Source organism: Vibrio sp. Isolate22 (assembly GCF_022398115.1).
Taxonomy (GTDB): domain Bacteria; phylum Pseudomonadota; class Gammaproteobacteria; order Enterobacterales; family Vibrionaceae; genus Vibrio.
This window is the reverse complement of the sequence record NZ_JAKEUW010000010.1, coordinates 1-115,343: the sequence shown is the minus strand read 5'-3', so window position 1 is coordinate 115,343 and position 115,343 is coordinate 1. Positions and strand designations below refer to the sequence as shown.

At 43.5% G+C, this 115,343-nt stretch carries 97 protein-coding genes and 1 pseudogene (1 of these 98 running past the window's edge); 43 read left to right on the top strand and 55 right to left on the bottom strand.

Annotated elements, in window-relative coordinates:
• The 6 genes from L1D55_RS08465 to cobB form a co-directional block, all read left to right on the top strand.
• Nucleotides 1-96, top strand: the final stretch of a protein-coding gene (locus L1D55_RS08465; RefSeq protein ID WP_239917128.1) for a formate dehydrogenase subunit alpha. It extends 2,760 nt beyond the left edge of the window; only the last 96 of its 2,856 coding nucleotides appear in the window; its start codon lies off the left edge, out of view; its stop codon occupies nucleotides 94-96.
• Between the two features lie 11 nt (nucleotides 97-107).
• On the top strand, nucleotides 108-716 hold the full coding sequence (fdh3B, locus tag L1D55_RS08460) for a formate dehydrogenase FDH3 subunit beta (RefSeq protein ID WP_004742271.1): 609 nt from the start codon (nucleotides 108-110) through the stop codon (nucleotides 714-716).
• Nucleotides 717-729: 13 nt separating this feature from the next.
• Nucleotides 730-1,803: a formate dehydrogenase subunit gamma gene (locus L1D55_RS08455; protein WP_239917127.1), complete on the top strand. Its 1,074-nt coding sequence runs from the start codon at nucleotides 730-732 to the stop codon at nucleotides 1,801-1,803.
• Nucleotides 1,787-2,203: a hypothetical protein gene (locus L1D55_RS08450; protein WP_004742273.1), complete on the top strand. Its 417-nt coding sequence runs from the start codon at nucleotides 1,787-1,789 to the stop codon at nucleotides 2,201-2,203. The genes L1D55_RS08455 and L1D55_RS08450 overlap by 17 nt, the downstream gene beginning before the upstream one ends.
• A gap of 384 nt (nucleotides 2,204-2,587) precedes the next feature.
• Nucleotides 2,588-3,808 carry an ammonium transporter gene (locus L1D55_RS08445; protein WP_239917126.1) on the top strand — a complete coding sequence of 407 codons (1,221 nt, stop codon included), beginning with the start codon at nucleotides 2,588-2,590 and terminating at the stop codon, nucleotides 3,806-3,808.
• 260 nt (nucleotides 3,809-4,068) lie between these two features.
• The gene (gene cobB / locus L1D55_RS08440; protein WP_239917125.1) at nucleotides 4,069-4,803 is read left to right on the top strand and encodes a Sir2 family NAD+-dependent deacetylase; all 735 of its coding nucleotides are present in this window, start codon (nucleotides 4,069-4,071) and stop codon (nucleotides 4,801-4,803) included.
• Between the two features lie 111 nt (nucleotides 4,804-4,914).
• On the opposite strand, the gene L1D55_RS08435 is transcribed toward cobB, so the two are convergent.
• The 6 genes from L1D55_RS08435 to potA form a co-directional block, all read right to left on the bottom strand.
• A complete protein-coding gene (locus L1D55_RS08435) occupies nucleotides 4,915-5,703 on the bottom strand; it encodes a GGDEF domain-containing protein (RefSeq protein WP_239917124.1) in 789 nt (262 codons plus the stop codon).
• Nucleotides 5,704-5,800: 97 nt separating this feature from the next.
• Nucleotides 5,801-6,838, bottom strand: a complete 1,038-nt coding sequence (locus tag L1D55_RS08430; RefSeq protein WP_239917123.1) for an extracellular solute-binding protein — start codon at nucleotides 6,836-6,838, stop codon at nucleotides 5,801-5,803.
• A gap of 180 nt (nucleotides 6,839-7,018) precedes the next feature.
• On the bottom strand, nucleotides 7,019-8,053 hold the full coding sequence (locus L1D55_RS08425; protein WP_128160546.1) for an extracellular solute-binding protein: 1,035 nt from the start codon (nucleotides 8,051-8,053) through the stop codon (nucleotides 7,019-7,021).
• A gap of 149 nt (nucleotides 8,054-8,202) precedes the next feature.
• Nucleotides 8,203-8,973, bottom strand: coding sequence for a spermidine/putrescine ABC transporter permease PotC (potC, locus tag L1D55_RS08420; RefSeq protein ID WP_004742279.1), 771 nt, complete (start codon nucleotides 8,971-8,973; stop codon nucleotides 8,203-8,205).
• Nucleotides 8,973-9,830 (bottom strand): spermidine/putrescine ABC transporter permease PotB, encoded by an 858-nt coding sequence (gene potB, locus L1D55_RS08415; protein ID WP_105024887.1) that lies wholly within the window; start codon nucleotides 9,828-9,830, stop codon nucleotides 8,973-8,975. Before potB ends, potC begins: the two co-directional genes overlap by 1 nt.
• Nucleotides 9,814-10,929 (bottom strand): spermidine/putrescine ABC transporter ATP-binding protein PotA, encoded by a 1,116-nt coding sequence (gene potA / locus L1D55_RS08410; protein WP_239917122.1) that lies wholly within the window; start codon nucleotides 10,927-10,929, stop codon nucleotides 9,814-9,816. Before potA ends, potB begins: the two co-directional genes overlap by 17 nt.
• Nucleotides 10,930-11,258: 329 nt before the next feature.
• On the opposite strand from potA, the gene L1D55_RS08405 reads away from it, so the two are divergent.
• The 4 genes from L1D55_RS08405 (at nucleotide 11,259) to ttcA (ending at nucleotide 14,880) form a co-directional block, all read left to right on the top strand.
• Entirely contained in the window at nucleotides 11,259-12,074 is an 816-nt protein-coding gene (locus L1D55_RS08405; protein WP_239917121.1) for a hypothetical protein, read from the top strand.
• The gene (locus L1D55_RS08400) at nucleotides 12,067-12,918 is read left to right on the top strand and encodes a glucosaminidase domain-containing protein (protein ID WP_239917120.1); all 852 of its coding nucleotides are present in this window, start codon (nucleotides 12,067-12,069) and stop codon (nucleotides 12,916-12,918) included. The genes L1D55_RS08405 and L1D55_RS08400 overlap by 8 nt, the downstream gene beginning before the upstream one ends.
• A gap of 121 nt (nucleotides 12,919-13,039) precedes the next feature.
• A complete protein-coding gene (locus L1D55_RS08395) occupies nucleotides 13,040-13,690 on the top strand; it encodes a DUF2987 domain-containing protein (protein ID WP_239917119.1) in 651 nt (216 codons plus the stop codon).
• 296 nt (nucleotides 13,691-13,986) lie between these two features.
• Nucleotides 13,987-14,880, top strand: a complete 894-nt coding sequence (gene ttcA / locus L1D55_RS08390) for a tRNA 2-thiocytidine(32) synthetase TtcA (protein WP_008221945.1) — start codon at nucleotides 13,987-13,989, stop codon at nucleotides 14,878-14,880.
• Between the two features lie 122 nt (nucleotides 14,881-15,002).
• Here the strand turns inward: ttcA and uspE are convergent, their stop codons facing one another.
• From uspE to ccoN, 10 genes are all read right to left on the bottom strand, one after another.
• Nucleotides 15,003-15,953 (bottom strand): universal stress protein UspE, encoded by a 951-nt coding sequence (uspE, locus tag L1D55_RS08385; RefSeq protein ID WP_008221946.1) that lies wholly within the window; start codon nucleotides 15,951-15,953, stop codon nucleotides 15,003-15,005.
• Between the two features lie 132 nt (nucleotides 15,954-16,085).
• The gene (locus L1D55_RS08380) at nucleotides 16,086-16,832 is read right to left on the bottom strand and encodes an FNR family transcription factor (protein WP_017632474.1); all 747 of its coding nucleotides are present in this window, start codon (nucleotides 16,830-16,832) and stop codon (nucleotides 16,086-16,088) included.
• Between the two features lie 86 nt (nucleotides 16,833-16,918).
• Nucleotides 16,919-17,593: a sulfite exporter TauE/SafE family protein gene (locus L1D55_RS08375; RefSeq protein WP_239917118.1), complete on the bottom strand. Its 675-nt coding sequence runs from the start codon at nucleotides 17,591-17,593 to the stop codon at nucleotides 16,919-16,921.
• A complete protein-coding gene (gene ccoS / locus L1D55_RS08370) occupies nucleotides 17,583-17,819 on the bottom strand; it encodes a cbb3-type cytochrome oxidase assembly protein CcoS (protein WP_102425549.1) in 237 nt (78 codons plus the stop codon). The genes L1D55_RS08375 and ccoS overlap by 11 nt, the downstream gene beginning before the upstream one ends.
• Nucleotides 17,819-20,191: a heavy metal translocating P-type ATPase metal-binding domain-containing protein gene (locus L1D55_RS08365; protein ID WP_239917117.1), complete on the bottom strand. Its 2,373-nt coding sequence runs from the start codon at nucleotides 20,189-20,191 to the stop codon at nucleotides 17,819-17,821. The genes ccoS and L1D55_RS08365 overlap by 1 nt, the downstream gene beginning before the upstream one ends.
• 5 nt (nucleotides 20,192-20,196) lie before the next feature.
• Nucleotides 20,197-20,676 (bottom strand): FixH family protein, encoded by a 480-nt coding sequence (locus tag L1D55_RS08360; protein WP_239917116.1) that lies wholly within the window; start codon nucleotides 20,674-20,676, stop codon nucleotides 20,197-20,199.
• 85 nt (nucleotides 20,677-20,761) lie between these two features.
• Nucleotides 20,762-21,736 (bottom strand): cytochrome-c oxidase, cbb3-type subunit III, encoded by a 975-nt coding sequence (gene ccoP, locus L1D55_RS08355; RefSeq protein WP_128160532.1) that lies wholly within the window; start codon nucleotides 21,734-21,736, stop codon nucleotides 20,762-20,764.
• Nucleotides 21,736-21,912, bottom strand: a complete 177-nt coding sequence (locus L1D55_RS08350) for a CcoQ/FixQ family Cbb3-type cytochrome c oxidase assembly chaperone (protein WP_004742291.1) — start codon at nucleotides 21,910-21,912, stop codon at nucleotides 21,736-21,738. Before L1D55_RS08350 ends, ccoP begins: the two co-directional genes overlap by 1 nt.
• A 9-nt stretch (nucleotides 21,913-21,921) precedes the next feature.
• Nucleotides 21,922-22,542 (bottom strand): cytochrome-c oxidase, cbb3-type subunit II, encoded by a 621-nt coding sequence (ccoO, locus tag L1D55_RS08345; protein ID WP_004742292.1) that lies wholly within the window; start codon nucleotides 22,540-22,542, stop codon nucleotides 21,922-21,924.
• A gap of 11 nt (nucleotides 22,543-22,553) precedes the next feature.
• Nucleotides 22,554-23,987 (bottom strand): cytochrome-c oxidase, cbb3-type subunit I, encoded by a 1,434-nt coding sequence (gene ccoN / locus L1D55_RS08340; RefSeq protein ID WP_102424429.1) that lies wholly within the window; start codon nucleotides 23,985-23,987, stop codon nucleotides 22,554-22,556.
• A gap of 252 nt (nucleotides 23,988-24,239) precedes the next feature.
• Between ccoN and L1D55_RS08335 the strand changes: the two genes are divergently transcribed.
• From L1D55_RS08335 to L1D55_RS08315, 5 genes are all read left to right on the top strand, one after another.
• Nucleotides 24,240-24,605 carry a hypothetical protein gene (locus L1D55_RS08335; RefSeq protein ID WP_004742294.1) on the top strand — a complete coding sequence of 122 codons (366 nt, stop codon included), beginning with the start codon at nucleotides 24,240-24,242 and terminating at the stop codon, nucleotides 24,603-24,605.
• Nucleotides 24,606-24,716: 111 nt separating this feature from the next.
• Nucleotides 24,717-25,901, top strand: a complete 1,185-nt coding sequence (locus L1D55_RS08330) for an FIST N-terminal domain-containing protein (protein ID WP_239917115.1) — start codon at nucleotides 24,717-24,719, stop codon at nucleotides 25,899-25,901.
• Nucleotides 25,901-27,625, top strand: coding sequence for an ATP-binding protein (locus tag L1D55_RS08325; RefSeq protein WP_239917114.1), 1,725 nt, complete (start codon nucleotides 25,901-25,903; stop codon nucleotides 27,623-27,625). Before L1D55_RS08330 ends, L1D55_RS08325 begins: the two co-directional genes overlap by 1 nt.
• A 987-nt stretch (nucleotides 27,626-28,612) precedes the next feature.
• Nucleotides 28,613-29,209, top strand: a complete 597-nt coding sequence (locus tag L1D55_RS08320; RefSeq protein WP_239917113.1) for an outer membrane beta-barrel protein — start codon at nucleotides 28,613-28,615, stop codon at nucleotides 29,207-29,209.
• Between the two features lie 314 nt (nucleotides 29,210-29,523).
• Nucleotides 29,524-30,126 (top strand): DUF2971 domain-containing protein, encoded by a 603-nt coding sequence (locus tag L1D55_RS08315; protein WP_239917112.1) that lies wholly within the window; start codon nucleotides 29,524-29,526, stop codon nucleotides 30,124-30,126.
• 84 nt (nucleotides 30,127-30,210) lie between these two features.
• Here the strand turns inward: L1D55_RS08315 and L1D55_RS08310 are convergent, their stop codons facing one another.
• The 4 genes from L1D55_RS08310 to matP form a co-directional block, all read right to left on the bottom strand.
• Nucleotides 30,211-31,431: a hypothetical protein gene (locus L1D55_RS08310; protein WP_239917111.1), complete on the bottom strand. Its 1,221-nt coding sequence runs from the start codon at nucleotides 31,429-31,431 to the stop codon at nucleotides 30,211-30,213.
• Between the two features lie 145 nt (nucleotides 31,432-31,576).
• Nucleotides 31,577-31,888: a hypothetical protein gene (locus L1D55_RS08305; protein ID WP_239917110.1), complete on the bottom strand. Its 312-nt coding sequence runs from the start codon at nucleotides 31,886-31,888 to the stop codon at nucleotides 31,577-31,579.
• Between the two features lie 105 nt (nucleotides 31,889-31,993).
• Nucleotides 31,994-32,302, bottom strand: coding sequence for a DUF3634 family protein (locus L1D55_RS08300; protein WP_239917109.1), 309 nt, complete (start codon nucleotides 32,300-32,302; stop codon nucleotides 31,994-31,996).
• A 23-nt stretch (nucleotides 32,303-32,325) separates the two neighbouring features.
• Nucleotides 32,326-32,781, bottom strand: a complete 456-nt coding sequence (gene matP, locus L1D55_RS08295; RefSeq protein WP_008221970.1) for a macrodomain Ter protein MatP — start codon at nucleotides 32,779-32,781, stop codon at nucleotides 32,326-32,328.
• Nucleotides 32,782-32,970: 189 nt separating this feature from the next.
• On the opposite strand from matP, the gene L1D55_RS08290 reads away from it, so the two are divergent.
• Nucleotides 32,971-34,623 carry a Lon protease family protein gene (locus tag L1D55_RS08290; RefSeq protein WP_239917108.1) on the top strand — a complete coding sequence of 551 codons (1,653 nt, stop codon included), beginning with the start codon at nucleotides 32,971-32,973 and terminating at the stop codon, nucleotides 34,621-34,623.
• 70 nt (nucleotides 34,624-34,693) lie between these two features.
• On the top strand, nucleotides 34,694-35,209 hold the full coding sequence (fabA, locus tag L1D55_RS08285) for a bifunctional 3-hydroxydecanoyl-ACP dehydratase/trans-2-decenoyl-ACP isomerase (RefSeq protein WP_004742305.1): 516 nt from the start codon (nucleotides 34,694-34,696) through the stop codon (nucleotides 35,207-35,209).
• Between the two features lie 251 nt (nucleotides 35,210-35,460).
• Here the strand turns inward: fabA and rmf are convergent, their stop codons facing one another.
• The 14 genes from rmf to L1D55_RS08215 all read right to left on the bottom strand — a co-directional run bounded on the left by rmf (nucleotide 35,461) and on the right by L1D55_RS08215 (nucleotide 56,886).
• Nucleotides 35,461-35,634 (bottom strand): ribosome modulation factor, encoded by a 174-nt coding sequence (gene rmf / locus L1D55_RS08280; RefSeq protein WP_004742306.1) that lies wholly within the window; start codon nucleotides 35,632-35,634, stop codon nucleotides 35,461-35,463.
• Nucleotides 35,635-35,796: 162 nt separating this feature from the next.
• On the bottom strand, nucleotides 35,797-37,503 hold the full coding sequence (locus tag L1D55_RS08275; RefSeq protein ID WP_239917107.1) for a DUF3466 family protein: 1,707 nt from the start codon (nucleotides 37,501-37,503) through the stop codon (nucleotides 35,797-35,799).
• A 9-nt stretch (nucleotides 37,504-37,512) separates the two neighbouring features.
• A complete protein-coding gene (locus tag L1D55_RS08270) occupies nucleotides 37,513-39,429 on the bottom strand; it encodes an ABC transporter ATP-binding protein (protein ID WP_102423073.1) in 1,917 nt (638 codons plus the stop codon).
• The gene (locus tag L1D55_RS08265) at nucleotides 39,407-39,667 is read right to left on the bottom strand and encodes a glutaredoxin family protein (RefSeq protein WP_032554465.1); all 261 of its coding nucleotides are present in this window, start codon (nucleotides 39,665-39,667) and stop codon (nucleotides 39,407-39,409) included. Before L1D55_RS08265 ends, L1D55_RS08270 begins: the two co-directional genes overlap by 23 nt.
• A gap of 25 nt (nucleotides 39,668-39,692) precedes the next feature.
• Nucleotides 39,693-41,813, bottom strand: a complete 2,121-nt coding sequence (rlmKL, locus tag L1D55_RS08260; protein WP_239917106.1) for a bifunctional 23S rRNA (guanine(2069)-N(7))-methyltransferase RlmK/23S rRNA (guanine(2445)-N(2))-methyltransferase RlmL — start codon at nucleotides 41,811-41,813, stop codon at nucleotides 39,693-39,695.
• 507 nt (nucleotides 41,814-42,320) lie between these two features.
• Entirely contained in the window at nucleotides 42,321-42,872 is a 552-nt protein-coding gene (locus L1D55_RS08255) for a cell division protein ZapC (RefSeq protein ID WP_008221983.1), read from the bottom strand.
• 221 nt (nucleotides 42,873-43,093) lie between these two features.
• Nucleotides 43,094-44,104 carry a quinone-dependent dihydroorotate dehydrogenase gene (gene pyrD / locus L1D55_RS08250; RefSeq protein WP_239917105.1) on the bottom strand — a complete coding sequence of 337 codons (1,011 nt, stop codon included), beginning with the start codon at nucleotides 44,102-44,104 and terminating at the stop codon, nucleotides 43,094-43,096.
• A 299-nt stretch (nucleotides 44,105-44,403) separates the two neighbouring features.
• Nucleotides 44,404-49,245: an NAD-glutamate dehydrogenase gene (locus L1D55_RS08245; RefSeq protein WP_239917104.1), complete on the bottom strand. Its 4,842-nt coding sequence runs from the start codon at nucleotides 49,243-49,245 to the stop codon at nucleotides 44,404-44,406.
• 228 nt (nucleotides 49,246-49,473) lie between these two features.
• A complete protein-coding gene (locus tag L1D55_RS08240; protein ID WP_102425630.1) occupies nucleotides 49,474-49,692 on the bottom strand; it encodes a DUF2835 domain-containing protein in 219 nt (72 codons plus the stop codon).
• A gap of 219 nt (nucleotides 49,693-49,911) precedes the next feature.
• Nucleotides 49,912-52,518 (bottom strand): aminopeptidase N, encoded by a 2,607-nt coding sequence (pepN, locus tag L1D55_RS08235; protein ID WP_239917103.1) that lies wholly within the window; start codon nucleotides 52,516-52,518, stop codon nucleotides 49,912-49,914.
• A gap of 218 nt (nucleotides 52,519-52,736) precedes the next feature.
• Nucleotides 52,737-53,420, bottom strand: coding sequence for a hypothetical protein (locus tag L1D55_RS08230; RefSeq protein WP_128160502.1), 684 nt, complete (start codon nucleotides 53,418-53,420; stop codon nucleotides 52,737-52,739).
• A gap of 259 nt (nucleotides 53,421-53,679) precedes the next feature.
• The gene (gene prc, locus L1D55_RS08225) at nucleotides 53,680-55,674 is read right to left on the bottom strand and encodes a carboxy terminal-processing peptidase (protein ID WP_239917102.1); all 1,995 of its coding nucleotides are present in this window, start codon (nucleotides 55,672-55,674) and stop codon (nucleotides 53,680-53,682) included.
• A 17-nt stretch (nucleotides 55,675-55,691) separates the two neighbouring features.
• Nucleotides 55,692-56,315, bottom strand: coding sequence for an RNA chaperone ProQ (gene proQ / locus L1D55_RS08220; protein WP_004742319.1), 624 nt, complete (start codon nucleotides 56,313-56,315; stop codon nucleotides 55,692-55,694).
• Nucleotides 56,316-56,412: 97 nt separating this feature from the next.
• The gene (locus tag L1D55_RS08215) at nucleotides 56,413-56,886 is read right to left on the bottom strand and encodes a GAF domain-containing protein (protein WP_239917101.1); all 474 of its coding nucleotides are present in this window, start codon (nucleotides 56,884-56,886) and stop codon (nucleotides 56,413-56,415) included.
• Between the two features lie 90 nt (nucleotides 56,887-56,976).
• On the opposite strand from L1D55_RS08215, the gene L1D55_RS08210 reads away from it, so the two are divergent.
• The 4 genes from L1D55_RS08210 (at nucleotide 56,977) to rsmF (ending at nucleotide 64,339) form a co-directional block, all read left to right on the top strand.
• Entirely contained in the window at nucleotides 56,977-58,773 is a 1,797-nt protein-coding gene (locus tag L1D55_RS08210; RefSeq protein WP_239917100.1) for an ABC transporter ATP-binding protein, read from the top strand.
• Nucleotides 58,774-58,827: 54 nt separating this feature from the next.
• Nucleotides 58,828-60,114 (top strand): paraquat-inducible protein A, encoded by a 1,287-nt coding sequence (locus tag L1D55_RS08205; protein WP_239917099.1) that lies wholly within the window; start codon nucleotides 58,828-58,830, stop codon nucleotides 60,112-60,114.
• Nucleotides 60,101-62,758 carry an MlaD family protein gene (locus L1D55_RS08200; RefSeq protein WP_239917098.1) on the top strand — a complete coding sequence of 886 codons (2,658 nt, stop codon included), beginning with the start codon at nucleotides 60,101-60,103 and terminating at the stop codon, nucleotides 62,756-62,758. The genes L1D55_RS08205 and L1D55_RS08200 overlap by 14 nt, the downstream gene beginning before the upstream one ends.
• Nucleotides 62,759-62,917: 159 nt before the next feature.
• Nucleotides 62,918-64,339, top strand: coding sequence for a 16S rRNA (cytosine(1407)-C(5))-methyltransferase RsmF (gene rsmF / locus L1D55_RS08195; RefSeq protein WP_239917097.1), 1,422 nt, complete (start codon nucleotides 62,918-62,920; stop codon nucleotides 64,337-64,339).
• Nucleotides 64,340-64,652: 313 nt separating this feature from the next.
• Here rsmF and L1D55_RS08190 read toward each other — a convergent pair whose 3' ends face one another.
• Complete coding sequence (locus L1D55_RS08190) at nucleotides 64,653-65,561, bottom strand: S1-like domain-containing RNA-binding protein (RefSeq protein ID WP_239917096.1); 909 nt, start codon at nucleotides 65,559-65,561, stop codon at nucleotides 64,653-64,655.
• A 28-nt stretch (nucleotides 65,562-65,589) separates the two neighbouring features.
• Here L1D55_RS08190 and L1D55_RS08185 point away from each other — a divergent pair, with 28 nt between their 5' ends.
• Nucleotides 65,590-66,945, top strand: coding sequence for a hypothetical protein (locus tag L1D55_RS08185; protein WP_239917095.1), 1,356 nt, complete (start codon nucleotides 65,590-65,592; stop codon nucleotides 66,943-66,945).
• 100 nt (nucleotides 66,946-67,045) lie between these two features.
• Here L1D55_RS08185 and L1D55_RS08180 read toward each other — a convergent pair whose 3' ends face one another.
• The gene (locus L1D55_RS08180) at nucleotides 67,046-67,531 is read right to left on the bottom strand and encodes a DUF4442 domain-containing protein (protein WP_105057189.1); all 486 of its coding nucleotides are present in this window, start codon (nucleotides 67,529-67,531) and stop codon (nucleotides 67,046-67,048) included.
• Between the two features lie 176 nt (nucleotides 67,532-67,707).
• Nucleotides 67,708-68,595 (bottom strand): putative PEP-binding protein, encoded by an 888-nt coding sequence (locus L1D55_RS08175; protein ID WP_239917094.1) that lies wholly within the window; start codon nucleotides 68,593-68,595, stop codon nucleotides 67,708-67,710.
• A 207-nt stretch (nucleotides 68,596-68,802) separates the two neighbouring features.
• Between L1D55_RS08175 and L1D55_RS08170 the strand changes: the two genes are divergently transcribed.
• The gene (locus L1D55_RS08170; RefSeq protein ID WP_105024852.1) at nucleotides 68,803-69,861 is read left to right on the top strand and encodes a 3-deoxy-7-phosphoheptulonate synthase; all 1,059 of its coding nucleotides are present in this window, start codon (nucleotides 68,803-68,805) and stop codon (nucleotides 69,859-69,861) included.
• Nucleotides 69,862-69,873: 12 nt separating this feature from the next.
• Nucleotides 69,874-70,356: a YajQ family cyclic di-GMP-binding protein gene (locus L1D55_RS08165; protein WP_004742331.1), complete on the top strand. Its 483-nt coding sequence runs from the start codon at nucleotides 69,874-69,876 to the stop codon at nucleotides 70,354-70,356.
• A gap of 186 nt (nucleotides 70,357-70,542) precedes the next feature.
• On the opposite strand, the gene L1D55_RS08160 is transcribed toward L1D55_RS08165, so the two are convergent.
• Nucleotides 70,543-71,484, bottom strand: coding sequence for a bifunctional precorrin-2 dehydrogenase/sirohydrochlorin ferrochelatase (locus L1D55_RS08160; RefSeq protein ID WP_105057191.1), 942 nt, complete (start codon nucleotides 71,482-71,484; stop codon nucleotides 70,543-70,545).
• A gap of 481 nt (nucleotides 71,485-71,965) precedes the next feature.
• On the opposite strand from L1D55_RS08160, the gene L1D55_RS08155 reads away from it, so the two are divergent.
• The 6 genes from L1D55_RS08155 (at nucleotide 71,966) to L1D55_RS08130 (ending at nucleotide 77,683) form a co-directional block, all read left to right on the top strand.
• Nucleotides 71,966-72,994, top strand: a complete 1,029-nt coding sequence (locus L1D55_RS08155; protein WP_004742333.1) for an amino acid ABC transporter substrate-binding protein — start codon at nucleotides 71,966-71,968, stop codon at nucleotides 72,992-72,994.
• Between the two features lie 147 nt (nucleotides 72,995-73,141).
• Complete coding sequence (locus L1D55_RS08150; protein ID WP_239917093.1) at nucleotides 73,142-74,347, top strand: amino acid ABC transporter permease; 1,206 nt, start codon at nucleotides 73,142-73,144, stop codon at nucleotides 74,345-74,347.
• Between the two features lies 1 nt (nucleotide 74,348).
• The gene (locus L1D55_RS08145) at nucleotides 74,349-75,446 is read left to right on the top strand and encodes an amino acid ABC transporter permease (RefSeq protein ID WP_239917092.1); all 1,098 of its coding nucleotides are present in this window, start codon (nucleotides 74,349-74,351) and stop codon (nucleotides 75,444-75,446) included.
• A 22-nt stretch (nucleotides 75,447-75,468) separates the two neighbouring features.
• A complete protein-coding gene (locus L1D55_RS08140) occupies nucleotides 75,469-76,233 on the top strand; it encodes an amino acid ABC transporter ATP-binding protein (protein WP_004742336.1) in 765 nt (254 codons plus the stop codon).
• A 294-nt stretch (nucleotides 76,234-76,527) separates the two neighbouring features.
• Nucleotides 76,528-77,193: a Bax inhibitor-1/YccA family protein gene (locus L1D55_RS08135; protein WP_128160481.1), complete on the top strand. Its 666-nt coding sequence runs from the start codon at nucleotides 76,528-76,530 to the stop codon at nucleotides 77,191-77,193.
• Nucleotides 77,194-77,353: 160 nt separating this feature from the next.
• Nucleotides 77,354-77,683 (top strand): TusE/DsrC/DsvC family sulfur relay protein, encoded by a 330-nt coding sequence (locus L1D55_RS08130; protein ID WP_008223499.1) that lies wholly within the window; start codon nucleotides 77,354-77,356, stop codon nucleotides 77,681-77,683.
• Between the two features lie 44 nt (nucleotides 77,684-77,727).
• Here the strand turns inward: L1D55_RS08130 and yccX are convergent, their stop codons facing one another.
• Nucleotides 77,728-78,015 carry an acylphosphatase gene (gene yccX, locus L1D55_RS08125; protein ID WP_008223500.1) on the bottom strand — a complete coding sequence of 96 codons (288 nt, stop codon included), beginning with the start codon at nucleotides 78,013-78,015 and terminating at the stop codon, nucleotides 77,728-77,730.
• Nucleotides 78,016-78,103: 88 nt separating this feature from the next.
• On the opposite strand from yccX, the gene L1D55_RS08120 reads away from it, so the two are divergent.
• Together L1D55_RS08120 and L1D55_RS08115 are read left to right on the top strand one after the other, a co-directional pair.
• Nucleotides 78,104-79,507 (top strand): methyl-accepting chemotaxis protein, encoded by a 1,404-nt coding sequence (locus L1D55_RS08120; protein ID WP_239917091.1) that lies wholly within the window; start codon nucleotides 78,104-78,106, stop codon nucleotides 79,505-79,507.
• A gap of 150 nt (nucleotides 79,508-79,657) precedes the next feature.
• Nucleotides 79,658-80,851, top strand: a complete 1,194-nt coding sequence (locus tag L1D55_RS08115) for a class I SAM-dependent methyltransferase (RefSeq protein ID WP_239917090.1) — start codon at nucleotides 79,658-79,660, stop codon at nucleotides 80,849-80,851.
• A gap of 141 nt (nucleotides 80,852-80,992) precedes the next feature.
• Here the strand turns inward: L1D55_RS08115 and L1D55_RS08110 are convergent, their stop codons facing one another.
• The 3 genes from L1D55_RS08110 to L1D55_RS08100 are packed head-to-tail and all read right to left on the bottom strand — an operon-like array spanning nucleotide 80,993 to nucleotide 87,281.
• Nucleotides 80,993-81,523, bottom strand: coding sequence for a type I secretion C-terminal target domain-containing protein (locus L1D55_RS08110; RefSeq protein WP_239917089.1), 531 nt, complete (start codon nucleotides 81,521-81,523; stop codon nucleotides 80,993-80,995).
• Between the two features lie 48 nt (nucleotides 81,524-81,571).
• The gene (locus L1D55_RS08105) at nucleotides 81,572-86,542 is read right to left on the bottom strand and encodes a tandem-95 repeat protein (protein ID WP_239917088.1); all 4,971 of its coding nucleotides are present in this window, start codon (nucleotides 86,540-86,542) and stop codon (nucleotides 81,572-81,574) included.
• Entirely contained in the window at nucleotides 86,472-87,281 is an 810-nt protein-coding gene (locus tag L1D55_RS08100) for an Ig-like domain-containing protein (protein ID WP_239917087.1), read from the bottom strand. The genes L1D55_RS08105 and L1D55_RS08100 overlap by 71 nt, the downstream gene beginning before the upstream one ends.
• Nucleotides 87,282-87,567: 286 nt before the next feature.
• On the opposite strand from L1D55_RS08100, the gene L1D55_RS08095 reads away from it, so the two are divergent.
• From L1D55_RS08095 to L1D55_RS08080, 4 genes are all read left to right on the top strand, one after another.
• Nucleotides 87,568-88,875, top strand: coding sequence for a TolC family outer membrane protein (locus tag L1D55_RS08095; RefSeq protein ID WP_239917086.1), 1,308 nt, complete (start codon nucleotides 87,568-87,570; stop codon nucleotides 88,873-88,875).
• Nucleotides 88,875-89,492, top strand: coding sequence for an OmpA family protein (locus L1D55_RS08090; RefSeq protein ID WP_239917085.1), 618 nt, complete (start codon nucleotides 88,875-88,877; stop codon nucleotides 89,490-89,492). Before L1D55_RS08095 ends, L1D55_RS08090 begins: the two co-directional genes overlap by 1 nt.
• Before the next feature lie 135 nt (nucleotides 89,493-89,627).
• Entirely contained in the window at nucleotides 89,628-89,978 is a 351-nt protein-coding gene (locus tag L1D55_RS08085) for a DUF2750 domain-containing protein (protein WP_239917084.1), read from the top strand.
• 163 nt (nucleotides 89,979-90,141) lie between these two features.
• Nucleotides 90,142-92,175, top strand: a complete 2,034-nt coding sequence (locus tag L1D55_RS08080) for a diguanylate cyclase (protein ID WP_239917083.1) — start codon at nucleotides 90,142-90,144, stop codon at nucleotides 92,173-92,175.
• Here the strand turns inward: L1D55_RS08080 and queC are convergent.
• Entirely contained in the window at nucleotides 92,135-92,830 is a 696-nt protein-coding gene (gene queC, locus L1D55_RS08075; protein WP_239917082.1) for a 7-cyano-7-deazaguanine synthase QueC, read from the bottom strand. The genes L1D55_RS08080 and queC overlap by 41 nt on opposite strands.
• A 63-nt stretch (nucleotides 92,831-92,893) precedes the next feature.
• Entirely contained in the window at nucleotides 92,894-93,562 is a 669-nt protein-coding gene (gene queE / locus L1D55_RS08070) for a 7-carboxy-7-deazaguanine synthase QueE (protein ID WP_345772779.1), read from the bottom strand.
• Between the two features lie 184 nt (nucleotides 93,563-93,746).
• On the opposite strand from queE, the gene L1D55_RS08065 reads away from it, so the two are divergent.
• The gene (locus tag L1D55_RS08065) at nucleotides 93,747-94,556 is read left to right on the top strand and encodes a Cof-type HAD-IIB family hydrolase (RefSeq protein WP_239917080.1); all 810 of its coding nucleotides are present in this window, start codon (nucleotides 93,747-93,749) and stop codon (nucleotides 94,554-94,556) included.
• A gap of 74 nt (nucleotides 94,557-94,630) precedes the next feature.
• On the opposite strand, the gene L1D55_RS08060 is transcribed toward L1D55_RS08065, so the two are convergent.
• The 11 genes and pseudogenes from L1D55_RS08060 to L1D55_RS08010 form a co-directional block, all read right to left on the bottom strand.
• Nucleotides 94,631-96,043, bottom strand: coding sequence for a phosphatase PAP2 family protein (locus L1D55_RS08060; protein WP_239917079.1), 1,413 nt, complete (start codon nucleotides 96,041-96,043; stop codon nucleotides 94,631-94,633).
• Between the two features lie 83 nt (nucleotides 96,044-96,126).
• Complete coding sequence (locus L1D55_RS08055; RefSeq protein WP_128160401.1) at nucleotides 96,127-96,606, bottom strand: GNAT family N-acetyltransferase; 480 nt, start codon at nucleotides 96,604-96,606, stop codon at nucleotides 96,127-96,129.
• A 190-nt stretch (nucleotides 96,607-96,796) separates the two neighbouring features.
• Nucleotides 96,797-97,198, bottom strand: coding sequence for a glycine zipper domain-containing protein (locus L1D55_RS08050; RefSeq protein ID WP_239917078.1), 402 nt, complete (start codon nucleotides 97,196-97,198; stop codon nucleotides 96,797-96,799).
• A gap of 237 nt (nucleotides 97,199-97,435) precedes the next feature.
• Entirely contained in the window at nucleotides 97,436-97,882 is a 447-nt protein-coding gene (locus L1D55_RS08045; RefSeq protein ID WP_239917077.1) for a hypothetical protein, read from the bottom strand.
• 131 nt (nucleotides 97,883-98,013) lie between these two features.
• Nucleotides 98,014-99,918, bottom strand: a complete 1,905-nt coding sequence (locus tag L1D55_RS08040) for a propionyl-CoA synthetase (RefSeq protein WP_239917076.1) — start codon at nucleotides 99,916-99,918, stop codon at nucleotides 98,014-98,016.
• A 112-nt stretch (nucleotides 99,919-100,030) separates the two neighbouring features.
• Nucleotides 100,031-101,203: a 2-methylaconitate cis-trans isomerase PrpF gene (gene prpF, locus L1D55_RS08035; RefSeq protein ID WP_239917075.1), complete on the bottom strand. Its 1,173-nt coding sequence runs from the start codon at nucleotides 101,201-101,203 to the stop codon at nucleotides 100,031-100,033.
• A gap of 9 nt (nucleotides 101,204-101,212) precedes the next feature.
• Nucleotides 101,213-103,867 carry a Fe/S-dependent 2-methylisocitrate dehydratase AcnD gene (gene acnD, locus L1D55_RS08030; RefSeq protein ID WP_239917074.1) on the bottom strand — a complete coding sequence of 885 codons (2,655 nt, stop codon included), beginning with the start codon at nucleotides 103,865-103,867 and terminating at the stop codon, nucleotides 101,213-101,215.
• Nucleotides 103,868-103,945: 78 nt separating this feature from the next.
• Entirely contained in the window at nucleotides 103,946-105,136 is a 1,191-nt protein-coding gene (gene prpC / locus L1D55_RS08025; RefSeq protein WP_239917073.1) for a 2-methylcitrate synthase, read from the bottom strand.
• A gap of 159 nt (nucleotides 105,137-105,295) precedes the next feature.
• Entirely contained in the window at nucleotides 105,296-106,192 is an 897-nt protein-coding gene (gene prpB / locus L1D55_RS08020) for a methylisocitrate lyase (RefSeq protein ID WP_239917072.1), read from the bottom strand.
• A 37-nt stretch (nucleotides 106,193-106,229) separates the two neighbouring features.
• Nucleotides 106,230-106,949: a GntR family transcriptional regulator gene (locus tag L1D55_RS08015; protein ID WP_239917071.1), complete on the bottom strand. Its 720-nt coding sequence runs from the start codon at nucleotides 106,947-106,949 to the stop codon at nucleotides 106,230-106,232.
• Between the two features lie 379 nt (nucleotides 106,950-107,328).
• Nucleotides 107,329-109,551: pseudogene (locus L1D55_RS08010) on the bottom strand (HD domain-containing phosphohydrolase); the annotation flags it as partial.
• A gap of 76 nt (nucleotides 109,552-109,627) precedes the next feature.
• On the opposite strand from L1D55_RS08010, the gene L1D55_RS08005 reads away from it, so the two are divergent.
• The 6 genes from L1D55_RS08005 to L1D55_RS07980 form a co-directional block, all read left to right on the top strand.
• Nucleotides 109,628-110,701 carry an IS5 family transposase gene (locus L1D55_RS08005; RefSeq protein ID WP_239917070.1) on the top strand — a complete coding sequence of 358 codons (1,074 nt, stop codon included), beginning with the start codon at nucleotides 109,628-109,630 and terminating at the stop codon, nucleotides 110,699-110,701.
• A 410-nt stretch (nucleotides 110,702-111,111) separates the two neighbouring features.
• Entirely contained in the window at nucleotides 111,112-111,645 is a 534-nt protein-coding gene (ectA, locus tag L1D55_RS08000) for a diaminobutyrate acetyltransferase (protein WP_239917069.1), read from the top strand.
• Nucleotides 111,646-111,680: 35 nt separating this feature from the next.
• Complete coding sequence (ectB, locus tag L1D55_RS07995; protein WP_239917068.1) at nucleotides 111,681-112,946, top strand: diaminobutyrate--2-oxoglutarate transaminase; 1,266 nt, start codon at nucleotides 111,681-111,683, stop codon at nucleotides 112,944-112,946.
• A 13-nt stretch (nucleotides 112,947-112,959) separates the two neighbouring features.
• Nucleotides 112,960-113,346 carry an ectoine synthase gene (locus L1D55_RS07990; protein WP_239917067.1) on the top strand — a complete coding sequence of 129 codons (387 nt, stop codon included), beginning with the start codon at nucleotides 112,960-112,962 and terminating at the stop codon, nucleotides 113,344-113,346.
• A 77-nt stretch (nucleotides 113,347-113,423) separates the two neighbouring features.
• The gene (locus L1D55_RS07985) at nucleotides 113,424-114,848 is read left to right on the top strand and encodes an aspartate kinase (protein ID WP_239917066.1); all 1,425 of its coding nucleotides are present in this window, start codon (nucleotides 113,424-113,426) and stop codon (nucleotides 114,846-114,848) included.
• 230 nt (nucleotides 114,849-115,078) lie between these two features.
• Nucleotides 115,079-115,343: transposase (locus tag L1D55_RS07980; protein ID WP_239917065.1), on the top strand; the 265-nt coding region annotated here is incomplete at its 3' end.

Genomic DNA, 115,343 nt, shown 5'->3' with positions numbered 1-115,343 from the left:
GGTGAAGCTGCTAACACAGCAACCACCTATGGTTACGACCCTGTCACCTTGATGCAGGAAACGAAAGTAACCCTTTGTAATATTCGTAAAGCGTAAGGAGTCTTAAAATGGCTAGAATGAAATTTCTTTGTGACACCAAGCGTTGTATCGAATGTAACGGTTGTGTCACTGCATGTAAGAATGAAAATGATGATGCTCTAGAATGGGGTATTCAACGTCGTCGCGTTGTGACATTGAACGATGGCGAACCGGGTGAAAACTCAATCTCAGTAGCGTGTATGCACTGTACTGATGCACCGTGTATGGCAGTTTGTCCTGCAGACTGTTTTGAACACACAGAAGACGGCATCGTGCTTCACAACAAAGATCTTTGTATCGGTTGTGGTTACTGCTTGTTTGCTTGTCCGTTTGGCGCACCTCAATTCCCTAAACAGGAAGCATTTGGTGAGCGCGGTAAGATGGACAAATGTACCTTCTGTGCTGGCGGCCCTGAAACAGAACCAGGTTCTGTAGAAGAGCGTCAGAAGTACGGTGCGAACCGTATTGCTGAAGGTAAGCTTCCAATGTGTGCTTCACTATGTTCTACCAAAGCACTGCTTGCGGGCGACGCAGAGAAAGTTTCTGATGTTTTCCGTCAACGTGTTGTTGAACGTGGTGCCAAAGGCGCGGGTTGGACAGACGGTAATGACCTGTCTTACGACGCAACTAAGAGCTAAGTAGGAGAGACATATGCTTACAATGTTTAAGCGTCTCTTCCTTGTTGTGCTGCCAATGTTGGCAGCACTAACAATGCTTTCTCCTATGAGTCATGCATCTGAGACGAACTCATCACAAACTCAAGCAAGCTCAGCTGAAAGAGAAGAGGTTCAACTTGCTGGTGCGGATTACTGGCGACAAGTTAGAGATGGACAATCAGGTTACACCACATCTCAGTCTCCTGAGCATGGCGTACTCATCAGTACTCCAGGTCAAACTTGGTACATTTTAAAAGAGAAGTGGATGTCACCAGCGGGTGCCGTTGCTATCTTTGGCAGTATTGCTTTTGTCACTCTGATGTACGTAGTGATTGGTCCATTGATGCTCAGTGCGCCAAGAACAGGTCGTAAGATCAAACGTTGGTCTCGATTGGATCGTGCATTGCACTGGAGCATGGCGTTTACCTTCCTGACACTGGCGTTCAGTGGTTTGATGCTGGTTTATGGTAAACACTTCTTGAAGCCATACATCCCAACGGATCTATGGGGCTTTATCATTCTATTGGCAAAGCAGTACCACAACTACATTGGTCCGATTTTCTACGTGCTATTGATAGCAGTGCTTATCAAATGGTGGCGTAAATCGATCTTTAAGAAAGTGGATATTCAGTGGTTCTTGAAACTTGGCGGTATGGTAGGGAAGCATAAAGGTTCTCACCCGTCTGCAGAGTTCTCAAATGCCGGTGAAAAAGCGCTGTTCTGGCTACTTATCGTAATGGGTAGTGTCGCTGCAATCAGTGGTTTGGTATTGGACTTTCCAATCTTTGGTCAAACTCGCCGTGATATGGAGCTTTCAAACTTAGTTCATATGTTGGCTGCTCTGATCCTTATCTGTGGTTTCGTGTTCCACATCTATATCGGCCTGTTCGGTATGGAAGGCGCACTAGAAGGCATGGTAACGGGTGAAGTAGATGAAACCTGGGCGAAAGAGCACCATGACCTTTGGTACAACGAAGTAATGGAACAAGAGAAAAACGGTGTTGAACAAAACACTAATGTCGCAACAGAGAAGAGTGAAGGGGTGAATAAGAATGAACAAACCTCATAAAGGTATTTGGGTTGCTTATATCCTAAGCTGTTTCACACCATTTACTTGTCTTATCTCTGGTGTGATCGCAATTATCTATGCGGGCTATCGTTTGGATAAAGGCGAAGACGGTGAAGTCGTTGATACACATTACTATGGCTTGATCCGCTCGTTCTTCTTGAACCTAACCTTCTTTGTGGTTCTTATCGTAACGGTAGCGACCTCAAACGGCGTGTTAATCGGTGTGAACGATTACTGGTATCAAAACCATATCATCGATGATATCGCTTACTACATTCCATATGTAGGTATGTTATTCGGTGGGGTTGCGATTGTGGTTTGGTTTATCCGCATGTATCAAGGTATGCAGCGTTTAAGTCAAAATCTACCGCAAAACCCGTCTACAGGACCAAACCTGTAACGCCAGTGCGTTAGCTAAAGCTCAAAAGTAAAGCCCAGTGATTATTTCACTGGGCTTTTTGTTTTTAGGTCTCCAGCTAGAAACATAGCCGTCAGTTGCGTTCGATCTCTATATTCAGACCCATTCATCGATCGCCTTAATATGGTGCAACTCCCTTATTTGGTGCAGTTGGTGTTGTTATTTTTCCGATATTTAAGATCCATAAAAGTGCATCTAAATATCTAGTCATTCAAAATCAACGACTTAAAAACAAAATCTGTTGCACGAAAATTACACCATGCACTTGGAACACATCTTGCGTTCACTGTTGAGTCTTTAATTAATTACGATATTGAATCGCACGATATCAGTGCAAATCAGATAAAGCGAAAGGAGAATGCTTTAATGAGTGAAACGGTGACTCAAGTTCATAGTGCAGTACAAACCCTTACCCAAAGTTCAGATACTTTATTCCTCTTACTCGGCGCGATCATGGTCTTCTTGATGCACGCTGGCTTTGCTTTTCTCGAAGTCGGTACTGTGCGAAAGAAGAACCAAGTTAATGCGCTGGTTAAGATCCTTTCAGACTTTGGTGTCTCCGCCATCGCTTACTTCTTTATCGGCTATTGGGTGGCTTACGGCGCTCACTTCTTTGCTGATGCAGAAACATTGTCCCAAGGTAATGGGTATGAATTGGTTAAGTTCTTTTTCCTAATGACCTTCGCCGCAGCAATTCCTGCGATTGTTTCTGGTGGTATCGCGGAACGTGCGCGTTTCTATCCAATCCTAATTGCAACGTTATTTACCGTTGGTTTCGTCTACCCATTTTTCGAAGGCATCATTTGGAACGGTAACTTTGGCTTCCAAGATTGGCTAGAAGGTCAATTTGGTTATGGATTCCATGACTTTGCAGGTTCTGTCGTGGTTCACGGCGTTGGCGGTTGGATCGCTTTGGTTGCAGTTTACTTCTTAGGAATGCGTAAAGGCCGCGTTCGCGCAGGTAAACACACCAACTTCGCACCATCAAACATTCCTTTCCTTGCATTGGGGGCGTGGATCTTATGTGTCGGTTGGTTTGGGTTTAACGTTATGTCAGCACAAGCTATCAACGGTATTAGTGGATTGGTGGCGATGAACTCACTGATGGCAATGGTCGGTGGTATCCTTGCCGCTCTTGTTGCAGGTAAAAATGACCCGGGCTTCATTCACAATGGTCCTTTGGCTGGCTTAGTAGCCATTTGTGCAGGTTCAGACTTGATGCATCCTCTTGGCGCTTTGGTTACTGGTGGTGTAGCAGGCGCACTGTTTGTTTACCTGTTCACTTACATGCAGAATAAAACCCAGATCGATGACGTACTTGGTGTATGGCCTCTACACGGCGTATGTGGCGCCTGGGGTGGTATTGCAGCAGGTATCTTCGGCCAACAAGCTTTTTGGGGCCTAGGCGGCGTAAGCTTTGCCTCTCAGGTGGTTGGCACAGTGGCAGGTGTTGCTGTCGCTCTCATAGGCGCGTTAATCGTATATGGCGTATTGAGCAAAATGACAGGGTTGCGCTTAAACGAAGAAGACGAGTTCAATGGTGCGGATCTTTCAATCCATAAGATCTCTTCTATCAATGAAGACTAGCCTTTATGAGTCGTGTGATTTTTAAATCACTATAAGTAAATTACCTTTGAATCAATACTAAGCGGCTCCGGCCGCTTTTTTGCATTTATCGACATCAGTGTGAGTGTATTTTTGAGAAGAAAAGGCAAACGACAAGCGAGTTATGTCACAAATAGCTAATGAATTCAGTTGGGTAAGACTATGGTCTAATCCCCAAAACTATTGTTGGAATTTGAACAGTGCTAAGCTGTTACAAAGTGACATATTGAAAAGGACGTTATATGCATTTCCCATATCGAAATATCGTAATTCTTACTGGTGCCGGCATTTCTGCGGAGTCGGGGATACAAACATTCCGAGCACAAGACGGGCTATGGGAAAACCATAAAATCGAAGATGTCGCGACGCCTGAAGGATTCGCAAAAGATCCAGACCTTGTACAAGCCTTCTATAACAAACGTCGTCACGGCTTACAAAGCGAGAGCATCCTGCCGAATGCCGCTCACAAAGCACTAGGAGAGCTTGAAGCCAAACTTGATGGCAGCGTTACTATCATCACGCAAAACATCGACAACTTGCACGAGAGAGGCGGTAGCAACAACATTATTCACATGCATGGTGAATTGTTGAAAGCGCGTTGCAGTGAGTCTAATCAAGTTGTAGAGCACAAAGACGATATCGAAACAGGTGAGCTTTGTCATTGTTGCCAAATCCCGGCACAAATGCGTCCACACATCGTTTGGTTTGGTGAAATGCCGCTAAGAATGGGTGACATCTATTCAGCTCTTGAAGAAGCAGATCTGTTTATTTCGATTGGTACATCTGGTGTTGTGTATCCAGCTGCGGGTTTTGTACATGACGCTAAAATGCATGGCGCACACACGATAGAGATAAACCTTGAACCAAGTGCGGTTGAGAGTGAATTTGAAGAAAAGCGCTACGGCAAAGCCAGTATCGAAGTACCAAAACTGGTGAGTGAGCTATTGTCGGTTGAGAGAGGCTCATTAACCGCTTAATCAACACTGTCACTGTTGAATGAAGCAAACACATGTCTGAATGCAAATAAGCGCTCAGAAAGGTGTTTGCTTTTTGTTTTTCTGACGGTTTGAAATCTTGCCTTGTGCCGATTAAACGTCTGCAGTGACGGAGCGTCGAGCTTCCTTCATCGCATACATGGCTTTATCTGATTCTTCCAACGCTTGTTGAAAGTTCTCTTGATTCGTCACTTCAATACCGTAAGAAAAAGAGATATTTTCACCATGAAGCAGGTTACTGACTTGGCTCACGAACTCACCACCACGCCCCAATTGCGCAGTCGCGACAAACTCATCACCACCGACACGAAATACCATTTCATCTTCCACAACGGTTTGGCTTAGTGCTTGAGAGAAACGCACAATCATTAAGTCACCAACTTTGTGGCCTTTGCGGTCATTCACCTTTTTCAATCCATCTAAATCGAAGTAGATCAGCTCGAACTCTTTCAGTTTGATTGCATCGAACTTTTTACGATTGTATAAACCCGTTAGCTCATCTTGATTACTTTGATCTTTCAATTGAGTGGTAAGTTCAGTAATGCCACAGGCAAGAAGTAGGAAGGCTATCTGCAACAAGCCATCTTCTAGAAAGGTGTCGATTAACTCGTTTCTGTCAGCCCATTCGTCGAGGTATTTAAGCTCAGTGGTGACATCATAAAATAGGTTAAAGATGAGTAGCAGAGCACCATAGCGAAGGATTTTGTGCGGGCGAATGGCGTGACGAGCAACGTAATAGATATACATCGTAATCACGAGGGTGTTGGTTTCGAAAAATAGGTCGTAATTAGAATCTATGTGGATGAACGAGCTCAAGGCTAACATCAAAAATGACGCCACAAGCATCAGAGTCACAATCAGTAAAATAGGGTTCGCAGGCATATTAAATCGAACTTTATACGGTTTAATATAATCCTATATAAAGTGTAGATAAAAATAAAGCGGCTTACGCCGCTTTAGTCACCAATCAGTAACAAACTTAGTTATTTACTTTTAGTTTTTGGAAGTACTCGTCATAAATGACGCTAGCTTCACCAACTTCATCTTGCCATACGCCGTTATCCATCACTGATTGTGGTGGGAAAACGTTCTTGTCTTCAGCAAACTCTTTTGGAAGAAGAGGGTAAGCAGTCTTCACTGGAGTCGGGTAACCGATCTCTAGAGCAATCTTAGCTGCGTTCTCTGGACGAAGAAGGAAGTCGATCATTTTATGAGCTGCTTCGATATTCTTTGCACCTGAAGGAATCGCTAGGCTGTCCATCCAGAAGATAGCGCCTTTCTCTGGCCAGATGATATCAATGGTTGCGCCTTCTTGGCGTGCCATGTAAGCAGAGCCATTCCAAAGCATACCAAGAGACACTTCACCAGCAAGGTAAGGGTTCGCTGGGAAATCTGAGTTAAATACCAATACGTTTGGCATTAGCTTACGAAGTTCTTCGTAGGCTTCTTTGATCTCTTCTGGGTTAGTTGTGTTTGGAGAGTAACCCAGTTTAGATAGTGCGATGTGGAAAACCTCACGAGAGTCGTCCATCATCATCAGCTGACCTTCCCACTGTGTATCCCACAGGTCGCCCCAGTTTTTCACTGAAGATTTGTCTAGCATGTCTGAGTTGATACCAATGCCCGTTGCACCCCAAATGTATGGGATAGAGTAGTTGTTGCTTGGGTCAAATGGCTTATCTAAGTAGTTTGGATCCAAATCAGCAAAGTGGCTTAGCTTGGTTTTATCAAGCTCTTGAAGCATACCTTCTTTACGCATCTTAGAAACGAAGTAAGTAGAAGGAACAACTAGGTCATAACCCGTACCTTGAGTTTTTAACTTAGCGTACATGCTTTCGTTAGACTCGTAAGTAGAGTAATAAACTTTAATGCCCGTCTCTTTTGTGAAGTCTTCTAGCACTTCATTTGGAATATATTCAGACCAGTTGTAAAAATACAGTTCTTGGTCAGCTGCGAAAGAGGATGTAGAAAGTAAAGTAGCAGCACACAATGCGCCGGTATACAGTGTTTTTTTCATTACTGTTCCGTTCATTTGTTTGATTTGAAGCTGGGTAGTGAACCCAAAGTAAATGGATTTCGAAAAATCGCGCTATATTATAGCAGTGATGAAATAAAATAGGCAGCCTAAGCTGCCTATTCATTGATATTCTTATTTTTAACTTGTTGATTATCGAATGAGACTAATCAAACAAAACAGTTATTGACCCGCTTTAAGCTTCATGAAGTAATCTTCGTACTTCACTGTCTTATCGCCAACCGCAGCTTGCCATTCAACACGATCAAGGTCTTCTTGAGACGGGAACAGAGCCGGGCTGTCTTTGAACTTCTCGTTAGACGCTTTCACTGCTGTTAGGTAGCCAGTATCACGAGAAATTTGCTCAGCGATTTCTGGGCGCAGTAGGAAGTCGATCATCTTGTGAGCCGCTTCTACGTTTGTTGCGCCAGAGCTGATTGCAAAGTTATCAACCCAACCGATGCCGCCTTCTTTAGGGAATACCAGTTTAATTGGTAAACCTTCGTTTTGAGCCGCTGCTGCAGAACCGTTCCAAAGCATACCAAGGCCAACTTCACCAGACATGTATGGTGCGCCAGGGTTGTCTGAGTTAAATACTAGAACATTTGGCATTAGCTTTTGTAGCTCAGCGTACGCTTCGTCGATCTCTTTCTCGTTAGTTGTGTTGCCTGAGTAACCTAACTTGCGTAGAGCAATGTGGAACACTTCACGAGTGTCATCCATCATCATCAGTTGACCTTCAAGCTCAGGCTTCCATAAATCAGCCCAGCTCTGAAAATCTTCTGGATCGTACATGTCTGTGTTCACAGCAAGACCAGTGATCGCAACAACGTGTGGGATAGAGTAGTCGTTGTTTGGATCGTATGGCTTATCCAAGTAGTTTGTGTCCAGATTTTTGAAGTTGTTCAACTTCGATTTGTCGATCTTTTGTAGCATACCTTCGTCGCGCATCTTAGATACGAAGTAAGTCGACGGCACAACCAGGTCATAGCCTTTGTTGTGTGTTTTTAGCTTTGCGTACAAGGTTTCGTTCGACTCGTAAGTCGAGTAAATCACCTTGATGCCAGTTTCATCGGTGAACTTTTCTAGGATCTCACTGTTGATGTAAGGTCCCCAGTTCATGAATACCAATTCTTTGTTATCTTTCGCAAAAGACGGTGCAGATAACATTGAAAGCGCACATGCACTACCAGCTAATAGAGTAGCCCATTTTTTCATTGACGTTAGCTCCAAACTAAACGTTGCCCTAAGGCAGTAGATAGAAAAACAGAATGGCAATTTACCATTCTGTTTATGATTAACACTTTTTGTAGAACATGAAGTTTCTCAACTTCTTATCAAGTCAACCTCGTTAAAGAGTAGGAGGCTTACTTAATTTTCTCTCTCGCTAACAACTGAGAAATAATCACCAGTATTAGCGACACCACTAACATCACTGTTGCTAGGGCATTGACCTCTGGAGAGATACCTACTTTAACCATAGAGTAAATCTTCAGTGGCAAGATTTCATACGTTGGACCGGTTACGAAAGAGCTGATGATCACATCGTCCAAAGACAGTGTGAAGCTCAACAACCAACCCGCAGCAACCGCAGGCTTAGCAAGAGGCAGGATGATCTGTTTTAGAATCGTCCATTCACTCGCACCTAAATCTTTTGCTGCTTCAAGCATTTTCACATCGAAGCCATTCAAGCGGCTGTACACCGTTACAACAACAAACGGCAAACAGAACGTAATGTGCGCAGCAAGTAGGGTAAAGAAGCCTAGTTGCACACCCATTACCAAGAACAGAGCCAGTAACGAGATTGCCATTACGATATCTGGTGACATCATTACGATAAACAACATGCCATTGACTACGCCTTTACCTTTAAATTGGTAACGGAATAGGGCTACGGCTGTCAGGCTGCCGACAATCGTAGCGGCTGTTGCTGAGAATACCGCTACGTTAATCGAGTGCCACGCAGCCTGCATTAGGCTGTCGTTGTTAATTAGTGCGTCATACCATTTGGTGGTGAAGCCACCCCATTTCATACCAAACTTGTTGGCATTAAATGAGTTCGCAATCAACACGATAATAGGTAGGTATAGAAAAGCGTATACCAGCGCCATAAAGCTGAACTTAACTGTGCGACCCATTAGTCTAGCTCCACCTTCTTATTCAATAGCTTGCCTGCTCGGTAGTAGGCATAAAGCATAATTGCCATTGCAACCGTCAGCGCAATACTCGTTGCCGCGCCAAACGGCCAGTCTCGGGCGTTGAGTACTTGGCTCTTAATCACGTTACCAATCAGCAAGTTCTTAGCGCCGCCTAGCAAGTCAGAGATGTAGAACATGCCTAACGCAGGAAGAAGTACTAATAAACAACCACCGATGATGCCAGGCATCGTTAACGGTAGAACAACTTTCAACAAGGTTTGAAGCTTGTTTGCGCCTAAGTCTTTTGCTGCTTCTAGGTACGTGTCATCAAGTTTTTCAATCGCTGAATACAACGGAAGAATCATGAATGGCAGTAGGATATACACCAATCCGATCATCACTGCCGTCTCTGTGTACATAATACGCAGCGGCTTATCGATGATATCTAGCGCTAGTAAGCTTTTGTTTAAGACACCTTGAGTACCCAGTACAATCTTCAAGCCGTAGGTACGAATTAAAGAGTTCGTCCAGAATGGCACAATCACCAAAAACAGCATGAAAGGGCGCCATTTCTCCGGCATTTTTGCCACGATGTAGGCAAACGGGTAGCCAATAATCAAACACAATAGCGTCGCGATAATAGCCATATAGAAAGAGTGCATCAGCACTTTAAAATACAGCGGGTCGGCCAAACGGATGTAGTTGTCGAGAGTGAAGGTCATCTCGATCAAGTTTGCCTCGTCACGAGTTAAGAAGCTGGTACCGATGATCATGATGTTTGGAATCATCACGAACAGCACCAACCAACCTGTGATTAAAGCAACAATCGCGTTTTGTAAATTAAACTTCTTGCTCATCTTCTAATACCACTTCCCAGCTCTCAACCCAAGTTACTGCAACTTTTTGGCCCAGTGAGTGATCAACATCAGGGTCATCTTCGTTGAAGAATTCGCTTACCATTACGCGCATGCCAGATTCTAGTTCCACAACTGAATCTAAAGTCATGCCTTTGTAGGTACGCTCGACAATGTGGCCAACAATACCGCGTTGCTCAGACTCTTTAATCTCTTCAATACGAAGATCTTCAGGGCGAAACAATACCTGCAGTTTTTGACCAGAGGTGATGTCTTTATCGTGGTAGATAATCGACTCTTCACCTTCAATTGTCGCAACAATGCGTTTTTCATCTAAACGAGATGTCGCTGTCGCATCGAATACGTTAATTTCACCAATGAAGCGAGCTACAAAAAGGTTCTTAGGCTCTTCGTAAATCTCTCTTGGTGTTCCGTCTTGCTCAATCACGCCGTCACGCATAACGATAATACGGTCAGACATCGACAGTGCTTCTTCTTGGTCGTGCGTTACAAAAATGAACGTGATACCAAGCTGGCGCTGAAGTTGTTTAAGCTCGATTTGCATCTGTTTACGAAGTTTGTAATCCAGAGCAGATAGAGATTCATCCAATAAAAGAACTTTAGGCTTATTAACGACAGCACGAGCGATTGCGATACGTTGCTGTTGACCACCAGAAAGCTGGTGTGGTTTTCTTTGTGCCATCTGTTCTAGGCGCACCATTTTTAAAGCTTCCATTACACGAGGTTCAATCTCGCTGTTTGGAACTTTCTGCATGCGTAAGCCAAATGCCACATTTTCGAAAACGGTCATATGTGGGAATAGGGCATAGCTTTGGAATACAGTGTTAACATGCCTTTGTTCAGCAGGGACGTGGGTTACGTTCTGTTCAGCTAGTAGTATTTGACCACTATCTGCCGTTTCAAAACCCGCAATCATTCTTAGTACCGTTGTTTTACCACAACCTGATGGGCCTAAAATCGTGAGAAACTCACCATGATTTACGTTTAGATCAAGATTGCCGATGACTTCCTTACCATCGAAGCTTTTACTAATACCAGTTAGCTGTACTACTGGTTTTCCTACTGATTTTTTAGCGTTCAACGTCTGTTTTTCTCCACCTTGGTTCTGTTTGAGAACCTGTTGTTATACACCTTTGAGGCGCGCATCATAATCACCAAAAACGTGAAATCAAAGCATTTTTTACCATTCGAAGATAAAAAATTTCGCAGGTAAAAGTAAACATCCTTTACCATACTGTTATTTACTGGGTTTACGCCCAACAAGTGTCTAATTATTAACCATTAAGACGCAAAAGCAAGCCTTGTTACAGATTCATATTTTAGTTTGTATCCGACATATGAGTATAATGAAGGTAATTTTTTATCAATAAGTTAGGTGGCTCAGTTTAATTGGCGCACCTAGGTATCACTATGAACAACAACATCGAAAAAGATTTTAATTTGGGCGGTAGTATCGACCGTGCACTTTCTGGCGATTATGAGCTCAAAGCAACGGCTGTATTCCAAGAGGCATGGAAACATACGGTAAGTCACTTTCTTTCGTTTTCGCCGGCAATAGTTGCTCTGATGTTCGTGCAACTGGCTATCTTCTATATTGCGTTAAAACTCCAGCTAGGTGACCCAGCTGTTATTCTAGACGCCGTTATCGATCCTGAGGCTTTTACTCCGCAGATCGTTGAGTCGATCTTCATTGCCAATTTCAGCTATGAAGTTATCAGCGCACCTATCTATGCAGGTATCTGTTTGATGGCGATGAGCCATGCTGCTGGTCTACAGACTAAAGTTCGCCACATTGGCAAAGGTCTACAGTTTACGATTCCAGTCATCCTTGTAACTCTGTTCAGCCTGATGCTTCAAGGTATTGCAGGTATGATTCTGCCGTTTCTGTCGATTTACTTCTCGCTTGCATTCAGCCACTCAATCCTGTTGATTTGCGATAAGAAAGTACCACCAATGCAATCGCTGCTGCTTTCTCTGCGTGCTGTAAACAAGAAAATCTTCACAGTTGCTTCTATCTACCTATTAGTAATGCTGATGTTCATCGTCGCGGCAATGATGTACGGCATTGGTCTTATCTTCGTTTTACCTTTCTTCTTCCACGTGAAAGGCATTCTTTACCGCGAGATGTTTGGCATTAAACTCAAACTGATTGCGTCAGACAGACCGAAGAGTGACGACGACCATAACGGTAGCAATAACAAAGACCCACAGGTATTCGATGCATAACAACTCTAAATCAAGCGCAAGTAAATCACTTGCGCTAAAAGTGACAGCATTAGCCTTAGTTGGCTCAATCTCGTTAGTTGGCCCAATGCTATACCAACAAGAGGAAGAGCGCAGGCGAGCAGGTCAAGCGGCCCCAGACTCAGAGCAAAGCTTTGGTGACTTGACCGTCTCTTCTGATAAGCCAGACTTCGCAGGTATTGAAGATGTAAATGAAAAGAAAGACACCTTCTTTTCTTATCTTCGCCCAAGTATCAATATCGAAAACAAGCGAATCACTAAAGAACGTGCGTTTCTAACCAAGCTTTCAGAAACAGGATTGAGCAATGTTGATTCTGAAGACGCGTCATACGCAAAGAGACTAGGGAAGCTGTATAGCCTTCCTGTGCCTTCATCGGGCTTAGATGATTCTTGGCTAACAGAAATGTTGAATCGTGTAAACGTGTTACCTGAAGCGCTTGTATTAACTCAAGCGGCAAATGAATCAGCTTGGGGCACATCGCGTTTCGCCACTAAGGCGAATAACTATTTTGGTCATTGGTGTTACACCAAAGGTTGTGGGCTAGTTCCGCTACAACGTAACGAAGGTAGCTCTCACGAGGTTGCGACTTTCTCTTCTAGCCAAGAATCTGTGCATCGTTACTTCATGAACCTGAACCGAAACCGCGCTTACGCAGACCTAAGAGCGATTCGTGCAAAACTGGCGGCAAAGGGCGACGATCTGCTAACGACTAAAACCGCAACAGAGCTTACCAACGGCTTGCTAAAATATTCTGAGCGAGGTTCAGACTATGTGACTGATTTACAAGCTATGATCCGTCACAACGAGGTATACTGGAAAAAGTAACTCGATTTGATAGTCATTTGGTGAGCTTAAACGGTAAGTTTGACCAAATAACATCGCATAAAGAGCAGCTCATTGGCTGCTCTTCTATTTATAAACGCTCAACTTCGACAAGACTATAACAATGAAAAAGACAGCACTCGCTTTATTAGCTTCTCTAAGCCTAGGGATCTCTTTACCTGCTGCAGCGCAAGAATACATGTTTACCTATTCTAAGCTTTACACACAGCTTAAAAACAACACCAAAGAAGGGCATGATGACGTAAAAGTTGCAGTCTTCTTTGTCGATCAGCAAGCCCAAACAACCTGTCATATAAGCAAAGCATGGATGGAAAAAGAAGAGCACTATGAAGAGCTGAAAGTCTCTCCAGCTAATGAGCTATTGCTTCCTGTTGACCAAAATCTTCGTTCAGCAAACCCGCTTATTTTTGTACAAACAAAAGAGCAAGAGTGTGCATACTCTTTAGTTGTTATGACTAAAGCACCTTTAGCAGCAACGGTTGAGGTTGCACAGCTAGAAAACCTATTACCGCAGATGCAAGCAATGTTAGAAGACGTCAGTGGCATGTTCTCAAGCTGGTTCACACCGGACATCCAAGGGTTAACGCTTGAATTCGCGAACAAGCTTGAAGGTAACATCACGCTTTCTAATGGTAAGCAGATCCCAATTACTCAAGGGCGCGCTAAGTTCACACTAGAAGAGCTCAACGGAAGTGACAGCATCACGTTACCAGAAGCCACAACTCGTGTGTTGCCTTACATTCCAGCTCAATAACCTTGAGTTAGGCGATAGACCACACGGCATTATCTAAGCAACACATCGAAAAGCAGCCAACTCAAACCAAGTTTGGCTGCTTTTCTTTTCCTGCAACTTTCGTAGTTTGCACGTTTTAAGCTCATTTTTTGTTAAAGATGAGTACTTCTCACTAGATAAAGTGGAATCTTTCAACCAGTCGACTTGTTTATCCTGCCGTTACTATTTCAACATCAAATAAAAATCCGTATAATCCACGCCCTAAAACAGTCCCACTAGCAATCTACAGTCGGTAATACGACGGTGTGAGAGTCGCAATGAACCAAAACGATAATAGAAAAGAAGTACTAGAATTCAACAAACTTCAGAAACGTCTGAGAAGAAATGTTGGAAATGCCATCATCGACTACAACATGATCGAAGAGAATGATGTGGTAATGGCATGTATCAGTGGCGGTAAAGATTCATTTGCGATGCTAGATATTTTGCTACGTTTACGTGAAGCAGCACCAATCAAGTTTGATGTTGTTGCGGTAAACCTAGATCAAAAACAACCTGGGTTCCCTGAACACATTCTTCCTGAATACTTTGAAACGCTGAATATTCCTTACTACATCGTAGATAAAGATACGTACTCAGTAGTTAAAGAGAAGATTCCTGAAGGTAAAACAACATGTGGCCTATGTTCTCGTCTGCGTCGTGGTACTTTGTACTCATTCGCTGAGAAGATTGGCGCGACTAAGATCGCTCTTGGTCACCACATGGACGACATCGTTGAAACTATGTTCCTTAACATGTTCCACGGCGCTCGTTTAAAGGCGATGCCACCTAAGCTGCGTTCTGATGATGGTCGTAACGTTGTTATTCGTCCACTGACTTACTGTCGTGAAACAGACCTAATCAAATACGCTGAACACAAAGAGTTCCCAATCATTCCTTGTAACCTATGTGGTTCACAAGAAAACCTACAACGTCAAAGCATTAAAGCAATGCTGATTGATTGGGACAAGAAGACACCAGGCCGTGTTGAGAAAATCTTTAAATCAATTCAAAACGTTAGCCCAAGCCAGCTGGCTGACCGCGAACTGTTTGACTTCGTAAACCTTCCACTAGACCGTAGCGGTGAGCGTGAAGAGTACGAATTCCAAGAAGCTGAAATTTCATCTTCTAACATCGATGAGTCAATGTTCATCGACGTAACGAACGTATAAAACGAACAATCGTTGTAGAGCAATAAATGCATCTACAACAGACAAACAAAAACGCCTCAAGCAATGCTTGAGGCGTTTTTTTATGAGTTGAACTTGCAGTTAAGTTCGTCTGCTTAAACGCATTAACCTTTCGAAAGGTTAGGGTCTAGCGGGCTAACGTAACCAGATGGCTTAAGAGCCAGCACATCACAGTTAATCTTATCGATAACATGCTCCGCCGTATTACCAATAAACACCGCAGATAGCCCCGTACGACCGGTTGTACCCAAGATCACCATCGCAGCGTTGTTCTCAGACGCAACACGTGGAATGACATCTTCAGGCAAGCCTTGCTCAACAACGGTCTGCTCTTCACACATACCATGCTTCTGACGCAGCGCCTTCATCGCCGTTAAGTGATGACCGCGAACCGCATCAGTGTAAGAGGTTGGGTCAAACTCAGGCAGCTCAATCGTTATATTTGCCGGAGTGACTGGGTAAGCGTTAACTAAGAAAGGTTCCGCATCCAGACGACCTGTTATCTCAAGGAGTCGATCAACCATAGTATCGTTGAGCTCTAGGTGTGCTTCCGTCTCTGAGCCCACATGAACGGACGCATAAATTTTTGCGTGCTCTGGCCAAAAATCGTTTTTAACAAGCAGTACAGGGCTAGGACATTTTCTCAATAGGTGCCAATCAGTTGGTGTGAAGATAACTGATTCCAAAGTATCGTGCTTGCGCGTACCCTTAATCAAAATATCGTGACCACCGCTATAAACTTCGGCAATGATGGCTTCATAAGGGCGGTTATGCCAAACCACTTGAACATTAAATTCAATAGAATCGTCTAGGTAAGGCTGTGCAACTTTATTCATCCAGATTTCACGCTGATGGATAACGCCTTTACGCATCGCGTCTCTTTCATCGACAGAGAGCATAGATGTCATTTCATACGAGAAATCGTAGATAGACAAAAAGAAAGTGATGTGGCTTGTTGAGGTGCTTTTCTTAGCAAGTTGGATAGCACGAACTAGAGCAGGTTGCTCATCGTGATTAATGTCTGCGACAACTAAAATTTTGTTATAGATACTCATAACTAAGCCTACTTTTCAGACCGAACATATAAATAATGTAGCGTAGTTATGGAGAGATTAAGAGAAATAAAAGAGGTTTTAAGGGAGAAACATGATGTAGCTCATTATTGAACTACATCATTGATATCTAGACTATTCTTTTGAAACGCCAGCAAGTTCCATCAGCGCATCGTGATCTTCGATAGTGATATATTTGCCTTTAACGCTAAGGATATCTGCTTTCTGGAAACGACCTAAAAGACGGCTAATAGTTTCAACCGTTAAACCTAGGTAGTTACCAATATCGCCACGAGTCATCGTTAAGCGGAACTCACGCGGGCTGAAACCGCGTTGAGAGAATCGAGTTGAAAGGTTGTAAAGGAATGCAGCAAGACGCTCTTCCGCATTCTTCTTAGAAAGAAGCAGAATCATTTCTTGGTCGCCTTTAATCTCGTTACTCATCAGACGCATAATTTGCTGACGCAACTTAGGCATTTTTCCTGATAGGTCATCAAGAATCTCGTATGGGATTTCACATACCATAGAAGTTTCTAGTGCTTGTGCGAAACTAGGGTGTAGGTCACCAGTAATCGCATCAAAGCCAACAAGATCGCCCGCTAGGTGGAATGCAGTAATCTGCTCGTCACCTTGCTCGGTAATCGTGTAACTCTTGATCGTTCCAGAGCGAATAGCATAGAGAGATTTAAGCTCGTCACCGGCTTTAAATAACTCTTGGCCTTTTTGAATAGGCTTTTTTCTCTCAATGATCTGATCAAGCTGATCAAGTTCAGATTCATTCAAAGTGAACGGAATACAAAGTTGGCTAATACTACAATCCTGGCAATGGATCGCACAGCCACCAGATTGGACACGTTTCGTTACAGGCTTTTCAGAAATCATAACAATCTTTCACTATTTGATATACGTCAATATTTTAGCATTCCTTTATCCAGTTGGGTAGTAAAAAAACCGGATTTAAAGAATGGCTATACGGTATAAATCATGAGCTGCAGTGCCATATATCCGGTGTAGAAACCGTAAATCAGGATTAAAATCGCACCGAGTTGACGAAATAAGTCAGCTTGTTGCAATTTCTTGAGGAAGCTAGCACCCATACCAACCGTCAGCATCGCAGGAAGCGTTCCTAAGCCAAATGCGAGCATAATTCCTGCTCCATTATACCAACTGCCTGACACAGCCGCCCAGGTCAGCATAGAGTAGACCAGACCACACGGTAACCAACCCCAAATGAAACCAAACGGCAGAGCGTGGCTTGGATGCTTGAGTGGAAGGAAAGACTTACCGACTGGTGAAATATAACGCCACAGCTTCTGGCCGACCTTCTCAAAGAACAGCAAGCCAAACCACCACTTACCGATATACAGGCCCAAAATGATCATAAAGATGGCAGCGAACAAACGAAGCCAATTCAGTAGCGCGTTGAAATCGCTAAGTTGACCGATTGAAGATATAGCACCACCGATCACACCACCAATAACGGCATAGCTGAGTAGGCGACCAAGGTTGTAAAGTAGGGGAATAACCGGGGAAGGTTTGGTGTTGCCGATTGAAAGGAGCGACGCAATGCCACCACACATTCCCATGCAGTGGCCAGCGCCGATCAAACCGACAACAAAGGCTCCGATCCAATCAGGCGTCATCGTTCTTTTTATCTAGGTTAGTTGGGCTTTCTGTATTGGCTTTATCATTCTTAACAGGCTTGCTGTCAGAGTGAGCATGGGCCTTTTCGTCTTCATCAAACAAAATGTTGTGACCTTGACGCTCAAGGTCTTCAAACTGTTCGCTCTTAACGGCCCATAGAAAAATACCAACAGCGATACACACCAGTACAATCGCAATGGGAATCAGGATGTATAAACTTTCCATTATTTACCTTGCTCTTTTAAAAGCCTTAACGAATTAGACACAACAATAATAGAGCTTGCAGACATGCCAACAACGGCAATGTATGGAGCAACCAAACCCGCTACAGCCAATGGAAGGATGAGTAGGTTATATCCCAATGACCATGCTAGGTTTTCGCGGATTATCTTACGCGTTTTTAGCGCCAATGTACGGGACTTGAGTAATCTATCAAGCTTGTCGCCCAATAAAACCATGTCTGCAGAGGCTTTTGCTACATCTGTTCCGCCGCCCATAGCGACAGACAGGTGAGCACCCGCAAGAATAGGCGCATCGTTAATACCGTCGCCGACCATCATGGTAATATCTTTTTCATCACGAGAGTTAAGGTAAGCAAGCTTATCCTCAGGCTTAGCATTCGCAACGATGTCGGTAATACCGATTTCTTCAGCAACAGGCTTCGCGTTAATCAAGGAGTCCCCCGTCAGCAGAGTAGTTTTAATGCCCGCTTCTTTGAACTTTTGGATGAACTCAATGCTTTCTTTACGAATCGGATCTTCATAAGTGAAGGTGGCGATATGACGTCCAGCCATCGATAAATAGATGCCGTTGCTTTGCGTCGGTTGAGCTTCACCAAGAATAAACTCACTACTACCGATCGCCACCTCTTGACCGTTCCACTCACCGGTGATACCCGAACCAATAACGTTGTTTACGGAATTGACTTCAACATCATCAGACACGTGAGTTTTGAATGCTTTCGCAATAGGGTGGTTAGCATGCTGTTCTAGACTCGCAGCCACTTTTAAACACGTCTCTTTATCAAGCTCTGAGAAAGTTTCCACACGGCTGATACGAATATCACCCTCAGTCAATGTACCGGTCTTATCGATGATCAAGTGGTTCACTTTACACAAAGTTTCGAATACGTGACCTTTACGCAGTAAAATGCCAAAGTTGCCCATACGGGACGTTGAACAAGTAATTGCAGTTGGTGTCGCCAGTGAAAGAGCACATGGACAAGTCGCAACCAGCACAGACAACATGATCCAGAATGCGTCTTCTGGTCGTGTTTGATGCCAGTAGAACCAAGTACCGAAGGAGATGACCAAGATAACTGCAACAAAGTAACGAGCCACAATATCGGCAATTTCTGCAATACGAGGCTTAGATAACTGCGCCTCATCTTGCAGACGAACAATATTAGAGATTACAGAGTCCGCTTTTGATGTCATCACTTCCAATTCAAACGATTCATCACCATTTAACGTACCAGCATAAACAGTATCACCTTCGTTTTTCACGACATGGATAGATTCACCAGTCAGCATAGATTCATCAATATGAACTCGGCCAGAAAGTACTTTGCCATCTGCAGGGATATGTTCGCCTGGCAGTACGCGAATCTTATCGCCTACTTTTAGGGTTTTAACTGGCACTTGCTCGCCGTCTAGCGTTGTCGCCATTGCAGGAACGAGCTTAAGCAGGTTTCCACTCGCAGCCGCTGCTTTACGACGTGCTCTCATCTCTAAGAAACGACCAAGCAGTAGGAAGAAGGTGAACATCGAGATAGATTCGAAGAAGACTTCTCCTTTCTCTGTCACGGTTGCCACTAAGCTTGCTACGTAAGCAAACAGCAGAGCGATCGACACCGGTACATCCATACCCAGTGTTCGTCCCTTAATACTGCGCCATGCATTGATGTAGAACGGCAGAGCTGAATAGAGCAATACAGGTGTCGCAAAGATCAAGCTTACCCAGCGGAAGTAGTTTTTAAACTCTGGTTCGAGGTTACCAAACACTTCAAGATACAGTGCAACCGCAAGCATCATTACCTGCATAGTTGCCAAGCCAGCAACACCGAGACGGTATAGGTAGTTTTTCATCGAGCGGTGGTAAGCGGCTTCTTGTTGATCAGCTTCAAAAGGCGCGGCTTTGTAACCTAGGGTATGGATCGCTGACAACAACTCGCTCAATTTCACTTGCGTGTTGTCCCAGCTAAGTAGGGCGCGGTTGGTGGTAGTATTCACACAAATACTACCCACACCTTGTTTTGAAGAGACTTGTTTCTCGATGAGCCATGCACAAGCCGCGCATGAGACACCCTCAAGTGACAATGTAACTTCAGAGACGTTCTCAGAGTTTCTTACAAACTCCAATTGAACATCTTCATTATCATAATGACTGAGTGCCAGAAGTTGCTCTGGCACCAGATCCGCTTTCTCAGCAGGGGCGGTGCGGTATTGGTAGTAAGAAACCAAACCGCTATCAACGATTGTCTGAGCTACGGTCTCGCAGCCCGGACAACACATCTTACGAGGCGATCCTAAGATCTCGACTTCAAAATCCGTTTCCGCTGGTACATCTTCACCGCAGTGATAACAGGATTCACACATAAGCTTTAGTTCGTTAGTTGAGTAGGAGTTTCAATCGGGAAGTTCATGCGACCTTGCACTAGCCATTCTTCGTCATGTGGCGTCAGTTCAATGAACCACGGGCCTTCTAAGTGATGGTTCAGAGTCAGTGTGTAGTTGCCTCTCGCATCAGCGGTTAGTAGCTGAGTGAAATCGCGGTCTGGTAGCGTTCTGTGAACGAACATTGCGCTGATAGCAGGGAAGTGATTAAGTTTGCCTTTATCTAATGTGATGATAACAGAGTTACCTTTCTCATTAAGTGAAGCTGATAGACCCAGCTCTTTAGCGATATTTACTTTTGAAATGTCGACATTAATGCCTTTTCCTTTTTTATAGTAATCCTCAGTCACTAGGTCTACAGAGTTCTGTGTAAACACAATAACCGTCATAATGGTCCAAATAACTACTGTCGCTGGCAACGCGATTAAGAACCACGGCCAAAACTGTTTATACCAAGGCTTTACCATAAAAAAGATCTCAAAAAAGAATAAAAAGAAGAGGTTATAAAATAAAGGAAAGACAGCCTCTTAGAAAGAGGCTGTTATTGAAATGTTACTTATTATCTGAGTTGCTTAGGCTCCACACGTAAGATGAAACCAGTTGTACTTTGTCTTCGCCTAGAATGTCTTTCCAAGCAGGCATTACGCCAGAACGTCCGTACATAACTGTTTCAGTTACGTCTGCACGAGAATCGCCAAACAACCAATCGCGGTCAGTTAGGTCAGGAGCTCCAACAGCAGGGTTACCCTTACCATCAGTACCGTGACACGCTGCACACACTACGAAACGAGCTTTACCAGCTTCTGCTTCACGTGCGTTTACGCTACGACCAGAAAGGCTAAGTGTGTAGCTAACTACTTCTTTTACGCCTTCTTCGCCAAGCGCGTCTTTCCAACCTGGCATTTGGCCAACACGACCGTGCATAACTGTTGTAACGATAGCCTCAGGTTCACCGCCGTATAGCCATGCGTCATCAGTTAGGTTAGGGAAACCTTTCTGACCACGTGCGTCAGAGCCGTGACACTGAGAACAGTTTTGCAAGAATAAACGTTGACCCACTTTGATTGCGTCAGCATCTGATGCAATGTCAGGGATTGAACGTAAACCGTTTTCGTCGTGAGCTAGCTTTCTGAATGCTTCACCGAAGTAGGTGTCTGCATCATCAAGCTCTTTCGCATACGCATCTAACTGTTTGTTTGCTTGCGCAGCAGCAATTGCAGAGCGAGACTCTTCAACGCTACGTACCGTTTGGTCTGAACTTGTCCAACCTAAAAGGCCTTTAAAGTTACCTAGACCAGGGTATAGAGCAAGGTAAACCGCTGCAAAAACAATCGTACTGATGAAAAGGTATGTCCACCATTTTGGTAGTGGGTTGTTAAGCTCACGAATACCATCGTATTCATGGCCCATATCTTGACCTTCTTCTACGCCTGTTTTGTCTTTAAAACACCAACGAAGTAAGACAGCACAACCAATTAGGGTACCAATCGTAATCGCACTAACCCAGATACTCCAGAATGTACTCATTACTTTGTCACTCCTTCATTTTTAGAACTTGTTGCTGGCTCGTCGTCAGCAAACACTAGGTTCGCGTCTTCGTCGAAACGTGATTTACGGTTCTTGCCATATGCCCACCAAACGATGCCGATGAAGCAAGCAAAAACAGTCACAGTCCAAACACTTTGAAATGTAATAATGTCCATAATTATTCCTTATTTCATTGCGTGGCCAAGTGATTGAAGGTAAGCGATGATTGCATCCATCTCTGTTTTCCCTTCAACATCTTGTTTAGCGTTAGCAATTTGTTCGTCTGTGTAAGGAACACCAAATTGATTACGGAAGAGTTCAAGCTTCTGTTGAGTCAATTTGCCATCAAGTACATTCTCAGCAAGCCATGGGAAACCAGGCATGTTTGATTCAGGAACAAGTTCACGAGGGTCGATAAGGTGAACACGGTGCCACTCATCAGAGTAACGATCACCAACACGTGCTAGATCAGGACCAGTACGCTTTGAGCCCCATAGGAATGGGTGTTCCCAAACGCTTTCGCCAGCTACAGAGTAGTGGCCGTAACGTTCAGTCTCAGAGCGGAAAGGACGAATCATTTGGCTGTGACATACGTTACAACCTTCACGAATGTAGATATCACGACCTTCCATTTCTAGAGCAGAGTAAACACGTAGGTTTTCTACAGGTTCAGTTGTCTGCTTTTGGAAAATAAGAGGGGTGATTTCTACTAACGCACCAAAACTGATAGCAATAACGATTAAGATCGCTAATAGGCCAACGTTCTTCTCTACCAACTCATGGCGATTATTTGAATTTGAGCTCATTCTAAATCTCCTTAAGCCGGTTGAGGGATAGCTTTAAGGCTATCTTTAGGTGCAGAAACAGTTTTGTACGTGTTGTATGCCATTAAGAACATACCAGATAGGAAGATGAAACCACCTAGGAAACGTACAAAGTAGAACGGGTAAGACGCTTCTACAGATTCAACGAAGCTGTAAGTTAATGTACCGTCAGAGTTAACTGCACGCCACATCAGACCTTGCATCACACCAGAGATCCACATTGCAACAATGTAGAAAACCGTACCAATCGTTGCTAACCAGAAGTGAACATTGATTAGAGATACAGAGTACATACGCTCTTGACCAAATAGCTTAGGAACTAAGTGGTAAACCGAACCGATAGAAACCATTGCAACCCAACCTAACGCACCAGAGTGAACGTGACCGATAGTCCAGTCCGTGTAGTGAGATAGCGCGTTAACCGTTTTGATTGCCATCATTGGGCCTTCGAAAGTCGACATGCCGTAGAATGATAGAGAAACGATTAGGAAACGTAGGATAGGGTCGTAGCGAAGCTTATGCCACGCACCAGATAGAGTCATGATGCCGTTGATCATGCCACCCCAAGAAGGAGCAAACAGAACCAAAGACATAACCATACCTAGAGACTGAGTCCAGTCTGGAAGTGCAGTGTAGTGTAGGTGGTGAGGACCAGCCCAGATATACAGAGACACAAGTGCCCAGAAGTGAACGATCGACAAACGGTAAGAATAAACAGGGCGACCAGCTTGTTTAGGAACGAAGTAGTACATCATACCTAGGAAACCAGCTGTCAATAGGAAGCCTACCGCATTGTGTCCGTACCACCATTGCACCATTGCATCAATTGCACCTGAGTAAATCGAGTACGACTTAAACGCAGATACAGGAACAGCTAGGCTGTTAACGATGTGCAACACGGCAACCGTGATGATGAAGGCTCCGAAGAACCAGTTCGCTACGTAAATGTGTGATGTCTTACGTTTAATCATGGTTCCGAAGAACACGATTGCATAAGCTACCCACACAAGAGTAATAGCAATATCGATTGGCCATTCTAGTTCTGCATATTCTTTACCAGAGGTTAAACCTAACGGTAGAGTAATTGCAGCCGACAGGATAATCGCTTGCCAACCCCAAAAGGTGAAGGCTACGAGAGGGCCACCAAAGAGACGCGTCTGACAGGTACGTTGCACAACATAATATGATGTTGCAAACAGCGCACTTGTACCGAACGCAAAAATAACCGCATTAGTATGCAGGGGACGTAAACGACTGTACGTCAACCACGGCGTATCAAAGTTTAGCTGTGGCCAAACTAATTGAGCGGCAATCAAAACACCAACGCCCATACCGACAATACCCCACAAAATTGTAACTAGGGTAAACTGACGGACGACCGTATAGTTGTAGTTTTGTTCAAGCTGCTTTTCTTGGCTCATTTGCATGCTTCCAATTTCTTATTTACTACACTTTACTTCCAACACGACTCACGTCGTAATGCCACCCAAATTAGAAAAGGAAATTCAGCCTATTCAGGACCTTATTTCCACTTGCTGATTTTAAAAAAAAGTGGCATTTTCAACGCGACACTATACTTGAATTAACAAATCAATGACAGAGTAGTAACCTTACGCTTGGTCTGGAATTGGATTTTTATTTAAAAACTTTGAACTTTGTAACAAGGAGTAAAGATTATAATGGCGGCACAAAAGCTAACAAAAGGCAGGCTTGTTCAAATTATCGTCATGTTGGTTGTTTTATTAGCTGCATTTACTTGGAGAACAGTGACATACGATAATAACGAGACAATAACCTGTATAGTTTCAAAACCTTGTGAATTTGGTATTGATAATAATAATGTTTCGATTTCAGGCGATAGCCAGGGGTATTCAATTGAAACATCTAAAACTGGCAAATTTATCATTAGCTATGATGGAAGCGGAGTTTTGGAATCGAAAGGGGCGTCATCTTGGCTTTTACAAACCAATGATAAGACTTCCTCAATAACGGTTACATTTCCACAACAGGTCATGACGTATACAGTAAATCTCTCTAAAGAATAAAACTCAAAACTGAGCAACACCTCGCTCTTTGATAGAAATATTGACTAAACCAGTGAAACCCTGCGCATTAAAGTGTTATAAAGGCAACATTAATAAAGTTTCCAGAACTCTATGAAATTTCTATCAAAAGTCTCTTATTCTCTAGATGATAAAATCGCCGTAGATGAACTGCTTCTTGGGGTAGAAAATCCCGAGGACATCGCATGTCTCATCTGCTACTGCACAGAGGAGTACTCCACGCTCGCTGTGCAGAGATATTTCGTAGATGCTCTCCCTAATATTCCAATTCATGGATGCACGACATGCCATGGAATCATGACTGAAACTGGATTCCATTCAGGGCCTGTGATCGGTATCCTCATTATCTATGATTCAGGGATCAATGCATATGGCACCGGTATTAAGCACTTCAGCCAATCCATCGAGCAAAGTACCTTCGACGCAATAGATTTAGCGCTAAAAAATGCCAACCGAGAAGGTGAAATTCCAGACTTGATCTTGCTTCATTCGACTCCTGGCAACGAGGAGAAGGTGATGGCTGCCATCGACAGTAAATTCGGCACTGAAGTACCTATAATCGGCGGTAGCGCTGCCGACAATCAGGTGTCTGGAAACTGGAGCATATTCACTGAAGAGTCACTCTCAATTAATGGCGTTTCATTGACCGTCTTTTTCTCCTCTCAGTCTATCTATTCGTCATTCAGTGCAGGACACACGCCTACGCGTTACTCAGGGACCGTGACTAAAGTAAGAAATAGAATCTTGCTCGAGATAGACCACAGGCCAGCTGCTACGGTTTACAATGAATGGACTAACTTCCATTTAGGTGGCAGCGACGACGGCTATATCTTTGAAAAATCTTCTGTCTATCCACTAGGCCGGAAAGTCGGTACATCATACAACTATCCATATTTCAAACTGTCTCATTCTATCCGTGAAACAGAGTGTAACGGTATCGAACTCTTTACGGATATCAATGAAGGCGACACCATTTATTTGATGCAAGGCTCGAAGCAACAGTTAATAAGCCGTGCCGCTAATATCATTCATTCGTCTTACTACAATGATATGGATCTGGAAGAGAAATTAGGCGCGATTAACATCTTTTGCGCAGGACCAATGCTCAATCTAAAACAAGACATGGATGAGGTTTGTGACCAAATAAATCAAGCACTTAATGGGCTTCCTTACATATGTCCATTCACATTTGGTGAGCAAGGGAGGCTTTCAGGTGGAGAGAATGCACACGGTAACTTAATGGTGTCATCAGCAACATTTTATAGGTTAAAAAAGTAATGGGTTCTGAAGGTCAAGAAGCGCTGCAAGAAGCACGTATTGAACTACAAAAACTAAAAGCCCGTGAGAGAAAGCTGGCTGAAGAGAATAGGGTAATTCTATCGACTATCTCTGCGATCAGTAAGGCGAGTAACATCTCTGAGATCTTCTCTAGCCTCGAGTTCGTGTTGAAAAAGTACATTAAATTCGACGACTTTATCGTGGTCTCTAGAGTAGGGAATGAAGGTAATTTCAAAACTCTACTGACCAACAATAAAGTCTTTGAAGAGATGATCTGGAACGATCATGGCAAGCTATCTCGAGTCATCAACGGTGAGTGCGCCATTCTTTTTGAACCCAAATCTCTGGGTGAATTTAACACTTTGCATCCCATTGTTCTCGACCAAATCAACTCAGTGTTGATTACTGGGATCGACAGCGGACTAACACAGTCGGTCATCATTTTTATTCACTCAAATACCAAACATTTCAGTATTGAAACTAAGGCGACTTTGAACCGTTTTCGTCCACTGATTGAGCGAGCTGTTTTCGATATAGAGAACAAAGAAAAACTTGAAGCGACGGTTAGAGAACGAACCGCCGAGCTAGTCACAGCAAGGAAAGACGCGGAAAGAGCGAACAAAGCCAAGTCAGAATTTCTCGCGATGATGAGCCACGAATTAAGAACGCCACTAAATGCCATCATTGGACTGATCGACACATTAAAGTCGACCCAGCTAACAGAAGAACAACAGTCTATACTGCTAAATATGAGCACATCGTCTGAGCTTCTGTTGGCGATCATCAGCGATGTACTGGACTTTTCCAAAATTGAATCTGGTTGTTTCTCATTGGCGCCACAATGGAGCAACGTAAGAGACACTGTAACTTTTGTTTTATCAGAACAAACAAAGGCTGCAGACGACAAAGGTCTAAAGCTCACGGTGTCTAGCGATATCCCAGATGCTGAGCTTCACTATATAGACCCAAGCCGCTTAGCGCAGATATTGTTTAACCTAATCGGAAATGCCATTAAGTTTACGGAGCGCGGACACGTCCATGTTTCCATCAAATACCAGCAGAGTTCGTTCTATATAACCGTTGAAGACACCGGAATTGGAATTAGCTCACAGCAGCTATCGTCATTATTCAGTCCATTTGTGCAAGCAGATAGCACAATAACGCGAAGGTTTGGCGGCACGGGACTAGGTTTAGCCATCACTAAGCGCTTAGTTGAGTTGATGCGTGGGCGAATATCAGTAGAAAGTGAACCAGGGAAAGGTTCTAAGTTCGAGGTTCAATTACCAGTACTCACAAGAGTAACGAACAGCTGCAACCAACTAGAAGATAATGATTGTTCAAGAGAGCTCAGAAGTCGATATTCGGTGCTGGTCGTCGAAGACAATCCAACAAACCAGATGGTGATTAAGTTAATTCTAACGAGGCAAGGTCACGAAGTTTTCATCGCAAGTAATGGTGAAGAAGCAATAGGCTTTATACAAGACAACAAAGATTTCATAGACATAATCCTGATGGACGTTTCAATGCCGGTCATGGATGGTTTAACCACAACCAAACATATGAGAAAGGCAAATATCCAAACACCAATCGTAGCTCTGACAGCGCACACATCCGTTGAAGATAAATGTTCATGTTTAGATGTTGGTATGAATGATTTCGTTACCAAACCAGTAAGAACAAAAGAAATAACAGAAGCTATAGATAGACTAATGCTTGAGATCTAATAAACGTATTCTTAATCGAAGATTAGGAAATATGTTTATTAGGTATTTTATGGTAAATAGTCATTATGGTTAAATACACAGTATTAATTTGTTTAAAACGAAGACAGGGCATCAGATATCGAGCTCTGCCTTATGCTCATCAAATAAAATTTAACATAATATACATAATACGCAGTCATTGTATGTAAAATCTGAGAGCTTTACGAGCCTTATCCTTGGCAGATTTCACGTCCGCGCTGGTTAAATTCATTCGTGTAATCACTTTGGTTGTTTGGCTACACGTTAAATCGAAATAACTCGCGCTATCTTAATTACTAAACCTCTTACTGAATCTTTACGCAGCGCCTGTTCAAATTAACTCTTTAACTCTTTAACTCTTTAACTCTTTAACTCTTTAACTCTTAGATGCTATTCATTCAATATTTAACTTTCTACAACCGATGGCTACACATTGCTGTGTGTGAGTTATGAAAGTAATCCTATTGTTGTACTTTCAGATTTCACGCACGCTACATACACAAAGTCTAGGTACTTAGTTTCAATTGAGAATCCCGATCCATCTTGCTACTGATAAGGCATTCCAAAAATTCCGACACATTAAAGACACCTAATTTGGCTTGCTGGTCGCTTATGTCGCGCTTTCAAGTTGAGTTCGTTTTCAGCTTATAACGTCGCTCTCATTACTTAAGGTTCCATAAGCTTGCCTATGATACTCAATGACATTATTTAAAAGCTTCATTGCATTCAAAGTATGTGCGTAGTTAATTTCACAGCTTGCAAGTTGACAATAAGTGACAACGCAACGCACTTCATGTTCACCACGTTATGGAATGGTCATTGTGCCTTGTCTTACAACTGAGATGTTGATACTTCTATTATCTAAAAACATTTAGAATCAGATATTTAGACAGGTTTCGTATTAACTAATACGTCTTTTGTTTGATAGCATGTTCGGGAAATCAATAACTTACTATATAAAGGTTTTATATGAAAAGCAGTATGGTCGCCCTATCACTATTCTCTATTTTCGCGATGAACTCGTATGCGCTTGCTAGTGACAAAGATAACTCAAAAGAGCTTGGCCAATTCTATATTGGCGCGGATATCGGCTTGTATAATGAAACCGAATCAGAATATCTTGGTCGTTCAATTGAGGATTCATCAGACCTGTCGGACCTAAGCTATAACCTAGTTGGAGGCTTCGAATTCAATACTCATGATGTTGTTAAGTTAGGGCTAGAAGCCGAATACCGCAAACTTGGCAAAGTAACTTATAACGAAATAATGGATATCGAAGGTCAGGCTTTCTTCATCAACATCAAGCCGAAATTCATTGTTGAAGGCGACGTATTAGACTTGTACGTGTCCCTATTGGCTGGTATCGGATCTATGGATATGGAGTTCAAAGCTTTGGGAGCATCTGCGTCTAAATCTGAAGCAGCATACCAAGTTGGTGCTGAGCTTGGTGCAATAGTTTCAGATAATATCGACATTCACCTTGGCTACCGAAATGCACGCGTTGAGATCGATAGTGTCGATATTTCATCGCAAACCGCCTACGTTGGAGCTCGCTATAAGTTTTAATCCCTTCAAATAACCGATATTAACCCATTTGAGTAAAGCCTGCTCTTCAAAGCAGGCTTTACTACCGGTTAAAGCCGACTTAATAAACTAAAACGTTACGTTGTATCTTATTTAACATGGACCTAGAAATCTTAAGGGCCGATGTATGGCAAAATAAACCACCTAAGCAAGCCACTATTTCGTGTTTAAATTTTGATCTATCAAACAGTTATAATTAAAAATAAGGTGATTAAGCAATCAAATGCTGTGCATTCGGAGTTGCATTACCAATTAAAGTGTTAACATCAGAAAATGTTGTAAACTAGGTGTTTGATATGTTGCCTAAACTTTATAAGTTCAGATCGCTCCACGATAGAAACATACAATCTATATCCGAGTGTTCGTTGTGGTTTGATTACGCTAAATCCTTTAATAACCCTTTTGATTCTAACCACATCTTCAGCCAATGCCTTCAAAATGATTTTAAGGTGATGTGTTTCTCACAGTCCAGCGACCACCCAATACTGTGGTCTCAATACGGTGATAACTTTAAAGGCATGTGTATTGAGTATGACCTTAACTGTTATGAGGGTGACGCAAACCTAAACTGCTTCGAGGTCCAATATGAAGACCATCCAAGCAATATCTGTTTACCCTTATTAGAGAATTTACCGCCATTACGCTTAGGTACCGAGCTCTTTAAGGTGAAGCATTCTAATTGGCGCTATGAACGAGAATATCGCTGGGTACTACCTAATGAAGAGCTCGTCGGCAATAAACTGTTTCTCAACAAGCAATGCCTAACTTCAGTCATTCTCTCAGAGCACGCTCCAGCCGATAGAAAGCTAAAACTGTTAATGACATGCCAACGCTTGGGTATTCCAGTTAAACAAGCAATAGCCAAACAAGACTCATTCACCTTTGAAGTCGTTTGCTAAGACGTACCTATGATAATTGTCATTATAAACAAAAGTGACAGTGCAACTTAAACAAAAAGAGCCACATCAGTTGTGGCTCTTTTATTACATCTTATCGGTGATTTTACCTGGTACCCTATTCTGCATTTGCTCAATTGTCGTTGCTGACATTTGAACATTCGAGAACCAATAAGGTCTGTGCTTAATATTAAAGAAATCACTATTGCTCAGTGCTTCAAAAATCGAGAACTTTCTTCCTTGAGCCAATGCTGCTCCGTAGAGGGTTCTTTCTAACACTGGAACATCGTTCACTTCCTCTAACAGCGCTCTCTTTATAAACTGGTTGCCAGGGCTCCAATCAATGAATTCAACGAGCTTCTGAAGCAGTTTCAACTCAAGATGCTCTACCATAGACTCAAGAAACTGAGTATTTGGAATGACTTCAGCACAAGCGTAATATTCTTCATGCCTGTCACTGGCATCTCGATAACCGAGCATAGTTTTCACCAAGGCATCTTCGAACGTCGAAGAAAAGTGATTACAAATCAAGAATAAAGGTAACACTCTCAAAACCCCAAGAAGGATGCCAACGTTCGGATCTTTAACGGACGTTTCTAGTAGTCTTATACGCGTAGCATTCGAAGTCACCACCAAGTGTTGCCAAACCTTAGGTACAATATGTTTGATATTGCCGTCGTTCCACTTGATCAACTGTTGACTCATTAGTAACGGGAACAACAACCGGCAGTTTTCTATACCAATTTGCCTTGCTGCAACTTTAGGATCGAGTATGATTTTCGATTTCTTGCCGTACTTCTCTGTAAACTCACGATTGGAAACAAACTCAACAAGGCTAGAGCTAAGTCCCCGACTCTCTGATGAAATTTTGTGTAACTTGGAAAAGTTTAAAGATGGAGAATAAGCCACACTCGCAAACTGATTGTAATCTGGCAGCTGTGTGAACAGAGAGCTTATCAGTGTACCTTGAAGCTTCTCTAACATGAGCGCTGAAGCCGCGTCACTCACATCGTCAATAACGTAACGCAGTGTTTGTTGTTTGGCCGCTACCTTCTCGCGTTTGGCATTGACTCTATCTTGTTCACAACGCAAAAGAATACGTTGATTATGTGAGATTCGGTCTGACTCATTAAAGATGACGCTCTCGCAGTATCTATTTTCTAAGCTAAGTAGCGTGTCGACCGTGGATTGGTCAAGTTTATACTTTTCAGATATTAACCACTTAGTAAAACGAGTCTCAACGTTAATTGAAACTTTTCTAGAGATCTCTATGACTTCTGGGGTGTAATTTTTATTTGCTAGCAACAACCGAGACTTTCCTTTGCCCTAATCTTCTTTTTGGCAGCATATGCCGACTTTATAAGTGAGCTAAATATTAATAGAAATTAGAGATTGGTTCACGAAATTGTTTCATTAAAATGATGGATTTTAGTTATAGTGCACCAGGTGGAGATTATTCTGATATGTGGAGACGAATATATTTCTCAGGAAAGCTGTACTCAAACTTTTTACGCTTGGGCAAGTGCTTTTTAGCCTCTTTACAGATTTTGCTATCTCCAGATGTTCTAACCTTTTTGATTCGTGCATAGCCTTTGGCATGCTTCATCTCAATCATAAGGTCACAATACCCTTCTAGCTCTATCTGACTCTTGTTGAGACCTTTAAGAACGGTGGTTTTGATCTTTTTTGCGACTGGATTAATCAAAGAGTCGTCTGAAATTACTAATAGTGGCAAAAAACACAATAAAAGTACTAGATATCTCATACTGTTCTCTATTCGTGAAAATTGAAAACAGTATGAAGACAATGGAGAGGCGTTTAGGACTAACTTAGTATGGTGTTGTATTAGATAACACGTAATTATCAGAGATTACGCTTTCTTTGATCCGTTCGATTTAAAACCGTTATGCGGGAACACATTACGAATCCTCTGTTGAACACTCTTAGGTACATCCTTAGTGAACTTCAGATTGTAACCAGAGCGTTTCGCATACACTTTCAGTTCACCTTTAAACGTATTATTGTGGCCAATCTCTTGAAGGTTGTGTTTGAAACTTGGTGGTAAATGACCTTTGAATTGCTCAATAGCCCCATCATTGAATTTTATTTTTAGTACAGGCCTATCAACCGCAACCAGCCAAAATATCAGCACTGCACCAATTAAGATTACATACATCATAACGTCACCACTAATATTGATGGTTACTTATCGTCAGAAAGAAGCTTGCTTAAATCTTCTTTAAGGCTCGTTACCGTTTTACTCGCCTGTTCGCTGCGAGATGCTTCACTTACCAGGTATTCGATGGCGTCAGACAAGGTGCATCCCAACTCATTCGCTCTTTGAGATAGTTTTTCCCACACGCGGTAATCGAGGTCGATTGATTTCTTTTTGGTGTGAACTTGCTCAGCGTTAAAGTGGCGTTTGCGCTTCGCTCTGATCGCTTGCTTAAGCTTGTTATCTAGCTCTGGAGACATGTTGTCTGAGATCCATTCAAGTACGCCAGTTGGTTGATGCTCAAGCTTTAACAGCGCTTGTATTGCGACGTCAGCTTCACTTGAATCAATATGGCAGGTGATCGATTCGCCTTCTTTCCATTTTTTGACCAGATAGTTCCATTTCCAACCACATTCCAAGTTTTCAAGTTGCTGATATTTCATGTCTAATCTCGCGAGTTAATCCTAGTGACAGCGTAACCCAAAATAGGCTATTTAACAATTATTGTCTTGAAAGAATAGACCAAGATCATACTTATATTCGCCCTGTGATTGATCGCGTCGATATAGAGCTACAAGCGAGATCAGTTTTTCTATATACTCCCTACCTTATTATCCTAATCAGAAACCTAAATGACTCAAGTAGATTGGCGACATGTTACGCCTCAGTACGACGAATATAACGCTCAATTAGAGCAATTCCACGACATCTCGCCTCTCCCATTCTCAGTTATTCAACACCGATTCAGAGATGCGTTAACTCGCTTTGTCCGTTTATCTAACCTTTCACGTGTATTATTGGTGAATTCCCCGGACAACTCGATCTATCGCCAAATGATCGTTGAATCTTTAGTTGCTGAATTAGATGACGATGCAAAGCCGGTTATCAAAACCGAATCTTTGAACGCGACCTCTCTGTTTGATCAAGTTCAATCACGTGATGGCAAAGTTGTTGCTACGAAACCCGGTTTACTCGCTAGAGCGAACAATGGTTATCTGGTCGTGTCAGCTAATTTAATTCTAGCTAATCCAGGAAGCTGGTTGCTATTAAAGTCAGCACTGCTTGGCGAAGCTGTGGAGCCAATCAGCAGTAACCCTGAGCACTTGAATCAATCACCAACGCTTCCTCTTACATACAATATTAAATTGATTGTCGTTGGAGACAGATCGCAACTCGGTGACCTTGATTACTTAGATAGCGATATTCAAACTGGTTTTTGTCTTTTCAGTGAAATTGAACAAGACATCAAGCTATCTGAAGAAACTTTGACTCAATACCTTGGCTACCTTAAGTGGCTTGTGCAACGTTATGATCTACCAAACATTACACAAAACGCGTTAACGGCGATTTTGACCGCTGGCGCACGAGAAACGGAAGATCAAAGTTATATTCCACTGTGTCCAATTTGGCACAACGCGTTGCTAAGCGAAGCACTGGTTGAAGCCAACAACGGTGAAATTGACATCCACCATGTCCAACAAGCTCAACAACACAAATACAATCGAGAATCATATCTTCCAGAGCGCGCTCTAGATGACATTCGCGATGGCCAAGTCATCATTGAAACCGAAGGTGAACAAGTTGGCCAAGTAAATGGCCTCACCGTCATCGACGTTCCAGGTCACCCAATCTCTTATGGTGAACCAGCACGTATTTCATGCGTAATTCACTTTGGTGATGGCGACATTTCCGATGTTGAACGTAAAGCAGAGCTTGGTGGTAACCTACATGCGAAAGGCATGATGATCATGCAGGCGTTTGTTAGCAGTGCATTAAACCTTGAAGATCCATTGCCATACGCTGCATCTGTCGTGTTTGAACAGTCGTATTGTGAAGTTGATGGCGACAGCGCTTCTCTCGCAGAGCTTTGCTCTCTAGTAAGCGCACTGTCTGAGTACCCTATCGACCAACAGATTGCTGTAACAGGTGCTGTCGACCAGTTTGGCCGTGTACAAGCCGTTGGTGGCCTTAATGAGAAAATCGAAGGCTTCTACCATGTTTGTAAGCACCAAGGACTCACTGGCAAACAAGGTGTCATTCTACCGAGATCGAATCTAAGGCATCTTGCTCTTAAACCAGACCTTATCGAAAGCATCAAAAACGAAGAATTTCACATCTGGTCTGTGTCGAATGTAGACGAAGCTATTCCTCTAATTATGAACAAACCATTTAGAGATGATGAAGAAGAAAGCGTTCTTAGCAAAATCGCGGAACGTATTGAAAACTTTGAAAGACATGAGCACCCAATGGGAATTGTGGGACGCATCAAAAACTGGTTTGTCTAGTACTGATCGGACTTGTTTAGCGTACACCTGTTCACTAATATGCACCTATCAAAAATCGGAGTAATTGATAATGCAAAACAAACGTGATTCTTACACTCGCGAAGAGCTTCTAGCTTCAAGCCAAGGCGAACTATGGCCACAAGGTCCTCAACTACCAGCACCAAATATGTTGATGATGGACCGCATCACTAAAATGTCTGAGACTGAAGGTGATTTCGGTAAAGGTTTGGTTCTTGCTGAGCTCGATATTACTCCTGACCTATGGTTCTTTGATTGTCACTTCCCTGGTGACCCAGTAATGCCTGGTTGTCTAGGTCTAGACGCTATGTGGCAACTGGTTGGTTTCTACCTTGGTTGGGTTGGCGGCGAAGGTAAAGGCCGTGCTCTAGGTGTCGGTGAAGTTAAATTCACAGGTCAAATCTTGCCTACAGCGAAAAAAGTAACATACGAGATCCACATGAAGCGCGTTGTTAACCGTCGCCTAGTTATGGGCCTTGCAGATGGTCGCGTACTTGTTGATGGCAAAGAGATCTATGTTGCTAAAGATTTGAAAGTTGGCCTTTTCCAAGATACGTCAGCATTCTAATTAGATAGTTAGATTTAAATAAAGCAGCCATTGGCTGCTTTATTTTTGTTTTCGAGACATTTAGTTATAGTGCATCAAGACCTCGTTTAAGGTATGAGCCTGCCAAATCCACCAGCAATGAATGAAACATGAATATCATAGAAACATTGCTCTTGGCCGTTTCGCCGTTTGCAAACTTTACCTCCCCTTAAACTAACAAGGCTCCATTGTTTCATACAATGGAGCCTTGACCTGAATTCGTTGCGCTCTATCTACTTGTAGAGACCTGCTTGTTTATCATCTCTGGCATCTCGCCAGCCACCTAACCAATAAGACCGAGAATCCATTTGGCTATATGGGCAAGCTTCTTGTGACCTACCGTTTAAACCAGCTTTATAGCCTTGAGATTGTGCTCGTTCTAGTCGATCACGCTTTTGTCTCTTCATAGTGCAGTCCTCATACGGGTATTTCGATTTACTAACATACAATGATTACAACTTTGCGGAGTTTTTGTGACTCCAAGTTTAAGAATTGACCAATTTTTCAATTTTCTCAAGGCGAAAAAAAGCCCGAGTTCAGAATTGTGAACTCGGGCTCAAGAGAAGAAATTATTTAAATTTTCTACGGAACCCTAACAGACCAAGCACAGTCAAAGTTAACCAACCTAGGCTACCACCTTGACGATCGACTTTCTCTGAGTCGGCACTACGAGCTTGAATATCAGCTTGAGTTTTACCTGCAATAGGAACAAGTTTAACCGCTACCACCTCTTCTACCGCATTAGATGACGCGCCACCACAGTATGAGTTGTGAGACGTTGTATCATAAGGCTGAGCTGTTCCACCAACAGTACACTTAATCGCAGTCGCTGAAATTACACCAGCATCGTTGATGTCAGTTGCATCGATGATTCTAAACTTGTTGTTTTCACCAGAAGCATCACCATCATTAGTTAGGTCATCTAGCCACCAAGCTTTACTATCAAACAGAGCAATTCTTGATGCGTCAGTGCCAGTCGCTTGATACGGGTAAATAAAACCACGGTGTCTACGTTCACTACCATCAACCTCACGAGTCGTTTCCGCATCAATCTGGCCAACAAATTCATTGTAGTTATTTACCGCTTTAGCTTCGCCACTTGAGCCACTAAAGAAAATGCCGCCAGACAAGAAAGTTGCTGTTGGGTTTGCCGCATCTGTTACAACAAAGATCTTATTACCTGCGCTACCGTTCTCTGGCACATAACCATTACGTTTGGCATAACCAACTGCGAACAAGTTGTCGTTAATATCAGTCGCAACAGAGTTACTGTATCTGGCGTCGTCATTCGATGAACCAGATTTAACCTCTGCGCCGCTAACCTGCTTAGTCGTCCATGTCGCATTCGTTAGATCTAATGAATTACTCACAAAGACACTGGCATTCATGTCTTGTAGGTCGCCGTTACCATTTTCGGTATTATAGCCAACACCATAGAAAACAGAGTTTGATTCAACGATTGAGCGCATGCTGCCTTGAGCAAAATAATCACCTTCTTGAGCATTACCGCTGCGAATCCAATCAATTTCTTTGGTCGTAGTGTCATCCCAGATAGCCGCTTTAGAAGCAAAGGCCTTGTCTGGCTCAGATGTATCAGTAGGTGCAAACTCCTCGGACACACTACCTACATTGTAAACAGTACCATTACTTGCTGTAATCGCTTTCCATGCACGAGTTTCAGAAGTACCAGTAGGTCCACTTGTCGTCGTAAATAGTGCGTTGTTGCGGATACCACCTTCAGATTTAACACCTAATGGTTGAGCTGTATCATCTAGAGAGTTAATCACCGTATTACGGCTCTCAAATGTAGCACCACCTTCAACGAAGGCTTTGGCATTTACATGAGTAAGGTCATTTCTTTCCTTACTCCAAGTATCGTTCCAACGATTTTGAGCCCAGCTCTCACACGTAGAATATCTTAGCTCTCGATAACAATAGTTTTCGAAATCATCGAACTCTTGGATGTATTGGAATGGAGCATCCATTGCGAAAGGCACTTCTTCGCGATAGCTTACCGCTTCAACCGTATTGCGAGTTTCGCCAGCAAGTTTGAATGTAGTGTCAGCACAGTTTGTTGCCGCTGAGTCAAAACATCCTAGTGCAAGGTCATTCGTTCCGTCGGTAGCACTACCAGGCTGGATCGCTACACCAAAGATTTCAGATGCACCGGTAATCGAAGGCGTTATTTCAACTACTTTATAAAGCGCAGCGTTGGCATTAGTTGCAGCTAAAACAAGGGCTGCAACTGTTGTTAATTTAAATTTAGTACAAGTCATTATTACTTCTTAACTTTCCTGTTGTAGTGCCTCGAGCTCTTCCCAGCGCTCAAATGCAACTTCAAGCTCCTGCTCTGTCGCAGTTAGCTTATCTAAAACTGGCTGTGTCTGCTCTACAGATTTCGAAAAGAAGCTTGGATCATTAACTTCTTCCTGAAGAGCTTCAATTTGTGTTTCCAATTCTTCTAAACGTTGTGGTAACGCTTCTAGCTCTCGCTGTAGCTTATACGATAACTTCTTAGGTTTAGCTTTAACTGGTGCAGTTTTGGGAGTTTCCTCAACTACTTTCGCTGGCTTTGATGGCTTTTCAACCTGTCGGTATTCAAGCGCCTGCTTTCTTTGCTGTTGAGCATCGTGGTAGCCACCAACAAATTCTTCAATCACGCCGTTGCCTTCGAAGATCCAACTTGTCATCACTGTATTATCTACAAACTGACGATCGTGGCTTACTAAAAGAAGCGTACCCTGATAGTTGGCAAGCAAATCTTCTAAAAGTTCCAAAGTTTCGATATCTAGATCGTTGGTTGGCTCATCGAGAATCAGCAAGTTGTTCGATTTAAGGAAAATACGAGCTAATAACAGGCGGTTTTTCTCACCACCAGACAGCGCTTTAACAGGAGTACGAGCACGTTTAGGTGAGAATAAGAAATCTTGTAAGTAACTAAGCGCATGACGCTCACGGCCACCTACTGTTACTTCTTGCTTACCATCCGCTAGGTTATCGATAACCGACTTCTCTGGGTCAAGGATTTCGCGGTATTGGTCAAAGTAAGCCACTTCAAGTTTCGTACCGCAATGTAGACGACCTGAATCAGGTTTTAGTTGGTCAAGAAGCAACTTAAGAACCGTACTCTTACCACAACCATTCGGACCAATCAAAGCAATACGATCGCCACGCATGATATTGAAGCTAAAGTCTTTAACGATCTGTTTGCCTTCGAAGCCAAAGTTAATGTTCTCAGCTTCAAATACAATCTTACCTGAGCGCTGTGCATCATCGATTTGAATAACCGCTTTGCCCTGCACTTCACGACGATTCAAACGCTCTTCACGTAGCTTTTTAAGCGCACGTACACGACCTTCGTTACGAGTACGACGAGCTTTGATGCCCTGACGAATCCAAACTTCTTCCTGAGCAAGCTTTTTATCGAATTCAGCATTCTGCATTTCTTCAACGCGAAGCGCTTCTTCTTTCTCAACTAGGTAATTTTCGTAGTCACCAGGGAAAGAGCTCAACTTACCGCGATCAAGGTCTACGATTCGGGTTGCCATCGATTTAATGAATGCACGGTCGTGCGAAATAAAGATGATTGAGCCGCGGAAGTCTTTTAGGAAGCCTTCTAACCATTCAATAGTAGCAACATCCAAGTGGTTAGTCGGTTCATCTAGTAGAAGCACGTCAGGGTCACACACAAGCGCACGAGCAAGAGCTGCTTTACGTTGCCAACCACCAGAAAGGTCTGTCAGTTTAGTTTCGGCAGTCAGCTTTAGAGCACCCAGAACATTAGTTACACGGTCTTCAAAACGCCATGCATTAGCGTGATCCAGCTGTTCTTGTACACGAGTAAGGCGGTTTAGATTCTTTTCACTAGGGTCGGTCGCGATCAGATCAAGAAGATCATGATAGATCTTTAGCTGCTCGCCAATCTCAGCAAGGCCACCAGCCACATAATCATATACTGTGCCTTCTTCGTTACGCGGTGGATCTTGTTCCAAGCGAGACACAACCACATCTTGCGTGATTTGCATCTTGCCGTCGTCCATGATGATGCTGCCAGATAGCACTTTCATCAACGTAGACTTACCGGCACCATTGCGCCCTACTAAACAAACACGCTCATTTTCTTGCAGTGCGAAGTCTGCACGGTCTAATAATGGGTGATCGCCAAACGCTAACTGCCCATTATGAATTGTAAGTAATGCCATTTTTCTTTAACCAATCATTAAGTTCTAACAAGCCAAATGGCCAGTTAAGCTCTGAGTGTTGAGAACCGTCAGAGCTTTCAAATTTGAGCACCGGAATAGTGACCCCGTAACGGGAAAAGAGCTCATCATCGAATGCAATATCAACAACATTGACATGATGGCTAATATTTAACTGTTCCGTGAGTTGGAATGCCATCTCACATAGATGGCACCCTTCTGTACTGTATAGAGTCAGCACTATATATCCTTATACGATCTCTTGATTACTTGTGTGTAATCAACCAGCAGTTATGAATATGCTTATTACGAGAGAAATCTAGAGGCAGTGTTTTAGCAGAGATGTTCTGAGCTTTAAGGCCCAGATCTTCCAATGCTTCTAAATCCATTTTGAAGTGACGTTTATTGTTAGAGAAAACAATCGTACCTTCTTCACGAAGCAAACGCTTTAGGTTCTCCATCAATTGGATATGATCACGTTGAACATCGAAAGATTGATCCATACGCTTCGAGTTCGAGAAAGTTGGTGGATCAATGAAGATCAGATCATACGACCCTTGTTCTTTAGCTAACCACTGTAAACAATCAGCTTGAACAAATTGATGCTGACGACCTACACGACCGTTAAGCTCCATGTTCTCTTTCGCCCACTCTAGGTAGGTATTAGACATATCAACAGTAGTTGTAGAGCGTGCGCCACCCACAGCAGCATGCACCGATGCACTACCTGTATAAGCAAACAGGTTTAGGAAATCCTTGCCTGCAGCCATTTCACCGATACGACGACGAGTAATCTTATGATCAAGGAATAAACCTGTATCTAGGTAGTCGTGAAGGTTAACAATCAGCTTAACACCGTATTCGTTTACTTCTAGGTTCGATGAATCTTGAGAAAGCTTCTGGTATTGAGAGCGGCCTTTTTGCTTCTGACGAACTTTCAACACAACGTTATTGGCTTCAACGCCAGTCACTTGAATAGAAGCACGGATGATATCGGTTAGACGACGTTTTGCTTTCTCCTCCGGTACATCTTTAGGTGCAGCGTATTCTTGAATCACAAGGTGACCAGGATATACGTCAATCGCTACATTGTATTCTGGTAAGTCTGCATCGTAGATGCGGTAACAATCTAGTTGCTCTTTCTTAGCCCACTTTCCAATTTTGCCGATGTTCTTCTTAAGACGGTTCGCGAAATCAGGTGCAATCTGCTGCTCTTGTTGCTCTGTTGGGCGATCTGACATCGGACGATCGGAAATTGAGTAGTTCTTCTGGTGACACGGTAACGCACCATTGTTCAATTTGAACTGTTTGTCTGCACGCATACGCAAGCAGCTTAGAAGCTCGTCTGAGCTAGAGAAGATAGATGCGTTACAACCACCAAACTCAGCTTTTAGCTGTGCGCCAAATGCCGTGTATAGTGCAATCAAGCCTGGCTCTGTGCCTAGACGCTCACCATAAGGTGGGTTTGATACAACCACGCCATTGTCGAATTCCGCAGGACGCTTAACAAGTGCAGCATCGCCTACTTCAAATTGAATTAAGTCTTCAACACCAGCACGACGCGCATTGTCACGTGCAGTTTTGATCATTCGCTCGTCGTTATCATAACCGTAGAACTTGCACTCGACTTTCTTCACACCACGGCGACCTTGAACATTCGCTTCTGACTTAACTTCAGCCCATAGCTCTGGTTCAAAATCTTCTAGAGCTTCGAAACACCATTTCTGACGCTTAACACCCGGAGCCATGTTCGCAGCCATCATTGCCGCTTCAATCACAAGCGTACCTGAACCACACATCGGATCTAAGAAAGGTTTTGTTGCGTCCCAGCCACTACGAAGAAGAATCGCTGCAGCAAGAGTTTCACGCAATGGTGCGCGACCTGATTCAGGACGGTAACCACGCTGGTGAAGACCGCTGCCGACCATATCAAGGCCAAGAATCGCTTTGTCACGGTGTAAACGAACGTGAATACGAACGTCTGGGTTTTCTTTACTAATAGAAGGACGAGGTAGTGACTTCTTCTCGAAGCAATCGACGATAGCGTCTTTAACTTTCATCGCGCCATATTGGCTATTGCGGATTTCGCGGTTAGTACCATTAAAGTCAACCACAAAACGCTTAGAGCTATGGAATTGATTCACCCAGTTAACCGCTGTGGTCGATAGGTACAAATCCATGTCGTCCTGACAAGTGAATTCAGAAAGGACACGTACAAATCGAGAAGCCAAACGACTCCACAAACAACAACGATAAATTTGCTCATTGGTCGCTTTGAATTTAACACCTGCCTGAACAGGTTTTGCGTTTGTAATCCCTAGTTGGGTTAGTTCTTCAACTAATAAATTCTCAAGGCCGTTTGAGGTAACCGCTAGATATTGATTCATAGTGTTCTTTTATTGATAAAAATGAGCTCGATTATACCTGATTTTGTTACCAGAGCATCACTCTAAACTCGTCTTTTCATTGAATCTTTCGACTAACTGGCTAGCAAATACTCATTACTGAAGCGATCGCTTACCCACATCCCCTTAAAACATAAGACCTAACGAACTCACTCGTTTAACACCCAATTTCCGAGCAATTCGCCCTTGTGAATTTATATTCACACCAAAATTGGTATATACCAAACTAAAAATAAGGGTGGAATTTAGCTACAAAAGAACAAAAACAGGGAATAAATATGGGTAAATTACATTTTCGGGGAAGTAAACAAGGTGAAATTAACGTAAAAAAATCGTCTTAACTTCACTATTTTGATGGTTAATGAGTGATGCATTTATCAGGGTGAGGTTTTTTAGGCACAAAAAAATCGGCTATTAAGCCGATTATTTGGAAGGTTTGATGAGGTTGTTCGCTGCGACGTATGGCCGAAATGATGTATTAAATTTGAGTTAGCCAACCATCGCAATATGATGAGATTGATGCAGAATCGCGTTAGCATCAAGCATTCTATCGTGCATCACCTTGATCGAGTCACCAAAGCGTAATCCCTTTGAAGGAGTCAGTAGGAACTCTTCTAGGTCTACAAATGCACATAAGCTCGCACACTCGCCCACTTCTAAGACGATGAAGTAACCAAGGCTATGCTCGTTATTCATTTGTACAATATCCCCTTCCTGAGGATACTCATGTCCTGCACCTTGAGGTGCGAAGAACCAGCTCTTTGGTTGTACAGGCTTGTGGAAACGCTTCGCAGCCACGCAGTAAAGCGCTAGTTCTGCTTGGCGAGGCTCAGATAGCTCTAAGCCAGAAATTTGTTCTTTGAAGGTTTGGTATGAGGATGCGTCATCAACGGTGAATTCATTATCTCGAAACGCGCAGTCCACCAGCTTATTGCGGACCAGATTCGTTTTGAAAATCATATCCTCTCCGAGGTTTAGCATTAATGAACATTGCTGTTCATCGTAATACCAACTCCATGTATCGCTAGGTTTAAGCATCATTTCGTCTCACACTGTTGAACCATTCCATTAGGTAAAACGCAAAATTACCTTCAATTGCAGTAATTTTACTGAGCAATAGGCAAAAAAAAAGAGGAAATGAATTCCTCTTTCTTATCGCTTTTCTCTACAACTCAGGGAGTTACAGTGTCTCTTTTAGTAAGACGATGTCAGTTTATAGATACTTCTGATATTGATGTTCTATAACGACCATAGTTTTCAAACTACAGGTTTTTGACAATGTCAGCTACAAGGCGTGGCCCCTTGTAAATAAAACCAGAGTAAACTTGTACAAGCTTAGCACCTGCCATCATTTTCTCTTTTGCAGCAACATAAGAGTCAACGCCACCTACCCCGATGATCGGCAGTTTGTCACCTAGCTCTTGGTGAAGTTTACGAACTACTTCAGTGCTACGAGATTGAACTGGACGTCCACTTAGGCCACCCGCTTCGTCGCAATGTTTCATGCCTTCGACAATTGAACGATCCAATGTCGTGTTCGTTGCGATCACACCATCGATCTTATTTTTGATCAATGATTCGCAAATTTGGCTGATTTCATCATCACTTAGATCCGGAGCAATCTTAAGAGCCAGAGGAACATACTTACCATGCTTCTCTTCTAGTTCCGCTTGTTTTGCCTTAAGTTCAGACAGCAAGTCATCAAGTGCTTCGCCGTATTGTAGAGAACGTAGCCCTGGTGTGTTTGGTGAAGAGATATTTACCGCAATGTAACCTGCGTATTGATATACCTTCTCCATACAGATCAAGTAGTCTTCTGCGCCCTTTTCAATCGGTGTGTCTTTGTTTTTACCGATGTTGATACCTAAGATGCCGTCGTAGTTTGACTTCTTAACATTCTCAACAAGGTTATCTACACCTAGGTTATTGAAACCCATTCGGTTGATGATACCTTCAGCTTCAACAAGACGGAATAAACGAGGTTTATCGTTACCTGCTTGTGGACGCGGAGTAACAGTCCCTACTTCTACAAAACCAAAACCCATTGCGCCAAATGCATCAATACATTCGCCGTTCTTATCTAGGCCAGCCGCTAGGCCAACTGGGTTTTTGAAAGTAAGACCCATGCACTCTACAGGTCGGTGAGGTAATTGTTGGCGATACAAAAGATCAATAGGTGTGCCAGTAAAGCGCTTGAAGTTTTGAATTGCGAGATCATGTGCCTTTTCGGCATCAAGTTGGAAAAAGCCAGTTCTGGCTAGACGGTAAAGCATTGTGCCTCCGATAGAAAAAAGCCCCGTGTAAACGGGGCGATATTATTTACTTATTTCCCCAACTATTCAATCTATTACTGTCTGTAAGGGTAAGATAATCGAGTTTGCTAACGAATGAGCTTCTTTATTAAGCAAACGTTATCGTATATTTAGCATATCGAGCACCTTTACTTCACTTTCCAATGAATCACTTTAGTGCCCCGTGAATTGATTGACACTCTGTAAGCGCAAACCAGTCGCACCCCAAAACGAAAAAGGCAGACCAAATGGCCTGCCCTTTATTACTGTCTATCTAATCGTTAGTCTTTCGACATGCAGTTTAGATTAAGTAGCATTAATTCACGCAACGCAACTGAGAACTTAGCAAACTCATGAACAGAACCCACTTTGAATTCGTTCAGGATGCTTTCCCAGCGGTGTAGAGAAACAGAGTTGCTTTCCATCCACTCATCGAGCGCTTTAATCACATCAAGATCTGAACCACAACCACAGTTAAGAACTTGGCCTGTTAGCTGGCGTTGTTGCCAATCCAGATCTTCTCTGAATGCAGCACGTGCCAATGCTTGCCAGTTGTTATCGACTGCTTGACCATTGATTTGCTTCAAGAACCAGTGCAGAGACAAACGGTCGCCTAGATTGAAGTAAAGCTTAGACGCTTGTTGTACTGTTTTACCCGTTTCACGAGCCACTGTGGATATATCCAGTGCTGAGTACAAGCTAGACAGACGCGCGACTGAGTTCGCCAATTCTGCGGTTACGCCTTGGTCAATCCATACTTGCGCCATTGCTTGATGTTCTTCTACTTCTGAAGCAACCAGGTTTTCATCCAGTTTCTCAGTAATAGCTACTACATCGCCTTGGTAAAGTTCAACGAGTGCTTTCACAGATTGCTTGCCAGTACGGTTTCTTAGCAACCAACGGGTCAAACGGCGCAGTGTACGACGTACATGGTACAGCAACTCATATTGAGCCTCTGAACTAGAGATGTTATCCAGTTCACGAATGCTCTTAAGCACTTGGCCCAAACCATAGATTTCACGTGATGCCGCGTAAGCATTAGCAATATCGACAATGTTTGCGCCCGTCTCTTCTTGCAGACGAGTGATGAAGTTACAACCCATCTCGTTAACCATTTGGTTAGCAAGTGCCGTCGCAATGATCTCTGCACGCAGTGGATGGTTATCCATGTGCTGAGAGTAGTTACGGCGTAACTCAGTTGGGAAGTATTGCATCAGTTGTTGAGCATGGAACTCATCATTCGCAATATCATCGCTCACAAGATCTTCTTTCAGAACCATCTTACCGTAAGCGATCAATACAGATAGCTCTGGTCGGGTCAGACCTTGACCTTGCTTCTCACGCTCTAGCAGAGTTTCGTCATCTGGAATGTATTCTAGGCCACGATCCAGATACCCTGCTTTCTCCATTGTGTGAATGAAGCGGATTTGTTCTTTAACTAAGCTCACGCCTTGATGTTCAGTTACCGAAATAGACTCAGCTTGGCAGTACGCGTCATCAAGTACAATCTCACCAACTTCATCTTCCATTGACTCTAGAACTTGGTTACGTTGCTTAACCGTTAGATCACCATTAGACACCAAGCCATTCAAGAAGATCTTAATGTTTACTTCGTTATCTGAACAGTCAACACCACCCACGTTATCAACGAAGTCTGTGTTAACTCGGCCGCCGGTAAGCGCATATTCAATACGACCCAATTGAGTCATACCCAAGTTACCGCCTTCACCAACAACTTTTGCTTTCAAATCGCCGCCATTGATACGCAACACGTCGTTAGCACGGTCGCCAACATCAGTGTGAGTTTCACTTGAAGACTTAACGTAAGTACCAATACCACCATTCCACAGTAGATCAACTTCCATAGACAAGATCGCTTTGATCAAATCATTTGGTGCCATTGATGCTTTCTTGGTACCCAACATTTTCTGAATTTCAGGCGTTAGAGAGATAGACTTCGCTCGACGAGAGAAGATGCCACCACCTTGAGAAATCAGTTCTTTGTTGTAATCTTCCCAACTTGAGCGCGGTAGATTAAACAAACGATCGCGTTCCACCCAGCTTGATGCTGAATCTGGATTCGGATCAATGAAGATGTGCATGTGGTTAAATGCCGCTTGTAGACGGATGTGCTTAGATAGCAGCATACCGTTACCAAATACGTCACCCGCCATATCACCAACACCGATAGCAGTGAAGTCTGTAGTCTGGCAGTTAATGCCCATTTCACGGAAGTGACGCTTAACCGATTCCCAACCACCTTTTGCTGTGATACCCATCGCTTTGTGGTCGTAGCCGTTAGAGCCACCCGAAGCAAACGCATCACCTAACCAGAAGTTGTACTCTTCAGATACAGAGTTCGCTAAGTCAGAGAACGTTGCTGTACCTTTATCGGCCGCAACAACCAAGTACGGGTCATCTTCATCATGACGAACCACATTCTGAGGTGGGATAACCTCGCCTTCAATGATGTTATCTGAAACATCTAGTAGTGCACGGATGAAGCGCTTGTAACAACGTTGCCCTTCAGCAAAGATCTCGTCACGGCCAGACATAGTGTGCTGACGTTTACAAACGAAACCACCTTTTGCACCTACAGGTACAATTACCGTGTTCTTAACTTGTTGTGCTTTAACTAGGCCCAGAATCTCGGTACGGAAATCTTCTTGACGGTCAGACCAACGAAGACCACCACGAGCCACTTTACCGCCACGTAGGTGAACACCTTCAATATCTGGTGCGTATACGAAGATCTCAAATGCAGGTACTGGAGCCGGGATATCTGGAATCTCGCTTGGTCTCATTTTCAGAGCCAACCAAGGCTTCGCTTGTTTGTTGTCGTCTACTTGGTAGTAGTTAGTACGAAGCGTTGCAGTGATCATCTCCATGTAGCGACGAATGATACGATCATCATCCAAGCTTTCTACATGATCGAGCTGCTCAGTGATCTTCTTAATAAGATCTTGTTGACCTTTCGCGCTGCCCTTCAGTTTCGGATCAAAACGCTTACCGAATAAGCTGACTAGACCTTTAGCTAAATCTGGGTAGTGTGACAAGGTGTCTTCAATGTATTGTTGACTGAATGGGAAACCAACTTGACGCATGTAGCGAGCATAAGCACGTAAAATTGAGATTTCACGACCAGATAGACCAGCACCTAGTACCAAACGGTTAAAGCCATCGCTATCTAATTCACCAGCCCAGATTGCTGCAAATGCTTGTTGGAAAAGATCACGAGCTTCACGAAGATCAATCGTTTGGTCACTCTTATGAAGCATAGAGAAATCTAAGATCCAATAAGTAGTACCGTTAGTCTTACGAACTTCGTATGGTGATTCACCAATAACGCGCAAGCCAAAGTTTTCAAGCATTGGCATCACATCAGAAAGGTGAATTGGCTCTGCACTGTGGTAGAACAGTTTTAAGCGCACTGCTTTCGAGTCTGCCGCTTCTTCCTGAGGACGGTAGAAAAGCATACCAAGTTTATTATCTTCACTTAGTGCTTCTAAGCGCTCAATATCTGCAACAGCAGAACCTGGCATCATGTCTTCTTTGTACGAACGTGGGAATGCACGCATGTACTCTTTCGACAATGGAAGACCTTTGCTCTCACCGAAGTTTGCAATGATTGATTCAGATAGGCGGTCATCCCACGTAGACGATACTTCCATTAAATTTTGCTCGATTGTTTTCACGTCCACGTCCATGTTGTTGTTATCAACACGAACAATATAGTGTGTTCTTGCCAGAGGGCTTTCTGAGAAATATGTTGTAAATTCAACTTCTTCTTCACAGCCAAAGTATTGCTTCAAGATGCGCTGAGTTTGGCGACGAAGCTCGGTGTTGTAACGATCTTTTGTTACATAAACCATACAGCTAAAGAAACGGCCAAACGGGTCTTTGCGTACAAACAAACGTAGAAGATCACGATCTTGCATTTGTACGACACCAGTACCTACTTCAAGTAACTCTTCTTCTCGAGCTTGAAGTAGTTCATCACGTGGGTAGTTTTCAAGAATATTGTGCAGCGCTTTGTATGAGTATGAACCCTCACGGTAACCACTTGCATCCAAGATTCGTTCTACTTTCTCACGAACCAGAGGAATCGTTTCAACGGTTTGGTTATAAACCGCAGAGGTGTAAAGACCAGTAAAGCGATGCTCACCAATAACCTTACCGTTCTTATCGAACTTCTTAATACCGATGTAATCATTGTAAGCTGGGCGGTGAATGCGTGAAGCCGTGTTGCCCTTGGTAACGATAAGTACGTATGGTTTTTTCGCTTCTAGACGTGCAGAGTCAGAAAACTCAGACAACTTAACGTTACGTACACGATCTGAATTCGCAAACAAACCAAGACCTTGCTCCTTGGTCGGTTGCAGCTCAGTATCGCCATTAACTGAAACTAGGTCATATTCCTTATAACCCATGAATGTAAAGTTGTGTTCGCCTAACCAACGAAGAAACGCCAACGTCTCATCGAAACGTTGGCCGTCTACTGGAATGCTGTCTTTCTGCTGCTCAACCTGATCTGTTACTTCTTTCAGTCTTTCAACCATTTTAAGCCAGTCGTTCACCACTAAGCTTGTATCGGTGAAAATGTCTAGCAGCTCTGTTTTCAATGCCGTCATTTCAGCTTTGCTGCTCAAACGGTCAACCTCAATATGGAATAGAGATTGAAAAACACCTTCGCCACTGCTCACACCCACTACGCTTCCTGAATCAGAACGAGAGATTTGTGTTGGGTTGTGCAACATAAGGTGAGAAGAAAGGTCTAGGCGAGTAAGTGCCATTTTTACAGAATCGACAAGGAATGGGCTGTCTGGTACCACTATCTCAACGATAGTGTGAGTAGACTGCCAACCTTGACGACTTACCGTCGGGTTGAAAACGCGTACCGAGATTTCGTCGGCTTTCTTTTCGTTGATGTGGTGCCATAAGCTAACTACAGCACCATATAAATCGGATTCGTTTCTCTGAGTCAGATCGTCGTGAGAAACGTTACTAAACAAGTGTTGAGCAAGTTGAGTTACGAGAGGTCGATGAGCAAGGTCAAGTTTGTCTTGAATCAGCTTGTAAACTTTTTCAAGTAAAACTGGAACCACAGTTTCACGTGCGGTCATAGTCACACTCCACAATTAGAATTATATTTTATTATTAGGGGGATCACTTAATCCGGTGTTTGAATTACGCCGTTGAGCGCTTGTCTACTAACGAGTTAAGCAAAGGTAATGCATTCATTTATTGTAAAAGCATTATTGAAAAATGGTTAATTGTTTTAACTGTGGTAGGAGGTGAAATGTTTGATTATGTGATTAAGATTCCTTTTAACTCACTAGGCACGCCAAGCTTTACAGAGCTTCCAACTTGATAAACTTATTTTTTTGGTCAGTTGTCAGCCTAAATTGCCCTCTAACCCCTATTTGTGTAAGAAAAGGTCTGAATCGAGTTGCAGGTAACTGTATGCGCAATCCTGTTGTTGTTATTACTTGAACTTGACTTGCCGCACCCGAATAACTGGCCAGAAACTGCTGATATGAGATGTTAAGTTGGAAAATATAGTGATTCATACGATGCCTGTATATATACAGTGCCGGTATTTTTTGGCACTTAACGATGTCTAACTGTAAAAACATTCTGTCTAAAAAGCTTTGGATTTAACTTTAGCTTACTTAAATATCGATCCCCCATAAACAAAAAATCAGTGGTAGATGCTCTCTACCACTGATGAATTTTTTATATGAGTAAACCGCTTCTTAGCAAGCTGCTCACACTATTGAGTTCTTCACTTAAGCTTCTAGTGCTTTTGTTACTTTCTCAAACAAGTCTTTTGCAAGATTATCCATGTTCTTCAACGTCTCAAGCTCTGTTTTGATAAGTGCTTGACGCTCGTCATCATACTTACGGAACTTAAGCAGTGGATCAATCAGACGCGAAGCAACTTGCGGGTTGCTGCTGTTTAGTTCACGTAAGATCTCACCAGCAAATGCATAACCCTGTCCCGATTTATCATGGAATTGAACCGGGTTCATGTTGAAGAATGAACCGACTAAGTTACGCGTACGGTTCGGGTTCTTCAAACTGAATGCCTGATGTGACATAGACTCTTTGATCACTTCAAGCGCATTTGAACTAGGGTTGGTACCTTGCAGCGCAAACCATTTATCCATAACAAGACCATCATGCTTCCACTTGTCGCTGTAATCTGACATCAAGCTTTCACGACAAGGCAATTTTGCACTGTTAGCGGCGCCCATTGCAGCCATAGTGTCAGTCATGTTGTTTGCTGTTTTATACATCTCAACAACCAAGTCGTTACCCTGCTCTGTATGAGCTAAGTAGCTTAGACAAACTTTACGCAGAGTACGCTTACCAATTGAGTCGTGATCAATTGTATAGTCCGTTAGCGCATGGCTGTGATAAACCGCAGCCAACTCGTCTTCAAGCTCTACTGCTAGCGTCACCTTCATCGAGTTAAGCACTGACGCGACAGCATCAATATCAACACGCTCATACCATCCAGACACTTCATTGTGGCTTGGTAGTGAAAGCATTTCTGCGATGAATGCCGGTTCTAGCGAATCACTCAGTAGTACACCGCGGAATGCATCAACAACAGATGCTGATAATTCAAACTTCTGACCTTGTTGAACGTTCTCAACGTTACTGCGAATGTACTTAGCCAATAGCATTTGACCCGCATCCCAACGAGAAAACTCATTGCGCGCATTCACCATTAAGAAGATCAGCTCTTCATCTGAATAGTCGTATTCAAGTTTTACTGGTGCAGAGAATTCACGCAGCAATGATGGCACTGGTTTCTCGATTACGTTTTCGAACACAAAAGTCTGTTCAGCTTCTTTCACATCTAACACATTGTGAACAGGCTTACCGTTACATTGTAACTCAATCACATCACCTGTCGCAGTGTACAGTTCGATGTCTAGAGGAATATGCAAGGCTTGCTTTTCAGCTTGCTCATGCGTGGGTGCGGTTACCTGGCGAGTTTTTAGTGTGTACTGTTTTTTCTCTGCGTCATAATGGCTTTCAACAGACAGAGTCGGTGTGCCAGATTGGCTGTACCATAAACGGAACTGAGACAGATCAACACCCGATGCATCTTCCATTGCGGCAACGAAATCTTCACACGTTGCTGCTGTACCATCGTGGCGTTCGAAGTAAAGCTTCATACCTTTTTGGAAGCCTTCTTCGCCAAGTAATGTATGAATCATACGAATCACTTCGCTGCCCTTTTCGTACACAGTCAGAGTGTAGAAGTTATTCATTTCTATCACTTTTTCTGGTCGAATTGGGTGAGACATTGGGCTCGCATCTTCTGCGAATTGTGGACCGCGGATAATACGTACGTTGTTGATACGGTTTACTGCACGAGAGCCAAGATCTGAAGAGAACTCTTGGTCGCGGAATACGGTTAAGCCTTCTTTCAGGCTCAATTGGAACCAATCACGACAAGTCACTCGGTTACCAGTCCAGTTGTGGAAATATTCGTGACCAATTACCGCTTCAATACCTAAGTAATCGGTATCCGTTGCTGTTTGGTCGTTCGCTAGAACAAACTTAGAGTTAAATACGTTTAGTCCCTTGTTCTCCATCGCACCCATGTTGAAGAAATCAACCGCTACGATCATGTAAATATCTAAGTCGTACTCTAAGTTAAAGCGCTCTTCATCCCACTTCATTGAGTTAATCAAAGAAACCATTGCGTGATTTGCACGGTCTAGGTTGCCTTTATCAACGAAGATTTCTAGGTCGACTTTACGGCCAGATTGCGTGGTGTAGGCATCGCGAAGTACATCGAAGTCACCAGCTACTAGTGCAAACAGGTATGCTGGTTTCGGGTGCGGGTCTTGCCATTTAACCCAGTGACGACCATTTTCTGCCTCACCTTCATCAACACGGTTACCATTACTTAATAAGAATGGGTTTTCTGCTTTGTCCGCGATAACGGTAGTCGTGAACTTTGCCAGTACATCAGGGCGATCCATGTAGTAAGTGATACGACGGAAACCTTCCGCTTCACACTGAGTACAGAACGCGCCGCCTGATTTATAAAGGCCTTCTAGTGCCGTGTTCCCTTCAGGGTTAACTTCAGTAACGACAGTTAGCGTAAATTCTTTTGGAAGTTCGTTTAACGTAAGTTGAGTTTCAGACTGTTCGTATTGCGACCACTCTTGACCATCGACCAAAACAGAAACCAACTTCAAGCCTTCTCCATCCAATACTAATGTCGAGCTGTCTTTCTCTTGCTTAACACTAGAAACCGCTGTGATGATGGATGCTGAATCGTACAAATCGAAGGTGAGATCGATTTCAGCAATAGTGTGAGATGGTGATTGATAGTCTTTACGATACTTGGCTTGAGGTGTATGTGCCATGACGAGTTCCTTTTGATCGTTATACGTAATTATTTTTAACTGTATATATCTAAAGGTTGAGCGCCGAGAACACAAGGGGAATATTGAAAAAAGGAGGCATTGTTAAAAAATGCCTCCATGTTTTGCTATTTTATCAGTCAAATCAGATAGGAACGCCTAATAAATGACCTGAGAACCATATTATCAACAAGCTTGGATTTCAGAGACCACATCGACATTTAGCGGATACGGTTCAGCACCGCAAACATGTCTCCCTCCTCACCTTGGAGCGTTAATACATCACTGTTTAGCGTGTAACGAGTACCATGTTCACCATCTTCGTAAAGCAGGACCAGTTGATCCCCTTCCGTGTAGTAGACACCGCGACGAACTACTTCACTGCCCGCATCATCAGATACACGGAACATGAATATAAAGTCAGGCTGAAGGACCAAATCCATCTTTTGAATATTGCTCGCTCTCAAGTCACTGCCGGACAACTCCGCGCTCGACCAGATCCCCGCCAGTGCATTAGGTAATGCTTTTGTGAACATCACACCATTGAGATTCAACATATTGTGATTACTGCTGTATGAGTAGACTTGTGGCTCAGATGTATTCAACCCCAGGATGATCGTATCTTCATTAGCATTATATAAACCTTCCCAATGATCGACACTGTAGTCTTTTTTCTGGATATCGATAGTAAATGAGTAATTTGAATCGAGAGTCAGCTTGATTGCTCTAAAGTTTTCAGTGCCTTGCTCTGGATCTGGATTCATCAGATACCAATCACCAAGCAACAGAGGAAGGTCAAAGTGGGATAGATTACTATCGCTTTTTGATTGTTGACCATTAGAAGCAACTTCGCTCCCAAAAGCAGCGAAACTTAAACAAGATAAAAATAATAGAATCCATTTCATAAGCGTCCCCTCGTTTTCTTTAAGCTTAGGCACGTAATGAATAGAAAGCGAAAAAATATGATCCAAGTCACTAAATTTTAAATGCGAAGTAACTTAAATGTCATTATTAATCAAACGAAAATCTAGAAAACTCTCGGGGAACTCCCTCGCTAATTTTCAATAAAAGCCTAAGTAAACAATTAGATAGCGTCACATCAGACCGAATAGATACAAAAAAAGCGAGCCTAAGCTCGCTTTTTAATTTCAACAGGTCGTAAACCTATTTGTTGATCATATCTAGCATGATTGCAACCGACTCATCAAGATAAGCGTCTGGCGCTTCGTAATCGTTAGGAACATCATCCAACGTTTTAAAAAGCTCTAAATCAGCAGCTTTTTGACGTTGATTGATACGTTCTAAACGAAGAGCTTCCGCATCATCACTCTCTTGTTGGCGAACTTTTTCATTCAAAGAAAGTTCGTTGTCGTCTTTATCTGCCTTATATTTTTCAATATCTTGCGCGATAAAGCCAAATTCCATGTCTGTCGCGATACGAGCTTGGTGTTTAGCCGTTAACGCAGCTATCTGCTCATCGTTACGTTGTAACACTGAGTATTTCGCTTTGTCGATACTATCCCAAGGTAGTGCATTATCTTCAACACTTTCACCAGTATCTGCTGGATCGATCGGCGTTGGGTAAGCAATATCAGGGACTACCCCTTTGTTTTGCGTACTGCCACCGTTGATACGGTAGAATTTCTGGATTGTGTATTGAACATAGCCCAACTCTTTATCGAATAAATCATAAATATGATTCAAAGAGCGGTGCTGTTGTACCGTTCCTTTACCAAAAGAGTTTTCACCTAGAATAATCGCTCGACCGTAATCTTGCATTGCTGCAGCAAAGATCTCAGATGCCGATGCACTGTAGCGATTCACTAAAACCGTTAGCGGTCCTTGGTAGCTAATCTTACCATCGGTATCACTGTTTACTTTGACACGACCGTAACTGTCACGAACTTGGACAACAGGTCCCTCTTTGATAAATAGACCAGAGAGTTCCGTTGCTTCGGTTAATGCACCGCCGCCATTGTTTCGAAGATCGACAATAATACCTTCAACACCTTGCTCTTTAAGCTCAGTAATCAACTTGTCGGTATCTTTCGAAAGACCAACGTAAAAGCTTGGTACTTCTAGTACACCAATCTTCTTACCGTCTTTCTCGATAACTTCTGATTTAACAGCGCGGTCTTCTAGACGAATCTTGTCACGGACAATTGTGACAACGTGACTTTTTGCATCTTTACCATCTGGCAAGATCTGTAGCTTAACTTTGGTCCCTTTCGGGCCTTTGATAAGTTGTACTACATCATCTAAGCGCCAGCCGATAACATCAACAATCTCTTCGCCATCTTGACCAACACCAACAATGCGGTCGCCATCACTCAACTGTTTACTGTTAGAAGCCGGTCCACCAGCTACTAAAGAACGAATAACGGTGTAGTCGTCTGTCATTTGAAGCACAGCACCAATCCCTTCCAGAGATAGGTTCATCTCAGATTGGAATTGCTCTGCATTTCTAGGAGAAAGATAACTAGTATGAGGGTCGACCTCTCGCGCAAATGCGTTCATGTAGATCTGGAAAGCATCTTCGTTGTGCGATTGCGTGATACGCTTCATCGCATTGTTGTAACGCTTTTCCAAAACTTCTTGAATTTCTGGCCACTCTTTACCAGTCAGCTTTAGATTCAACGCATCATATTTAACGCGTTTTCTCCAAAGCTCATTCACTTCAGCGATATCTTTCGGCCACGCAGCCTTACTGCGATTCAGTTCGATAGTTTCATCGGTATCAAACTTGATCTCGTTATCGAGCAAAGACAGTGCATACTGAAAACGTTCAAAACGCTTCTGCATAGACAAATTGTAAACATCGAAAGCAATCTGGTTGTCGCCTGCTTTTAACTGGTCATCAATTTGTTTAGATGCCGCAGAGAAAGAGTCAATATCAGCTTGAGTGAAGATATTACGATTGTAATCCAGCATCTCTAAGTAACGATTAAAGATAGCTTGAGAAAAATCGTCGTTGAGATTGAAGTGTTTATAGTGGGAACGAGTAAATCGAGAAGTAACACGTTTACTAGCAGTTTCGTGTTGGACCTCAGGAGCGAGTAGAGGTAAATCGTCCTGATCTAATTTGGCTTCAAGAGCCTGAGCTGAAGCTGCTAGCAAAAAGCTAGCAGCAATCAGTGTCAATTTTGAACGGCATTTCATGCGTAGGAGTATCTCCTTTAAGCGCGCAAGTGCTCCGCTTTAACAACCATTTGTAGGCCGTTTGCTAACTGAACACGTACATCTTCCTTATTGATTTCAACAATGGTCGCAGCCATGTTTCCTTTACCCATGTTCACATTTACTTCTTTGCCAGCGATGAATTCGTCAGCGTTCAAAGCGCGTGTTTCTACAGGCTTTTCTACTTTTGGTGCTTTAGGCGCTTGGCGACGAGGCTGTGGAGCTTTCTTCGCCTTAGGTTTCGCTTTGCCTTCTTCACGAGCTTTTTGTGCTTGCTCTTTACGACGAGCTTGAACTTTAGCTTTGCTTTCTGCAAGTGTAGCTTTAGCGTGCTCAACGTGCTCTTCTTCTAGTGTGCCACACGCGTTGCCGTCTAGGTCAACACGCTCTGCACCAGCTTTTACGCCGTGCAGGTAACGCCATGATGATGTGTACTGTCTTAACGCTGCACGAAGCTGAGTCTTACTTACTTTTTCGTCTTCATTTAGACGTTCAGCAAGATCTTGAAAAATACCAATTTTAAGTGGCTTCGCTTCACCTTCTAAAGTAAAGCATTTAGGGAAACATTCAGCAATATATGCGATAACTTCTTTGCTGTTTTTTAACTTTTCAGTGTTTTCCATGTGGGTTCCTGGTTTTTGCGGTTTTCCGCGAGCATTAAGAAAATATTTTTACGTATTATAGAGAGATGCTTGGGAAAAACCACAGTAAGAGAATAATTTATGCCTTGTTCGCGTGCGAATTAAGCAGCTTTTCCACTTCAGCCATGAAAAACGTCAGTCCTTCCTCGTCAATTTCGCTAAATCGACCAACATTTGGGCTATCGATATCAAGTACACCCGCTATTTTTCCATCAATCGAAAACGGAATTACGATTTCTGAGTTACTTGCCGCGTCACAAGCAATGTGACCCTCAAACTCATGCACATCGTATATACGTTGAACAGTGTTCGTTGACACTGCTGTACCACATACACCACGGCCAACAGGAATACGCACACATGCAGGTTTACCTTGAAATGGACCAAGAACCAATTCATCGCCCTTCATTAAGTAAAAGCCTGCCCAGTTAAGATCGTCAAGTTCCATCGACAGTAATGCACTGATATTTGACAAATTTGCGATCATATCGGTTTCTGATTCGATTAATGCAACGGCTTGTTTGGTTAAGCGATGGTAATGTTCTATTTTCATTATTAACTTCCAATTAAATTGAGACTTCCATTATTAAGAGAACACAGTAGAATGCGACCACCCACCTAAATAGGACTTATTCTCATTAAAATGACCAATTCAGATGACACTATTAGCCGTTCTTGGCTGATAACTCAAGTAAAAAAACACAAGTCCAAACTGGTGTTTGCCAACATCATTGCGGTGCTCGCGACACTAATCAGTGTCCCTATCCCACTGCTCATGCCACTCATGGTGGATGAGGTACTTCTCGACAAGCCAGCATCTGGGCTTGAGATGATGAACCATATGCTGCCTACGTCAATGCAAACCCCTACCGGCTATATTGCATTAACTCTTTTACTTGTCATCTTGATGCGCACTGTCAGCCAAGGGCTTAACATCCTTCAAGGACGTCAGTTCACGCTAGTCTCTAAAACCATCACGTATAAGATGCGCAGCAAGATGATCGACAAACTCGGTCGTATCAGCATCAGACAGTACGAGACAAAAGGCAGTGGCGGCATCAATGCTCACTTGATCACAGACATAGAGACCATTGATAAGTTTATTGGTTCAACACTGTCTAAATTCCTAATCAGCTTTTTAACTGTGTTCGGCACAGCGATCGTTCTATTGTGGTTAGAGTGGCGTTTAGGCCTGTTCATTCTACTGGTCAATCCTGTTGTCATTTACTTCTCACGTAAACTAGGCAGTAAAGTTAAGCACTTAAAGAAACACGAGAACCAATCGTTTGAACGTTTTCAAAACCGATTAGTTGAAACACTAGACGGCATCTATCAACTGCGTGCAGCTAACAAAGAACGTATTTTCCTTGATGAACTCAAGGTTCAAGCGAACCAAGTAAGAATCGATGCTGACAAATATGCATGGCAATCAGAAGCTGCTGGTCGAGTTTCTTTTCTGCTCTTCTTACTAGGTTTTGAACTGTTTCGCGCGGTAGCGATGCTAATGGTGTTGTTCAGTGACTTAACCATTGGTCAAATCTTTGCTGTATTCGGCTACTTGTGGTTTATGCTAGGCCCGGTACAAGAGCTGCTCGGTATTCAATTCTCTTGGTATAGCGCTAAAGCAGCGCTGCAACGTATAAATGATCTGCTACAACTAGAAGAAGAGAAACGCCCTGTTAGCAAGGTGAACCCATTCAATGATGATGAAGAAGTGACGGTCGACATTGATAACGTTACATTCTCTTACACATTAGAAAACACTGTTTTAAATAACCTCTCGCTGCACATCCCTGCTGGTAAAAAAGTGGCATTGGTTGGGGCTAGTGGTGGCGGTAAATCCACGCTAATCCAGTTGCTGATTGGGGTTTATCAAGCAGACTCTGGATGTATTCGCTATAACGGTGAAACTACCGATGACATCAGTTTTGATATTATACGCAACCAAATTGCTGTTGTTTTACAACAACCTATACTCTTCAACGATACATTAAGGCATAATCTGACCCTTGGCGCTGACTATGACGAAATGTCGTTGTGGCGCGCGCTTGAAGTCTCTCAAATGCAAGACGTGATCAAGCAGTTAAGTAACGGCTTGGATACTCAAATTGGTAGGAACGGTGTTCGCCTTTCAGGAGGCCAACGACAACGTCTAGCCATTGCTCGTATGGTGCTGAGCAATCCTAAGTTTGTTATTCTTGATGAAGCAACATCAGCATTAGATACGGCAACAGAGTCTGCACTGCATAAAGCGTTGAGTGAGTTTTTGAAAGACCGCACAACTTTAATCGTGGCTCATCGCTTATCAGCGGTGAAGCAAGCAGATCTAATCTATGTTTTAGAAGATGGACAAGTCACACAGACGGGAACACATGGTGAACTGGTTGAACAACAAGGACTTTATCAAACACTCTATGGCAGTGTGCAATCGCACGCCTGATAGTTATTGTCCTAACCACATACACCACACTTCTAAACTGACACACAATTCAATATGGGAGGTCGCGTGACCTCCCCATCTGTAACTCAAGGTTTATCAACGACCAAGCATCAAAGCGACAGCAGCTCTGTTCGTTTGTGTCAAGGCTGTGAGCTTCCTATCGACAAGGTGGACATCCCACTAGGAAAGTCCGCCTATTGCCCGAGGTGTGGTACCCAGCTTTACCGAGGTGGCACCCCTAGCCTTTCTGGAAACCTAGCAATCGCGATCACATGCTTGTTACTGTTTATCCCGTCCCACTTTTTTGATTTCATTAGCATTCGTCTTATCGGGGTGATGATTCCCGCTACGCTGCCATCCGGCGTATTTACCTTGATGAATGAAGGTTTCCCACTGCTCGGCTTACTTATCCTATTCTGTAGTTCAATAGCGCCGTTGCTCGTTTGTAGTTCTGTATTAATCAGCCACTTCTCGCTTCGTTTTGGCTTCTTTACACCGTTTCGCTACTCGCTGGTCACCATTCAGACCTTAAAACATTGGATGATGCTGGATGTGTTCTTAGTGAGCGTGGCGATCTCCTGTTTTAAGCTACAAGACTACTCTGACATTTTTGTTGGTCCCGGTTTGATTGGCCTGATCTTACTCCAGCTATTTAGCGTGTTACTGGTGAGCCGCATTAGTGTTCGCCGCTATTGGGAAGCGTGGGCAAAAGAATCGGAATATAGTTTTACCAAAAACAAAAACGTGCACTGCCACAACTGCCACCTTTCTCAGCCTGACGGTCACGCTTGTGTTCGTTGTCATCATGCTTTGTATCACCGCAAGCCTTACTCGATACAAAAGACATGGGCACTGCTTTTTGCTGCCGCCGTTGCGATTGTGCCAGCGAACGTGATTCCTATATCTATTCTTATTACAAACGGCCAACGACTCGAAGATACGATCATTTCCGGTGTCGCCTCTTTGATTAATAGCGACATGTACGGCATCGCTGCCATCATTTTTATTGCGAGTATTGTCGTTCCCGTGGCCAAAATTCTTGGGCTTGCTTACATATTGATTTGTATTCAAATGAAACGAGCGCTTTACCACAGACAACGCATGACCATCTATTTTATCGTGAAATGGGTGGGGAAATGGTCCGTTATGGATCTGTTCGTTATTTCGATCATGATGACATTGGTCGACCGTGGACAAATTTTAAACTTCACACCAGGTTATGGTGCAGTCGCTTTCGGCGTGGTTGTTGTTCTAACAATGCTGGCAGCGGAAAGCTTAGATCCTAGGCTAATTTGGGATAACTATACCTCTAAAGATGAGTCAGTGAATGAACGACAATAACCAATCACAAACATCATATTCACCGGAAGTCAGAAAAAACAAAGGGATTTCTCCTTTGTGGATTCTGCCGATCCTCACCGTTGCACTTGCTGGCTGGCTAGTCATGAAGTCAGTCCATGATGCAGGCCAACGTGTGCAGATCTACTTCTCAGATGCGGCAGGCTTAGTCGCAGGACGCACCACGATTCGCTACCAAGGCTTAGAAGTGGGTATGGTCCGCGATATTACCCTATCGAAAGACTTATCTAATATCTATGTTGATGCTGATATCTATCCGGAAGCAAAAAAGCTGTTATCTAAAGGCACTCGTTTTTGGTTAGTGAAGCCGACCGCAAGCTTGTCTGGAATATCTGGGTTAGATGCGTTGGTATCCGGTAACTACATTGCGATTCACCCAAGTGAAACCAAACAAGAACCAGAAACTGTTTTCCAAGCTTTGGAGTCTGCGCCTTCTGACTTATTAGCTGCCGATGGCTTGAACATATCACTGACCACAAAAGATTTGGGTGGCGTCTCTGTTGGCTCTCAGATTGTTTATCGTAAGATTCCGATCGGCGAGGTCTACAACTACCAACTTAACGAAAGCGGAAAGTCAGTCACGATTCAAGCGGCTATTAAAGATGAATACAGCCATATCATTACCGACCAAAGCCGTTTCTGGAACGTCAGCGGCTTAGGGGCAAGTATCGGATTTTCTGGGGTTGATGTTCGCTTGGAAAGCCTAAGCGCTCTGTTAGGTGGTTCTATCGCCGTAGACTCACCAGGAGATGGTCAGCCAGTGGAAATGAACACCAAATTCAAACTCTACCCAGATCTAAAAACCGCTGGTCGTGGGATCTCTATTAAGATTGCGGTCCCTGATGATAATAAGATCAGTGCAACTGGTGCTCCAATCATGTACCGCGGCATAGAAATCGGTCAAATTACCGACTTATCACTCAGTGAAGGCCGTGAGAATGTCATCGCATCTGCAGCTATCCAACCTGCGTTCAGTGATTTCCTCAACAGTGGCAGTAAGTTCATTCTCGAAGAAGCTGAACTATCGCTGACGGGAATGAAGAACATCGCTAACTTAGTGACGGGCAACTTCTTAACGCTAGTCCCAGGTGAAGGTGAAAAAGCACGCCGTTTCACTGCAATTCGCAAAACAGAATATAGCCAAGAGCAAGAAAAGTCCGTTGCTATTCGCCTTACCTCGAACAATTCTTTTGGTCTCGATGTAGGCACACAACTACTCTATAAAGGCATACCTGTTGGCTCAATCATCAAAGTAGGTTTAGTTGATGGCGTTGGCACAGGGAGCGATAAGCACGAAGTGTTCATGGATGCGTTGATCGACAATCAATACGCTCACCTTATCAAAAGTAATAACCGCTTCTTCGTAACCGGCAGCGCGAGTGCTGAGCTTACGGAATCAGGGTTAAGTGTGACCGTCCCACCAGCAAAACAGCTACTGACAGGCTCTATTAGCTTCGTGAGCGAGGGTAAAGATCAAACAAGAGAAAGCTACCAACTTTTCCAAAGCAAATCACTCGCTGAGATTGCAAAGCTCAACCAATCTGGCTCTAAAACACTATCGTTGTTCGCAAGTGAATTGCCATCAATTTCTAAAGGTAGTCCACTGCTCTACCGCAACCTACAAGTCGGTAGTGTAAGTGATTTTCAGCTTGCTGACGGCGGCGTGAGAATCCAGGTCACCATTGAAAACCGCTACACGCACCTAATAAACAACAATACCGTGTTTTGGAATCGTTCTGGTGTTGAAGTCGACGCGTCTTTGTCTGGTATTAGCATCAAAGCAGCTCCGGTAAAAACTCTGATTCAAGGCGGCATTGCATTTGATTCACTACCGGGTATCGACAACAAACTCGGTGATGTTTGGAAGCTCTATAACGACTCTAAATCTGCTCGTAAATTTGGCCGTGCCATAACGATTACGTCTTCAGGTGATCAAGAAGTGAGTAAAGGGACGCCAATTAAATATCAAGGCGTCAATGTCGGTGAAGTGACTTTAGTCGTTCCGAATTTCACTAAAGGTGGTATTGAGATTACGGCTCGTATCCTTCCTGAGTATGTCGATAGGATAGCTGTTGCTGGTAGCCATTTTTGGCTAGCTGAGCCAGAGATTGGTTTGAATGGGATTAAGAATGTCTCTTCTCTGATTTCTAAGCACATTAAAGTTGAACCGGGTAAAGGAAACAAAACCACAGCATTCAAGCTAAGCAATGGTCCAGTTCAGCCTGAAGGCAAGATTTTCACACTACAAAGCGAGAGCCGCGGTTCGGTATCAGAAGGTACACCAATTCTGTTCCGCGAGCTAGAAATCGGTACAGTCATTGACGTTCAACTTGGTGAGTTTGCAGATCGCATTATCTCTACCATTCAAATCAAACCAGAGTTCGCTTACTTAATTCGTGCCAACAGTGTGTTCTGGAATGTATCAGGTGTGGATGTGTCTATCGGCTTGTCTGGTGCAAACATCAAGGCAGGTACTGTCGATAGCTTAATCAGAGGTGGTATTACTTTCTCAACACCACCGACTAATGAACTGCAGCCTTTGGCAGAAGAAGACCAGTCATTCTATTTGTACCCTAAAGCGGAAGACGAGTGGAAATCGTGGAGAACGGCCATCCCTCGCCCATAGGCTTGACTCATAGCTCCAGTCATCTGAGCGAATAACCGACAATTCACATCTAAATGCAGCCTTAGGGCTGCATTTTTATTGTTTAAAGCAAATTTGGTTTAGGACAGTCTCATTTTGCTTTAAACTGCCCGCATTCACGCTAAAAATCGAGATACCCTTTTGCACGCTAACGTATATATCCCAGAAGAATTCCTTACTCATATTGAAAGCATCATGCCTAGCCATTTAGATATGGCTTCCTTTGTCGCTTCTTGTCAAAAGCCACTTCGTAAAAGTATTCGAGTGAACACTCTTAAGATCAGTGTTGAAGACTTTCTGGTGCGCGCAAAAGATAAAGGTTGGGAACTGGAACCAGTACCTTGGTGTGAAACGGGTTTTTGGATCACGGCCGATGAAACTGAAGCGCCATTAGGTAATACTGCCGAGCACATGTCTGGCTTGTTCTACATCCAAGAAGCTAGCTCAATGATGCCACCGTCAGCGCTTTTCCAAGGTGAAGAGGACTATCAAGCAGTACTCGACACCGCTGCGGCTCCAGGTTCTAAAACCACTCAACTTGCAGCGCTGATGAACAACCGTGGTGTGTTGGTTGCCAATGAATACGCAGCAAGCCGAGTTAAAGTGCTTCACGCTAACATTGAACGCTGCGGCGTAAGAAATGCAGCGCTAAGTAATTTTGATGGTCGCGTGTTTGGTGGTTGGTTACCTGAACAATTCGACGCTGTATTACTGGATGCCCCCTGCTCCGGTGAAGGCACAATTCGTAAAGATGCCGACGCCATGAAGAACTGGACGTATCAATCGGTTGTTGAGATTGCAGACACGCAAAAAGACCTTATTGAAAGTGCATTCCACGCCCTTAAACCTAATGGTGTATTGGTCTACTCGACGTGTACGTTAAGCACAGAAGAAAACCAACAGGTGTGTCATCACTTAAAAGAGACCTTTGGTGATGAGGTGGAGTTTGAATCTCTAGAGTCCCTATTCGATAACGCGAAAGCAACCACAACAGAAGAAGGCTTTCTACACATCTTCCCTCAGGTTTATGATTCTGAAGGTTTCTTCGTTGCTCGTATCCGAAAATTAGCGTCTGTGACACCACCAGAAGTGAAAAAGCGTTTAGGTAAGTTCCCATTCGAGAAGGCTTCGAAGAAAGCACAACAAGAAGTTGCTGAGCAGCTTTTAAGCGCACTAGATATCGAGCTACCATCAGATACTCAAGTCTGGACTCGTGACAAAGACGTTTGGCTATTCCCCGAAGCATTAGAGCCAATGATCGGTGAATTCCGTTTCTCTCGCATGGGCATCAAGATCGCAGAAACCCATAAAAAAGGCTACCGTTGGCAACACCAAGTGGCAACGACATTAGCCACAGGCAACGAAGCTAACATCGTTGGGCTCACTATCGAAGATGCTCGTGAGTGGTTCATGGGTAGAGATGTTCGCCCGGAAGGCTTATCTGGCAAAGGTGAAGTGCTGGTCAAATACAATGGCGCAATCATTGGCCTTGGTAAGTGGGTAGGTAATCGAGTTAAAAACGGCCTGCCACGAGAGTTAGTGCGTGATAAGAACCTGTTCTAGCCACAATTCCAGCCCTACCGCTGAATAGGCAGATAGGCGAACAAACAAAAAGCCCAAACAACGTACGTTGCTTGGGCTTTTTCTATTGAACTTAAGTCATGCGATCTATGCAAAAAGGTCTTCGAAGTACACTTAATTACAAAACAATCAATTCAAGTCGCTATTTTCACAGTCAAAAATCGCATATTGGGAAAATTAAACTAAACTTCATCTAGTAAATAAAGAATTGAAACGATTAGCGTAGGCTCTTCGGAGCCCTTTCCCCTAAGCCCAAACAGGAAAGTTTGGGCTTTTTTTTGACCGAGGGTTTGCCTTATTTAGCTAGGCTGATCCCTTCTTTATCGATAGAGATCTTGCCAGCTTTGTACAAGCCACCGATGGTCTTTTTGAATGTACCTTTGCTGGTTCTGAAAGCAGAGAAGATCGCTTCAGGTGAAGATTTATCATTCAAAGGTAAAAAGCCGCCTTTCTTCTCAAGCAAGTCTAAGATCTTGACGCTTAGGTCATCCATCTTAGCTACGCCCACTTTCTGAAGAGAAAGGTCAATCTTACCATCTTCTTCGCGAATGTTTTTAATGTAGCCTTTCAGCGTCTTACCAATAAATAGTTTACCGATGATGTCTGATGGGAAAATCATGCCCCAGTGTTCGCCGTTAACGATCGCTTTGTAACCTAGCTGGCTGCGTTCAGCGATGATTAACTCAACTTGCTGGTTACGTTTGTAATTCGCCGGAGTGTTGTCTAACCATTTGTTAAACTTAGTTGTACCTACAATGCGGCTAGATGCTTTATCAATGTACACATATACTAAGATTGACTGGCCTTCGTTTAATCGACCACGTTGCTCGCTGAAAGGAACCAGTAGGTCTTTACCTTTCACGCCCCAGTTCATGAATGCACCGGTGCTGTTTACACCTTCAACAGTCATCAAGCCAAACTGGCCAACTTGTGCGATAGGTTTTTCAGTCGTTGCAGCGATCTGGTTGTCAGAATCAATGTATAAGAACACATCTAACTTTTGACCAATTTCAACACCTTCAGGAGTAAATCGTTTCGGTAGCAACACGGTTCCATAGTCGCTAGCGTCAAGGAATACACCGAAATCTGCTTGTTTTACTACTTCTAAGTTGTTTATTTGACCAATATTAATCATCAAGATTGTCTCTACTTTAAATTTGGCGGAGATTATACGTGATCTCTGATATGCTTTCGCTAGTTTCATTCATATTTTTACATTCTAGGAGCCATCGTTGATCACCGTTGATAAACAAGATGCGATAACACTCAAAATTAACCATGCAATGGCTAAGACAAAAAAGCTCGACATGGACGTTTATCTATTCATTCCCGGTGAACTTGGACTCACTCCAGAAGTACTTTCTGAGAGCGCATTTTTCTATAGCTCAATCACTCAAAAACGCGCGTACTACAGTGATAAAACACTACTGCCTCTGGTACACAGCCGTTTGGCTAAACGTGGACGACTCTCTACCACTCAATACCGTGTAAGTTTGAGCTTGTTCGCCTATCAATATGTTATCGCATTAGATAAAGCCGTTAGCAGCTTAAACAAGAATGATAGTGACGACGTAACGGCAGATGAAGTGGATGAAGTTATCGAACTGGCTTTAGACATATTAAAGAAGCTGCGTCGAAGTATCCCTTATGAAGAAAACTTAAAACGCTACTACGCCAATATCGACAACTACCTATCTTGGTACACCGAGCAAAAATTCCTATCGCTAGTGTCACACATGCCTCGTGGTAGCGAGTATTCAACCATTAAAGAGCGCCTTTTAACCCTTTGCGATAAAGAGACCGCTCATAGAAAACTGAACCGATACAACTCAGCCAAGGTACGAGAAGACGTAACCCGCTTGAGTAACAAAATGCGCTTACTGCGTCGTTTAATTGAGCACCCTATCGTACTCAAAGAGAAAACCACCTCGATGGGTAAAAACGTTAAACGAGCCGTGAAAGGTGTTGCGACAGGCTTAGTGATGGTGGTTGTAACCACAACGGTTATCTTAGCCCGAGATTTCCTTGGAGAGATTACCGCTTCTTTCATCGTCGCGATGTCTTTTATCTATGCGCTACGCGAGATCTTCAAAGACGATTTAAGAGATATTCTTTGGCGCTGGCTTCGTAAAGGCAAGCCAAAGTGGAAACGCCGTTATTTCGACCCAACGACCAATAAGTCAGTTGGTCATAAACTCGAGTGGTTGGACTACGCAAGCTTTTCTAAACTCGCTGACCGCATTCAGTCGATACGTAAGAAACGTGTGGTGCAGCGTGAAGAGCAAATCTTGCATTATCGCTCACATACGGAGATGTCGACATCAACGTTTATGAGTGGCTACGAGGAAACGCGTGAGACCTTATCGATCAGCCTAAGAGCACTGACACGCTTAATGGATAAAGGCTCAAATAAGATTTATCGATTGAATGAAGGCCAAGTGAGTCGAGAGTCCGTTGAGAAGCGTCACCTACTCAACCTAATCATCAAAGAGAACAACCACGATAACGAACCAACTTACTATCGTTGGAAGATCGTCATGAACCGTTCAAAGATTGTCGATATTGAGCAAATCACACAAGAGTCATAGAGCTACGACGAGTGTTACTATTGCGGTATGTGGATATACATTCACATACCGTTTTTTTGGTTTGAATCCCACCCAATATCATTTGAACGGCTACTTGAGACTACTTTCTAGATGGGATCTTTTTGATAGAAAGCGTGAGCGTAAATTCTGCCATCGGCTCATCGCCATGCAGAGATGGGCACGTTGCAATAATGGTTACTGGCTGATTCACTCGCTCCCCAGTCGACATGGTTTCTGCCAGCATAGTGTTGATCAACTCACCATCAGTGCAAGTGAAATGCACATCACCTTCAGGGCGCTTCAAAAAGTTACCTGTCACCTCTTTAAACGCCAAAGAGATCTTCTCACCTTGCTGCTGAGATTTACTCATCGCAAGAAAGCCCCCTGCTACATCCGCACCGACAGCTAAAACACCGAAGTACATGCTATTTAAGTGGTTTTTGGTTCGTCTTCTGAGTGGAATTTTCACCTCTACACGCTCGTTATCGAGTACCAGAAGCTTTGGTCGACACAGCCAGATGAGTGGGACTTTGAAAAAGCCAAACATGCTTAAATAGAAATTTGCTTTTTGTAGAGGGGTTAACATTCGAATCACCTAGCCTAATTAGTCATCAGACCAGTTAATCGACTAACGATTTAAATGTCAAAAAAATGTTACAAAAAAGAGATATCATCACACAATGATATCTCTTTCATTCTCAATACGTTAGCGCTTAGTATCAACTCATACAGCAAGTTGATTAGTAAAAGCAATAAGCTAAATTATGCCGTCACGACGGTTTCAACACCTTCAAGATCAGCGATGTAACCTTGTAAACGCGGATAATCAATCAGACCTTGAGTCACAAGCAAAACAGGTTTCTTAGCGTTCTGTGTCGCTTTCACAATAATGTCTAGCAGCGTAATTACCGCTTCGTTCTGTGGGTCAAAAGCATGTTGCTGCGCTTCATTCAGCTTATCAACACCAAGCGTGAAAGACGCTAGGCTGTCGACATTCACTACCACACCATCAAAGTAATGCAGCAGACGTTCACTCAGTAGAACGGCAGATGGCACATCACATGAGAACAATACCTTCAAGCCATTCAAACCACGAGGCAAACCTTGCTCTGCAAGTAAATCGATGATCTTAGCCGCATCGCTTAATGCACGCACATAAGGAACTACCACTTCTACATTAATGCCTTGTTCACGCAGAGCCTTAACGACCTGACACTCTAATGCAAAGGCTTTGCTGTATTCTTGTGTCGCATAACGCGCAACACCACGAACACCAAGTGCTGGGTTTACTTCTTCCACTTCACAATTGCCGCCTAACAGCGAACGAAAGCCGTAGCTGTCAGCGTTGCTTAACGCGATGCGTACAGAAGCATGATTTGGTTGAACTGCCGCTTGAATCGCCGTGACTAAGGTAGAAACGAAATGCTCATCAACACTTTTGCCACCAAGAATGGCGTCTAGAGAGGTTTTCTCTATATCAGAAAGTGTATCTAAATGGCTTTCAATACTTGGATGGTAGAAGACACGATCCATGACCAATTCAGAGAGAGAGACGTATAAGTGGTTGGAATTATTATTATCGTTATAAGAAGGCAGCACATCGCCTAAGACTAGTTCTGGGTGCAAAGTGCTTTGATTTTCTTGAGTCATTGCTGCTCCAGCATTTTTATGTTGTGTTCAAACGAAAATACCGATAGCTGCCTGTTAATACAAGTGAAAATCCCGTATTTAGCGTCGGGCTGCTGATAAAAATAAGAATATTAGTAATAACAGAGATAACTTTGACTTAAGAGAGTTTATTCCTCGGTTCAATTCCGTTATCTTAACCACTTCGCAATAGAATAAAAAAGCTATCACATGCCATTAAAAACTGATGAGTTGAGAACCCAAGCTCTGGGTCCTATGCCAACTCCTGCCGAATTAGGCAACGCACACCCAATTACTGACGACGTTGCTGAGCGTATTGCAAATTCTCGCCGCCAAATCGAAGATATCCTAACTGGTCGTGATAACCGCCTATTAGTTATCGTAGGCCCTTGCTCTGTTCACGATACAGAAGCGGCACTTGATTACGCTGAGCGCCTGAGCCAAATTCAAGAACAATACAAAGACGAATTGTTTGTTGTAATGAGAACCTACTTCGAGAAACCGCGCACGGTTGTAGGTTGGAAAGGTCTGATTACCGATCCAAACCTTGATGGTTCATACGCACTGGAAACAGGTTTAAACAAAGCACGTCAGCTTTTACTTGATATCAACAAGCTTGGCCTAGCAACCGCGACTGAATTCCTTGATATGATCACGGGCCAATACATTGCAGACCTGATCACTTGGGGCGCAATTGGTGCTCGTACTACAGAATCTCAGATTCACCGTGAAATGGCTTCAGCACTGTCTTGCCCTGTTGGCTTCAAAAACGCGACAAACGGCAACATCAAGATCGCTATTGATGCAATTCGCGCATCACAAGCTTCTCACTACTTCTACTCACCAGATAAAAATGGTCGTATGACGGTTTACCGCACTTCAGGCAACCCATACGGTCACGTCATTCTGCGTGGTGGTGATAAAGGTCCAAACTTTGATGCAGAATCTGTTGATAGCGCATGTAAGCAGCTTGCTGAGTTCGACTTGCCTCAACGTTTAGTCGTAGACTTCAGCCACGCTAACTGTGAAAAGCAACACCGCAAGCAGTTAGACGTTGCAAAAGACATCTGTGAACAGATCAAATCTAACAAAAATCAAATTGCAGGCATCATGGCGGAAAGCTTCATTAAAGAAGGTAACCAGCCAATGACGGATATCAACAACCTTGAGTACGGCAAGTCGATTACCGATCCGTGTCTAAGCTGGGAAGATACCGCGACAATGTTAGACATGCTTGCAACAGCAATTAAAGATAGAAACTTAGCTTAAGGAAATAACACAATGCCATCATTTGACATTATCTCTGAAGTAGAAGCAGTAGAACTACGTAACGCTGTAGACAATGCTAACCGTGAACTATCGACTCGTTTCGATTTCCGCGGTGTTGACGCAAGCTTTGACTACAAAGATGAGTCGGTAAAACTGACTGCTCAAGACGATTTCCAGCTTAAGCAAATGCGCGATATTCTTCGTAGCAACCTAACGAAGCGTAATGTTGATCCTAACGCGATGGAAGCAAAAGCAGCAGATCAAACAGGTCGCACTTGGCACCAAACGGTTATCTTTAAGCAAGGTATCGAAACTGATGTTGCAAAGAAAATCGTTAAGCTAATTAAAGACAACAAGATTAAGGTTCAAGCGTCTATTCAAGGTGAAAAAGTACGTGTAACAGGTAAGAAACGTGACGATCTACAAGCTGTTATGGCATTGGTTCGTAACGGTGAACTTGGTCAACCTTTCCAATTCGATAACTTCCGCGACTAATTGGGATTTGAGCAACCACGTTTATCCGTTGCTCTATCCTAGTCACAATTTGTGTTTGAAATAGCAAAAAGCCACTTCCTGCGAAGTGGCTTTTTATTTATCTGGCTGTTTCGTTAAGCATATCCCTAAGCAGCAATGACAATCCCTAGACGGATATGACTTCTATAAGTGCCATGCTTATTAGCTTCAGCTTAGAACCTTGGCAGAAGAGAGCTTCAAGTCTTTTCCTACCAAGAGGTTAAATTCAACACTCGCTGGTGGGATGAACACACATACTCTTAAGTTTTCAGCTTTTGCTTGCTCAAGCTTAGTCGAGAGCTCTCCGCTATTAGCATAGCTTTCTCTTTCTGCATCACGACGACACAGGTCCACGTATTCAAATGGGCACTCTGTGGGAGCCAGTACCAATTCAGCTTCCTGCATTAAGCGTAACGCCTTCATGGACAACAACTCGACATCTTGTTCAAATTCGATCCAAGTTACCTGCCCTTCGCTATCAACGCCTTCTGTCAGCGCTTGTTGGTAATGCGCTTCTAATTGCTCTCTATCCGTTACCTGCTCGATAAAACTGGATGATAAAAAGCGCTCCCAAAACTTGCGACGTTCATCGACGGTAGGAAACGACTCTTTGATCGAGTTGCGTTTTGATGCACCAAAGTCAGCGAGAAGACCGATATTCTGAGGTAATACTGTTTCGAGTTTTTCTCTAATATTTCTCACCAAAACAGGTGATGCACCACCACTGGAGATCGCAATTTGGATTCTTCCACGATTTATCATTGAAGGTGTAATGAAGTCGCAGTATGGCAAATCATCAACCACGTTGACTAAAATACCCAGTTTCTTTGCATCATTATACACTTGATGATTCAAGCTAGGGTTGTCTGTAGTAGCCCATACTTGAAGGTATTCTTTAGAGATGATTTGTGACGAGTAAAAATTTTGCACCCAGTGAAGTTTGTTCTCATCAACAAGCTGTTGTAAGTAAGGTGCTACCTTGGGAGACACTAAAGTGACATCGGCGCCGGCTCTCAGCAAGCTGTCCACTTTACGGCAAGCAACCTCACCCCCACCGACCACGAGAATAGGCTTATTCTCTACATCCAAAAACATTGGGAAATAACGCATGTTCTTCCTTGAGATGACTTCAATAACTATTCAACCATGCTACCAAATTTGGAGCATATTAATAACTATCGAAGTGCAATAAAAATATTTATTGACCAAATTTCAATCTTTTTTAAGTTTAATCTTTCACCAGTGTGAGATTCATTCAGGATTTTTATCTAGTCGATTATCAATATAAAAATCTAAATCTTGTTGCACCAACAGTGTGAACCTTTGCACTATTTACATTCAGTTAACATTTGGTCATTCTAAATGTGTTCGGATTTGTAATTTCATTCAAAAATCTTTTTAAATTATACATTTGTGAAACTACAGATCCTTTCCTAACCTTATAAACAGTTGATTAAATCGCACACAGTTTCATTTGCAAAATGCAACTCGTTTGATTTGAACAACAAGGTCATAGAAAACGCAACACATATAGAAAAACTCAAATGAGCACGAGTATCAGGTGTCACCTGGTTAACAAGGAAGGATACAAATGACAAATAAACTAACACTTCTTGCTTCAGTAGTAGCTGCATCAACTGCGATGATGGCAACATCAGCATCAGCGGCAGAAAGCACTCTGGACAAAGTCACATCTCAAGGCTTCTTAACTTGTGGTGTAAGTACAGGTCTTCCAGGGTTCTCTAACCCAAACTCAAAAGGTGAATGGGAAGGAATCGATGTTGAGTATTGTCAAGCTCTTGCAGCGGCTGTACTCGGTGACAAGACTAAAGTTAAGTATGTACCTCTAACAGCAAAAGAGCGTTTCACTGCGCTTCAATCTGGCGAAATCGACGTACTGTCTCGTAACACAACATGGACACTGCATCGTGACACGGCTCTAGGTCTGAACTTCGTAGGCGTTAACTACTACGATGGTCAAGGCTTCATGGTTAAGAAAGATCTTGGCCTAACCAGCGCTCTAGAGCTTGATGGCGCTTCTGTATGTGTTCAATCAGGTACAACGACTGAGCTAAACCTAGCCGATTACTTCCGTAACAACGGCATGTCTTACAAGCCAGTGGTATTTGATACAGCAGCACAAACATCTAAAGGTTTCGACGCGGGTCGTTGTGATGTGCTAACGACTGACCAATCTGGTCTATACGCACTTCGCTTAAACCTAGCTGATCCAAAATCTGCACAAGTACTTCCTGAAATTATCTCTAAAGAGCCTCTAGGTCCAGTTGTTCGTCAAGACGATGACAAATGGTTCAACGTTGCTAAGTGGACACTTTCAGCAATGGTTAATGCTGAAGAGTACGGTATCTCTTCTAAAAATGCTGACGAAATGCTTAAGTCAAAAGATCCAAACATCAAGCGTATTCTTGGTGTAGACGGTCCTAAAGGTAAAGGTCTTGGCATTCGTGACGACTGGGGTTACCAAATCATCAAGCAAGTTGGTAACTACGGTGAGAGTTTCGAGCGTACTGTTGGTACAGGTTCTCCACTTCAAATCGATCGTGGTGTAAATGCGTTATGGAATGCGGGCGGCTTTATGTACGCTCCACCAATCCGTTAATAGCACACGACGTGATTACTTGTTCGTAAACGTTGCTATCAAGCCTTTTAACTCGATAGCAACAACCCGAAAAATGAATAATTGAGTAACACGATTTAGGGCGGTTTTTCCGCCCTAAATATTAAATGGATTTGAGGTTATTGCAGTATGAAACCTAACAACACTCTTACTCCTTCCCAGGAAAAGCCCGAAGCTAAAAGTGCTAACCTGTTATACAACCCGACTTTTCGATCTGTTGTTTTCCAGATCATCGCCATCGGAGCACTTGGCGCCTTCTTCTATACTATCGTAAACAACGCCCTTACCAATCTGGAAGCCCGAGGCATCGCCACTGGTTTTGACTTTTTGAGTCAAGAGGCGGGTTTTGGTATCGGCCTTACCCTCGTCGAGTATGACGAAACCTTCTCATATGGTAGAACTTTCGTTGTCGGCTTATTAAACACCGCTTTGGTATCGGTACTAGGTATTATTCTAGCCACGGTACTTGGTTTCACTATGGGCGTCGCTCGACTGTCATCTAACTGGTTAGTGAGCCGTTTTGCAGCGGTATACATTGAAATCTTCCGAAATATCCCACTACTACTTCAAATCTTCTTTTGGTATTTCGCGGTTCTTCAAGCTCTCCCATCGGCAAGACAAAGTCTCAGTTTGGGTGAAGCTATCTTCCTAAATGTGCGTGGCCTTTACCTACCTGCTCCTATTCTTGAACAAGGAAGCAGCTTCGTTATCGGCGCGTTAATTGTTGGCATCATTGCCACCATCATCATTAATATTTGGGCTAACAACAAACAGAAACTGACGGGGCAACAAACCCCAATGCTTCGAATCGCATTGAGCTTAATCGTTGGTCTACCTCTGGTTGTCTACTTTGTTCTTGGCATGCCAATCTCGGCGGAATATCCAGAGTTGAAAGGCTTTAACTTTAGAGGTGGTATCAGCATCATCCCTGAATTGGCCGCTCTTGTATTGGCCTTGAGCATCTATACGGCATCGTTTATCGCAGAGATCGTACGTTCTGGTATTAATGCGGTTAGCCACGGTCAAACAGAAGCTGCGATGTCTCTAGGTCTTCCTCGAGCTCGCACATTAAAACTGGTTATTATTCCTCAAGCGCTGCGAATCATCATTCCACCGCTAACCAGCCAATACTTAAACCTCACTAAGAACTCTTCGTTAGCAATGGCTATTGGCTACCCTGACTTAGTTTCTGTGTTTGCAGGTACGACTCTCAACCAAACAGGTCAAGCAATCGAGATTATTGCCATGACCATGGGTGTATACCTAACGCTAAGCTTATTGACCTCTGCGTTAATGAATATCTATAACCGTAAAGTAGCATTGGTGGAGAGATAATATGAGCACACATCAATTTCAACCGGATCTTCCACCTCCCGCTAATACCGTTGGTGTCGTCGGTTGGTTAAGAAAGAATCTCTTTAATGGGCCAATCAACAGTATCGTTACCGTTGTTCTAGGTTACATCGCTTTCTCACTACTCTGGACAACATTCGATTGGGCTTTCCTAAATGCAGACTGGGTCGGAACAACTCGTGATGCCTGTACTAGCGAAGGGGCTTGCTGGGTGTTCATCAGCGTTCGTTGGGATCAGTTCATGTATGGCTTCTACCCTGAAACTGAACTGTGGCGCCCTCGCCTTTTCTACGCAACATTGGCTATCTTTGTCGCGCTATTAGCCTACGAGAAAACACCGAAACGCACTTGGATTTGGTTATTCTTCGTAAACATCTACCCATTCATCATTGCTGGCTTGCTATATGGCGGTGTATTGGGATTGGAAGTTGTTGATACGCACAAATGGGGTGGTCTACTTGTTACGCTTATCATTGCGTTAGTGGGTATCGTTGTGTCACTACCGATTGGTGTCGCATTGGCGCTTGGCCGTCGATCTGAAATGCCAATCATCCGTAGTATTTGTACTGTGTACATCGAAATTTGGCGCGGTGTTCCCCTGATTACGGTGCTGTTCATGGCATCTGTAATGCTGCCACTATTCCTTACTGCGGGCTCTGAGACCGATAAGTTATTCCGTGCGCTGGTAGGTGTGGTTCTATTCAGCGCCGCTTATATGGCCGAGGTAATTCGTGGTGGCCTGCAAGCTATTCCTAAAGGTCAATACGAAGCTGCAGATGCACTTGGCTTAACCTATTGGAAAAAGATGGGGCTGATTATTCTTCCTCAAGCGCTGAAAATCACAATCCCTTCAATCGTGAACACATTCATTGGCTTGTTCAAAGATACCAGTCTGGTACTTATCATCGGTATGTTCGATGTACTGGGTATTGGTCAAGCGGCGAACACGGACCCTGAGTGGTTAGGCTTCGCAACAGAAAGTTATGTATTTGTCGCGTTAGTGTTCTGGGTGTTCTGTTTTGGCATGTCGAGATACTCGATATGGCTAGAAAACAGACTTCACACCGGTCACAAACGATAGTTAATAAGATCAAGGACGTATTATGACGCAACAACTAAACCCAGAATCGCAAGAGTTGATGATTGAACTTAAAGACATGAACAAGTGGTACGGTGAGTTCCACGTTCTTAAGAACATCAACTTAGAAGTTAAAAAAGGCGAGAAAATCGTTATCTGTGGCCCTTCTGGCTCAGGTAAATCAACGATGATTCGCTGTATCAATAGACTGGAAGAGCATCAGAAAGGACACATCTTTGTGTCTGGCAATGAGCTGACTGAAGATCTAAAAAACATCGAAGCCGTTCGTCGTGACGTTGGCATGTGTTTCCAGCACTTCAATCTATTTCCCCACCTTACGGTACTAGAGAACTGCACCCTAGCCCCTATCTGGGTGAAAAAGATGCCGAAAGAAGAAGCTGAAGCGATTGCGATGAAATACCTAGAACGTGTAAAGATACCAGAGCAAGCAGACAAGTTCCCAGGTCAGCTTTCTGGTGGTCAGCAACAGCGTGTAGCGATTGCACGTTCTCTATGTATGAACCCACAAGTCATGCTGTTTGATGAACCAACCTCAGCGCTCGATCCAGAAATGGTTCGTGAAGTTCTAGATGTTATGGTTGAGCTGGCAGAAGAAGGCATGACCATGCTTTGTGTAACGCACGAGATGGGCTTTGCTAAGGAGGTGGCCGATAGAGTTATCTTCATGGATGCCGGGGAAATCATTGAAGAGAACAACCCTGTCGACTTCTTTGAAAATCCGCAATCGGACAGAACGCAAAACTTCTTGAGTCAAATCTTACACCATTAATGTGTTATGATGCATAATTAAGAGAGGCGGCTTAGGTCGCCTTTTTATTTTTCAAATTGATAGTTGGTTTATAGAAGGATATAAATAGGTAACGCAAGTATAAAGGTTAAACATCGGGTATCCGTGGTACTTTGATATCTGTATAAGACATACTTTGTTACACCTTCAGAAATACTTAACCAGTTATTTTGATTATTATTTTAAGTATACAAGTGGACTGTAAGACTTGATTTTTCGAACTTTCAGCCCCATAAATGTACTAATAACTATTGAAGTCACCTTACGAGGAAGATTATGAACAGCCCTATGTTTTCGCGCACAGCATCTCAAGAAAGTGCTCTGCAAACCAATAAAGTGTTGCGTAATACCTACGCACTACTGTCTATGACACTACTTTGGTCTGCTGTTGTAGCAGGCGTATCTATGGCGATGAACCTTCCTCGCCCTGGTCTTATCATGATGCTAGTTGGTTTCTACGGCCTACTTTTCCTAACAGAAAAGAACCGTGACAACAGCATGGGTCTAGTCTTTACGTTCCTGTTCACAGGTTTCCTAGGCTACACCATCGGTCCAATCTTAAACATGTACGTTGGCGCAGGCATGGGTGATGTTATCCTAACTGCTCTAGGTGGCACGGCATTAGCATTTATGGGTGCATCGGCTTACGCTCTTACTACTAAGCGTGACCTATCTTTCCTTAACGGTATGCTACTAGCAGGTTTCGTCGTGTTACTTGTAGGTATGGTTGCAAATATCTTCCTACAAATGCCACTTCTGTCATTAGCAATGAGCGGTATGTTCATCCTGTTCTCGACTGGTGTTATTTTGCTAACAACGCAAAACATCATCCGTGGCGGTGAAACCAACTACATCTCTGCGACAGTTAGCCTATACGTATCAATCTACAACATCTTCATCAGCCTACTAAGCATCCTAGGCATCATGGGCAGCGACGACTAATCAATCGCCTAATTGAAGAATATCTAGCCCAAGAGCCTATCTCTTGGGCTTTTTTGTATCTATAGGATCAATATTTATCAAGATCACTACGATATCTATTGAGAAAGGTAAACTTGGTCATGTACCCTATCCAAATAGTTAATTGGATTCTGGACTAAACATGTTTGAATATAACGGCAAGCAAATCGAAACCGACGCTCAAGGCTACCTATTGGATTACACACAATGGGAAGAAGGTATGATTGAAATTCTTGCACAAGACGAAGCCATTGAGCTTACGGAAGCACACCTAGAAGTCGTGCATTTTGTAAGGAGCTTTTACGAAGAGTTCAACACTTCTCCAGCTGTTCGCATGCTTGTTAAAGCGATGGAAAAAGCCCACGGTCCTGAAAAAGGCAACAGTAAATACCTGTTCAAATTATTCAAAAAAGGCCCGGCGAAACAAGCGACTAAACTCGCAGGCTTACCTAAACCAGCAAAGTGTCTGTAACAACAGGTTACTGACTATCTCAATCAAATACTGTGGCCTGTTAGCTACAGTATTTGGAACTCCCCAACACGCACATTGCGCTTTTCACCTTCTCCCAACCTTTGCTTAACCACATTATCTACCGTTGCGCTCGCAGGACCTACTTGCAACCATTGGTAAAGCTTGTCTACCTGGCCACTTTCGCCAACAGCCAACACTTCAACTCGACCATCATTTAAGTTCTTGGCATACCCTGAAATGGCAAGCTTCTGCGCTTCTCTGCTGGTGTGATAACGGAAGCCAACACACTGAACTACGCCTGACACGACAAATATAGATTGTGAATTTTTCATAACGTTGCCTCATAAATTATATGAATGATATAGTTGAGACTCTATTCATTCACCGCTTATTGGTGGACTTACTTCGAGTATAACGATTATGAAAGAAATCCCATTTCGTTGGATTGATAAATACCTCATTCACCTAAAAATCCAAGAAAAGTTTTATCTCCTCTTTTTATTACCCCTTCTCGCTCTTGTTATATTAACTCTCGTTTTAGATAGTGCAGCAGATTCATTACTAGCACACCTTTATCAAGAAGAATTGCTCTTAATGAAGGGGCTTATCGAAGCTGGTCAACTCACCAAAGAACAAGTTGCGCAACTGGTTAATAGCTCAGAAACTATCTCCCTTGGTTATGGCGCAGGCTCTGTTTCAGTTATGAATGGTGCATTTAGTTTGGTTGCTAACCACGACCAAAACCTATGGTCTGCGCTCTCAGCAACACAGATATCCATCATTGCGGTAACCCTAACTTTGATCGCACTTGGTGTTTACTACATCATGACTTTCATTGGCGGAGCAATGTTCTCTATGAACAAAGCTCTGAGCACACTCGCGAATGGTGACCTAACTTGTCGTATGAACTATTTCCCTGTTCGTGATGAGTTTAGCGAAATCGCAATTACTATCGACAAGGTGGCGGAACGTGAGCAAAACATGGTGCTTTCGATTCAAGAATCTGTGGCACTCATGCAGCAAATCAGTTCTGACCTAAATCAGTCGACGCAACAAAGCTCAGATATCTCAGGCAATCAGCAAGAGCACTTGAACAGCTTAGCAAGCGCAACAGAGCAAATGGCTGCGACAATTCGTGAGGTAGCAACCCTAGCTCACGCATCGAGCTCACAAACTATGGATGCTCGTGGTGTTGCACAAAGTGGCCAAGTTAAGGTTTCAAACACGCTGGAATCTATCTCTAACCTATCTCAAGAGATTCAATCTGCATCACAAGCCGTTGAAGAGCTGGACGCAAACGCGGCGCAAATTGATGAAGTAGTGACAACCATCAATGGTATTTCAGAGCAGACCAACCTACTTGCATTAAACGCTGCTATCGAGGCTGCTCGTGCGGGTGAACAAGGCCGCGGTTTTGCGGTTGTTGCCGATGAAGTTCGTGCACTTGCTGGTCGAACTCAACAAGCAACGGTTGAGATCCAAAGTATGATTGAATCATTACAACGTAACAGTCAGTCGCTGACAAAGCTAATGGAAGTAACGGTGAACAACGCTAATGAAGGGCAAACATTGATGTCTGAAGTGAATATTGAGATCGGCTCACTCGCTGAAAAGAACCAATCAATTTCTGATAGTAGTACTCAAATCGCGACGGCAGCTGAAGAGCAAGGTGTTGTTGCTGACAACATTGCACAAAGCGTCGAAGAGATTCGTCACCAATCAGATAGCATCTGTGAAATGATTAGCAAGAGTAATTCTAATGTTGACCAACTTCGTAAGCAAAGCGATACCATGGAAGGCTTGTTGACAGGTCTTAAGGCATAATCTTGGTCCTTCAAAGGCAGTATTTCGAATATTGCTATCTATCTGATTAAAATAATGACAAGGGCTGCTCACGCAGCCCTTTCTTATTTGCTTTTCACTTGCACTTCCCCGACAATACCCCTCCTTCAAATTCAACAAACAGAGTAAATTATGACTCCTTCTATTCATCTAGCGAAAGGCCGTGACAAATCATTACGCCGTAAACACCCATGGGTATTTTCACGCGGCATCGATAAAGTCGAGGGCGAGCCAAAACAGGGTGAAACGGTAGACGTATATGCTCACAATGGTCAGTGGTTAGCGAAGGCTGCTTACTCACCATCTTCTCAAATTCGAGCACGTGTTTGGACATTTGAAAAAGAAGAAATCAACAAAGCGTTCTTCATAAAACGAATTCAAGACGCACAATCATTACGTGAAGACATCATTGAACGTGATGGCCTAACGGGCTACCGCCTGACCGCTGCGGAATCAGACGGCTTACCAGGTATTACCATCGATAAGTATCAAGACTACTTGGTTTGCCAACTTCTCAGCGCAGGTGCTGAATTCAACAAAAGCGTATTGGTAGAAGCTCTAATCGAATGCTTCCCAGACTGCAACATTTACGAGCGTTCAGATGTGGCGGTTCGTAAAAAAGAAGGACTAGAACAAACTGTCGGTGTTCTGCATGGTGAAGAACCACCTAAATCAGTTGTAATCGAAGAGAACGGCGTAAAAATCAGCGTAAATATCGTTGAAGGCCACAAAACAGGTTTCTATCTAGACCAACGTGACAGCCGTAAAGAATCAATGAAGTACGTCAAAGACAAAGAAGTCTTGAACTGCTTCTCTTACACTGGTGGCTTTGGTCTGTACGCACTAAAAGGCGAAGCAAAGCGTGTTATCAACGCCGACGTTTCACAGCTTGCTTTAGACACAGCTAAGCAAAACGCTGAATTAAATGAATTCGATATTTCAAAAAAACGCGCGGTGTTCTTGAATGCTGACGTATTTAAACTTCTGCGTGAATACCGTGACCAAGGCACCAAATTCGATGTTGTGATCATGGATCCACCAAAGTTCGTTTCTAGCAAAAACAACCTAACATCAGGTGCGAACGGCTACAAAGATGTAAACATGCTAGCAATGCAGATCCTTAAGCCTGGTGGCACACTACTTACTTACTCGTGTTCTGGCTTAATGGGCACTGACCTGTTCCAAAAAATCATTGCCGATGCTGCTATCGATGCTGGTCGCACAGTTAAGTTTGTCGAGCGCTTCGAACAAGCTGCAGATCACCTGACAGACACAGCCTACCCGGAAGGTTTCTACCTAAAAGGTTTTGCGTGTAAAGTTCTTTAGTTCTTTAGTTCTTTAGTTCTTTAGTTCTTTAGTTCTTTAGTTCTTTAGTTCTTTAAGCGTTACATATCTCGTTAAAGATTAAGAAGTAAAAAGGGTCACCGTTTGGTGACCCTTTTGTTATCTAATGAGCTTCAATGAACATTAGCTATCAGTGTATTTCAAACCATCTTGATTAAATAGATAATCTGTTAACTCTGATGAAGTGACATTGTTAAACTCAATTGTCATAGACTCGCCACCTTTATCAATGGTCAGTGCTGAGCCGCCATTACCGTTATCAGTGATCGAATCTTCGATGTTGTTTAGCAGAGCATTAATATCATCTGTCTCAAGGTCAGCCAACAGCTCAGATAGGTCAAGCTTGTCTCCATCTGCCACACTGAAATCAGTAATAGTGTCGGAAGAACCATCGTCCATGTCTACCCACTTAAAGATATCCTCCCCTTCACCACCAGTTAGAATGTCATCACCCAATCCACCAATCAGTGTATCGTCACCACCTTGGCCATAAAGGATGTCATCACCTAGCCCACCGGCAACGGTATCGTCTCCACCTCGAGTGTCACTATCGGCATTAAACAGCTCATGGTTATCTTTAACATATTCATAGATTTCCATTTCTGTAGGTTCTGCGCCATTCAACATCTGCAAGAACGTCGTCAGTGCTTCCATACCCGAGCCATCAGGCAACGAATCTGGGCGAACAAGACCACTTTCAGTTCATGGCGAGCCATCAGTGTTAATAGCATCGCCAAATAAGATATCATTGCCTGCACCGCCGCTTAGATGATCATTACCTACAGGCAGTAGCGTGATTTCGTTACTACCTTCCTCAAGTGCAGCATCTAGGCCTTGGCTTGATTGAACGATTTCAACATCACCTGTCGTACTTGTTACTGTCTTAATTACAAAGTTGTCTAGGTATACGTCTGCAGTGTATCCACTTTGGTCTTCGTAAACCGAGAGTACTAACTGGTACTTACCTTCATGAAGTAGATCTGTTTCAATCGAGCCTGTACTGCTTCCAGATGAGACACTTACCCATGATTGAGTTTGTTCGTCAAATTTCTGAACACTCCAGCTAAACACATCGCCGCCACCGAAATAGCTCCCCTGAGACGCATCGAATGTCAGTACTGACGCTTCGCCGTCAGCAACTGTAAACTCAGGGCTGGTCATCGACGCTGAACTAGAAGTATCGTTTGGATCCGTCAACAAGATACGCGAATCAGTCAGTACTGCTGTACCGCCGGAAACCGTAAAGTTATCAAGGCTCCAAGCTTCGCCAGTACTAGAGCTAAAGTTTGCAAGTTGCGTTGTAGTTGACGAATACGTGTACGAGGAGCCATTGTCACTAACGAAATGTTCTAGTATTTCAGAATCAATTCCATCCCCGATACCAATAGTTCTAACTTTCGATACATCCGCTAACTCATCGAAAGCAGTAACAGAGTCGGCAAACTCATCAAACTGAGTAGTAGAGCCACTGCTGTTAGAACTATTCGATACAGTTGGTTTCCCATCAGTTAAGAAGAACGTTAGGTTTTCGTAACTTGATGGCTGGTCGTCGTCCTCAAACCAATCTTTAGCGGAATCAAACGCAGCCTCGTAATTAGTTGCACCATCCGCAGTCAAAGCATTGATCGCCGAGTTAACTGTCTGCTCCAAGTCTGACTCTTCTAAGTTCTGTAAGTCTATTTCTATACTCGCACTCGCTGCAAAACCAATTAGCGCCAGATTAATAACACCTGGATGCGATGCGATATCAGCCAACATAGCAATGAGCGATGCTTTAACCACATCTAACTTAGATTGATTACTGCTACTATTGAGTGCATCACTCATACTTCCTGATGTATCAACAACTAATGCAATATTGTAGTTAGTTGGCGCGACAGAATTATCAACAACACCCCCAATATCACCGAACAACACATCATCACCGCTAAAGCCAGTGATCGTGTTATCTCCGTTTTCACTACCTGAGCTAGGTGCAATTGCCACACCAGTTTGAGTATCAGCAAATACTTCCGAGTCAGCTGCTTGCCCTTGGTCATCAACTTCGTAAGCACCTGCTGTAACAGTTAGAACTGGCGCTGTATCGACTGGTGCTTCAACGATGACTGTTAACTTGCCGTCGTCATCGAGTTCAGCAGGATCAATCACCCAAGTTCCGTCAGCTTGTTTAGTACCGGTGGAGAGTGTTACATCTGCAGGTACATCACTAACGATCAGTGAACTTACTTGCTCGCTGCCGTCGTTGTCATACAGATCGATATCAATGTTAAGTTCATAAACCTCAGCAACTTTAACTAAAGTGCCGCTTTGAACTTCAAACTTACCGTCAGAGAAATACAACGTCTCGATGCTATAGAAGTCGTGATTTGCATTACCTGTCCCGGTATGAGTTAAACGGAAATCTGGAGCTCCCACTGTACTAAAGGTGTAGTCAGTGCTTTGGCCTGTTAGATAAGCAACATCATTGCCTGAACCACCATAGTATGCTGTGCTTGTCGTTGGACTACGAGAAATGAGTACGTCATCACCAGACTCTCCAGTATCATCCCCCAGAAGATTAATGCTTGTTGATGCGTCTATACCGCCAACCAAAATGTCACTGCCATCACCGCCTTGTAGGTTTTCAGTTACAACAGTGGATGTACCATCATTTCCGATAATGACGTCTTCACCCTCTCCACCGCGTACCTGCATATGATCCCCGCTGCCGTAAACGACTGTGTCATTACCGTCAAGAGCTTCAACCCAAGCACCACTTGTTGTCTGAAGGTGATTGTCATCGCCATCTGCTGTTGAATCTACAGTAGCGCTCACCAAACTAGATTCAATGCCTGCAACGATGGAGTCAGCAACATTTCCACTTACGCTGGTTAAGTTCGCAGAAACCGATAAACCATTACTAATTGGTGCAACTGTCGTTGTTACCGTTGCACTACTAGTCAAGCCTGAGCTATCAACAATGGTATATATGAAGGACGCACTACCCGTCACATTACTATTCGGCGTGAAAGAAATCTCCCCGCTGTTTTGATCGTATGACACTGTTCCATCGGCTGAACTAAATCCATCCGCGACAATCGTAAAGGTGTCACCTGTGTTTGGATCATAATCGTTGGCAAGCAGCAGTGAAGAATCTACAGTTAAAGTTTCACCCTCTCGTACAGACAGAACGTCACCAATCAATGGGAAATCATTTAGGTCATGCTCACCATTGTTGTAATTACCATTGCCGTCAACGGTACCAAGATTGATATCTAAGTTAGCGGCACCACCTTGGTCCCAGTAAACGATTTCAATGGAGTGATAACCATCGCTATCAATCGTAAATGAATCATGCATAGTAGTTGTCGACGACTGGTTCTGATCAACTGTAGCAACCGCTACTCCATCAATTAAGATAGTGTAACCATCATCAGCAGTAACTTTAAACGCATAATCACCGGCTTCTAGATAAACAGAGCCACTCATTTGAACGACGCCGTCAGTGTGTGCACCAACTGTACCTTCAACAGAGCCAGAATCGTTATTCAAGAAGTCTTCAAACTGACTTTGAGAACTTAAGCCGCTGTTATTTCCGTTCAACGTATAGTTTATGTCTTTTGCTTCAAATGTAAGGTCAGCATCTTTACCTGCGATAACATCTAACGCGTCTTGTACAGAGTCGATGTTGCCATTAACGCTGTCATTTGAACTGTAGTAGTAACCTGATAAACCACCGAATACAGACACAGTATCGTTCTGAGCAACTGGTGCTAAGTCAGTATCACCTGACACAATTGTCAATTGAGCAACTTCATCACTAACCAAACCGCTAGAGTCCACTGACTGATAGTCAATTTCTTCAGAAAGTTCAGCACTAACTACATCAACACCTTTGAGCGTGATATTGGAGTTTTTATTAGGGTTATCAGAGCCGTCCTGAGTAGTGAACACTCTTAATTCGGTAAACCCGCCGTCGACTTGGATGTTAACTGTGGCATTCCCGTTACTATCGATGGTAAGTCCATTTTCACCAGACTCATCGCTATCGAAGTAGAAAGTTCCAACAACATTACCACTTTCATCAAGGGCAATGACTTCAATTCGACCACCGGCACTGTTATTAGCATTGTAGTTTTCATAAACACTACCGAAGTCGATATTAGCCTCAGTGATTGACGCGCCAGTAGCAGAGTAATCAATTGAAATATATTCCTGAGCACCACCGTTGATAACATCAAGTTCGCCGCTATTCGCGTTAGCACTTTGAGAGACACCAAAACCGTCCTCTTGACCGCTACCATCGTAAACGAGATAGCTAGGTGTGCTACTAATATTGTTACCAACCGGAGACGCTCCGTTATAGAGCCCCGCACTAATAACCACACCGCTCTGTGGATCGTTGGAATCACTTTGTAAATAACTAACGCTAGAAGTGCCATTCCCTACTTGATTTTGGAAAGTACTAGCAACGAAATCCAAGTTATCGACAGCATTCTGATCTTGCTCGTATTCAATTTGAGCATCGCTACTGATGATATCCCCAGCTTTAATTAGTACTTTACCGCCACCGCTAACATCGTAAAGGTTACCAAATAGAGGTTCTTCAAGAATCTTCACATCAATAGATGTGCCAGAAGCGTCATCTTCCTCATCGCTAACGTTATCTTGAGTACCAGACTGACCACCATCAAACGTAAAGAACGCCTCATCTTGGTTGTCTAGAGTCACTGAGAAGTCTGATGCTGTTGGTTTGTCGTTCACGTCCGTCGTGTCCGCTGGGTTCACGTCGATGTTGTTCTCTGACGTGTTGCCCGTGGTGCTCTCTACGTGCACGTTGAAGTTTGGTAGGTCATTGCCCGCGTTCACATGGTCCGCGCCCGCTGGCGTCAGCGTCACCACGCCCGTGTCTTCATCGATGTTGAAGAAGCCGTTGGTGTCGTCAGTGATGCTGAACTTGATGTTGCCACCGTCTTCGTCCGTCGCCGACAGCGTCGCCACGGTCGTGCCTGCTAATACAGAGTCTTCCGTCAGCGCTGGCGTGCTCTCCACGGTGATGTTCAGTGGATCGTTCACCAACGTCACAGTAACATTCACCGTCAGTGTATCCGTACCGCCTTGGCCGTCAGTGACGATGACTGTGAAGCTATCGCTGCCGTTGTAGTCTGCGTTTGGTTTGTAGGTCCAGTTGCCGGTTTCATCAACGGTCACTAAACCATTAGATGGATCGCTGCCTTTTGAGAAACTTAATGAGTCATTGTCGCTATCAGATGCAGAGAGAGACCCGCTGACTGGCGTATCTTCCTCGGTCATGACCGCAACACTGTCACCTAGCGGGTCGCCATTGCTATCAACTAGCGTTGGTGTGTCATTAACAGATGTCACACCAACATTCACAATAATTGTATCTGTTCCACCATTTCCGTCGGTAACAACAACTGTGAAGCTATCGCTACCGTTGTAATTTTCATTGGGTGTGTAGGTCCAGTTGCCGTCTTCATCGACAACAACTGTACCGTTGGATGGATCAGTGCCTTTAGAGAAGTTTAATGAATCACCATCAGTGTCTGATGCGGATAAGCTTCCGCTAACTGGAGTATCTTCGTCGGTAGTTGCAGAAACACTATCGCCAAGTGGATTGCCATTGGCGTCTGTGATGATCACCGTAAATGTTGGTTGGGTTAACACCAACATTTACGGTGATCGTGTCAGTACCACCTTGGCCATCGGATACCACAACAGAGAAACTATCATTACCATTGAAGTCGTCGTTTGGAGTGTAAGTCCAGCTTCCGTCACTGTTTAAAGCAACTGAACCGTTGTCGGGAGATTGTGACAAGCTAAACGTAAGAGCGTCATCATCGTCGTCAGAAGCACTTAATGTACCGCTTACAGGGGTATCTTCATCCGTTGTGAACGTGACAGTATCTCCAACAACGACATTGTTGGAATCTGTAAATAGAGGGGCGCTATTTGATTGAGTTGAAGATTCTGAGATAGAGCGATAGGCATCAAGAAGACTTAAACTTTGGGTACGAGACATGCCCAACGCTTCAAAGCCTTCGGTCACGAATTCGGTATCAGGGATAGTTTCTTCACCATCTCGCTCAATGGTACCACTGGTGCCTAAACTTGAACCATTTTGACCGGCAGCAGTTGCGAATTCTTCACCCAATTCAGCGGGATCCTGCCCTTCTTCAAGAGCCTCAAAAATGTTCGCAATATCTTGGTCTAGTTCAACCTCACCGTCTTCTGGTGAGAAGCGCTTCACGGATACATCAGGGCTATTTGATTCATTTAGAGATTCAAGAATGACATCTCCCGCCTGAAGTGGTTCGCCTTCTTCTAGGACTTTAATCGTGCCATCTATTGAAATAACGATGCGCTGGCCTAGTGCCAATGCACCGCCTAGATTCAATGTTGTAATGTCCATATTAACCCCTAAAATCCATCTTTTGTTGTCAACGTCAAAATAGTGACAATTCAGGTGCTTAAAACATCAATATAAGTTATTGTGTTAGAGAAAGATAATGAGAATATTAATATAAGATTCAAGTGCCCAAAAACAACATAAAACGCACAGCGATCGGTTAACAAATTTACAACCATTTACGGCAGCTTCTAGAGCGAACGTTATTTTTTTGGCGGTTCACCTAAATTTTGTGTCTTTCTATAATAAAGCTCAGATTTTGGTGCCAGTCCATTTGGGGAGATGGAAATTGAATTGCACTCAAGCAACAACATTAGGATTAGCAATAGCATTAAGCTTGCCTGCTAGTGCACAAACCTTAGAACAGGCCGTAGCATTTACTTTAGAAAGTAACCCTGAGATCAAAAGTGCTTACAACGAATACATTAGTAAGCGTTACCTAAACGACGCTTCTGGTGGAGCCTACCGACCTAGTATCGATTTAGACGGTGGCATAGGATATGAACACACTGACCTTGCCACGAATGCCGATACAACCGATCTGACTCGTAAAGAAGCAACGATTACACTAACCCAACTAATATGGGACGGTGCTAATACATCGAATGATATCGACCGCACAGCAGCTGATGCTGAGTCTGTACGCTACCAGCTGTTATCTAACGCTCAAGACATCGCATTAGAAGTAACTAAGGTCTACCTCGACGCAGTGAAGGCCTATGAAGTGCTATCACTTTCTGAAAGCAACCTAGCTACGCACAAAGAGATATACAGCGACATTCGCAAACGCGTCGAATCTGGGATTGGCTCGACAGCAGATATGTCTCAGGTAGAAGCTCGTATTGCAAAAGCACATGGCAACCTACTCGCAGCTCAAAATAACCTGTTTGATACCCATACTCAATTCAAGCGACTTGTTGGTCAATCTCCACTAGGACTCACTTTCCCTCGTGCTGATGCGGGCGCCATTCCATACACAATCGATGGCGCACTGGCAAAAGCATTCAATCAACACCCAGTAATAAAGATAGCGCAAGCCGACGTTGACTCTGCAAAATTTCAATATAAGCAATCGAAAAGCACTAACTACCCAACTGTGTCTTTTGAAGCCGCTCAAACCTGGCGTGATGATGCCGGTGGTACAGAAGGCAGTAGTGATGAGTTCTCTGCAATGGTTCGCTTAAGGTACAACCTTTATAACGGAGGTTCAGATCAAGACCGCGCTGAGAGCGCTGCCTACCAACTGAATAAAGCCAAAGATCTCCGTGAAAGCACTTATCGCAATGTCGAAGAGAGTTTACGCCTTTCTTGGGGTGCGCTTGACCTCACTGTTCAACAAAAAGAGTTCCTATCTGATCACGTAGACTCAGCATCAGATACCGTTATCTCCTATGAGAAGCAGTATCGCATCGGTAAGCGTACCCTTCTCGATTTGCTCAACACCGAGAATGAATTGTTTGAAGCTCGTAAAGGCTATTTGGATGCCAAGTATGATGAGCAATACGCAAAATATCGCGTGATGAACGCAACTGGTAATCTACTTACCGGCTTACGAGTTGAGATCCCTGAAGAATGGAATGAAAAGGTGGAATATTAATGAAGCTAACAAACACAGTTTTATCGCTTTGCTTCATGGTTGTATCTACCCATGCTTTAGCTGACAACAATGAGGATGAATTTGAGTATCGTGCGCTTCCGCCTGTCACTCAAATTTACGATCTGCAAGATGACGACAACGATGGCGTTATCAATGCGCGTGATCTGTGTGCTGATACGCAGATTGGTGCAGAAATAGATAACGACGGTTGTGGTTCATATTTCGAGTCGTCGGAGAAGAAAGAGCTCCATATACTCTTCGCTAATAACTCTACAGAAATTAACCCAGCTTTCCTTAACCAGATACGCCAGATGGCTGCCTTTTTGAAGCGTTACGAAAGCACCACTATTGAATTGCAAGGTTACGCAAGTAAAGTAGGTAATGCTGAACATAATCTAAAGTTGTCAAAAGAGCGTGCTGCTAACGTTAGACGTGCACTTATCAGCAACGGCATTCAACCTTCTAGAGTCAACATCGTTGGCCATGGTGATGTTGAGTTCAGTAGCAATGACACCGAAATCAACCACGCACTTCACCGTAAAGTCGTTGCTGCTGTGGCCGGGTTTAAAGGAAATATCAAAGAAGAATGGCACATATTTACTAAGATTAAGAAGTAACTATCGTCGGACCTAACCGTACTGAAACGTTATCTTAAGTTAACGTTTCAGTGCGATGATAATTCCTTGAATAGCATGTACCTAAGCCGTCTATAATGTTAATCTTGCCACGTTATCAACATAGAGAATTAATCCATGAGCAAACTAACAGCTGATACTCAAGCAAATCTAGAACTTTTCGTTTCTGAAACACAAGAAACTAAACTGGTATGGGGCCTTCGCAACGAAGAAGGTTGGCTAGCATGTGACTCAAGTGAATTCGAAAACAGCGAAGTGATGCCTTTCTGGTCTTCAAAAGAAGATGCTAAAACTCACAACGTTGAAGAGTGGGCTGACTTTGAAGTACTAGAAATCCCGCTAGACATCTTTGTAGAAGATTGGCTACTAACTCTTGCTGAAGATGGCGTACTAGTAGGTGTTAACTGGAACGAATCTCTAGAAGGCAAAGAGCTTGAGCCTTCTGACCTAGCGAAATTATACATCTAATTTCAAGTATCGGCCGTACGAATCGTGCGGCCAATATCTCTCTGATAAAACTGAATAAATTAGAGATCTAGTTCGCAATATCTCTCACAAACACCCCTCATAATTTGAAGCAAGATCAAACTAATCATAGAATATCGTTCTTTATCCTGATTGATAGTTACTTGTGACTCGTTCGATTTTCCTTAGCTTTATATTCTTGGTTAGCTTTGCAACCCACTGCCAACCAGTCACTCCAAGTCACTCTTCAGACTCATCTATCCCTTTGCCAAATACGGCTGGTATCGACACTCCAAATGCTGATTGGAATGCACTCTATCTCACGACATTGAGTCACTCTCCTTCCCGTGCACTTACCATGCTTCAAACACGCTACATGAGTACAAACTCGTATGGAGAAAAACTCTACCTTTCAGGTCGGTTATATCAATACATGAGCGAGCGAGATCAACCATTTTATGGGATTGCATCTAATGACAGTGAATATCAAGCCATAGAGCAAGCGTTTGTTGCCGCGCTCGTTGAAGACAGTCAAGGACAGTATGAGCTCGCACAACAACGCTTCCTGATGCTGTTAGCAAAAATGCAATCTCGTAGCGATTCAACCGGCAAAGCACTGCTCAAGTACCAATTATGTCGCTCCCTAAACGAACAAGCTAAATATCACCAAGCAAACTACTATTGCTCAGGGCTTGAATCCGACTTACATGATGCCATCGATCCTGTGCTGCCCAAGTTCATTACTTATCGGGTCATTGCTAACAATCATCATTTTCGTAGTGACTACCATACAGCGTTAAATACCTATCTCTCTTTGATCAAGGCATTTCCAAAAGGACATGATATCTCCGGAGTTTACAATGATATTGGTAACTTACTCAAAGAGCTAAAGCAGTATGAAAAATCAACTCAATACCTAGAGGAAGCTCTTGCCCTAAGAGCCGATGCTTCCGGCATAATGAAGGCTCAGGTTCATCACAGCCTTGCTGATCTCTATTTAAGTCAAAGCCAAAGCGACTTAGCGATTCATCATTTCGAAAAAGCGCAGAAATTACTAAGAGAATCATCACATAACTACGGCATTGCACTCACTAGCTTAGGGTTAGGTAAAGCTTATACACAGACACAAGATTATGATTTGGCACGAAGCTATTTAATAGAGTCACTCGAGGCTGCCAATGAGTTGAGCAATGATGGCATTCGTATCAATGCTTATTTGGCAGTCAGTGATATGTTCGAAGAGAAGAAGCTGATGGCTGAGGCACTTAATTATGCCGAACAAGCTTTGAGGCTAGCGGAACAGGTATCAAGACACAAATACACAGCTCAAGCTCTGCTTCAATTATCTGAAGTACACAAAGCGCTTAATGATTACCAACAAGCGTTTATCTATTATCAACGATATTCATCCATTCAGATGGAAGCGCGAGATACAGACAACCGGCTCGCACTAGAGGCGCTCGATATTGCCCATACCAAATATGAACAAGAACTAGAGAGCTCCTTATTGCTTCACCAAGCGAACATTGACCGCCTTCATATCGAGAAAATGGAGCGCCAACGCTGGGTTTACAACATCATTGTAATTCTCTTGTTGTGTGGTGCGAGTTTTATGGTGTTCGCGAATAAAACAATTCGCTCAAAAGCTGCGATTGACGCTATGACCAAAGCGTACAACAGAACTGAAATCATAAGACGAATTAAACGGGTCAAGCGTTCTCAAGAAACAAATAAGCAGCATGTTCTAATCTTATTAGACCTAGATAAGTTTAAGAAAATCAATGATGAACATGGTCACCCAACTGGGGACAGAGCACTCATCCACATTAGCAGACAAATCAGAAAGCACTTGATGAGTGGAGAGTTGTTTGGTCGTTTAGGTGGTGAAGAGTTTGTAATAATGCTGACAGACACCACTCCATCGGAAGTAAGAGAACGAGTCGAAGAGTTACACTATGTAATCTCAAGCACCGTTTTTCTATCAGAAAGTAAAAAGCCACTTAATGTAACCGCGAGTTTTGCTTACTTAGCAACCTCAAACGCATTAAGTGACTTCGATGAGCTCTATTCAGTGCTTGACCAAGCTCTATATCAGGCAAAAAGTAACGGCCGAAACTGCATTATTGATGCGTATAACGACCCCATTGACCTGCCTGAGATTATTTATTCTCAGCCTGCTTACGAACCAGTTCAGCCATAATAGATTCGCGATCACCCAGGTAGTCATTGAGGCCAACTTTTCTCAGTTCACATGCCGGGCAATCGCCACAGCCATCGCCGATGATACCGTTGTAACAAGTCAGGGTTTTACTACGTACAAGCTCAAGTGCTGAGTATTGATCAGCCAAGGCCCAAGTTTCAGCCTTGTTTAGCCACATTAATGGCGTTTTAATATCCAGCTGCTTGTCCATACCTTGCACTAACGCAGAGTTCATCGCTTTTACAAAGTCATTACGACAATCAGGGTAGCCAGAGAAATCCGTCTCGCAGACGCCAGTAATCACCGTTTCTGCGCCAATTTGATACGCGTAGATACCAGCAAGTGTTAAGAACAGAATGTTACGACCAGGTACAAACGAATTCGGCAATCCGTTCTCTTGCAGTTCATGAGAAACAGGAATATCGTCACGAGTTAAAGAGCTGATAGCTAGCTCATTTAATAGAGTCACATCCATCACTTTGTGCGCCTTCACGCCTAACTCTTTAGCCAATGATTCAGCGACTTCAATCTCTAGTCTATGACGCTGGCCATAGTCAAACGTAATAGCATGAACTTCATCATACTCTTTTAATGCTTGAACTAGACATGTGGTTGAGTCTTGACCACCACTAAATACTACAACTGCTTTTTTCATTTCCATTCCTACTTAAAACTGACGAGCTTTCTACAACGGGTAAGTACTCTACAAAGCCAAAAACTAGGCAATGCTCAAGTACTTATGAGTTTGAATTGATAAGCGCCAATTGCGCTCAATGCAGGTATCAATACATAGCTTCGTCGCACGATCTTTTTGGCTAATTGGTTGTAGAGCAATCACAGTATCGTCAGATACTTCTGCTCGTTCCAGTAAACCATCAAGTTGCTCGATGTCCTTACCTGTTCCTACTGGGTGCTTAATCTCGTTAGCACGCTGTAAAGCGCTGTCTAAGATTTCCAGTTTCGCTTTCATTGCCACCTTAGGTGACACCGTAACCCATGTGTCTGGTGTTGCTTTTACTTCTGATGTACCGCTAGTCTCAATTTGGCAGCGACAGCCGTGTTTCTCAAATGCTTCAGTAAGAGGGACAAGATCATATATACATGGCTCACCACCTGTAATCACAATGTGTTTAGCAGTGTAGCTTTGCTTGATGTATTCATTCACGATTCCTTGAGCATCAATAGAAGACCAAGTCGGTGAATCCTCTGTCTTAACCATGATATCACCAAGGCTAGTCTCGTCTTCTGGCAAAGCTTCCCATGTCTGTTTGGTATCACACCAAGAACAGCCTACAGGGCAAATTTGCAAACGAACAAAAACAGCAGGAACGCCGGTAAACACGCCCTCACCCTGGATGGTTTCAAACATTTCGTTAATCTTGTACAACTTTCCCTCAGCTCAATCATTTGATGAAATTAATCAACCGCAGACCTTAAAGCACTTGCCTCTTTTGGTCAAACAAATGAGTACTGATAAATCACTTGATCAAAGCCCTAGCCTAGCGTTTCAAGTTCCCTTATCCTTTCGCCCATTAGATTTCGTTAGCTTTTTATTTTTAGTAAGGAACAACATGTACAAACTGATCGCTCTTGATATGGACGGTACGCTGCTCAACAGTGACAAAGTAATTTCTCAAGAAAACAAAGAAGCAATTGCCAAGGCTCGAGCTGCCGGTGTGAAGGTCGTTCTGGCTTCTGGCCGCCCTTTAGAAGGCATGCAAAGCAAACTCGATGAGCTTTCAATTAACGGCGAGGATGACTTTGTACTCTTTTACAATGGCTCTATGGTTCAGAATGTATCAACAAAAGAGATCATTCATAGCGAGATCAGCAATGGTAAAGCAGCAAAAGAAATCGCTACACTTGCCGAACAGCTTGGTGGCTATGTCCATGCGTTCAGCAAAGTTCATGGTTTAATTACACCTGAGAACAACGAATACACCGGCATTGAAGCGCGCATCAACGGCTTAGAGATTACCGAGTTCGATTTTTCTCGGTTGGAAGACGACCACGAAATCATTAAAACCATGATTGTTGCTGAGCCAACCAAACTGACAGACATCATCAGTAAATTGCCACAAGAGCTTAAGAATCAGTTTACTATTGTTCAGAGCGCACCTTTCTTCTTAGAGTTCCTAAATCCGAACTCAAACAAAGGTGTCGGTATTGAAGCCATTGCCAAACACTTAGGCATTACAGCCGAAGAAGTGATCTGTATGGGCGATGCTGAAAATGACCACCATATGCTGAAATACGCGGGCCTTGGCATTGCAATGGACAACGCGATGGAAGAAACCAAGAAAATCGCTGATCATATCACTGCAAGCAACGACGACCATGGTGTAGCGGTCGCGATTGAAAAGTTCATCTTCAACTCTTAACGATTAGATGCCATATCATTGATACTAAAAAGGCTGTGCACTGTACAGCCTTTTTTTGTTTGACAGTTCATTGGTTATTTTCTTGCCCAAGGCAAACGAAATGCCACAACGCCAAGCAGAATCAAGATAGGGAAACGCAGCGTATCGACGACAAATGAAGCGATACCACTAAATGAAACAAAGCTCCCCGCCCAGCTAATCAATAGATTTCCCGCTAACAACATCACCATAACACCAAGCACAATCTTAAATGAGAACTGGCCAGTTAAAGGTTTAGAGTCCGTTAACGTCACCAAGCAAGCGATGGTCATTAAAATAGCGACCCAGAATGAGAACGTTGGCAATGGCCAAATAACCGTAATTACGATTGATAGCAAGCATAAACCCCACCACACGCCTTTGGAGCTCAATAACACACTAATATCAACATCAGGTTTACTATCAAGTCTCACTATATGCCAAGTTGTTAAGGCGCCTAACAAACCGCCCATCAAAACATCACTGAAAAACGCACTGCCTGTGTAAGCTTTGAAAAGCATAATCCAAAGTAGCCCAGCAAGTACTATCAGTATCGATTTCTGTTCAAAGATACGTTTCAACTTCCACAACACCAACAAAGTCAAACTCACCCATAGCGCTGCCAACAAACTTGGAAAACTGTAACCACTGCTCATAACTAGCTTCAATGTTGGAAGATAAGCGTGTGGACGTGGGAAACCGAACCCTTGGTGCGCTATCAAAGTCAGCAGTGTCACCGATATCAAAGTGAAACCGAACTTCAACGCAAAATTGCGACCAAAATGCCAAGCGATTAATGGCAAGATCACAATGAAAGCCCATGGCTTTGCGAGTAGATCGGTCAATAAAACCGTATTGGAAAATATACTCGGTAGGTTATCGAACATGTTTTGCAGCGAAACAATCCAACCTAGTTCAACTTGATGAACTTTTGGCGCTGCACCCACCAACTCCGTTACATAAGTCACAGGTTGGTTTGTCGCCGAAAGAAACAGCTCATTAATCTCAGACCACTGCTCTGGATAGCGGTATTGATTTGCTGGCAATGTAGTCGGAGGAAGTAACATCGCCCTACTCACTTCCACTCCATAATGAGGAGCGAACCAAATTGGAAGCTCAAAGCCACCCAACTCATTTCGAGCTTGATAGCTGATGACTTCAGAATCAGAGATACAATCATAAATAACCGCACTGTCGGTGTAACCGAGTACATCACCAACCGTTACGGATAGTCCTGCTTCTTCCCAAGTTTCACGTTGCGCTGCAATAGCTGGATCTTCACCAGAAACAACCGTGCCTCCCGGTAAAGACAATTGCCCGGTGATCAACTCATCAACCAACACAATTTGGTTATCAGCGCGTACTACACACAATGCGCCCGCAATATGATCGGGCAAGGTGTTATTCGCCCAAACGGAAGTAGTACTCAACAGAGAAAGAATAAGAACCAATAGATATCGAATAACCAACGAATTTACCTACAAATAATGGAAGAAATTGAGACTGCTATCGCAGTTGAACTATTGTAATGAAACACACGCCAAATCGCTGTCTATGTTTTGTGCAAAGCCTTTCTCATCCATTGAATGTGAGGTGTGAACCCCATTTTTTGATAGAAGTCCTTGGCAGGCGAATTAAAATCCCAAACCTCGACGAACACTTGAGTGACACCATAGTCATCAAAAGTTGATTCAATACGTTGAAACAACATCTGCGCCACTTCTGCTTTACGGTATTCAGGAAGAACAAAAAGCTCATCAACACTACCCATTTGAACCGGCTTGCTCACTGTAGAGATCAGCTCACAAAAGTGTCCTGATATGAACCCGACAATTAGCTGGCCTTTGAGCGCCACATACACTAAGCACTCTGGATCATCTAAGTACCTTGCAATACTCTTTTCCTGCTCAATCTCTTCTGCTGTTTTAAAGTGCTCAGGGCAGGCAATATGATGGTGGTGGTGAAGATCAAACATCAACTCATTAAGTTGTTCTAGATCGGTGTGTGTTGCGGCCCTTAGGGTGACATTCATGACGAGTACAGTTCTCAAACGAGTTAATATCTAAATTGAGTCTAGTTTACTTGCCATTGATATCTATACAAGTGATTGAAATAATTCGTGGTTTGGAGAGGATGTTTTAGATACGAAAATGACCACATTATCGTGGCCATTTAGTTTTGAGTTGGTTCATTCCAGAACTTATAGAGCGAGTGTTATTACATTAAACACCGTCATCCTGTTTATCTTTTTTAAGCTCTGCAAGCTGTTGCTCTAACTCAATCAGCTTAATTTCGGCTTCAACTTCAGCGACTCGCTTCTCAGCGTCAGTTCGATTATCTTGTGACAAGCCATCAGCGGTAACTTGCGTTCTTTGAGCATTTCTAGCATCGTCTGTATCTTTCATAGAACCTGCAACACCACCAGTCACACCACCTAATGCTGCGCCTTTAACCGCTAAGCTGGCATCTCCAGTCAGTGCACCTGCTGTTGCTCCCAATAAAGCACCGCCTACCGCACCACGATTTCGAGCAGCGTTCTCATTTTCATTGTCCATTGCTGGTGACGCGCAACCAGAAAGAGTCGCAACCAAGGTAGCTAAAAGAATAGGTTTGATGAATTTCATAGGAGTCTCGCTTCGTTCTTCGTTTGGATTGAAGCCATCTTAAAGATAAGCGTAAATGAGATAAATAAAGCCAAGTTTAGACAAAACATAATACTCAGCTATGTATTAGCCAAACAACACATAGTTAAAAATCAAGGTATAGTTATCTTTTAAGGTATAGTCTCCATACCCCTCATTAGTCGAAAACAAAAAAGCGACCAATAAGGTCGCCTCTATCATTTCTGTTTAACCGAGCTTTTAGCCTTTAGACCAAAAGTTCTGCATATTCTCTGCTGTCGGTGGTGGTCGTACGCCACAATCACGATAATGGTACTTGTCACCGATACCGAGTATCTTGCCACTTTCTTCATCAATCATCGCAGCGACTTGAACCCCATCTTCCACGTGACGAGTCAGTACAACAATTTCACCCGCTCTTTCCGCCCTAACAGCGCCCAGTATTTGATATTCGTAACGACCTTTCCTTGAATTGACGATCATTTTTGAGTTAATAGGATCGGCGTCATACCCAACACCAATGTCAAACACCGCTTGGTACAACTTAACTCCTGTCTTCGAAATACATTGGAAGACCTTAGGGTGGCTTAAGGGCTCTAGCAGTGCTCTACTCGCTTCATCCTTTGAAACACTTGCGTTAGCTAAACTACTAGCAAATAAAGTCATTAACAAAAGATAAGCTCGCATAAAAAAGACCTCATTATTGGTTTGATAACAAGGCCATAGTAAACACGTTTGAACAACAGATGAATAAACAAGAGTTTAGATTAAGCATAACGATTTGTTATGCTTTATCTATTAAAGAATAAAAGCTCGTTCTATTTGCCTAGCTTTTCAGCAATTTCGGTTAAGCTTGTTGGATCATCAATCGTCGAAGGCACCACATACTGTTCGCCCTCTGCTATTTGTCGGATGGTTCTACGCAAAATCTTACCCGAGCGAGTTTTAGGTAACCGCTCGACCACCAAGGCTTGCTTGAAACAGGCAACAGCACCAATCTCATTTCGGACCTTACCAACTAACTCTGCTTGAAGGTCATCGCCGTCCACCTTCACACCGTCTTTTAGCACAACTAGCCCGAGCGGTAACTGACCTTTAAGTTCATCGTGAATACCAACCACAGCACATTCAGCAATGGCAGGGTGACCACCAACGATTTCTTCCATCTCACCCGTAGACAAACGGTGCCCCGCCACATTTATCACATCGTCAATACGGCCCATGATAAACAGGTAACCATCTTCATCAAGATAACCGCCATCACCCGAGACATAATAACCTTGGAACTGGCTTAAATAACCAGATTCAAACCTATCGTGGTTTCGCCATACCGTCGGCAAACAGCCCGGTGGAAGTGGTCGTTTTAGTGCAACGAAACCTTGTTGATTAGCTTGTGCAGGCTCGCCTAACTCATCAAGGATCTCCACTTGATAACCCGGTACAGGTTTGGTTGAAGAGCCCGCTTTCACAGGCAAAGACTCAAGCCCGGTCGGATTTGCGGAAATCGCCCATCCCGTCTCCGTTTGCCACCAGTGATCGATAACCGGTTTACTCGTGTGAAATTCAACCCAATCCAATGTCGGCGGGTCTAAACGTTCACCCGCCATAAAAATCGACTTGAGTGATGATAAGTCATACTTGGTGAGCAACTCGCCTTCAGGGTCTTCTTTTTTGATTGCCCTGAATGCGGTTGGTGCCGAGAAAAGCACATCGACATTATACTCTTCACACACGCGCCAGAATGCGCCCGGATCAGGCGTCCGCACTGGCTTACCTTCAAACAGAATAGTGGTGCAGCCGTGAATCAGCGGTGCATAAACGATATAAGAATGTCCAACCACCCAACCCACATCGGAAGCCGCCCAAAATACACCGTCTTGCGGCATATCGTAGATGGTACTCATCGAGTATTTCATCGCCACCGCGTGACCGCCATTATCACGAACCACACCTTTGGGTTTGCCCGTTGTACCAGAGGTATACAAAATATATAACGGATCCGTTGCCACAACAGGTACACACTCATGAGGCTCAGCGCCGGCAACGGCTTGTTGCCAATGTAAGTCGCGCTCATGGCTGAGTTCTGCAAGGCATTGTTCCCTTTGGAAAACTACGACTTTCTCAGGTTTCCAACGGCTGTCCATGATTGCTCGGTCAACCATCGGTTTATACGGTAGAACTTTGTTGATTTCGATACCACAAGACGCAGTCATCAATACCTTTGGCTCGGCATCTTCAATTCGCACTGCGAGCTCATGCGGAGCAAAACCACCAAACACCACAGAGTGAACGGCACCTAGCCTTGCACATGCAAGCATTGCCATTGCGGCTTCAGGAATCATTGGCATGTATATCACCACACGATCGCCTTTGGTTACGCCTTGCTCTGCAAGCATTCCAGCCGTTTTTGCCACTTGTTCGCGGATTTCATTATAGGAATAAGAGGTCTTGATGCCCGTTACTGGCGAATCATAAATAAGTGCAACCTTGTCACCGCGGCCATGTTCACAATGATAATCCAGCGCTAACCAACAGGTATTCATTACCCCATCTGGAAACCAACGTTCGATACCATTCTCGTCAGCTTGTAAGATGTTTTTTGGTGACTCAAACCAATCAATGGCTTGCGATTGTGTTTTCCAGAAAGATTGAGGATCGTTTAGTGACCATTGATATTCAGTGTCGTAACCCGTGTTACCGTCTATTCGATTTGTAGCAGACATAATGTCTCCTCCATGATTTGTCCATTACTCCAAGCGCCTAGCGTTAGCTGGCTCACTTGAGTGCACTCTTCTCCGCATGCTCAGCTGTTACTGGAACAGCCACAGCATCGCTTTATTTAGAAAAAGGCACGCGAATGGCACCTTCCATGATCACTCGGGCACTACGACTCATGATCGCCCTCTCTATCTTCCATCCATCTTCAGTCTGCATCGCTTTAGCCCCCACCTTTAACGTTCCTGATGGATGACCAAAAGTCACAAAGTCACGAGAGCCTCCTCCCGCCGCTAAATTCACTAGCGTGCCCGGCACACTTGCAGCTGAAGCAATCGCAACCGCAGCGGTGCCCATCATGGCATGATGCAATTTTCCCATAGACAAAGCACGGACCAACAGGTCAGTATCATCCACAGTAACTGCCTTGCCACTTGAAGCTTGATACGCTTGAGGCTTGGCCACAAAGGCGACCTTTGGAGTGTGCTGGCGTGATTCCGCTTGTTCTAGCGAATCAATAAGCCCCATCGCAACTGCGCCATGCGCTCGGATAGACTCAAACATTTCTAGGGCTTTTGGAGCACTGTTGATATCTGATTGAAGCTCTGTGCCCTTATAGCCAACCGATTCTGCATCAATAAAAATGGTTGGTATTCCCGCATTAATATAAGTCGCCTTGATGCAACCTAGCTCTGGAACATCTAAGAAATCAACCACATTTCCCGTCGGAAACATCGCCCCATTCCCATCTGCTGGATCCAGAAAATCGACCTGAATTTCAGCGGCGGGGAAAGTGACACCATCGAGCTCGAAATCTCCCAACTCTTGGACTTCTCCATCTACTATAGGCACATGAACAATAATGGTTTTCTCTATGTTCACTTGCCATACTCGCACTTCGACCACTCCGTTTTCCGGAATACGACTTGAATCAATTAAACCACTGTGGATAGCGAACGGACCAATTGCCGCAGACAAGTTACCGCAGTTACCACTCCAATCGACAAATGGCTTATCAATGGCTACCTGCCCAAAGAGATAATCAACATCGTGACCAGCTTTACCACTCTTCGATACGATGACGGTTTTACTGGTACTGGAGGTCGCGCCTCCCATACCATCAGTTTGCTTACCATAAGGATCTGGGCTGCCAATCACACGCAAAAGAAATTCGTCTCTCGCTGCCCCCGCAACTTGTGCTGCTTCTGGTAGGTCATTCAAGCAGAAGAAAACACCCTTGCTAGTTCCTCCACGCATATAAGTTGCCGGGACTTTTATCTGTTTAATGTTCATCACAGGCTCCTATTGCGCGAGAAAGTCTTTGGCAAAGCGTTGTAATACGCCACCAGCGCTATACACACTCACTTCATCTGCCGTATCCAACCGGCAGGTCACGGGCACATCGATCTTTTCACCGTTTTTACGAGTAATGACCAAAGCCAGATCTGAACCCGCTTGGATGTCGCCATACACATCGTAAAGTTCTGTACCATCGAGTTGTAAGGTGTTGCGGTCCGTCCCCTCTTTGAATTGCAGAGGTAAGACGCCCATACCCACTAAATTGGTTCTGTGTATTCGCTCAAAGCCTTCAGCAACAATCACTTCAACACCCGCTAATCGCACGCCTTTAGCCGCCCAGTCACGTGATGAACCTTGTCCATAGTCAGCACCAGCCACAACAATCAAAGGTTGTTTGCGGTTCATGTAGGTTTCTATCGCTTCCCACATTCGGGTAACTTGCCCTTCGGGCTCCACTCGTGTCAATGAACCCTGCACCACGTTCCCTGACTCTTTGACCATTTCATTGAACAGTTTCGGATTAGCAAATGTTGCTCTTTGTGCCGTTAAATGATCACCTCGGTGAGTCGCATACGAGTTAAAGTCCTCTTCTGGAACGTCCATTTTGGCGAGATATTCACCTGCCGCACTTGATGCAAGAATCGCATTTGATGGTGACAGATGATCGGTGGTGATATTGTCACCTAAAATGGCTAAAGGTCTCATACCAGACAGGCTTCGTTCACCTGCGAGCGCACCTTCCCAATAAGGCGGTCTACGAATATAAGTGCTCTTAGGTCGCCAATCGTATAGCGGCTCACTGCTTAGCTGCTCATCATCTGGCTGGAACATTTTCACGTAAATTTGTTGGAATTGTTGTGGTTTTACGTGCTCGCCAACAACCGCATCGATCACCGCATCACTTGGCCACAAGTCACTTAAATAGATAGGGTTGCCGTTGTTGTCAGTGCCGAGGCTGTCCTTCTCGATATCAAAACGAATCGTGCCAGCCAAGGCATAAGCAACCACCAATGGCGGTGACGCTAGAAAAGCTTGTTTAGCATAGGGATGGATTCGACCATCAAAGTTTCGATTTCCTGATAACACCGCAGTGGAATAGAGGTCGCGCTCGATGATCTCTTGTTGAATTTGAGGATCCAATGCCCCGCTCATACCGTTACAAGTCGTACACGCATAGCCGACAATGCCAAAACCCAACTGTTCCAGTTCTGGCAGCAAACCTGCAGACTCTAGATAGAGCTTGGCGACTTTAGATCCTGGAGCAAATGACGTTTTCACCCATGGCTTACGAACCAAACCAAGTTGATTGGCTTTTTTCGCCACTAGTCCCGCTGCTACCACGTTTCTTGGGTTACTGGTATTGGTGCAAGAGGTAATCGCGGCGATAATTACCGCGCCATCTGGCATTTGCTCTTCACTATATTGTTGAGCGTGTTGCTCTTTCCAAGCAGTTTGGCTGATACCTTGTTGGGCAAGTTCACTGGTTGGTAAGCGGCGATGAGGGTTCGAAGGCCCTGCGAGATTTCGCTCAACTTTCGATAAATCAAACTCGAGTACACGCTCATATTGAGCCGAATCGAGGTCATCAGCCCACAGTCCGGTTTGCTTCGCGTAAAGCTCGACTAACTCTACCTGTTCAGGGTCACGACCTGTCAACTTGAGGTATTGAATGGTCTGCTCATCAATATAAAACATACCTGCCGTCGCACCGTATTCAGGCGTCATGTTTGAGATAGTCGCTCGGTCACCAATAGTCAGTGCTCGCGCACCTTCACCAAAGAACTCTAAGTAGCTTGAAACCACTCTTTCATTGCGAAGAAACTCAGTAATAGCAAGCACAATATCAGTTGCTGTAATGCCTTCTTGTCGCTGACCAGTCAGTTTAACGCCCACAATATCTGGCAAACGCATCATTGAAGGGCGACCAAGCATCACTGTCTCGGCTTCCAATCCACCGACACCAATCGCAATAACGCCCAGCGCATCAACATGAGGTGTATGGCTGTCGGTGCCAACACAAGTATCTGGGAACGCGATACCTTGTTTAGATTGAATGACCGGAGACATCTTTTCCAAGTTAATCTGGTGCATAATTCCATTGCCCGCAGGAATCACACTCACGTTTTTAAACGCCGTTTTACACCATTCAATAAAATGAAAACGGTCTTCGTTGCGACGCTCTTCAATTGCGCGGTTTTTATCAAATGCTTCGCTATCAAACCCAGCATGTTCCACGGCTAAAGAGTGATCAACAATCAGTTGAGTTTCAACCACTGGGTTTACTTTAGCTGGGTCCCCACCTTGGTCAGCAATCGCATCTCGTAAGCCCGCTAAATCAACTAAAGCGGTTTGACCCAGAATGTCATGACACACGACACGCGCGGGATACCAAGGAAAGTCCAAGTCGCTCTTACGCTCGATGATTTGTTTCAAGCTATCTTCAAGAGCAGCTGGATTACAGCGTCTTACCAATTGCTCCGCCAATACTCTCGACGTATAAGGCAAGGTTTTATAGCTGCCCGGAGATATCGCGTCTACCGCTTCACGGGCATCGAAATATTCCAAGCCAGTTCCCGGTAGAGCCTTTCTGTATTGGCTATTTTCAATACCTATATTTTGATCAAGGCTCTGGTTTTTCTCAATTTTCACATCAGACATACATACACCATTCTCTAAAATTCTATTCATTGGCTCTCAAGGACAACTCGATATATGAGTCGCCTTGAGGCAGAAGGATTAACGTAAATGAATAGGTAGCCAGTCTTGATGCTCTGGCCCGGTGTAGTCTGCACTTGGACGAATGATGCGGTTATTTTCTCTTTGCTCGAACACGTGTGCTGTCCAACCTGTAAGACGACTCATCACAAAGATAGGCGTAAATAGTTTGGTAGGAATATCCATGAAGTGATAGGCAGAAGCATGGAAGAAATCCGCATTACAGAACAAGCCTTTTTCACGCTTCATTACCGCTTCAACGCGTTCAGATACCGCGTAAAGCTGCTCGTCGCCAACTTCTTGTGCTAGCTCTTTTGACCAACGTTTAATCAGCGCGTTACGTGGGTCACTCTCTCGATAAATGGCGTGACCGAAGCCCATGATTTTGTCTTTATTAGCAAGCATCTTCATGATGTTAGCTTCAGCTTCATCGGCGGTTTTCCAATCCTGGATCATTTCCATTGCCGCTTCATTCGCGCCACCATGTAGAGGGCCTCTTAATGTACCTATCGCTGCTGTCACACACGAATGAATATCTGATAGTGTTGATGCACAAACCCGAGCTGCAAAGGTAGAGGCATTAAATTCATGCTCTGCGTAAAGCGTAAGCGAACAGTGCATTACCTTCTTATGCAGCTCACTCGGCGCTTTGTCCGTTAGCATCTTCAAGAAATAGCCACCCAAACATGATTCGCTTTGGTCTTGTGTATCAATTCGCACACCATCGTGACTGAAGCGATACCAATAGCAGATAATGGCAGGGAAAAGTGCAAGCATACGTTCAGTTGCTGATAACTGCTCAGAGAAGTCAGATTCTTGCTCTAAGTTACCCAACATTGAGCAGCCTGTTCTCATCACATCCATAGGGTGAGCGTCTGCAGGGATAAGCTCTAAAGCGGCTTTCAACGGTTCAGGCAAGCCACGTAAACCAATCAACAATGTTTTGTAGTCGTCTAACTCTTTTTCACTAGGTAAATGACCTCTTAGTAGCAGGTGTGCTACTTCTTCAAATTGAGCATGATTCGCAAGGTCGGTTATGTCATAGCCACGGTAAGTTAAACCCGTTCCTGATTTGCCAACCGTACATAGCGCCGTCGACCCTGCGCTTTGACCCCGCAGACCAGCACCACCAATCGCTGGTGCTGCGCTTGCTTGTTGGTTTACTGCTGAAGCATTATCGACAGTTGCTTTATCACTCAAAGATACAGACATGATGAACTCCTTCTCTGGGTTAGCCGCCCTGCACTCTTTGGTGCTGACTATTTATATTCAGTGACCGCAACTATCTCATTCGATTTCACGGACCCGATGTGACTAACTAACCATTCACGTTATTGGATTAAGTTGATGTTTTAATATTTGAAACTGTGTTTATTCTTCACTCGAAAACAATTGATCCAGCTTGTTCTCGTAGTCGTGGTAATTCAGGTGTTCATAGAGCTCTTTACGAGTTTGCATTGAATCCAACAGTGCTTCCTGATTACCTTCAACTAGCAAGTGCTTATAAACATTCTCTGCCGCTTTGTTCATTGCGCGGAATGCACTGAGTGGATAAAGCACCATGTCGACATGAGATTGCGCCAGTTCTTTGCAGTTGTAGAGTGGGGTTTGTCCAAACTCGGTAATGTTAGCCAAGATTGGCACATGCTTACCTGTTGCTGATTTGAGCGCTTCAGAGAACTTCACGTATTGGTCGAGCTGATTCATCGCTTCGGGGAAAATCATGTCCGCACCCGCCTCAACACACGCAATTGCGCGCTCAATAGCACTGTCTATGCCTTCTACGGCCAGAGCATCAGTTCGAGTCATGATCACAAAGCTCTCATCAGTTCTTGCATCGGTTGCCGCTTTTACTCGATCGACCATTTCCTGTTGGCTAACAATCGCTTTATTTGGTCGGTGACCACATCTCTTCTGAGCCACTTGGTCTTCCATGTGAATGGCAGCAGCGCCAGCTTTTTCCATCGCTCGAATGGTTCGTGCAATATTAAACGCCCCACCAAATCCCGTATCAATATCCACCAGCAAAGGTAAATCACACGCGTTGGTAATGCGTTCCACATCCACCAACACATCGTTCAATGTGGTAATACCTAGATCAGGTAAGCCGTAAGACGCATTGGCGATACCTCCACCAGACAAGTAGATAGCCTGATGACCCAAGTTCTTTGCCATCATCGCGCAATACGGATTTACCGTGCCGACGATCTGCAGTGGATCATTGCCTTGCACAGCTTGGCGAAACTTCGCTCCTGCTGATAACTTCATAATGACGCTCCCTGTTTAATGTTGATTTTGTAAGTTTTTAATCCACACCTTTGGATTGAATTTGTTGTTCGATAAGCAGTCGACTACCGGATATATGTCGTCGCATCAGCATTTCTGCTAGCTCTTCATCACGGTTACGGATTGCTTGTAGGATATATTTGTGTTCATCAAGCGCCTCTTTTGGTCGAGACTGTGCACGTGGCGATTGATAGCGATACATGCGTAACAAGTGGTAAAGCTCATCACACAGTAGAGAAATAAGTTTGCTGTTGCGGCTGGCTTTAATGATTCGATAATGGAAATCGAAATCGCCGTGTTGATGAAAGTAGGAAGAACCCTCTACTTCATCGATATGTTTGGAATGTGTCGACAATAATCCTTCAAGCCCGATAAGCTCTTCTTGTGTGATGTGTCTTGCGGCTAGCCTTGCAGCCATGCCTTCTAAAGCCTCTCGAACCGCGTAAAGCTCAAGTAGCTTGTCAGCAGAAAAAGTAATCACTCGTGCGCCAACATGAGGAATCCGCTCAATCAGCCCTAACCCTTCGACGCGCATAATCGCCTCACGCAATGGGCCTCGGCTTACCTCAAAGCGTTTAGCTAACTCGGGTTCAGAGATCTTGCTGCCCGGAGCTAAGTCACCGTTGACTATCGCTTCAACCAAGTATTCCGTCAGGCTTTCTGACTTGGTGTTTTCTTTGTCCCCAACACGCGTTTTTGTGTTGGCGCTTAAGGTAAGATCTTTTATCGCAGTATTCATATTCACTCTGCTCACTTCTCATTGTCGAACTAAAACTGTCAACAATTTAACAACATGAAGATAAAATACACGATCAAATTGTCGACAATCAAGACAATTGTCGACAATTTAGACTAAGGTAGTATTTTATTTAAGCAACCAGAACAGGCATTCATGAGGCACCTATAAAAGTAAGTAATTGTCTTATATTGATAAATATTTAAAGCAACTAATCCACTTCTATACTTACGCTCAAACTAGCCGAAAAAACCTGTCGACAATTAAGCCTCAATTAGGAAAACAAGCGTTATTTGCGTATATCAGTGTACCCACCAAAATACAGACATAAAAAAGGCGCACTCATGTGCGCCTTTTCTTCATGAAGCTATCTAGCACTTAGCTAAGCTATCTGACGGGTCACTTCTAGATATTTGTTGATATCTACAAAATCAATTTGCTCAGGTTTCAAATACTCCTGCGCATAACGAATATGTGTACCACTCGTTAGGAACAGCCTAAACAGTTCGAGATCGATGTGCTCATCTAATGCCATTTTATACATGATATCGACGGCAACACTGATAGACTTCGCTTTCTTATAAGGTCTATCAGCAGCGGTCAACGCCTCAAAAATATCTGATATAACTAGGATACGTTCTGGGATTGAAAGGTCTTCAGCAGTCAGCTTTCTTGGATAGCCTGTACCTTTAAGAGTTTCATGGTGAGTCGACGCATAACGCGGTACACGGCTTAACTCTTTCGGGAATGGCAGGTTTTCAAGCATTTTGATGGCGCCCAACATATGCTCATTGATTTTGAAGCGATCTTCAGCCGTCAAGGTGCCACGAGCAATACACAAGTTATAAACCTCACCGAGATTATATAGATGTTCAGGTACATCCATTTTTATCTGATGTTTTGGATCGAACTCTAATGGTCGGTCTCGTTTCACTATATGTTCTGGCCTATCACTTAAAAGCTGCTCTATAGCAGGTAAGCTTGAGCTAGATACCCGATTCATCGCCTCTATTGGTGATAAACCTAATTGGTCATCAAAGTTACGCGTCCAAGTCGTTTCAGCGATAGAACGAATACGAGCGACCTTATCATCACTCATAAATTCACCACCCACATTAGATGTCGCGATAAACGCAAAATCGTCTTGTAGCTTTTGCTTCGTTACCGCTAACTCTTCGGCTATCTGATCCGTTGGTAACTCACCTTCAAGTTGCTTGCGTAACGCCGCAATTTCTGCATCACGCCAAAGCACCTCAAATCGTGTTCTCACCTCATGAATACGGTTATAGTTTGCTTCTAACTTAGAGCCTTTATCTACGATATGTTCTGGTGTTGTGATCTTTCCGCAATCATGCAGCCACGCAGCAATTCTAAACTCACGACGTTCATCGTCATTTTCAAATTTAAAGTCTTTGAAGTAGTCTGATTGAGACTTTTCAGCCGCTTCTGCCAACATCAAACCGAGCTCTGGCACACGGTTACAATGCCCTGCAGTGTAAGCAGACTTGTCATCGATGGCTTGCGCAATAAGTTTAATAAAGGATTCGACAAAGGCTTCCTGCGTTTGTTCGTGCTGCTTTATTTCCGCAGCCATGTCTTTAACCGCGACAGATAGCTCCCATACTTCTTTTATGCGGGTATCAAGCACCCTCACGCTATCATAATCGCGCTGTTTCACTTTGTTGGTTTCAGCTTCAAGCTGGCGTATCGGCCGAACAATCGGCGCACCAAAGATCCACGCAACAGGCAAGGTAAGGCTCATTAATAGAACTGTCACACCTATCGAGGTCGCTACTCGCTTGTTAACTGCGCTGTATATTTCAGCCTCAGGGATGGCTACCGCAAAGTATTCTGAGTAATGCTCACCCGTATCGATCTTCTTCAAATATAGGTGTTTAAGTTCACCATTGAGGTTTAGCTCAACCATCTCACCTTCAACAGTCGCTGTTGCGGTTTTTTCATAGAGCTCCGTGTAAGGAATCGTCGTACCAGCATTTAAAGCATGATGATCAAACCACTTTTGAGCTAACAACGTTTTCTGTTCATCGGTAAGCGACTTGATGGCTTGGTTGATGATAGGTAACAGCTGTTGGTGTTTATTCTGCAAAACGATATGGAAGTGATTAGGATAGTCTGTTTTTAGATCAAGCAGCGCTTCACTTACTTTCAAGTTCTGATGGAAGAACTTATCCAATGAAAATGACAGTACAGGCTTAACATCAATTACCGCAAAAACCTCTTCGTTGTCGACAGCGTCTAGCGCTGCCTCAATATCCGTAAACTCCAAAAGCCTAATGTTTGGGAAGTCAGATCTTAATTTCGGTGTAATTGACCACCCTGATAAAATAGCGATGCTCTTGCCATCAAGCTCTTGGTAGTTCATTACGGCTGGAGCATCACGTTTCGTGACTAAAGCAAACGGTAGTTCATAAATCGGGTCAGTGTATAAACCGATAATGCCGTTACTTTCGTAATTTTGAACTGAGTGTAAGCCATCAATACTGCCCTCTTGGAATTTTCCTGTTAACTCCGCCCACGAGAAGCCATTTACAAATTTGAACTGAACTCCACTCATCTCACTGATCATTTTCAATAGATCAATGGCTTTGTTGCGTAATTCAATGGAACTAAATCCAGAACCTACGATCTGATCAGCTACCTCCACTCTCTCTCGTAGTCCTATGCCTAAGCCTCGTTACAAAACAACCAACTGGAAGCAATACAACCAATCACTCATTAACCGTGGTTCTCTGACCTTTTGGATTGATGAAGAAGCAATAAGCGGGTGGGCGCAAAGCAAACAGAATAAGCGCGGGAGGCCGCGTCGGTTCAGTGATTTAGCTATCACGANCAAAACAACCAACTGGAAGCAATACAACCAATCACTCATTAACCGTGGTTCTCTGACCTTTTGGATTGATGAAGAAGCAATAAGCGGGTGGGCGCAAAGCAAACAGAATAAGCGCGGGAGGCCGCGTCGGTTCAGTGATTTAGCTATCACGACAGCACTCATGGTCAAACGAGTTTTTTCTATGCCATTGAGAGCGCTTCAAGGATTTATCGACTCGATATTTAGGCTAGCCCATGTACCGTTAAGTTGYCCGCATTACACCTGCATCAGTCGTAGAGCCAAGCAAGTTGAGGTTTCATTTAAGACTAAAACGAGAGGAGCGATACAGCACCTAGCCATTGATGCTACTGGCCTTAAGGTTTATGGCGAAGGTGAATGGAAAGTCAAAAAACACGGTACGGATGGCAAGCGTAGAGTCTGGCGAAAGCTTCATATTGCCGTCGATATCAACACTCATGAGATCGTTGCTGCCGAGCTAAGTTTATCGACGGTTACAGATGGAGAGGTACTCCCGAACTTACTGAAACAAACACGCCGAAGTATCCTTGAGGTGTCTGGTGATGGCGCTTACGACACGAGAGCGTGTCACGCTGCTATTAAGATTAAGGGAGCCATTGCGCTTATTCCCCCAAGAGAAGGGGCAGCCTTCTGGGAGCGTGGTCACCCTCGAAATCTCGCCGTGGGTTGCCAGAAATTATACGGCTCAAATAAGTATTGGAAAGAGCGGTATGGATACCACAAGCGTTCACTCTCAGAAACAGCGATGTATCGAGTTAAACAGTTGCTAGGAGGGAARCTGAGCTTAAGAAATTACAATGCCCAGGTGGGTGAAACTTACGCGATGATAAAAGCGTTGAACAAGCTTACTAGGTTAGGTATGCCTAAAACTTGTCGTATTGACTAAGAAATACGCGAAACGGGTTGGCTCTATATCTAAATTTAATTACGCAACAAAGCCGTACTTTGATAGTGAATAACGAGTCACTGCCATTTGAAGCGTTGCTATATACTCGACAGAATGTTCAACATTGAGAGTTTTGGTGTTTTATCCCGCTTGTTTGATAATCTGAGCATCGTCATTTTACTAATGACTCTAATCTTCTTTTGGCGTTCATTCCGCTCAAGACATTTTCTTAAAATCTCCACCAATCAAATAAATTAGAACTCAAAGTATTATTTAATTCATACCGGCTTCCTTTAAATGTGATCACCGTCACTAATTTCTATTTTTTAAAGCTAACATGTTGATCTTAGTCAGGGATAAATGCTCATAATAAAAAGGAATTTAATTAGAGCTCAAAGGATATTTTTAATATGATTACATCAGCGCCTTGGATCTTGTATCCAGAGGTTGTAGAAAAAATGATTGAAAAGTGGAATTTTCGCGAGCCAGAAGTTTCGGATGGCAATAACATTCATCAATTAATTTCAGAGTGCCCTCCATTAGATACTAACTCTTCATATTGCAATTTCTTGCAGTCTACTCACTTTAGTAAAACTTGTATTTTAGTGGAGCACGAAGGTGACCTTGCGGGCTTTATTTCTAGTTACCAGAAACCTAGTGAGCCCAATGTTCTCTTTATTTGGCAAGTAGCGGTGGCGCCTAAGTTTAGAGGCAATGATTTAGCCTACAAGATGCTGAACACCTTACTTAATCGAGAGGGCCTAAAGAGCATTGAAGTGATAGAAACGACTATCACTAAATCAAACCAAGCGTCTTGGGCATTGTTCAAAAAGTTGGACGAAAAGAACGGTAACACCGGGCAAGTGACTACTTTCTTAGATGAAAATCTTCACTTCAACGGGCAGCACAATACCGAATACCTCTATCGAATCCTCCGCAAATAATCAAACACTTATAGGAATTAAATAACGGCATTATCATGGATATTTTTAAAAAGCAGGAATCTAACGTACGTTCATACTCGAATAGTTTTCCAGTCACTTTTGCTAAATCAAAAGGCTGCTGGCTTGAAACAAAACAAGGTGATCGTTACCTCGATTTTCTTGCTGGAGCAGGATCTCTCAATTACGGTCATAACAATCCAATACTTAAGCAAGCTTTACTTGAGTACATTGAAATGGATGGAATTACACATGGCTTGGATATGCATTCAGAAGCTAAAGCTGAATTCCTAGAAGCTCTTAGTCGCTTTATTTTGGAACCTCGAGCATTAGATTACAAAGTTCAATTTACCGGCCCGACAGGAACAAATGCGGTTGAGGCAGCGATTAAATTGGCAAAAAAAGTAAAAAGTCGAAGCAGTATTGTCGCATTTACCAATGGTTTTCATGGTTGTACGGCGGGTGCATTGGCTGCTACAGGCAACCAACACCACAGGCAAGGTGCGGGCTCAAGTCTTAACAACGTTACGCGTTTGCCATTTGAAGGTTACGCTGGAATAGATAGTTTAAAATTATTTGAAACGATGTTAGCCGATAATTCAGCTGGTATGGATAAACCTGCCGCCGTTTTATTGGAAACGGTTCAGGGTGAAGGCGGGTTAAATGTCGCTTCAAATGAGTGGCTACAGAAGTTAAGCAAAATCTGTAAAGCACACGATATCCTACTTATTGTGGATGATATTCAAGCCGGTTGTGGTCGCACAGGAACGTTTTTTAGCTTTGAACCTTCAGGCATAAAACCAGATATCGTTACGCTATCTAAGTCGATAAGTGGTTATGGCTTACCGATGGCTGTGGTTTTATTAAAGCCTGAACTAGACAAGTGGGAGCCGGGAGAACACAACGGCACCTTCCGTGGTAACAACCATGCGTTCATTACTGCTGCTAAAGCGTTAGAAATGTATTGGTCAAATGATGATTTTGAAAATCATATTCAACGTAGCTCAAGCATGGTCGATGATGTCATTCAACGCAATCTCAAGCGTTTCCCTGAGCTATTTGTTCAACGCAAGGGACGCGGAATGATGATTGGCATTGAATGTAAAGATGGGAACACAGCTGATGAGATTGCAAAAGTGTGTTTTGACAAGGGCATGGTAATTGAGACCGCAGGTCCAAACGATGAAATCTTGAAGTTCTTTTGTCCATTAACCATTTCAAAATCGGAATTGATGCAAGGTTTAACTATTTTCGAAGACTCAGTTGAAGTGGTAGCAACCAATCATTTCAAGAAAGCATCGTAATAGGGAGAGTAAAATGATTGTTAGAACACTTGATGAATGTCGTAATAGTGAAAGACGTATTGTATCGGATAACTGGGAAAGCACTCGCATGTTATTGAAAGATGACAATATGGGATTTTCTTTTCATATCACAACAATTTACGAAGCGACAGAAACACATATCCATTACCAAAACCACTTGGAGTCTGTGTTTTGTATGAGTGGTGAAGGGGAGATTGAAGTCGTTGGTGGTAAAACTTACCCAATCAAACCCGGTACGTTGTACATCCTAGATAAGAATGATGAGCATTATTTACGCGCATATAAAAACAAAGAAATGACAATGGCTTGTGTGTTTAACCCACCAATTACTGGCGCTGAAGTGCACGATAAAAACGGCGTTTATCCACTCGTTGATTAACCCATATCTTCAGGGGTGATCTCACCCCGCTCCGTATTTATTTTATCTTTAATCTCTTCAAGAACAAAAGGTCTTTTATGACATTTACCGTAGAAAAAATCGGCGGTACATCAATGACAGCATTTGATGCTGTGCTCGACAATATTATTCTCCGCCCTCAAAATCCGTATAACCGAATCTTTGTTGTGTCTGCTTACAGCGGCATAACGGATGCCTTGTTGGAATGTAAAAAAACAGGCAAGCCTGGGGTCTATCAATTGATAGAGATGCGTGACGATTCGTGGAAAGATGATCTATCTTATATTGAACGCCGTATGCTATTGATCAATGAGCATATGTTTGCGGATCCAATGAATCGTATGAGAGCAGATAAGTTCATCCGGTCTCGTATTTCAGAAGCCAAAAACTGTATTACTAACATCCTCGAAACGTGCCAATACGGACAGTTTTCATTGAGACATTATTTACCACAGATTAGAGAGTTTCTTTCTTCAATTGGAGAGTCACATAGTGCATACAACACGGCACTTAAATTAAAAAACATTGGTATAAACTCGACCTTTGTTGACCTTTCCGGTTGGGACAACAAAACTCCTCAAAGTTTGGACGATACAATTAGGGAGGCTTTTTCAGATATTGATGTGACTGAAGAGCTTCCCATAGTAACTGGTTATGCGTATTGCAAAGAAGGTTTGATGCATACTTATGATCGTGGTTACAGTGAGATGACGTTTAGTCGTATCGCTACTATTACTGAGGCATCATTGGCGATCATCCATAAGGAGTATCACTTTAGTTCGGCTGACCCAAAAGTCGTTGGTGTAGGTTCGGTTAAACCGATTGGGGCAACCAATTATGATGTTGCCGATCAACTGGCTAATCTTGGTATGGAAGCTATTCACTCTAATGCGGCTGCTGGGTTACGAGAAAGTGGCATAGAACTGCAAATCAAAAATACCTTCGAGCCAGAGCATGAGGGAACACTGATTTCTTCTGATTACCGACCAGACACGAATCACATTGAGATCATTGCCGGAAAACAAAAGGTATATGCGTTACACGTTTTTGATCAGGGAATGGTCGGTAAGGCGGACAATGTTAGTTATGAGTTAATGGAGATTATCGCAGATGCTAGAGTAAACCTTATCGGTAAAGAGATGAACGCCAATTCTATTACCTATTATCTAGGTGGTAGCACCGAGAGTTTAAACAAGGTGTCTTATAAAGCTGAGAAACGTTACCCTAAGGCATCTATTTCAAGTCGAATGGTCGCTATAATTTCAGCGATCGGTTCTCAAATTGATACCAATAAAACGCTCGCTAATGGTGTATTGGCTTTGATGAACCATAGTGTTACACCTATTGCATTACATTCGTCTATGAGAAACGTAAATGTGCAATTTGTTGTGAGTGATGACAAGTATCAACAAGCGATTTGCGCGTTGCATGAAGAATTCTTTGACCAAGATAAAAGAACCGAGACATCGGTGAATGCAGCATAAAATTTAACAGTGGAGGGCTCACCCTCCACTGTTAAATTTTCATGGAAAAGCAAAACATCAACTGCAAATTAACGATCGCCTGTATCTATTTTGATCACACAGATGCGGTAAACGTTACTTGATTTTCGTGTTGATACTGTACTTTCTTGAATGGCGTTGTTGACTAAATCAGTTGGAACCTTTTCTCAGTCCTGCGATCTGATCCCATGTAGTAGAAGCATGGTGTTGTTATGGGTAAGTCGAAGGAGAAGATAGCGAACTGGAGTGAGTATAATGAAGCCTTGTGCAAGCGAGGCTCAGTAACGTTTTGGATTGACGACTCAGCCGTTGAAGCATGGCAATGTAAAAGTCACCATGGTAAACGAGGTAGAGGCTTTCAATTTTCTGATACTGCTATTGAAACAGCTTTGATGGTTAAAGGGATATTCTCTCTCCCGTTACGTGCGCTTCAAGGCTTTATCGATTCTATATTTGCTTTGATGAACGTCCCTTTGC

Bases quoted from the DNA above. Each gene is read 5' to 3' on its own strand.
- L1D55_RS08290 (WP_239917108.1), top strand. From the start codon at position 32,971: ATGACTCAAGTAGATTGGCGACATGTTACGCCTCAGTACGACGAATAT.
- prpB (WP_239917072.1), bottom strand. From the start codon at position 106,192: ATGAAGTTATCAGCAGGAGCGAAGTTTCGCCAAGCTGTGCAAGGCAAT.
- L1D55_RS08245 (WP_239917104.1), bottom strand. From the start codon at position 49,245: ATGACCGCACGTGAAACTGTGGTTCCAGTTTTACTTGAAAAAGTTTAC.
- prpF (WP_239917075.1), bottom strand. From the start codon at position 101,203: ATGAACATTAAACAGATAAAAGTCCCGGCAACTTATATGCGTGGAGGA.
- ccoP (WP_128160532.1), bottom strand. From the start codon at position 21,736: ATGAGTACATTCTGGAGTATCTGGGTTAGTGCGATTACGATTGGTACC.
- L1D55_RS08055 (WP_128160401.1), bottom strand. From the start codon at position 96,606: ATGAATGTCACCCTAAGGGCCGCAACACACACCGATCTAGAACAACTT.
- ccoO (WP_004742292.1), bottom strand. From the start codon at position 22,542: ATGAGCTCAAATTCAAATAATCGCCATGAGTTGGTAGAGAAGAACGTT.
- proQ (WP_004742319.1), bottom strand. From the start codon at position 56,315: ATGGAAAACACTGAAAAGTTAAAAAACAGCAAAGAAGTTATCGCATAT.
- pepN (WP_239917103.1), bottom strand. From the start codon at position 52,518: ATGGCACATACACCTCAAGCCAAGTATCGTAAAGACTATCAATCACCA.
- L1D55_RS08015 (WP_239917071.1), bottom strand. From the start codon at position 106,949: ATGAATACTGCGATAAAAGATCTTACCTTAAGCGCCAACACAAAAACG.
- rlmKL (WP_239917106.1), bottom strand. From the start codon at position 41,813: ATGAATCAATATCTAGCGGTTACCTCAAACGGCCTTGAGAATTTATTA.
- ttcA (WP_008221945.1), top strand. From the start codon at position 13,987: ATGAACCAAAACGATAATAGAAAAGAAGTACTAGAATTCAACAAACTT.
- L1D55_RS08360 (WP_239917116.1), bottom strand. From the start codon at position 20,676: ATGGTAAAGCCTTGGTATAAACAGTTTTGGCCGTGGTTCTTAATCGCG.
- cobB (WP_239917125.1), top strand. From the start codon at position 4,069: ATGCATTTCCCATATCGAAATATCGTAATTCTTACTGGTGCCGGCATT.
- L1D55_RS08170 (WP_105024852.1), top strand. From the start codon at position 68,803: ATGCCATTAAAAACTGATGAGTTGAGAACCCAAGCTCTGGGTCCTATG.
- L1D55_RS08230 (WP_128160502.1), bottom strand. From the start codon at position 53,420: ATGAAATGGATTCTATTATTTTTATCTTGTTTAAGTTTCGCTGCTTTT.
- ccoS (WP_102425549.1), bottom strand. From the start codon at position 17,819: ATGGAAAGTTTATACATCCTGATTCCCATTGCGATTGTACTGGTGTGT.
- L1D55_RS08435 (WP_239917124.1), bottom strand. From the start codon at position 5,703: ATGCCTGCGAACCCTATTTTACTGATTGTGACTCTGATGCTTGTGGCG.
- L1D55_RS08100 (WP_239917087.1), bottom strand. From the start codon at position 87,281: ATGGACATTACAACATTGAATCTAGGCGGTGCATTGGCACTAGGCCAG.
- queC (WP_239917082.1), bottom strand. From the start codon at position 92,830: ATGAAAAAAGCAGTTGTAGTATTTAGTGGTGGTCAAGACTCAACCACA.
- L1D55_RS08105 (WP_239917088.1), bottom strand. From the start codon at position 86,542: ATGTTGGTGTTAACCCAACCAACATTTACGGTGATCATCACAGACGCC.
- L1D55_RS08380 (WP_017632474.1), bottom strand. From the start codon at position 16,832: ATGATTTCTGAAAAGCCTGTAACGAAACGTGTCCAATCTGGTGGCTGT.
- L1D55_RS08335 (WP_004742294.1), top strand. From the start codon at position 24,240: ATGGCGGCACAAAAGCTAACAAAAGGCAGGCTTGTTCAAATTATCGTC.
- L1D55_RS08180 (WP_105057189.1), bottom strand. From the start codon at position 67,531: ATGTTAACCCCTCTACAAAAAGCAAATTTCTATTTAAGCATGTTTGGC.
- L1D55_RS08350 (WP_004742291.1), bottom strand. From the start codon at position 21,912: ATGGACATTATTACATTTCAAAGTGTTTGGACTGTGACTGTTTTTGCT.
- L1D55_RS08090 (WP_239917085.1), top strand. From the start codon at position 88,875: ATGAAGCTAACAAACACAGTTTTATCGCTTTGCTTCATGGTTGTATCT.
- L1D55_RS08160 (WP_105057191.1), bottom strand. From the start codon at position 71,484: ATGCGTTATTTCCCAATGTTTTTGGATGTAGAGAATAAGCCTATTCTC.
- L1D55_RS08135 (WP_128160481.1), top strand. From the start codon at position 76,528: ATGAACAGCCCTATGTTTTCGCGCACAGCATCTCAAGAAAGTGCTCTG.
- L1D55_RS08190 (WP_239917096.1), bottom strand. From the start codon at position 65,561: ATGAAACTAGCGAAAGCATATCAGAGATCACGTATAATCTCCGCCAAA.
- L1D55_RS08255 (WP_008221983.1), bottom strand. From the start codon at position 42,872: ATGATGCTTAAACCTAGCGATACATGGAGTTGGTATTACGATGAACAG.
- L1D55_RS08085 (WP_239917084.1), top strand. From the start codon at position 89,628: ATGAGCAAACTAACAGCTGATACTCAAGCAAATCTAGAACTTTTCGTT.
- ectA (WP_239917069.1), top strand. From the start codon at position 111,112: ATGATTACATCAGCGCCTTGGATCTTGTATCCAGAGGTTGTAGAAAAA.
- L1D55_RS08305 (WP_239917110.1), bottom strand. From the start codon at position 31,888: ATGAGATATCTAGTACTTTTATTGTGTTTTTTGCCACTATTAGTAATT.
- prc (WP_239917102.1), bottom strand. From the start codon at position 55,674: ATGAAATGCCGTTCAAAATTGACACTGATTGCTGCTAGCTTTTTGCTA.
- L1D55_RS08330 (WP_239917115.1), top strand. From the start codon at position 24,717: ATGAAATTTCTATCAAAAGTCTCTTATTCTCTAGATGATAAAATCGCC.
- L1D55_RS08300 (WP_239917109.1), bottom strand. From the start codon at position 32,302: ATGATGTATGTAATCTTAATTGGTGCAGTGCTGATATTTTGGCTGGTT.
- pyrD (WP_239917105.1), bottom strand. From the start codon at position 44,104: ATGCTTTACCGTCTAGCCAGAACTGGCTTTTTCCAACTTGATGCCGAA.
- L1D55_RS08145 (WP_239917092.1), top strand. From the start codon at position 74,349: ATGAGCACACATCAATTTCAACCGGATCTTCCACCTCCCGCTAATACC.
- fdh3B (WP_004742271.1), top strand. From the start codon at position 108: ATGGCTAGAATGAAATTTCTTTGTGACACCAAGCGTTGTATCGAATGT.
- L1D55_RS08110 (WP_239917089.1), bottom strand. From the start codon at position 81,523: ATGGAAGCACTGACGACGTTCTTGCAGATGTTGAATGGCGCAGAACCT.
- L1D55_RS08140 (WP_004742336.1), top strand. From the start codon at position 75,469: ATGACGCAACAACTAAACCCAGAATCGCAAGAGTTGATGATTGAACTT.
- L1D55_RS08200 (WP_239917098.1), top strand. From the start codon at position 60,101: ATGAACGACAATAACCAATCACAAACATCATATTCACCGGAAGTCAGA.
- L1D55_RS08175 (WP_239917094.1), bottom strand. From the start codon at position 68,595: ATGACTCAAGAAAATCAAAGCACTTTGCACCCAGAACTAGTCTTAGGC.
- potB (WP_105024887.1), bottom strand. From the start codon at position 9,830: ATGAGCAAGAAGTTTAATTTACAAAACGCGATTGTTGCTTTAATCACA.
- L1D55_RS08040 (WP_239917076.1), bottom strand. From the start codon at position 99,918: ATGTCTGCTACAAATCGAATAGACGGTAACACGGGTTACGACACTGAA.
- L1D55_RS08045 (WP_239917077.1), bottom strand. From the start codon at position 97,882: ATGCGAGCTTATCTTTTGTTAATGACTTTATTTGCTAGTAGTTTAGCT.
- L1D55_RS08405 (WP_239917121.1), top strand. From the start codon at position 11,259: ATGAACAACAACATCGAAAAAGATTTTAATTTGGGCGGTAGTATCGAC.
- L1D55_RS08215 (WP_239917101.1), bottom strand. From the start codon at position 56,886: ATGAAAATAGAACATTACCATCGCTTAACCAAACAAGCCGTTGCATTA.
- L1D55_RS08315 (WP_239917112.1), top strand. From the start codon at position 29,524: ATGTTGCCTAAACTTTATAAGTTCAGATCGCTCCACGATAGAAACATA.
- yccX (WP_008223500.1), bottom strand. From the start codon at position 78,015: ATGAAAAATTCACAATCTATATTTGTCGTGTCAGGCGTAGTTCAGTGT.
- acnD (WP_239917074.1), bottom strand. From the start codon at position 103,867: ATGTCTGATGTGAAAATTGAGAAAAACCAGAGCCTTGATCAAAATATA.
- L1D55_RS08455 (WP_239917127.1), top strand. From the start codon at position 730: ATGCTTACAATGTTTAAGCGTCTCTTCCTTGTTGTGCTGCCAATGTTG.
- L1D55_RS08395 (WP_239917119.1), top strand. From the start codon at position 13,040: ATGAAAAAGACAGCACTCGCTTTATTAGCTTCTCTAAGCCTAGGGATC.
- L1D55_RS08205 (WP_239917099.1), top strand. From the start codon at position 58,828: ATGGGAGGTCGCGTGACCTCCCCATCTGTAACTCAAGGTTTATCAACG.
- potC (WP_004742279.1), bottom strand. From the start codon at position 8,973: ATGGGTCGCACAGTTAAGTTCAGCTTTATGGCGCTGGTATACGCTTTT.
- L1D55_RS08400 (WP_239917120.1), top strand. From the start codon at position 12,067: ATGCATAACAACTCTAAATCAAGCGCAAGTAAATCACTTGCGCTAAAA.
- L1D55_RS08065 (WP_239917080.1), top strand. From the start codon at position 93,747: ATGTACAAACTGATCGCTCTTGATATGGACGGTACGCTGCTCAACAGT.
- L1D55_RS08050 (WP_239917078.1), bottom strand. From the start codon at position 97,198: ATGAAATTCATCAAACCTATTCTTTTAGCTACCTTGGTTGCGACTCTT.
- L1D55_RS07985 (WP_239917066.1), top strand. From the start codon at position 113,424: ATGACATTTACCGTAGAAAAAATCGGCGGTACATCAATGACAGCATTT.
- matP (WP_008221970.1), bottom strand. From the start codon at position 32,781: ATGAAATATCAGCAACTTGAAAACTTGGAATGTGGTTGGAAATGGAAC.
- L1D55_RS08450 (WP_004742273.1), top strand. From the start codon at position 1,787: ATGAACAAACCTCATAAAGGTATTTGGGTTGCTTATATCCTAAGCTGT.
- L1D55_RS08275 (WP_239917107.1), bottom strand. From the start codon at position 37,503: ATGACTTGTACTAAATTTAAATTAACAACAGTTGCAGCCCTTGTTTTA.
- L1D55_RS08320 (WP_239917113.1), top strand. From the start codon at position 28,613: ATGAAAAGCAGTATGGTCGCCCTATCACTATTCTCTATTTTCGCGATG.
- L1D55_RS08325 (WP_239917114.1), top strand. From the start codon at position 25,901: ATGGGTTCTGAAGGTCAAGAAGCGCTGCAAGAAGCACGTATTGAACTA.
- L1D55_RS08375 (WP_239917118.1), bottom strand. From the start codon at position 17,593: ATGACGCCTGATTGGATCGGAGCCTTTGTTGTCGGTTTGATCGGCGCT.
- L1D55_RS08165 (WP_004742331.1), top strand. From the start codon at position 69,874: ATGCCATCATTTGACATTATCTCTGAAGTAGAAGCAGTAGAACTACGT.
- L1D55_RS08120 (WP_239917091.1), top strand. From the start codon at position 78,104: ATGAAAGAAATCCCATTTCGTTGGATTGATAAATACCTCATTCACCTA.
- L1D55_RS08270 (WP_102423073.1), bottom strand. From the start codon at position 39,429: ATGGCATTACTTACAATTCATAATGGGCAGTTAGCGTTTGGCGATCAC.
- fabA (WP_004742305.1), top strand. From the start codon at position 34,694: ATGCAAAACAAACGTGATTCTTACACTCGCGAAGAGCTTCTAGCTTCA.
- L1D55_RS07990 (WP_239917067.1), top strand. From the start codon at position 112,960: ATGATTGTTAGAACACTTGATGAATGTCGTAATAGTGAAAGACGTATT.
- L1D55_RS08210 (WP_239917100.1), top strand. From the start codon at position 56,977: ATGACCAATTCAGATGACACTATTAGCCGTTCTTGGCTGATAACTCAA.
- ccoN (WP_102424429.1), bottom strand. From the start codon at position 23,987: ATGCAAATGAGCCAAGAAAAGCAGCTTGAACAAAACTACAACTATACG.
- L1D55_RS08430 (WP_239917123.1), bottom strand. From the start codon at position 6,838: ATGAAAAAAACACTGTATACCGGCGCATTGTGTGCTGCTACTTTACTT.
- rmf (WP_004742306.1), bottom strand. From the start codon at position 35,634: ATGAAGAGACAAAAGCGTGATCGACTAGAACGAGCACAATCTCAAGGC.
- L1D55_RS08130 (WP_008223499.1), top strand. From the start codon at position 77,354: ATGTTTGAATATAACGGCAAGCAAATCGAAACCGACGCTCAAGGCTAC.
- L1D55_RS08155 (WP_004742333.1), top strand. From the start codon at position 71,966: ATGACAAATAAACTAACACTTCTTGCTTCAGTAGTAGCTGCATCAACT.
- prpC (WP_239917073.1), bottom strand. From the start codon at position 105,136: ATGTCTGTATCTTTGAGTGATAAAGCAACTGTCGATAATGCTTCAGCA.
- L1D55_RS08115 (WP_239917090.1), top strand. From the start codon at position 79,658: ATGACTCCTTCTATTCATCTAGCGAAAGGCCGTGACAAATCATTACGC.
- L1D55_RS08150 (WP_239917093.1), top strand. From the start codon at position 73,142: ATGAAACCTAACAACACTCTTACTCCTTCCCAGGAAAAGCCCGAAGCT.
- ectB (WP_239917068.1), top strand. From the start codon at position 111,681: ATGGATATTTTTAAAAAGCAGGAATCTAACGTACGTTCATACTCGAAT.
- L1D55_RS08445 (WP_239917126.1), top strand. From the start codon at position 2,588: ATGAGTGAAACGGTGACTCAAGTTCATAGTGCAGTACAAACCCTTACC.
- uspE (WP_008221946.1), bottom strand. From the start codon at position 15,953: ATGAGTATCTATAACAAAATTTTAGTTGTCGCAGACATTAATCACGAT.
- L1D55_RS08240 (WP_102425630.1), bottom strand. From the start codon at position 49,692: ATGAATCACTATATTTTCCAACTTAACATCTCATATCAGCAGTTTCTG.
- L1D55_RS08365 (WP_239917117.1), bottom strand. From the start codon at position 20,191: ATGTGTGAATCCTGTTATCACTGCGGTGAAGATGTACCAGCGGAAACG.
- L1D55_RS08425 (WP_128160546.1), bottom strand. From the start codon at position 8,053: ATGAAAAAATGGGCTACTCTATTAGCTGGTAGTGCATGTGCGCTTTCA.